The organism is Chitinophagales bacterium (assembly GCA_016787225.1).
In the GTDB taxonomy this organism is placed as follows: Bacteria; Bacteroidota; Bacteroidia; order Chitinophagales; family JADJOU01; genus CHPMRC01.
In genome coordinates this window covers 1-115,343 of the sequence record JAEUUY010000005.1, presented here as the reverse complement: position 1 = coordinate 115,343, position 115,343 = coordinate 1, and the positions used below count along the sequence as shown (strand labels likewise).

Here is a 115,343-nt window from a genome sequence, read left to right as displayed (position 1 = left end):
GAAATAGCAATTCGCTCTAAAGGTGCAAAAAGGAAGATATAAGGAATATCCTTGTGCACTTTTTCTTGAAATTGAAGGTAAAGGGCATCGCGCTTGGCTTCGTTGAGTTCACTGCGGATATCATCTATCATTTTATCAGAAATAGCATCTCCGTATGATACATAGTTTGAACCTCCTGTAGCTGATTCGGTATGCCATATCTGCTTCGGATCTTCTACATTAGGGTCACCCACCCAAGCCCCACAGTATATCTCGAAGTCATGCTTTTTGGTATCCTCTAGAAATACCGTCCATTCCTTAGCTACAATATTGAGTTCGATGCCTATTTTTTTCAAATTTTCTTTGTAAATCAATCCGATATTCTTTCGTGTATCATTGCCAGAATTGTACTTGTATTGAATTTCTAGATTTAATTTTTTACCATTGATAACCTTATCTCGAATGCCATCGCCATCACTATCTTTCCAGCCTGCGTCATCAAGAATTTTCGCTGCTAGTTCTAGGTTGTATTCATAAGGTTTTAGATTTTTATTATAGTATTTCTTATCGGGCTGTACCATAGACTCTACAGGTGTTCCCAGTCCATATAATAAAGTAGAAATTATTTGATTTTTATCTACTGCATGTGCTAGAGCTAAGCGAACCGCTCTATCCGATAATTTAGGATTGGATTGATTGATACCTATGTAATAATACTGAGGAGCTGTGGGCTGGTATGAATAGAAATTTTCCTTGAATTTTTCATCTTGCTTAAGGTCGTTGAATATCTTAAACTCAACGCTTTTAGCTACCGTCAATTCTTTGCCTTTAATAGCTGTAGTGGCTGTTTTCCAGTCATTAATAATTTTATACTTGATGACATCTGCTAGACCATAATTTTTAAGGAATGAATCATTCGTTTTTCTACCCCACCAGTCTTTTTTCTTCTTTAGGGTGAGTTTGGAGCCTGTCACCCATTCTTCAAATTCATAAGGGCCACTGCCCACGACAAAGCCTTTTTCACGCGAAAACTTCTGAGAATTAAACTCATCGGCAAAGCGCAAGATATCTTTATCTCCCTTAAGAGTTTCCTGTTTTTTCTTGTCACGAAAATCTGCAATGGTAAATTTCCTCATTATTTTATCCTTATCATAAATATACTCTGGCAATACCCAATAGCCGCTATATTCCTCCACTAGAATATATTTTTGATTAGAGATGACAGAAAACTTCTTAGGATTCATGCTATCGATGATTACATCGGCTATGAAATCGAGATAAGGTCGTATCGCTTCACAGTTGGTTTTGGGATTGAGTGCTGCTTTAAATGAAAAGGCAACATCATGTCCTGTGATAGGGCTACCATTGTCCCAGATAGCTTCAGGGCGGATTTCGTAGTCGAGTTTTAATCCATTGCCGTATTCTGATATAGTAGGTCTATCCACCGCCAACATACCTACGAATTCTTGCTTGTCATAATCCCAATCGATGAGCTTCTGAAAAATAAATCGCTCTATGGCCGTTGAATTTGCTGAAGTAGAAGCATAAGGAAGCAACTTATCAGGGTCAGCCAATTCGTGAGCAACAATTTCATTTTTAGAAGATTTGCTGCCTTTGCAGCTTTGCAATAAGGTGCTTAAAAGCAATAGATAGAGTGATAATCGCAACATTAAATTCTGATTTTGGACAAATGTAGTTTAAAAAAAACAAAGTTTATGCACCTTTTAACTGTTTAATTTTGTTGCACTTAGTGCTAGGTTTGCCAATTAAAATACCAAATAGTATTATTTTTTAATTAGAATAATTCTAAATAAATATATATTTGCAGATCTAATTAATTATAATCATTCTAAATAAAACCAGTATGTCAAAAAAACTAATTGCGGTCATATCCTTCTCTTTAGTTTTTATCCAATTAATCCCACAAGGAAGTAAGAAGCTTCCAGAAGTTCATGTTCAAGGCAATAAAAATTCTGTGATTATTCAGTCGAGTAATCAAGATTTTCTCATTCTCGAAGGCAAGAAAAATGAAACTATTTTATTAGATAATGTGATATCCAATAAGGCTACAAATAATATCCGACAAGCCATGGCCAAGGTTCCTGGATTGAATTATTGGGAAACGGATGGTTCGGGAATACAAATAGGTATTTCTACCAGAGGTCTCAACCCCAATAGAAGCTGGGAATTTAATACCCGACAAAATGGCTATGATATATCATCTGATGTTTTTGGGTATCCAGAAGCATACTACAATCCTCCACTAGAGGCAGTAGATAGAATAGAAATCATACGTGGTAGTGGCTCGCTCCAGTATGGTCCACAGTTTGGAGGGATGGTAAATTATATTCTGAAGCGAAATATCAACAATAAACCTCTTGCATTTGAGGGTACAATCACAGCTGGTAGTTATGGTATGGTTAGTCTCTATACTGCACTAAGTGGCAACACTAAAAAATGGAATTACTATTTCTACAATCATATGCGCAAAGGTGATGGCTGGCGCGATAATGGTTATTATGATATCCGCAATTCACATGGATTTTTACAATACAAGTTTAATGAAAAATCGAATATTTCTTTTGAGCTTACGAATATGAACTATCAGAATCAAATAGGTGGAGGATTGACAGATGCTGCGTTTAAAGAAAACTGGAGACAATCTAATAGAGCGAGAAACTGGTTTGGTACACCGTGGACGATAGCGAATATTCAGTATAATAGTAAGTTTAGTGATAACTATAATATGCAAATTTCAGCATTCGGATTATGGGGCGAGCGAAATAGTGTAGGTTTCTTGGCAGCAGCAAATGTAGTAGATGCCGTCAATCCTTTAACAGGGTTACAAGCGAATAGACAAATTGATAGAGATTTTTATAGAAATTTCGGTATAGAGTGGAGAAATAGAATTACGTATAAAATTAACCATCGAACTCAAGATTTATCATTGGGAATTCGTGCATATACAGCCCATACCGATAGAAACCAAAGAGGACGAGGCACTACAGGAGCAGATTTTGACCTCACAGAACTCAACGGTTATTTTCCCTTAGCTCTCGACTTTAATACCAAGAATATGGCAGCTTTTGCAGAAAATACTTTTCATATATCAGATAAATTTTCAGTGACACCGGGGGTGCGTTATGAATTTATAGAAAGCACCATGACTGGCCGCTTGAATAAAACGGCGACAGCTGAGACTATGGCTCCGAATACGGAGATTACTAGAAATGTATTGTTAGGTGGCCTGAGTTTTCAGTACAAAAACTGTGAAAAATGGAGCATATATGGCTCTGCGACGCAGGCATTTCGCCCTGTACTATTTAGCGAATTGGTGCCACCTGCGACCACTGACGTCATAGACCCCGATCTCAAAGACAATAGTGGATGGAATATTGACTTAGGTTTTAGAGGCAATATCGATGGTGTATTCAAATATGACGTAAGTGGTTTTTACTTGTTGTACAATAATAAAATAGGTACGGTTAGAAAATTCATAAATGACAACCCTGCGCTGGCTAGCTATCAGTATCGAACCAACCTCGGTCAAGCTATTCATAGAGGTATTGAAAGTTTTATTGAAATCGATGTAACTAAATTTTTGAAACAAGATCAAGGATTTGGTCGCATGAGTGTATATAATAGTGCAGCCTATATCGATGCGTACTACACAGATTTCAAAACCTATTCTGTTACAGGTACTGCTCCCAATGTAAAAATTACAGAGACCAACCTCAAAGGAAATGAGGTAGAGTATGCACCTCGCTGGATAGTAAGTACAGGTATCAACTACAGTTACAAACGATTTGGAATTCAAGTTCAGAGTCGCACTACGAGTGATTTCTTCACGGATGCATCTAATACCGAAGCGGCAAATGCTGCTGCCACAGCAGGAAAAATTGAAGGATATACCGTTCTAGATCTTTCGGCACAATATAAAGTCAATGGAAAATATAACCTAGGATTCGGCATCAATAATCTCAATGATAAAAACTATGCTACTCGTCGTGCAGGAGGCTATCCAGGTCCAGGCTTGATTCCTGGGGAAGGTAGAACATGGTATGTGAGTTTTGGGGTGAAAATGTAGAATCTACCTCACCAACAGCACTTCCCCAGATTTGAAAAAGGTATGACGATTGACTTTGTACTCTAGTAAGTAAGAGAATAGTCCACTTGGGACATCTTCGCCTTTGTAGGTGCCATCCCAGCCAATATTATCTTTGGTATTGGTGCTATAAATTTTCTCACCCCATCGATTGTAGATTTCAAAACGCGTGATTTCTACCATACCTTTAAAATTAGGTTTGAATATTCTATTTTCTGGCATACCACTTGGTGCGAAAGCATTGGGGATGTCGAGAAGACCTGGTTCTATCACACGAAGCGAAATAGCTGCGGTATCCTTACACTCTTCACTATCCCAACCTATCACTTCTATCATTTGATCTTCATTTAATACTAATTTAATTTTAGCTATGGTATCGCCCGTTGTCCAGAAAAGCTTTTTAGCTGGATAGGTAGTAAGTTCCACTTTCTCACCTTTGAAATACTCATCAAACTTAGGAATAACCGAAATAGTGAGATTGACTCTAGTCTTTTTTTCTAATTGTTTGGGCAGATATAAACTATCACAAGCCAGAGCATCTTTAGTTTTTATCGTATCCTGATAGCTAAAATTGAATCGATAGACCTTGCCATCCGACATACGAATAGAGTCACAGAAAGTGAGGTATTCCAATGGTCCTTTCTGTGGTTTAGGTCTTATTAGAATGTTCGTTTTACGATAAACGGAGTCGCAACTCAGTTTATTATAGAGTGTATCATGTATCAAAATTGAATTGGTGTACAGTTTGTTTTTAAACAGTATCGATTTACAATCCTCCAGCTTTTGTTCAAATGGATATGGTCCTGCCAGTATCTTCAAATTTATTTTCAAAATACTATCGCAGCCGATTGCTGTTTGAATAGTATCTCTATAAGTTCCTGTCTTAGTATATCCTCTGTAGCTTTCTCCAAAACATTTCTCCACTCTCACTGAATCATATATTGGCGGTCTATATCCTAAAGTTAGATAAATAAAGCTATCGCAGCCAAGATGATTTACTGAGGTATCTTTATATATCCCAGGCTGGCTGAGATATTGATTGTTGAATAAATAGGTTTCATTTTTGCAAATGGAATAATGTAAAGTAGAAAAACTCGTATCGAATACGGTTAAACCTATTTCAATAATACTATCACAGTTTCGTGAAGTCAAAATCGTATCATAGTAAACTCCAGCTTGAGAATAAGACTTACTCCTATAGGTATATACTTTCGTCTTACATATACTCGGCGACAGCTTGGTAATAGGGATAGGTGTGTGTGATAAAATCAATTCTCTGATAGAATCACATTTACCCTTGCGTTTGATAGTATCGTGATGGGTTCCCACTAATTTATATCCTTCATAACTATCCCCAGGACATATACTTTTAGTTATAGTTTCAATTTCAAAATTAGAAAACTTCAAATCGAGAATGACTAAACTGTCACAGTTGAAGATATTTTTATAAAGCTTGTTGTGAATTCCTGTTGTTTTATAGGTGACACCTCCATGAATAACAGAGTCATCGATACATTTAGCATACTTCAACGTATGGGTATCTTGGCGCTGCACCACTAAATTTAATATTCTAAAGCTATCACATCCTTCACGATTCGTCAGTTTATATACAAAATTTCCGCTAATCTTATGGGCAATTCCTTCAAACAATTTACTACTACCTCGGCAAATGGTGTCATTAAAAGAAAAAGTATCACGACGCTTGATTGTAAGATTTAGGTGAACAAAGCTATCGCAGCCATGTTTATTTATATAGCTTAATTTGTAGCTACCAGCTTCAGTATATCTGTTGCCAGCAAAATTTAAGGTATCGCCCTGGCAGATGCTTCGATTATGAATCATGGTATCACGGCGCTTGACAGAGAGTATAAATTTAACTGTGCTATCGCAGCCTTCGAAGAGTTTGATACGCTGGTAATATACCCCAGCCACTGCTCTTGGTATTCCATCAAATATTACCGTATCTCCTCTACATATCGTATCACGAATAGTTGATGAATCCGTCTTGTGAACAATTAAATTTAACTTAATAAAACTATCACATTGATAAACATTGGTAAAAGTATCCCAATAGACTCCTGTTTTCGTGATGTATTTTCCATTAAAATAATATGGAAAAAGTTCACAAGTTTCATCATTGATGACAGAGGTGTCTCTTTCCCTATAAGGCAGTGTAACAGGAGTGTCAAGGAAGGCACAACCTCGCTTAATACGAATAGGATAAGTACCAGCAATCAGATTATAGAAAATACTAGCTGGCTGATAATTATATCCGAAATCACGAGAATATTTATTTTTGAAATCTGTATTTAATGGGAAAATATAAATACGTTTATTATTAATAGAACAGAGATTTTCGAATATAATGGAGTCTATGCGTATGGTATCACTGGTCTTGGTTTTTACATGTAGATTAAATACCATAAAGCTATCACAGCCATCAGAGTTGGTATATTTGTGCGAGTATGTTCCTGCGCTATTATAGCGATGCGCTTGATATTTAAACGTATCTCCAGTACAGAAGGTATCGAAGATCACAAATGAATCTTTAGGTCTTACCCATAAAGACAATACATCCATTCCACAACCACTTGCAAAATTGTAGTTTCCAGAAGCAGTGTATTTATTTCCACGATAGGTAAACGTATCACCCATGCATATAGTTTGTTTGACATAGACTGTATCCGGATTATTTACCTTCAATACAAGCACTTTGGTGCTATCGCAGTTATACTGATTTTTATAGTTTTTTTGATATATCCCCGTTGTAGAATAATTGCTACCTTGAAATAAATAAGTACTTCCTTTGCATATCTCCGCCTTGGTGGTATCAATATTATTTCTCATAGTAAGCTGAAGACGGATATTGCTATCACAACCGCTAGCGTTCCGAATAACATAGTCATAAATTCCACTTTGACTAAATGGGTATTTGCCGATAAGGCAGGTTGTATCTATTAAGGTATCAAAGGTATGACTACCCATATTCACAGTAAATCGCAAAGTATCAATGGCTGTACACTTGCCGCCGAAGGCAGTGACCATATAGTCAGTCTTAATACTAGATTTAAACACTAAACGTGAAGTGTCTGCATTAACTGTCACATTGCTTGTGGGATTCCAGGTAACATTATATAGAATGGTGTCTAGAGTTAATACTACAGAATCATTAGAAGTGCAAATTGAGGTTTTGTTAGGTTTATAAATTGATCTAGCATTGAGCACTGTTCCTATACAAGCAATATCGGGCTCAAACCTCCATAAATCATTAGACCCTATATGACCACTAAAAATATATAAATTATTATTGTCGTCTGTCCACATCGGGAAACCATATTTATTTCCAGGATGATTTAAAGGATTCGTAATACCTTTCGAGCCGTATATTGGTCGACAATTTGAATTAGAATTTTTACTAACCCTCATCCAATCATTAGTAGTTAGCCTATATAGCCATAAATCACAATCACCTCCACCGTATGTCCAGAAAGCTCTATTGCAATCTGTAGTTTGAACTGTATGATTTTCACCCCTGGCTTTAGGGAAATATCCTCCTACAACGCAATTTGCTGGTGGTGGAATACCAGTATTGGAAGATGGGTTTTGTCCCAATTCCCATGTAAACTGTTTATTGTTCATATCAAAACTCCAAACATCATTTTTAGAACCAAAAGAAAAAACAAACAATTTACTTCCAGATTTCCAACGTGTATAGGTATGATTTGCTCCAGGTGGATTGTTAGAAGGACTTGAGACCCCCATAGTACCATAATTAGGAGTAGAACTAGCATTATTGCCACCAATCCACGTCCATACATTCCCTGATATAGAATATGACCACACATCATTGAAACTACTACCTCCAAAAAAAATAAGCTCATTATGATATACCCAGTTTGACTTACATTCTGCTCGTGTACCAGGAAAATTTGAGGTAGATGATACACCTTTAGTTCCATAATTTCTACCAGTAGTAAGCCCTGTATTTGGATTGTCTCCGCTCATCCATGTCCATTCATTGGTAGGAATATGATATCGCCATAAGTCATTACAGCCTGAACCACCAAACATCCACAAATCACCTATACTATCTGTCCAGCAGCTTGCACCCCACCCTCTCCATTTTGGATAGTTGCTAGTGGATGGTACTCCTTTAGTACCGTAAACACCATTTGTTTGGGTAGAATCGCCACTCATCCATGTCCATACATTCGTTAAAGGGTCATACATCCACATATCAGAAGGGGCTGGCGAACCACTAAAGATCCAGAACTTACCATTTTTATCTTGCCAAAATGCAGGATGATATCTACCAGGGGGTAAGTTACTTGGAGATGGCACTCCTTTAACCCCATAGTTTTTCACTCCTAGAATTGTATCACCATGAATCCAAGTCCACACACCACCATTTTGTCCATAGCTGAGGCTATTAAAAAATGCACTGAGAATAAGGACTTGTAGCCATTTCATTTTAATCCTGCTTTATATTTTCTCTCCGTTTCTTCATGTTCTTCTTCATGATTGACCTCTCTTATGATTTCATTTTGCTGATTGATAAGGTAGGTTTTACCATTCATTATCACCTCTGCGGTGCCATCATAGATAAAAGACATAGCTTGCTCATACTGAGGAGAAATTTTCCAACGTCCGTCTGGTCTAAGGTAACCGTAAAGTTTATCTTTTTTAGCAAGAATCAAGCCAAAAGCGCAGTCTTTGATATCTAGGTAGTCTGGAGGCAGGATAAATTCTCCTCTCAGATTAATCAATCCCCACTTATCATTGACCTGTACACGTGCTACTCCTTCATAGAAGCTAAATGCATTTTGGAAGGTATTTTTGATGACCCATTGGTTTTGTGGATTGATATAACCATAATAACCATCTTTCTTAACACAGGCCAGTCCATAGTAAAATGGTGAAGCATCTTGATATTGAGGAGGAATGCTCTCATTGCCATATTGGTCTAAATAACCCCGTTTAGAACCTATGAGAATAATTGCATAGCCATTCTCAAACTCGCTACCTGCTGTATATTTATTCAGTATCACGACTTCCCCGTTTTGATTCTTATATCCAACTTTATAATCTTGGGTATATTTCAATAATTTAGGTTGGGCAACAATGGACTGCTGAGCAAAACCATAATTTGTTATTAGTAAATAAAAGATGACATAGCAAAGTTTTCTCATGTTTTAGTTTTTAGTATCACAAAAATAAACTAAAATTTTGACATTTAATCAAATTATTTTTAGAATTTATAAATAGCACAATCGACTTTAGAAGATATTATAATACATTATTGAATATGGTACTACGAAAAATTTTTAAATACTTTTTTTCTCTTACCTTTGCCTAATGTTCAACTCTATAGGTCATATACTCCGACTCACCTCCTTTGGCGAAAGTCATGGCGTAGCGATAGGTGGAATTTTGGATGGATTTCCAGCGGGGGTAGAACTCGATTTTGAGGCCATCAAGAAACAACTCGCTAGACGAAAACCAGGTCAAAGTAACTTAACCACCGCTCGAATAGAAGCCGATGATGTTGAGTTTCTCTCTGGTATCTACAATGGAAGAACTACTGGTCATTCCATAGGTTTTCTTATTCAAAATCAAAATCAAAATTCAAGCGATTATACTCACTTGGAAAATGTATTTCGGCCATCCCATGCGGATTTTACTTATCAAGAAAAATATGGCATTCGAGACCCAAGAGGTGGTGGCAGGGCTTCGGCACGCGAAACCACCAATTGGGTTGTAGCTGGCACTCTAGCAAAACAGCTTATTCCAGATATTCAAATTAATAGTTTCGTTTCATCCGTAGAACATATAAATTACCTCTATGATGAAATCCAAACAGATTTAACTCTAATCGATTCGAATATAGTTCGTTGTCCAGATGCTGCTCAAGCAGAGGAAATGATAAGGGCAATAGAAAAGGCAAAAGCGGAAGGTGATTCTGTAGGAGGAACGATTACCTGTGTTATAAAAAACATGCCTATAGGTCTCGGAGAACCGATATTTCACAAACTAGAGGCTGAGTTAGCAAAGGCTATGCTCACGTTGAATGCTTGTAAAGGATTTGAGATTGGCAGTGGATTCGCAGGAACAAAAATGCGTGGTAGCCAGCACAATGACAGCTGGAAGGAAGATAAAACTACAAAAACAAATCATAGTGGAGGTATCCAAGGAGGAATTAGCAATGGTATGGATATTGTATTTTGTTTAGCATTCAAGCCTACAGCGACCATTATGCAAACACAATCTACAATTAATGATAAAAATGAAGCTGTAGAATTGGAAGGTAAAGGGCGTCATGACCCATGTGTATTGCCTCGTGCCGTGCCTATAGTTGATGCTTTGACGGCATTTGTACTTGCGGATTTGTTTTTATTATCCAAAACGAGAAGAATTTGATGTGGGGATGAATTAATTTGAAAATTTGAAAATGATCAACTATATCAATACATAACTTTCCACTTTTGACCGACCACTATGACTGACTACTGCGACTAAAAACTGACAACTAAAAATAAGTATATGCGTGTATTCAAATTTGGAGGAGCCTCAGTCAAAGATGCTGCATCTATTCAAAATGTAACTTCCATCATTCAATCTTATGTGGAAGAGAAAAATCCTATCTTCATGGTGGTATCCGCTATTGGCAAGACTACCAATAAGCTAGAAATCATAGCGAAGAAGGTCTTTGAACAATCCGAAGAAGCGAAATCCTTGTTAAAGGAACTCATAGAAGAACATAGACTCATCTGCCAAGAACTCAAGATGAGCCAAGATAATCTCGTGTTTAAAGAACTCTCTGATATAGAAACCAAAACCTTAGGATTTATTGTAGCTAACGAATCCAATAATTTCAATTATATCTATGACCAAATAGTAAGTAAAGGAGAATTGCTCTCTACGACGGTTGTATATCATTTTATAAAATCGCAAAAGGTATCTATCGATTTTATCAATGCTCGATATTTAATCAAGACTGACAATAATTATACGGATGCTAATATACTCTGGAATGAAACCCAAGAAGCCGTTGAGCATGAATTGAAAAATTATAATAGTCATGTACTCATCACTCAAGGATTCTTAGGTGCTAATTCGGAAATGCTTTATACAACCCTAGGGCGCGAAGGATCAGATTATACCGCAGCGATACTGGCGAAATGTACAAACACAAAAGAAATGACTATTTGGAAAGATGTCGATGGTGTTTACACGGGTGATCCTAAAAAATTTCCTGAGGCCACCATTATAGACAAACTGAGCTACAAAGAAGCGATAGAAATGACTTTCTATGGAGCACAAATTATCCATCCCAAGACTATAAAGCCGATACAAAACTCCAATTGTATTCTCAAAGTAAAATCATTTATAAATAAAGATGCTAAAGGGACAGAAATTGGAAATTTTGAAAATATTTCATACCAACCTGTCACTGTTCTCAAGGAAAATCAAGTATTATACTCCTTTTCGGTTCGTGATTTTTCATTTCTCAATGAGACCAATTTAGGTAAAATTATTGCCACTTTTGGGAAATACAGTCTTCGTATTAATCTCATGCAAAATTCATCGATAGAATTTATCGTTCTCACTGATGAAAAGCTTGGCAAAAATGAACTTATACTGGAAGATTTGAAAGAAGATTTTGAAATAAAAGTCAAGACTAATCTAAAACTGCTAACTATTCGTCATTATACTGAGGATATTTTAGCCAAACAAAGACAAAATAATGCTGTTTTCCTCACACAAAAAGGCGAACATACTGTTCATTATTTGATGGTGTAATACCGCTATTGGTATAAGTTATAAATTACATTGGTATTATAGCATCCTATTCTTTTCCAGACCAGTCCGAAACATTGCGATTATCATCGTCTGGAATCTGAGGTGGCATTCCTTTTATCTTGTACGAAAATATTCTTGCTTTTCTAGCTATTTCAGAATTAGCGCGCATATAATTTAGTGAATTATAATCGTGAATTGACTTGGCGGGTATAATTCCTAATGATTTCGGCATATTATTTAAAGAAAAGCTAGTCAGTGTGCTTTCTTCCCAACTCAAGTTTCTATTGATATTAATAATAGCTAGGTCATGCCAAGGGAAAACCTTCTCATCCCATGGTTTTTGATTGTTAAATATTTCAGGGCTATCGTCATCATTGGCTATTCTTGTTTGAATTTGCAATCGATAGTGGGCTCCTTCAGAAGCTACTCTATTTACAAATTCGTCTTTTAAATAGTTTCTTCCATTTTTTTCATGAGGGAGCACTCTCTGATTACATGTGTCATAATCACACATATCTGGGGTGATTCCAGTTTCTGGTTCATCTTTAAGAGGTAACACCCTATATTTTGCGTATCGCTTGATTTCATCCATTCCTATAAACAAAAAAGGTGTTAAACCATAGTAATGTAAATTGGTGAATGATGTGGGATTTCTTCGAAGAGATAACTGTGCTCCTTTCAAACCCTCAGGATACTTTCGATAGTAATCATGGTATTCTACTCCCCACTTTTGTGCTCTCATTTTGGCAAATTGTAAAAAACTAGAAGCAGACCAAAATAAATTAATGATCCCTGTATTGCATTCTAAGTCAAATGGGCTGTTCCAATGTTCATCCGAAAATTTAACAGAACAACTCCGAATACAATTCATTGCATCATCTAAAAATGTCGCACTTGCATGTCTTATGCGAGCTGGGAAAACTTTGCCAGGTCTAAAAAAATCATGGGCTGGAAATTTAGGGTCATCTACTATACGAGCAGATCCTTCACCAGCTATGCCGTTGTTATGTGACATACGATAGCGCTTTGGGAGCACGAGCATGAAAACAAGTCCTAGTGCAAAAAATCGTGCAGTTAGCCAAAGTATAAAAAAATCATATTTAGCTTTCAGCCAATCTATAAATATATTGATAAGTGAGAATCGTTTTGATGGTTTCTTTTTTAAATCCATAGTGTTAAATATTAGTGCGTGATTCAATTTGGTCTATTGCTACATTGTATTTCTTAAATTCTTCTTTCTTAGCTAAAAACATTTCTATCAATCGAGGATCCATATCGCCATCTTCATTCTTCACGATAAATCCATATTCCGTTCTTGATAGAAAATTGCTAAACCACATCATCTGTGTACTTCTTGTGAGGTCTGGTGCTATACTGTAGTCTGATTCTGGGGACATAATACCCTGTTCTTTCTCTCCAAATCGCAGTCCTAAACAACTATATAATACTTCACCTATATCCTCATATTGATGTTCATTGATCCAAGTATGCAGGAAGGTAGCCGTCATTATTACATAGCAACACATATCTTTCAAATTTTGCCAATCGTTAGAATTGGGATTATACTCTTCAGAAAGCGTTACGGGGGAAATTACTTTTGTTATATTATCAACTTTCTCTCGCGGACTATTGAAATTTATTCGATACTCTTGACTGAGGTATTCGATTCGTTCTTTGAGATAATTTTTGTCCAGATCAGATAATGTCTCCCAATCTAGGTTTGAACCATATAGAGGAACGGAGTGAGAAACTAGATCCTTACTAAATAAGTAAATTTCGTACCAATACTTTTTAATCTCTTCATCATTTTCTTCAACAAAAAGATCCACCCATTCTCTCAATACATTCCAAAAAAGTGTTTCAGCCTTTGCATAGGTATGTGCCTCTGATATTGGATTCATAGGTTGCCAATTTTTCCAATCTTGAAAACCTAAAAGATCTTCTGCGCGCTGTAAAAGTGAGTTAGTCGTCAATGCCGTAGCGTTTGGTAGATAATCTTTTATTAAGAGTTTATCTGCCGAATGATCTATCAAAGCTACTTCTTTTACATGTGGCAATAAAAGTCGAGCAATAGGATTGAGTCTTAAATTCCTATGAACTGCGATAGAATATTGTTCCGTATTGAGATGAGTGCCAGCCAAATGCTGATCTATTTCACCGCATAATGCGCTTGTGACTCTGGCTGCTCGTTTTGCCTGTAGCCATTTTTCACCATCTTGAGGTGTATAGACATGCTCCTCATATGGGTCTTTGTTTATAGCATTTAAAGGCCCTATGAGTCTTATTTCAATAGGAGTAGGCAATCCATCTTCTTTTAATTTAAATTTTATTTTAGCAGTAGGAAATGCATATTCTTCATTGACTTCATATAATCCAGCTCCAAAAAACTTGATCCAATAGTGAGCTGGATTCTCTGTGTCAGGAATAAATGTAGCCATACTCATTCCATTCATAAACCGTTCTCCGAACCAGTCATCTCCACGAGTATATCCAGGAAGTCTTTTTTCGATGGCTACGGTCAAGTTCTCTGGATAATCATCCTGTATTGTTTGCAAATTGATAGATTCTGGCTCTCGCCGAATTTGCAAGAGATGTTTTTGTTTGGTCAATTCTATAGGGATAAATTGTTCACTCATAGACACCGTCCTACCTTCGGTATACTCCTCAGGTGCGTCTTCATCATGGTTCTTTATGAATACCCTAGGTATTCTAGTGTCGTCTCTATATTCCCAAAAAAAGAGTTGTATAACTCCCAGGCTATAGCTCATTCCTATCAAATCAGATTTGGGAATCAATAAAGTCTTAAAGAGTTTCTTATTTGGTTGTAGTTTCCCACCTATTGTTACTAGCCCCGTCATTTCATATATTTCAAATCGCAGATTGGCGCGATTCCACCAATTGCGTGCCGCTATAAAATCAAATGGTAGTTCAAAATATCCATTTCGATCTGTTCGTCCAGCGCTTAATTTTCTCCATTGAAACAAACGAGTCCTCACCCATAATTCCACTCGCTTATTATGAATAGGAATCGCCAAATCATTCCTTTTGCCGAATGTGATTCTTCCTACTACTGTGCTATTAAAATCAGTTCCATAGATGATATCCTTGCGTGGTGTCATTCTATGCCACCATTGCTTTATTCGTTTTGAAATTCTTGTTAAAAATGCAATAAAAAATTCAATTAGTATAGTAAGCCAACTATTGATGATTTTTGAATTGCCAACTTCTAAATGATTAATACTTTTTAGTTTCGGATCGAAAAATTTTCCTTTATCGGTATATATAATTTTAGTCTTATTATAACATTCTTCGACAATTTTTTTGATTTCTTCCTTAGTCATAAAAATTTGTGTTTGATTTAGCTGGCTTTTTGTCTTTCCCCATTCATTAATTCTCTTTCTACAAAATACATATCAATTTCTCCTTTGTTCTTTGCTTGAACCTTTCCTCTGTGCTTGCATTGAAAATAATTCTTAATCAGATTGTAGGTAGCTCCGGAAATATTGATTTGACCCGGTTCACCGCTGGATTCCATCCTACTTGCAATATTTACTGTATCGCCCCAAATATCATAAGCAAATTTTTTGGAACCTACAACTCCTGCAACTACTGGTCCAGTATGGAGTCCTATTCTAATCTCAAATACAGGAAGATTTCTTTGTCTGCAATAATCTCCATGTTGCTGCACCCATTCTTTTATCTCGATAGCCGCTTTCACGGCATCTAAGGCATGCGTAGAATTAGGAACAGGCAGTCCACCGACACACATATAAGCATCTCCTATTGTTTTTATTTTTTCTAAATTATATTTTTCCATTATTTTATCAAAGGTTCCAAAACATAAATCTATCTCATTTACAATCTCCTCGGCTGTTAATTTTTCAGATATCATAGTAAATCCTTTGAAGTCTGTGAATAGAACCGTTACATTGTCATAACCTCTTGGCTTAGTTCTTCCATCTCGTTTCAACTCTTCTGCCGTTTCTATAGGTAAAATATTGTACAATAAATCATCTGATTTCCTTTTTTCTTCCGCTAGTTCTGATGTGCGAATTTTTACTTTTTGTTCCATTTGATCATAAAGGATAGCATTGTCTATAGAGACGGCTATTTGACCTGAGAGAAGAGATAATAAATCTATACGATCTTGGGTAAATGCTCCAATACTTAGATTGTTACCGAGATAAAGAATTCCAATAAATTTACCTTGGTTGAATATTGGAAGTGCCAGAATTGATTTTGACTTATTTTTTAATATAAAAGGATCACTGTGATACCGATTGTCATTCGCAGCATCATTGATGACGATACTTTCACCTGTTCGCTTGACATAGTTTACGATAGCCTCTGATAGGAGTTCTGTGTTTTTTATTGAAATATGATCTAAGATATTCGTGTCGTGGTTTTCCTTATTGATCATCGCTTCTATCATCAATTCACCATCTCTATCTAAAATTAGAAAACCATAATGTGCGCCTGCATTTTCAATAACGACATTCATCAAATTATTCAATAGTTTAGAAAGAATAATTTCCCCTGAGATAGCAGTAGCTGCCTTGAGAACTGATGTGATATCTAGCACTGTACTTTGTACCATAGAAGTGGTAGACTTCACCACTGACTTTTGACTTAAAGTAGACTCTTGTCTTTGCACGCCAGAAACATATTTTGGATATGATTGCTCTAAATGGTTGAGTTTAGCATCGGCTCCCCATTCTCGATATGCATTATATGCTGCTTTAAAATAAAACTCTGCTAAATCTTCTGAGTTTAAGCTCAGATAGAGTTTTCCTGCCAATTCATACGAAAGGGCTACCTCGTGAGTATAGCTTGAACTAGCTGCTCCAGATATGACCTTGTCATACTATAATCGAGCCTTATTCGTTTCACCCAGAGCCTTGTGAACCTCAGCATCCAACAGGTCGTATTTGTGAAGATAATTCATTGGAGCATCCTTTGCCCATTTTTTCATCTTCTTCATATTGCTCTTAATGGAACTCATATAACGTTTCTGATTAGTTCTATTAGCTTTTGGATAAAGGGCTAACATAATGAGCGATTCATACAAATGATGATTTGGTATTTCAAACTTAGCTAAAACTGCTTCCAAAAGCAATCTAGACTGAGCGGAATGATGCAAAGCGTTTTCATAATCTTCGAAATAATAACACAATATCATTTTGTTGAAATGAATAAAGAAAGTTCCGGTTTTGTCGTTTCTTTCCGTATTCTGATTCATCATCTTTTCCTCATCATAGGCTTCACCTGTCAAAACTATAGGGGATGCAGATCTCCCCATAAAGTTTAACATTGCCTGGCGATAAACCTCATTGTAATTGTAATTCGTCTCCTGCTTAAATGACTTGAAACTATCACTGTAAGCTTTGGTTTCTATTTCAAGTCTAGGCAATGGTTTCCCACTGAGATATGCATTGATACAATAAATGTTTGTATTGATACAAGCAAATTCGATGGCTCCTGTTTCCAATCCAATATGATAGGATTCTTGCAGTGGTCTTAATGTATTGTGCACATGTTCATTCCATATATTGATCAAAGCATAAATAGGAGTAAATACCTGAGTTTTCCATTCTTTAGCTTTGAATTTATCTAATAAAACAAGGCCTAACTTTCCGAAAGAATAGCCTGATTTCATATCTTCTAATACACCGCACATGATAACACCATAGGTAGCAAATGCAAACGATGATACTGCTGTGTTGCCATATCTTAATGAAAGTTCCACCATTCGAAAAATGACCAATGGAAAAAATGTAGGCACTGCCCAATAGCTAGAAGAAGCTATGTCGGCTAGAATGCGCATGGAAGCTATTTTATGTTCATTGGTCATTGTAGGAAGATTTTCCAGTTTATAATTATCCTTCCTAAAGAGCATTAATTTTATCTTCAATAAATTATACATGACATGAACTAGCCTTGCTTTAGTAGGGAATGTCTCTCCTAATTGAGCCAGAAGCTCCCTTCCTGTATTAATAGCATCAATTAATTTGTTTTCTGCTTTATATGCTAGAATTCTAATTTCATATGGTTTTACCTTTTCTAACAGATTTTTTGAATTAGCCAATACTTCTTTATACTTTTGATCCATGGCATTGAAGTCTCCGTTGAGATAGGCTGCTTCCATAGCATAGGTATATAAGTCAATCGTGAGCTTATACTGATTCTTCCATGGTTCATGTTTCAGCAAACTAATTCCTGTATCGAAATAATCCAGTGCTGGCTTAAAAGCCGAACTTTGTTTCGCTTTAACTCCAGCTTCCAAATTTAACAATGCTAACTGTTCCTTCTCCTCTTCGGATGTGATTAATTCCTTTCCACAATTCCATTGATTTGTAATACTAAATAGTTTTTCTTCTTTTTCTTCTTCGGAGATATTCTCTAATAAAAGTTTTCCGATACTTAGATGTAAACTATTTTTTTCATTATCGGGAATTGTTGAATAAACGGCTTGTTGAATTCTATCATGCGAGAAACGAAAGTTTTCACCTGCAGGTATTATAAACCCTTCTTTCAAAGCCTCAAATAAATCTAGGTGAATTACAGAGATTTCTTTTTTCCTGATAATCGCTAAGGCACTGGATGAAAATTGATTCCCTATACAAGCAGCTATTTTGAGCAATACCTGGGTTTCATCTGTAAATTGTTTAGTCTTATTGGCCATGAGGTCTACTACATTGTCTGAAATGTTTTGTAGTTTAACTTTTTCAATATCCCATTGCCACTTATTATTTGCAAAATTGAATTGTAATAGTTTTTCTGAAAATAAAGTTTTTAAAAATTGTGTTGAGAAAAATGCATTTCCCTGAGTCTTTGAAAAAACCAGCTCTGCAAGTGGTCGTGTTATAGATTTGGACTCATTTACAGATTCCGAAATCAAATCATTTAAATTTTCTAGATTTAAATTCTCGACATGAATGCTTGACATATTTATACCCTTCTCACCCAATTCATTTTGGAGTAGAACAAAAGGGTGGCTTGCATTCACTTCGTTATCCCGATAGGCTCCAATAAATAAAATGTACCCATTCGATTTGTCTGAGAGCAATACATCCAATAAATTTATAGAAGCAGAATCTGCCCATTGCAAATCATCAATAAACAAAACCAAAGGGTGGTCCTTTGAAGAAATTGCCGAAACAAATTTTTTACAGATATAGTTAAATCTATTCTGCGCCTCTGCGCCTCCTAATTCTGGAACAGATACTTGTTCTCCTATGATAAGCTCCAGCCGTGGCAAAACATCTGTAAGGACTTTCCCTTCGCTCCCTACAGCATCTTGAATTTTCGCCTTAAATAGTGCTAGTTTCTCTTCCTTTTCTGTTAGAATAATATTGATGAATTCACCTAGAGCATGAAGGATGGCATAATAGGGCATGGCTCTTTGAAACTGATCATATTTACCTTCGATAAAATAACCTTTTTTTTGCGTTATTGGCTTGTGAACTTCTCTCACGAGCGCAGACTTCCCAGTTCCTGAGTATCCAGCGACCCATACTATTTCTTGTGTTCCAAGTGTACAATTATGAAATGAGTTTAATAAAGATTTAATTTCACTCTCCCTTCCATATAATTTTTGAGGAATTTCAAATTTGCCTGAATAATCATTTTGTCTTAACTCAAAATTAGGTATTTGTTTAGTTTTTTCATATTCACGCAAGCAAATCTCCAAATCGTGCTTTAATCCTTCTGCAGATTGATATCTATCTTCTGAATTCTTGGATAGAAGTGTAGTGATGATATCTGAAATTGGTTTAGGAATGCTTGGATTCAATTGATTTAGCTCCTTAGGGGTTATCGCAATATGACTATGAACAAGTTCCATGACATCTTGAGAGACAAATGGAGGCTGTCCATATAACATTTCATAGAAAGTAACCCCAAGTGAATAGAGATCAGTTCTATAATCTACTTTACGATTCATTCTACCCGTTTGTTCAGGGGAGTTATAAGTGATAGTGCCCTCTAATGTCTCTGGATTACTTATGGAGTGCTGTTTTAAATCTATTCGTGATGAAATCCCAAAGTCGATGATTTTAACCGTCCTCTCTTGTAAATTTACCAATAAATTAAATGGCTTATATCTTTATGAATGATATCATTATGGTGTATTTCTGCTAAGGCACTCGAGGATGCAATAGCTATATGTAAAAAATCAAGAATATCGCCTTGTTTATTTTTAAATATTTCAGTGATAGTATTGCCTTCTATCCATTCGAGATATATGGCGTGTCTGTTCTTTTCTTTTGATTTTTTTAGTACATTTCTGGTATGCTTGAGATGGAGTCCTTCTAATAAATCAAACTCGTTATAAAACTGAGCAATTTCTTTGGGTGTTGGAAACTCATAATTACAAATTTTCACTAAAACGGGGATTCCCCATTCACTTTCACTCTGAAAATAAATCTTGGATTTTTTACTTTCGTATATAAGTTTTTCTATCATAAAGTAAACATTTTTGATACTTCTAAAATAAAAGGTTTAAGCCTAAACTAACATAACCTCAAATGTTTATATACGCAAAACTAATTTATTTTTTTAACTATGCCGTTTTATTGCATAGAAAAGATATAGTATTAAATCCAAATTTCAATAAAAATTTTATTTTTTGACAATAAAGAGCTAACTTGCACTCTGTCAGTAAAGCCTGTGGATGAAATGGCGAATTGAATCCCTACCGAATTTTTATTACGATGCAATAAGCTTGGTAAAAATGAACTTATACTGGAAGATTTGAAAGAAGATTTTGAAATAAAAGTCAAGGCTAATCTAAAACTGCTAACTATTCGTCATTATACTGAGGATATTTTAGCTAAACTAATACAAATTAAAGCTGTTTTCCTCACACAAAAAGACGAACATTCGGTGCATTATTTGATGGTGTGATGATAACTCAATTTAGAAATGTAATAATCCCTACCTAATCACATACCTATACAATTCCTTTCCATCCTTATCTTTATAGATGACTTCTACTCGTCTTTCGGCTTTATTTCCGACTACTTGTATGAGGGCATAGTTTCTTTTTCCACCGATATAGCTTCCTTCTACTCGGAGGGTGTTAGGCTCATTGGGATTTGCAGTTGAGCCTGAGGTGAGAGGCGATATTGTGAGGTCATGAAAAATGTCGCCATCACTGGTGGTAAATTTACTGATTTCAGAATTATGTCTATCGCCTGTTAAAAAAATAACGCCTTTGATATTATTTTCATCGAGTTGCCTCAATAGAGAAGCGTGCTCATTTTCATAATTGCTATGATTTTCCTTAACCTTAGCTGAATTGAGAATTTGACTACCAACTGCTATAAACTTAAATCGTGCTTCACTGCTTTTGAGTGATTCGATAAGCCAAGATAATTGTTCTTGTCCTAGCATTGCACCATCTTTGCCTTTAGTTGTCCTAAACCAACGATCATCCAAAAGATAAAACGCACAATCCGACCATTCGAAATAGCTTGTGATTCCTTGTCCATTGGCAACTCCATAATGGTTTGAAGGAAAAAAATCTTTAAAAGTTTGTAAAGTAACATCTTTCAATTGGTAAGTACCTATGGCATCATTCGGTCCATAGTCATGATCATCCCAGATAGCATAGTGGTGGGTCGCTCTCAATAGTTCTTGCAGCTCAGGTAGTGCTCGTGTATGGGTATATCGATACTGTATTCCACTTTTACTATCATAGTCTGCTTCTCTCAAATAGACGTTATCTCCTAGCCATAGCATAAAATTAGAAGACTCTTTGGCCATATTGGTGAATATATGGTGATCTCCGCCATAACTCTTTCCAGGACGATCATAGGCTGTATCATTGACATAATTGCAACTTCCTGTCAAGAAACTGAAATCAGGAGCATCCGTGCGCCATCTCCAGATTTTGTTGGTCTTAAATTTTTGGTTTGGATATGATTTCATCACCTTTTGATTTATGAGAATTTCATATCCATATTCAGTATCTAGGTCTAGTAAAGAAGTCGTCAGTGTAGCTGTATAGGCTGATTCATGCTTGGTATCAACCTTTTTACTCAGAAACTTTTCCTGTGGATTGTTTATTTTCCAGTATCTCATTTGGACTTCTGCCTCTTTATCCGTTTGCACCCAGATGGCAGTCTCACGCATAGCTAGATAGGTTAGCATAGGGCCATTTTTTAGAGATTGGGCAGAGGTTGTGGAAATGATACCAAAAGCAGCTAAACATAGTTTTAAAAACAGTTTCATTATAGTTGAATTTAGAATTATTTATAAATTTTGACCTCCGTATTATTATCCACGTATGAATACAGTTCATCGATATCTTTATTTTTTAGCGAGATACAACCCAGTGTCCAATTGACACGCTGACTTATGGAAATATCTGTCATATAAGGCACTCCGTGAATCCCTACATTGCCTCCTATCATCGCTTTGGCAGGAATTAACTTTGCTTTTTTAGCCTCTTCATGTTTTTTTTGAGATTGCGCATTGGGATAATCTAGCCAAATAAATTTCGACCACTTTTTATGCGGATATTTCGTTTTGATTTTAAACTCACCCTCTGGAGTGCATCCATCCCCTTCCATTAATTTGTCATCTATAGGATTAAATCCAAATACGACGGGATAGCTTTTTACTACCAAATTTTTATGATAAGCATATAGTCTATATCTTGATTTAGAGATCTGAATGGTGGTAATCTTCATATTTTGAGCAAGCTGACTGAGTTTCTTATCATAATTGATTAGTTTTTCTTCAGCTTCTTTATTGTTAGAAACTAAGTCTAGTGCACGCTTCTCTTGACAAGATAACGAGAGAAGTAAAATGAAAATAAAAGCGATGAAACGAATCATATTGATGTTAGAAATTAATGAATCGAAGTGTTTAAATATTAATGCGAACTAATATTAGGAATCTCGTCAAGAATTGAATTTGTCTTATCTTCTACAGTCCAGCCTATAGCTTTGGAAACATTGACCAATGAACCTAGATTCTCTATCAAGCGCTGCCTGGCTTGTATTTTGAGCGAACTGTTTTCTATTTGCTGTTCTATTTTCTGTTTTGCATCCGCTTGTACTTTATTGATATCATCCTTAGTGAAACTAGTAAATGTGGAGGCTTGAATGTCATAGAACTTTAAATCTGGGATAATATTGACTTCTTCATCAGGAAGTTTTTCTATGACTACTCTCTTATTTTCTTTATCGACAAAAATGACCATTTTCTTTAAATCATAACCAACAATCACTTTGGCATCTAATATCACAATCGCTTTTTTCTCCTGAGGTATGAGATCGAAAAAAACTTTGGACCTTTCTTGATAGGTATAGGTCTCCGTAAAATTCCCTTCGAGTACCATCAATTTGGAAATGGATTCAACGGATTTCATAATCGTCGTTGCCTCAATCTCTACATCGGTATTTTTCGACATAAACTTTTTATACATAAAGAATAAGACTCCCATGACGAGAAGACCAACAAAAAATCCCTTTAAAAATACCATTTGATTCATTTTATTTTAGAATTGAAAGCTTATAATTTTCTGTCACGAGATTGGTGGGGAAATTATTGGTAAATAATTGCCCTGTTCCCAATCCTTGAGGCATAGTATAACACTTTTCATATTTACTACACCATTGCGCGATAGTATTTAACCCAAGATTGCTCTCAAGGGCGGAGGTTATCCACCAATCTATTTTGAGCTGATTCGCTATGAAAATCCATTCTTCACTACCCATTAATCCACCATGCAGAGAAGGTTTCAGGACTACGTAATGCGGCTGCAATCGTTCAAGTAACGACCATTTTTCCTTATAGGTATTTTTTCCTATGAGCTCTTCATCTAAAGCGATAGGAATAGGTGATGTTTGAATGAGATGTTGCATTTCATCCAATTGATTAGGCTTGATAGGTTGCTCTATAGAGTGTATTTGATAGTCGCTAAGTCGTTTTAATTTTTCTAAGGCTTCTTTTGGTTGAAAAGCTCCATTGGCGTCTAGCCTTATACTTAGTGTTCTCTCATTTCTATATTTTCTAACATGTTTTAATAACTCAATCTCTTTTTCAAAATCTATTCCACCTATTTTTAATTTGATACAATGGACATCCTTTTCTAAAATGGAATCTATTTGTGATTTCATTTCATCGTAGTCACCCATCCATACGAGAGCATTGATGGGAATAGATTTGCTGCCTTGAGTAAATGGTGTTTTATAAAAAATAAAGTCTCTGTGTTTGTAGCTGAGCCATGCAGATTCTATCCCGAAAAGTATCGAAGGATAATCCAATAATTCAGGTTTATGATTTAAAAAGTATTCAATATTATTGGCGACTTCTATGAGTTTTTCTTCAAAATTTAAACTTAATTCCGCACTTAATCCTTCTAATGGGGCTATTTCACCAAAACCATCTCTTCCGAAGTTATCCATAATTTTCAATGTCCAAATTTTCCTATAAGACATAGTACTGCGAGAGGTAGTCGCTGGTTTATGAAACTGAAGTTCATAAGGAATGATTTCACAAGAGTATTTTTTAGCCATTCTACTTGGATTGAAGCGTAGTTATAAAACTTGTGAAATGAAAAATAATATAGACAAAAAGAAAGTAGCCAATGCAGTAGGTTTGAGTAATAAATCAAAGTCTTTGAGTTCTTTTATCTTTAAAAATTTTAAGAGAATAAAAATAAAAGGAATAAATCCAATCCAATAGGCATAGCTAAACCAATTGGTAATATTTTGTGTAAACACATATCCAGCCCAACTAAAGATTCCGATGAGAATCAAAATAATAAAATAAATTCTTGAATTTTCATAACCAAACTGAATTGCCATAGTTATTTTACCATATTTAGCATCATTGATCATATCTCGAAGGTTATTGAGGTGCAAAATACTTGTGGTCAAGCAACCTATGCCTATTGCTGGAAGAACGGCGGCATTATTTAGTTGATGTACATTGAGAAACATGGAGCCAACAACACCAAGTATTCCGAAAAATAGAAACACAAAAATATCACCATATGCACGATAACCATATGCAATATTTCCTTTGGTATAATTATCTGCAGCCCACAAAGAAATTAGTCCAAGGAGAAATAATATAAGCTTTTCCCACCATAAAATATTTGAATTGAGAATGAGGGTAATACCAGAAAGCAATGCCAGAGCTATTGTAATTTTTAGTATCTTTTTTAGTTCGTCAGGAGTTAGTATCCCACTCTGTATAGTCCTTTGTGGACCTATACGTTCAGCATTATCTGTACCTTTTTCACTGTCACCAATATCATTTGAAAAATTGGATATAATCTGCAATAGCAAAGTGGTAAGGATAGTCAAGATAAAAATACGCCACTGAAAAGCTCCCAAATAAAATGCCATAGCATTTCCGGTAATGACACATGATAAGGCTAAGGGTAAGGTTCGCAATCGTGAGGCGTGGAGAATAGACTTGAACTGACTCATTACGCAAACTTATTTAAATATCAATTAATCACTTATAAAATTTAAGTATGAGTGTTATCTAATTAAGGTAACCTCACCAGATTTAACCACTTTTCTTCCACTTAAATAAATGATTTCAGCAGAATATACAAAGACATCATAGTTTAATTTCTTACCTTTATATGTGCCATCCCAGCCAATTCTGTGTGCTTCAAGTGATTCAAAGATTTTCTCTCCCCACCGATTAAATATACTCAACTTAGCTTTGTATATATTGTTGGAGTAAATTCGTAAAGTTTGATTTTCAATATTTGGTCCATCTGGAGAAAAGGCATTTGGAATAAATAATTCATCTAGGGTATGTCGAATGCGAGCATTATCTGAGTGATAACAATTGTCATTATAGATTACTTCTATAGTATATATCATTGGTACATAAGGAGTAGCAATAGGGTTTCGACAATCTGTGCAACTCAAACCATCTCCAGGTTTCCAAATAAAAGATTGCACCTTGGTTGAATCACCTTTGATATATCTATAACCTAACTCGACAGGCTCTCCCATTCCCACTACGGTATCTTTTGGATATACTTCTATTTCTATTTTTTCTGTTCCCTTTACACGATGTGTATCTCTAGTGAGACATTTATTCGCATCCATTATTTGAACATGATACAATCTAGCCTCGGATACTCTAAATATTTTTTGTGATCTAAATGATATACCAGAATCTATACTATAGACATAAGGTTTGGTTCCACCTATACCACTCAGGTTGATATTAGTGAAATCTTGACAATTGAGCATTTCACTGCCTAAACTATCAAATAAAAGAGGCATCGGATCTTTTATTAAAGGAATTTTAAAGTTTTCTATACAATTGTTTGTATCCGTAACCTTTAAATAAAAAGTGTCCTGTTTCAAATTTTGAATTTTAGGTTCCCGTTTACCGTTGGACCATAAATAACGATAGGGTTGAGTTCCACCTGCTAATTTCACTTCGATACTTCCTAAGGAATCACCAAAGCATGGATTTCTTTTTTGAATAGTATCTTGAATCACAATGGGCGGTGGTTCGCTCAATACTACCGTATCCGTGTAATAGCATTTGTTTGAGTCAAGTAAAACTAAACTGTAAGTGGTAGCAGATAGATTTTTAAGAACACTGTCTTTATCTCCGCTCGGAGTCCATAGATAACTATAAGGAGGAGTTCCTCCAGAAATTATTATTTCTATCTCACCATCATTACTTTGATAGCAAGTCAAATGTTTCCGAATTTTACTTACTGTCTCGATAGCGGTGGGTTCTGCAAGGCTAAATGTATCAGAAAACAAACAACTCTTCATATCCCTCACAGTATATTGGTTAAAGCCCGCAGGTAAATTTTTGAACAAGCCTGAATCTTGATAGACCATTTGGGAAAGCTTATATTGATAAGGAGCAAACCCTTTTTTCGCTTGTAAGTTTATCATACCGTCTCGGCTGTTTTTACATTTGAGATTATATGTTATAGACTCGACTACCATTTGGCTTTCACGAACTGTAATTTTGATAGTATCTGTATTTTCACAATTAGTTATGTCATTCATAATAGTCATATAATAAGTCGTTGTGTTTGCGACCTTTGAATAGGGCTGAGCAATTCTACCATTACTTAAATTAAGGTCGGGGAACCACCGATAGCTATGATTTGGTATAGAGGCAGATCCGAGCTGAACACTATCTCCTGAACAATTTATTCTTATAGTATCTCTTCCTGCATTGGCTATGGGCAATGGATTTACAGTAAGTTGAAGATAAACAAAGCTATCACAACCAGCTATATTTATTAGTGTATCCTTGAAATTTCCACTATTTAAACGGAAGTTACTATTGAAATAAAAACTATCACCTTGGCATATACTTTTCGTAAAGAAATAATTTGTGGTATCATTGACGGTTAAATGCAGCACCAAAAAACTATCACAGCCTTTCGCATTAACAAAAGTATCTTTATATATACCTGTAGTATTGAGAATATTTCCATTAAACACCACCGATTGATTTTTACAAATGGTTTTGAAACTATCTTTTCGGGTAGTATCGTTGACGGTCAAATGCAGATAAAAGAAGCTATCACAACCTTTAGAGTTTGTAAATGTATCTTTGTAAATACCTGTAGTGTTGAGATTCTGTCCATTGAAAGTCACCATTTGATTTTTACAAATCGTTCTAAAGCTATCTTTTCGGGTCGTATCATTGACGGTCAAGTTCAAAACTAAAAAGCTATCGCAGCCTTTTGAATTTACGAAAGTGTCACGATACATTCCAGAAACATTCAAACTATTTCCATTGAAAATAATCGGTTGATTTTTGCAAATTGTTCGGAAGCTATCTTTGCGCGAAGTGTCATTCACAGTTAAATGCAGATAGAGGAAACTATCGCAACCTCGGGCATTGACGAACGTATCTCGATAAACCCCACTAGTACTCAAAGTCTGTCCATTAAATACAATCGGATTGTAGCGACAGATAGCGAGGAAGGAATCTTTTTTGGTGGTATCATTGACTGTCAAGTTCAAAACCAAAAAGCTATCGCAGCCTTTTGAGTTCACAAAAGTATCTCGATAGACACCTGTTGTATTGAGAATATTTCCATTAAATACTACCGATTGATTTCTACAAATGGTTTTGAAACTATCTTTGCGAGTAGTATCGTTGACGGTCAAATGCAAGTACAAGAAGCTATCACAGCCTTTTGAGTTAACGAAAGTATCACGATAGACGCCACTATTATTCAAAGTTTGTCCATTAAACACCACCGATTGATTTTTACAAATAGTTCTAAAACTATCTTTTTTGGTCGTATCATTGACTGTCAAGTTCAAAACCAAAAAGCTATCGCAGCTTTTAGCATTAACAAAAGTATCTCGATACACTCCAGAAATATTCAAACTATTTCCATTGAAAATAATCGGTTGATTTTTGCAAATTGTTCGGAAGCTATCTTTGCGCGAAGTATCATTCACAGTTAAATGCAGATAGAGGAAACTATCGCAACCTCGGGCATTGACGAACGTATCTCGATAAACACCATTGGTATTTAAAGTCTGTCCATTGAATACGATTGGGTTGTAACGACAGATAGCGAGGAAGGAATCTTTTTTCGTGGTATCATTGACTGTCAAGTTCAAAACCAAAAAGCTATCGCAGCCTTTTGAGTTCATGAAGGTATCACGATAGACGCCTGTGGTATTCAAGGTTTGTCCATTAAATACCACTGACTGATTTTTACAAATAGTTCTAAAGCTATCCTTTCGGGTAGTATCGTTGACGGTCAAATGCAAGTACAAGAAGCTATCGCAGCCCTTAGAGTTCATGAAGGTATCACGATAGACGCCTGTGGTACTCAACGTTTGTCCATTAAATACCATTGACTGATTTTTGCAAATCGTTCTAAAGCTATCTTTTTTGGTCGTGTCATTGACTGTCAAGTTCAGAACCAAAAAGCTATCACAACCTTTTGAATTGACGAAAGTGTCACGATAAATTCCAGAAATATTCAAACTATTTCCATTGAAAATAATCGGTTGATTTTTGCAAATCGTTCGGAAGCTATCTTTGCGCGAAGTATCATTCACGGTCAAATGCAGATAGAGGAAACTATCGCACCCTCGGACATTGACGAACGTATCTCGATAAACTCCACTGATACTCAAAGTCTGTCCATTGAATACGATCGGGTTGTAGCGACAGATAGCGAGGAAGGAATCTTTTTTAGTGGTGTCATTGACTGTCAAATGCAGATACAAGAAACTATCGCAACCTTTCGCATTAACAAAAGTATCTTTATATATACCTGTAGTATTGAGAATATTTCCATTAAACGTAATGGGTTGATTTTTGCAAATGGTTCTAAAACTATCTTTACGGGTAGTATCATTGACTGTTAAATGGAGATACAAGAAGCTATCGCAGCCTTTTGAGTTAACGAAGGTATCCCGATAAACACCCGTTGTATTGAGAATATTTCCATTAAATACCACCGATTGATTTTTACAAATAGTTCTAAAGCTATCCTTTTTGGTCGTATCATTGACTGTCAAGTTAAGAACCAAGAAGCTATCGCAGCCTTTGGCATTGACAAAGGTGTCTCGATACATTCCAGAAATATTCAAACTATTTCCATTGAAAATAATCGGTTGATTTTTACAAATCGTTCGGAAGCTATCTTTGCGCGAAGTGTCATTCACAGTTAAATACAGATAGAGGAAACTATCGCACCCTCGGGCATTGACGAACGTATCTCGATAAACCCCACTGGTACTCAAAGTCTGTCCATTAAATACAATCGGGTTGTAACGACAGATAGCGAGGAAGGAATCTTTTTTGGTGGTATCATTGACGGTTAAATGCAGCACCAAGAAACTATCGCAGCCTTTGGCATTAACAAAAGTATCACGATAGACGCCTGTTGTATTGAGAATATTTCCATTAAATACTACCGATTGATTTTTACAAATGGTTCTAAAGCTGTCTTTTCGGGTAGTATCGTTGACGGTCAAATGCAGATACAAGAAGCTATCGCAGCCTTTAGAGTTCATGAAGGTATCACGATAGACGCCTGTGGTATTCAAGGTTTGTCCATTAAATACCACTGACTGATTTTTGCAAATCGTTCTAAAGCTATCTTTTTTGGTCGTGTCATTGACTGTCAAGTTCAAAACCAAAAAGCTATCGCAGCCTTTTGAATTTACGAACGTATCTCGATAAATTCCAGAAACATTCAAACTATTTCCATTGAAAATAATCGGTTGATTTTTACAAATCGTTCGGAAACTATCTTTGCGCGAAGTATCATTAACAGTTAAATGAAGATAGAGGAAACTATCGCAACCTCGGGCATTGACGAACGTATCTCGATAAACCCCACTAGTACTTAAAGTCTGTCCATTAAATACAATCGGATTGTAGCGACAGATAGCGAGGAAGGAATCTTTTTTGGTGGTATCATTGACTGTCAAGTTCAAAACCAAAAAGCTATCGCAGCCTTTTGAGTTCACAAAAGTATCACGATAGACTCCTGTGGTATTCAAGGTTTGTCCATTAAATACCACTGACTGATTTTTGCAAATCGTTCTAAAGCTATCTTTTCGGGTAGTATCATTGACTGTTAAATGGAGATACAAGAAGCTATCACAGCCTTTTGAGTTCACGAAAGTATCACGATAGACGCCACTATTATTCAAAGTTTGTCCATTAAACACCACCGATTGATTTTTACAAATCGTTCTAAAACTATCTTTTTTGGTCGTATCATTCACAGTCAAGTTCAAAACTAAAAAGCTATCACATCCTTTTGAATTTACGAACGTATCTCGATAAATTCCAGAAACATTCAAACTATTTCCATTGAAAATAATCGGTTGATTTTTGCAAATTGTTCGGAAGCTATCTTTGCGCGAAGTATCATTCACAGTTAAATGCAGATAGAGGAAACTATCGCAACCACGGGCATTGATGAACGTATCTCGATAAACCCCACTAGTACTTACAGTTTGTCCATTGAATACAATCGGGTTGTAGCGACAGATAGCGAGGAAGGAATCTTTTTTGGTGGTATCATTGACGGTTAAATGCAGCACTAAGAAGCTATCACAGCCTTTTGAGTTTATAAAAGTATCACGATAGACGCCTGTAGTATTGAGAATATTTCCATTAAATACTACCGATTGATTACTACAAATGGTTCTAAAGCTATCTTTTCGGGTAGTAAATTTCAAGGTGTCATTAACCGCAACAGAAAGGTTGCATGCAATATTTTCTACTTTTAAAATCTTCAAGGTTTGACTAGCGCCTATATTCGTTAAGGTTAGAATTACAGAGTCGGAAATACCAATAATCACACTATCTGCTGGATTATTATTGATTTCATATTTTACCTTATTTCCCGATTTACTTTTAATGACAAAATACATAACACTATCATTGCAGTTAAATGGTTTGCCATATATTTGGGGAGTATCACAGCGGGTACCACACACATTGATAATAGGTGGTATCACAAAATTGACACTAGTTAATGTACTGTTCACTGCGCTATTATCTCCTACTGAACCATTCACTCTATGTCCAACATAACCATATCGAAGAGTATTATATTTTATGTAAGATGAGGTATGCCCGCCAATTTCACAGAATAAAATAGTGTCATTCGAATTTATACCACTCGGAATATCTGGGTGATTTGTAGCTCCAATTAAAGTCGCTGTGCCATTGACTCTACCTATCATGGCTATCGAATTGTTTCCACAAGTCACCATTTGGGCATTCGAACGTATAAAGCCTAAGTTAGGCAAATTGGGGTCGTGTTCATTGGCTGTAATCCATGTAGCATCTGTTACAGTGGTTCCATTGGGATTGAGTACATTGACCCAGGCTAGTCTATTTGTAGTAGTATTGTCGCCTAATTGCCCATTGTTATTTTCACCTAATGAATAGATTCTATTATTCGTCCCTAGAACATAGTATGAAGTTTGGTTAAAGGTATAATTGAAATTGAAATTTGTCATTTGAATCATCTTAATGCCACCCAGGCCGCTTGGTTTAGTCATTTGGCTAGCATAATCTCTGTTGACTCTTGCAGTGCTATTGCCTAGTAAAACATTATCTCCCCATGTCCAAATAGTGGAATCTGCAGCTAACGCAAAGGCAGCTCTATCCGTTCCTCGTGTCGCAATGATATTGGTTAAAGGTTGCCCAGCAGCTCGCATCACTTGACTCCACGTATTAGCTGAACTGCTGCTTACACTGAGGTCTCCTCTTACACGAGCGCTTTGTGCTAGGACAAATACTCTTCCTCCACAGGTAGTAATGATGATAGTTTCAGCACAAACAAACATCATTTTTACACTATCAGGTATAATTCCAGATGGTAATCCATCAGTTTTCCCATTTATAGTCAATTTTGAAAAAGTATTGGTAGATTTTATTCCAGTACTAAGAACTGCGCCAGGTGTTCCACTTGCAAATAAACCAGTTGATGTTAAAACGATGAGTTGAACATTTCCCGCCCATTCAGAACCAATTCCAACGAAATAAACAGTTCCAGTCAAGGCTGGGTAGTTAGTACTATTGATTGTTACAGGTGATAAGTGATGACCTGTACCATTATTCTGCATGTTTTCACCCCATACTCTAAATCCATTTTTCTCTGAAACAAAGGTCGAATGAAAACCCGAGCCCATATTGTCATAAGCAATGGTACGAGCATTGTTGTCCGAATAAATTCCTGCATTCGTATTACACTCAATACGACATTGACTCTTGGCTGTAGAGTAGGAAATGGAGAAGATGCATAAAACAATCCATCTCCAAAAGTTAAGTAAATTACTTAATTTCTTCACGCCAGCCTATTGGAGATAGTTGACCATTAAATTTTTCAAAATCGAACTGAATATATCCACGCTCATTAAATTGACCTTGGAGCGAATATACGAATCGGAATCGATGAGGCTTATTCAATAGGATGGTTTTTACGAGTACCCCATCCACTGCTGCACCTATCCCTGCTGCCTTGACCTTTAATACCTTTGATGGAAAGGAAATTGGAGTAGAATAGAAATTCTTAATTTCCACTTCGATATACAATTCTGTCCCTCCTATATTTTTACCTTTACTAAGAATATCAGATGCTGCAATGCTCTCTGAATCAAATTCGAATTGAATAGAATCCACATAAATAACAAAATTGCTAGGCAGATTGTCATGTTCATCCTGCAATATTTTTTTACCAAAATATTTTGAGTTGATAATTTCTCTACTCTGAATAGTATATATTCCTGGCGTGTCAAATCGAAACGAATTGAAGTTGTTGCCTTCTAAAATAAATTTTCTGCCTTGATGCGAAATTTCAAACTGATATTTATCAGCCAATCGTCCTAGTGAAAAAGTTTGGCCATAACTAATACCAAAACTATCTTGACCCCATAAGGCTATGGATGTTAAAATACATACTATTATAATGCTTGCTCTTAAAGTCAACCGTTCAAATTTTACCTTTTGTTTAACCCACAAATTTAAACATTCTATAGAAAATATAGAAATATAAAATAAATAGTAAAAATCACGAAATCAAGCATTTGCAAATTGATTTGTTCAGCGAATTCATTCTTAAACTAAACAAATCGAATTTTAACTTATTTATCATAAACCATATGTTCATTTTTACATGTCTTACTTAAAAGAATTAAGGTGGACAATTACTCCAAACCAAGTAATAGATATCAATATGATACATTCGAATCTATATATAGGGCTTACTGTTAAACTCACAACATTTTTTTAACCACATAGGAACATAGGAAAATAAGTAAGACATAGGCGATAAACCGCTTGAACATAGACCTCATTCTATTGTGGTAGCGCTTTAGCGATCTATACTTTTTTCTTTATCATAAATGTTTCCTTATAAAAACAGCACCTTAACTAAAAATGCTATGTGCCTATGTGGTTTAAGAAATTTGCTGCAAGGTTTTTCGACGAAAACATTGAAATTACTTCTATTCTATCTTGCACTTGTTTTATTAGAAATTAGGCTTCGACTCCAAGTCTCATTGAATTGACTAGTTTTTCAGCAGACCTTATATAGACTTTTAACCTTAAACTACCAAAAGCGTGGATAAGTTATTTTTCATAATGAATTCAAAGACTTAATTTTGCCTCAAAATCAATTTTATGTCTAATTCCCATCAAGAAATTCGAACACAAATACGCAGGGATATCCTTCACATGGTTTATAATGTCAAAAGTGGTCACCCAGGCGGCTCTTTGGGTTGTGTAGAGTTTTTTACTGCAATGTATTTTGATGTAATGGACTATTCAGAAAAATTTGATATGACGGGTAAGAACCAAGATGTTTTTTATCTATCCAATGGACATATTTCTCCAGTCTGGTATAGTACCATGGCACGAAGAGGTTTGATACCTTTAGAAGAATTAAACACATTTCGAAAAATAGATACCAGACTTCAAGGTCATCCCACCACTGCAGAGCATTTAGATCATGTACGCATTGCTTCAGGCTCTCTGGGTCAAGGGCTTAGCGCTGCCTGTGGTCATGCTTTGGCAAAGAAAATGAACGGGGAAGACAAGACTGTATTTGTTTTGATGGGTGATGGTGAATTGCAGGAAGGTCAAGTATGGGAAGCAGCCATGTTTGCAGCTAGTAATAAGGTCAATAATCTTGTCGGAATCATAGATTGGAATGGTCAGCAGATTGATGGCACAGTTGATAGTGTCGTGAGTTTGGGTGATCTCAATGCGAAATGGTTGAGCTTCGGCTGGGAGGTGATAGAGGTCGATGGTCATGATTATGACCAATTGAGAACGACTCTTTTAAATGCAAAAAACTTTTCCTATAGGGAAAAGCCGCTCTGTATTTTGATGAAAACTATAATGGGCAAAGGAGTGGACTTTATGGAAAATAATCACAAATGGCATGGTTCGCCACCCAATAAAGAGCAATTTGAAGCGGCAATGGCACAACTGCCCAGTTCGCTAGCTGATTTTTAAATTTTAGGTTTTTGAATTATTTTTCGTCATTCTATTCCATACTTAACTTGTCAAATTATTGCAAAGTTTGGGTGCTCATTTTTCTTTTTTTTAGTATTAATTTGACGAGTCAGGAAGAGTCTCAGATTTTCAATAAACGTGTCTTATTCATACTTGACGGCTCTGGTAGTATGAATGAGCGATGGCAGTCAGAGACCAAATGGGAAATGGCTATTACCACGCTTTCTAGTCTTATCGATAGTTTTGAAAAAGTAAATAAGGATTTCGAAATTGGGATTCGGGTGCTCGGTCACCAATACCATAAAACTCAACAGCGATGTGATGATACTAAACTGGAAATACCTTTCTCTAAAGAATTGACCTTTGAAAAAGTAAACAGTCAACTCAAAGCGTTTTCCCCCAAGGGTTATACCCCCTTGGCATACTCCATAGCTGAGAGTGAAAAAGACTTTGGAGATGATGTGAAAACGCAAAATATTATCATTCTTATAACAGATGGTCTCGAAAACTGCAATGGGAATCCCTGCGAAGTGGCAACAAGGCTCCGCGAAAAAAATATTTTTATCAATCCCTATATCATAGGCCTAGGAATAGATTCCTTGGAAAGTCAAAATCTAGAGTGTATCGGGAAATATATCGATGCTAAGAATAAGGAAGTTTTCAAGCAAGTGGTTCAAACGATTCTAACTGAAGTAGCTGTAAAGACAACCTTGACAATACATTTTATAAAAAGTGATAGTACTAGCTATCCATACTATGTTCCCTTTTCTATCATTGATACGCGTTCTCGAATCGATTTGCATAATTTGATTTTCACTTCCAATACCCGGCGTACTAAAGATACAATTAATATCAATCCCCAGTATCAATATGCTCTACTCGTGCATTCTAACCCATCCTTCTATGTGCCAAACTTCTCTATTACGAAAGGCAAACACCAACACTATACTATACCGGTTATAACTGGTGAGATAAAATATAACAATCCATATAAAAATAGACGCAATCAGTATTTGCTAAGACCAAAAGAGTGGAACTTCAACCAATGGCACACTGGCTTAGTCTCCAATATGCATTGGGTAGATAGTCAAATGATAATTGACTACAATATGCACCCAATGGTGCGCTATTCTCCAGTCAATTTGAAAGAAGGTTCTGTTTATGAAATGGCCACAGGTGCGCGCGGAACCCTTATAGTCAAACGTGAAAATAAGGAGCTGATGACACTGTATAATAAAAGCTGGGAAAAGGTTTTGACGTTTAATAATGATGTGGTTACTACCTTAGATTTGGCTATTGGAGACTATTATTTATTGTTTAAAAATAGAATCGCACATAGTGAGAATACCAAGTATAGAGCTTTAAAAATTATCGAGAATCAAACAACCAATATTCTTATAGAACCCTAGTGAGAGTTGTAATTATTTTTTGTGTATTGTTACTGTCTGCACCTGCATGTTTAGGTCAGTCTGATACCTGTCAGAATAAACCCGAAGATAGATTTCGAGTTCTATTTCTTCTTGATGCCTCTCATAGTATGGGACAGCGGTGGGATAATAAACCATTATGGGAGATAGCTAAAAAAACGATAGAAGAATTTGCCTATTTCTTGCAAAAAAATTATAATGTAGAAATGGGACTCCGAGTCTATGGTCACAATTCTCCTGTATCAGCCAATGATTGCTTTGACTCTAAACTAGAAGTACCTATTGAGGAAAATTCAGCTAGAAAAATAATAGCCAAACTTAAAACTATTCAGTATAAGGGAACTACGCCGCTTACCTATTCGCTAGAACAAGCAGCGGAGGATTTAGGATGTAATAGCAAAAAGAATGTCATTATTCTCATTACAGATGGGTATGAAACCTGCAATCGCAATCCATGTGCAATGGCAGAGAAATTGCTTGATTTTCGTATTTCCATTAAACCATTGATCGTAGGTTTGAACATTGACCCCAAGGAAATCCAACATTTGCATTGTATTGGTGATTTTAAAAATGCTAGGAATAAAGAAGACTTCAAAAAGGAGTTATACAATTCCTTTATTAATATAGCAAACAGACGAAGCTTCTCTTTGTTTTTAAAAAATGGTGATAAAAAAATAAGTGAATCCAATATCCCTTTCACTATTTATAATGCTAAGAATAAGGAGTTTATTGCTGCGTATTATCATCACTTAGGAGTCAGCCAAATGCCTGATACGATTAATACTGGCAACTATGATTCGGTTGATATAAAAATTCACTGTGTTCCACCTCTTTGGGTGCGTAATGTCAAACTCAAAAAATACGTTCACAATTTTATAACTGTTGATTATCCAAAAGGCAACTTGGATGTCAAATGGGACAATAGTTCAGGAAAAATTTATGACAATCCTTTAGGTTTGATATATCAGGATACGAATTTACTAGATAAGTTTTACTTGCCATCTAATATCGATATACTAGAAGGAGATTATAAATTGGCACTCAATACGGTACCAGCTAAGTCTTATGCTAATTTGAATATAAAGAAAACTAAGACTCATGAAATTATTTTACCTGCACCTGGATTATTGAATATTACTTATTCCTCCGATATTTATGGTGATCTTTATAACTATAAAAACGGGATTTTGGAAAAATGCATGAGCCTAAGCACTCATAAAAATATTGAGTCCATTTCTCTACAACCAGGCAAATATAAAATTATATACCGCTCTCAAAAATCAATTACCATTCATGCCACATTTGAAAAAGCATTTGATGTTACTTCGTTTTCTATTGTGAATGTGGCGTTGTAGATTATTTAATTTATTGAAGTATATTCCCTACTTTTGTCTCTTTATTTCACTTTTAAAAACTCATATAGTATGCAACAACTATACAATCGAGTCGATAAAAAGGTATTGAAAGAGATTTTTTCAGTAAGCCCTAACTATTCAAAAAGCAGTTTAATTAAATCTACTTTAGACATATCATTTTGAATAGCGATATCAGTTAGTATAGCATTCAAAGTGCCAATTTAATTGGTCGATGATTGGGTATAGCAATATGATGTTGTGGTTTTCGATTATTAGACAATCTAATATGACTTGCTTTTTGTCTTGTAGCGGTGTAATTCAGGTTTAAAGCTTTTTTATCAAATTGCTAGCATCTATATCTCTGGGAATATGCATAATCTATATAGTAAAGACCTCATCTCTTACATAATGCAATCGAACAATATGTCTCTGACTGCTATCAAAATGACAATGAATCGCTTCTTTAATATTTTCTTTTTGTTCTACAATGCTTTACGCATCAGTGTATATAGAATAAATTAAAGATTGGGCCTCTTAGCCACCCTCTTCGCTTTCTTTTGCTATAAAAATAATTTCTTCCATAAGTTATGGCCTAACTTTATTCTTATAAAAATAGTAATTTATCGGGAATTAGATTCTCTAAATTTCCTACCTTTGTCTCTTTATTTCACTTTTTAAACTCATATAGCATGCAACTATACAATCGAGTAGATAGAAAGGTATTGAAGGAGCGATTGGCGCAGATGGACGAAGAGTTCACGACGATTTCCTTTTACAAATACCACAAAATCCATCAACCAGAACAATTCCGAGATGAGCTATACCGTGCATGGTATGCTATGGGTGTCTTGGGTCGTATCTATATAGCTCATGAAGGCATCAATGCTCAGTTGGCCCTGCCTTCTAGGAATTTAGAGGTATTCAATACTTATCTCGATACCTTCTCTATGTTTAAAGGTATGCGGAGAAATTATGCTGTGGAAGATGGAAAGTCATTTTTCAAATTGAAAATTCAGGTACGAGATAAAATTGTGGCGGATGGTATCGAAGACCCCAGCTTTGATGCTGGAAATTGTGGCGTGCACCTCGATGCTAAGCGATGGAATGAATTGATGGAACACCCTGAGGTGACTGTTGTAGATTTTAGAAATCATTACGAATCTGAGGTTGGGCATTTCAAAAATGCAATACTACCCGACGTGGATACCTTTCGTGAACAATTGCCGAAGGTAGCTGAAGAATTGCGAGATAAAAAAGATAAGCCAGTTTTAATGTACTGCACAGGTGGTATTCGATGTGAAAAGGCGAGCGCCTACATGAAACATCATGGTTTTAATGAAGTGTATCAGCTTGAAGGGGGTATTATCAAATACGCTAGAGACTGCAAGGAAAAAGGAATCGAGCCTAAATTTATCGGCAAAAACTTCGTCTTTGATGAGCGACTGCACGAGACAATTACGGAAGATGTCATAGCACATTGTCATCAATGTGGTGAACCAGCTGATACACATATCAACTGTGCCAATGAAGCTTGTCATTTACTTTTTATTCAATGTGAAAAATGCGCTGAGAAGTATGAAAAATGCTGCACATTAGCTTGCCAAGAGGTTATTCATTTACCTATAGAAACTCAGAAAGAATTGAGAAAAGGGAAGAAGAATAAACAAATGATTTTCAAGAAGGGTAGGGCAGAACACCTTCTGACTTTGAAAGGTTAAGTAATAGGCTTATAATACTGTTAGCATAGTAGTATTAGTTCAATGTCACATGGCTCATTGCACAAAACAAATACTGCTTAGTAATTTACCATAGCAATGTTTTAAAATGGTTCAACCCATTTAAAACCGATATGGATATAAGAATTCAATCTAAAAAAGATTTAATTATTTCTTTTCAATTATTTTTGTTTCTTTTTTATTGATTTTAAGTGAATACTAATTTTATAGAAGAGTTAAAGTGGAGAGGAAAATTTCAGGATTGTGTCGCTGAGACAGAGAACCAATTACAGAAAGAATCAACAACTGGATATATCGGTTTTGACCCTACTGCTAGTTCTCTTCACTTAGGAAATTTTCAACAAATCGTTCTCCTCAAGCGATTGCAATTGGCTGGACATAAACCTATAGCACTGATGGGAGGTGCTACTGGTCGTGTAGGTGACCCTAAGATGACAGGGGAGAGGACATTATTATCTATCGATGAGATCGATTCATTTATTGCAAGTCAGAAAAAACAACTTGAGAAGTTTATCGAATTTGGAAATGGTAAGAATGATGCGATTCTCGTTAACAATTATGATTGGTTCAAAGATTTTAGTTTTTTAGATTTTATTCGTGATGTGGGAAAACATATTACAGTGAGTTACATGATGAGTAAAGATAGTGTTCAAAATCGTTTAGAATCGGGCATATCTTTTACAGAATTTACTTATCAATTGATTCAAGGCTATGATTTTCTTCATTTGTATAAAAACTACAATTGCAAGTTACAATTAGGTGGAAGCGATCAATGGGGTAATATCACGACAGGTGTTGAGTTAGTGAGAAGAATTATGGGTGAAAAAGTTTATGCTATTACTAGTTCTTTGGTGACTAAGTCTGATGGTACAAAAATGGGTAAATCCGAAGCAGGCGAAAATGTGTGGCTAGACCCAACTTTGACAACCCCTTACAAACTATATCAATTTATTTTGAATAGAACAGATGATGAAATTCTCAACTTAAATAGAAGATTTTCATTTAAGGGTAAAGAAGAGATAGAGGCGATGGAGGCGGAGTTTAAGACAGCCCCTCATTTGAGAAGTATTCATAAGTCTCTTGGTCAGGAATTAACCACTATGATTCATAGTGATGTAGATTATGAACAAGCGGTTTCTTTGAGTAGTTTGCTGTTTTCTGGCGGATTGAATGAATTAAAATCTGCTTCATACGAAGGATTAAAAGAAGTATTCGGGGGATTGAATCAATACCAGATATCTCGAGATAAATTATCTCAGGGAATGGATATTACAGAGTTTCTAGTTTCAGGAACAAATATTTTTCCATCCAATGGACAAGCGCGTCAAAAGCTAGGTGAAAATGCAATCAGTATTAATAAATCAAAAGTAACCCTAGATTACAAAGTGAGTGCAAATGATGTTCTACACGAAAGGTTGATTTTAGTTCAACAAGGTAAAAAGAATTATTATTTTGTTGAGTTAGTTTAAGTATTTGTTTTGGCATCGAGTTTGAGAGCTTCCTTAAAATCATACAATACCTTTGGTATTGGAGCTATGGCTAAAGAGCTAATCATAGTAAAGAGTTTAGAGGATGTCATAAATTTACTTCCCAGACTCAAGATTGAAAAATTTATGTTTCTCGGTGGTGGTTCCAATGTTTTATTTATTGATGATTTTGACGGCTTAGTCGTTGTCAATCAGATAAAGGGTCTTGAAGCAAAACCTATTAATGAGAATGATTTCTATGTTTCATCCATGTCAGGGGAATCCTGGCACGAGTTTGTCTTATGGACGCTGGATAAAGGATATAATGGATTAGAGAATTTGTCCTTGATACCCGGCACAGTAGGCGCTGCACCTATGCAGAATATTGGTGCTTATGGTGTGGAATTTAAGGATGTCTGTATTCAAGTTGATGCATTAGAGCTTTCTACAGGTAAATTGAGAAAATTCAATAAGATGGAATGCGAATTTGGATACAGAGAGAGTGTCTTTAAGAGAGCTTTGAAGGATAAATATTTTATTTATCAGGTGCATGTAAAGCTTTCCCATAATTCACCTATTAAGGCTAGTTACGGTAATATTCAAGATGTATTGAAAGCTAAGGGTATAGAGCACCCTAATCATCGAGATATATCTAATGCTGTTATAGAAATTAGAAGTTCGAAACTTCCAGACCCTGCGAAACTTGGTAATGCAGGGTCATTCTTTAAAAATCCCGTTGTTGAAAAATCACAGGCTAATGTATTGTTACAAGAATTTCCTAATGCCCCACATTTCCCTGATGGAGATAGGGTAAAAATACCGGCAGGTTGGCTGATAGAGCAGTGTGGTTTTAAAGGTTATAGAGAAGGTAATACGGGAAGTCATAAAGATCAAGCCTTGGTGATAGTAAATTATGGTAATGCCAGTGGGCGAGAGATTTATGAATATTCTGAGAAAGTTATCGATGCGGTGAAAAAAAGGTTTAACTTTGTCCTTGAAAGAGAGGTAAATATGATAGGATAACGATGAAGTTATATATATTCATAGGTTTTTTGTTATTTAGTCTTGAAGGTATGGCATTGAGTTGCAATGCTTATAGAACAGGCAAGTTTATTCTTTTCGAACAAAAAGGAAATATTCATGTCCGCATAGAGCGAACTGCAACAGAGCAAATAGAAACAGATTTAAAGACTGGTAAATTCATTCGATTTAATGTGAAATGGTTAAATGAATGTGAATATGAATTAACAGTTATCGATGGGAATAATGACCAGGTTAGTTTTTTTAGAAATCGAAAACTGCATATACGTATTACTGACGTTTATGCAGATGGATATCGTTTTGAAGGCAAGGTTCAAGGCTCAAAAAATGTAATTTCTAATATTCTGAGGGTACTTTAGAATAAACTTCCAGATAACTCCATCTTCCGTATCATATAATTTTGATTGACTTTTTGTGTGAAGTCTTGCACGCTTACCTTACCTTTGATTACATCCTTCAGCATAGTGTCAAACGTTTTTTTGATTTCTTTTTTTAGTTCAAATGTATTGTCGTTAACAATTTCTTTTTTCATATCGCTAATTTTATAGCAAATATGAAAAATTATAGCGACAAAAAATGGCGCTTAGAAATAATAAAGTTAGAATAAATAATCTCTCTTTCTCAGATTCATTCTGATACCCGTAATAAATCCTACAGAATTATTTGAAATTCCCTTGACCTCTGCTAGAGTGTTTCTATAGAAGATATCGAGGTCCCAGAATACATTGTGAAAGAGACTGTATTGACCACTGAGTGTCCAGATTTGCTGCGCTATTCGCTCGCCTTGAAGCAATTCATTGTTGAACTCATTTGGAATATTAGGTCCATTCGTGTTAGCAAATATATTATTTCCATATAATGAGCCTGCTACATCATACCCTCTTTTATTAAAGTTAACTTTAGCTTCTATTTTCAGTTTAGGAATCGGTTTATAACTCAGTCTTCCGTATAGCTCAAAAAAGTTAGCTCCAAAGGGATGGGCCAATGGTTGATTATAATGCGTAAAATTATCTAAGGTATCAGTAGTCGCGCCATCATAATGCGAGTAGGTATAGGGTCTTACCATATTAAATTCGATTTGACCATCTAAATTTTGAATTTTGAAGATATTCACAAATCGAGACCCAAGTTGAATACCGTATTTATTACCCCACCAACCAGTTCCTTTGACTAGTTGCCCTACTTGTAAATCATCCAATAAAAACTGAGTGTAAAACTGTGTATGATTATTCAGGTTAAATTTACCTTGAATACCTATAAATACATTATCAGCACTACCTAAGGTATGCTCAATGGCATGATAAAACATAAGGGGATTGAGATAATTTAATTCAAAGCCATTACTTCTATTAAAAATGATACCTTCATAGAGACCTAATTCTAGTTTGGTAGATGGTTTGAAAGTCAGCATATGAAATGCGCCATATTTTTTAGGAAGCAATCCATCAGCGCCACGCACATATTGACCTGTAAATTCTGCAAACATCATATGGTAATGAAACTTCCATACATAAGCATTTAATTTTAGCTGGAAATAGGGTGCTCCATTGTCCCCTAGGAATAAAGATCTAAAACCATATCCATAATGATTTCGATCATGGCCTAACATGGCAGAAAAATATCTACCCGGATTGTATTCGACATATCCCAGAGCATTTGTGAAATCATACCCTTGAAAATTATTGATGTCTTTCCAATAGGTATAATAGGGATTGAAATTATAACTATTTTGCCCATTAAATCCCGTACCATATTGATTTATGTATTGAAATGGACGCATTTGATTTTCGGTGATTTGGGCATAAAAGTTTAGTCGACCAGCTATGCTCCCTTGTAGCTCAGCACCTCTAAATGCCTGATAAATAATTTGATCATTATCTTTTTCCTTACCAGCTTTAAGTTCTAAGACAGGATTGATTCTCAATTTTAACATATTATCATATACTGCAGCAAATGCAGCATCATTGGGATAAAAAAAGCCTTCTAACTTTTTTTTAGCCTCAATTGTGTTCTTTATAAAAATACACTTATCGTACAATTCATTATTTAAGTAAGGAATTAAAAATGGGTCTTTAAAGTTAGAATCCTTCTCAAACTGAGAATATACCAAAGAAGCTATATCTCTTCTATTATAAGGCCTGGCATTCGTGAACAAATTTTCTTGAGGGTATATAATGGAGTAGCGATCATATAATTCTTCTAGCTCATTATTATTGGTGGTAAAACCATCTTGAGCGTGCGCAATGTTTCCAAGAATACAAGAAACGATGAAAATTAAAATCTTAAAACTTGACTGTTTCATAAAGTCGAAAACTAATAAGCCACAAAATAAGGATTTAAAACATTTTCTTTGTTATAATCTAAGGGTGTTCCGTCTTCATACTTTACCAGATGCCTACCTGCCTCTTCTAGTATTATTTGCGCAGCAGCTGTGTCCCATTCTGAGGTTGGTTTCATACGGATATTCATATCGACGATACCATGAGCTATACGGCAAAACTTTAACGAACTCCCCATAGCTAGGGCTTGAATAGTATAATCCTGTTGTTGTATATAGTCTTCTAATACAAAACCATCGTTGTGTGAGCGCGATAGTATAACTTTAAGATGAGGTTTATTAATATTATGAAAAGATTTATTATCAAATTTCAGTGCAGATTTAGACTGAATTCTTACCTTTTCGTTTCGATAAACAAAATAGCTGCCTTGATTTTTTATAGCGAAATAGAGTTCCTTGAAGACAGGCGCATATATTAAGCCTAATATAGGTTTACCTTCTTCTACTAATGCTATATTGACCGTAAATTCTCTGCGCTTATGAATAAATTCTTTTGTGCCATCCAGAGGATCAATAATCCATAATTGTTTCCAGTTTTTTCTTATTTCATAAGAGATATCATCATTCTCCTCACTTAATATAGGAATGGTATATTTTGAAAACAGATAATCGGTGATAATTTTATTTGCATTCTTGTCTGCAAGAGTTAGTGGGGAACCATCTCCTTTCGTTATGATGTCAAAAGGCTGATTATAGATATCCATAATAGCCTGTCCAGCTTGGATAGCTATGTCTATCAACCTATCTATATCAATGCTTTCTATGGGCGTAATAGATGAATACATGATGCTAGACTTTCTTTCCAATGTGGTATTGTAATATTAAAATGACGCTTGATTTTAGATTTATCCATCACGCTGAAACTCGGTCTTACTGCGGGTGTGGGATAATCAGTGGTCGGAATAGGATTTACTTGACATTTTAAGCTGCTCATTTGCATAATTTCATAGGCAAAATCATACCAGCTCGCTACCCCTTCATTAGAATAGTGGTAGATATTGTTCTTATGATTTGGGAAATTTTCCAATTGACTTAAAATGATCATGGCTAAATCAGCACTATAAGTCGGACTGCCAATCTGGTCTGCAACTACATTGAGTGATTCTCTTTCTGAGCCTAATCGTATCATGGTTTTAACGAAATTATTCCCGAAACTACTATATAGCCAGGCAGTTCGAATAATAGTGTAGTCGCATCCAGAATTTTGAATAGCTAGCTCACCTTTCAATTTGCTTAGTCCATAAATGGATAGTGGATTGGTTTTATCATCTTCCGTGTAGGGATTAGATTTTTTACCATCAAAAACAAAGTCTGTAGAAATATGAATGAAATAAGAGTTTTCGTTGCGACAATGATTCGCTAAATTTTCTACTCCTTTTTCATTGATTTTAAATGCGCTTTCTTGGTCACTTTCCGCTTTATCTACTGCAGTATAAGCTGCACAGTTGATGGTATAATTTGGTTCAAAATTTTTAAAAACAGACTCGATGGATTTATTGTCTGAAATATCGAGGTCATTTTGTGAAGTAAATAGAAATTGATGGTTGGAATATTTACTTTGAATTTGTTTTAACACACTTGCTAATTGTCCATTACTTCCAATTACCAAAATCCTAGACATATATAAAGTCGTTTAAGCAGTTTGTCAAATTAGGAAGTTTTTCATCTTTTTCTGATAGTAGTATGTCTTTAGCGTCCATTTGCCAATCTATTCCTATTCCCGGATCATTCCAGATAATGCCGCCTTCGGAAGGTTTATGGTAGAAATTATCACATTTATATGTAAAAATAGTATTGTCTTCTAAAACTAAAAATCCATGCGCAAATCCTCGAGGGACAAACATCTGTTTACCATTTTCCTCACTAAGTATAGCTCCAAAATATTTTCCATAAGTAGGAGACCCTTTTCTAATATCAACCGCCACATCGTATACAGAGCCTCTGATGACACGCACTAGTTTAGCCTGAGCATGCTCCCCCATTTGATAATGCAACCCACGCAAAACTCCTTTAGAGGACTGCGACTGATTATCTTGTACAAAGGTTGTATGAATACCGACTTGTTTTATCGTATTTTGATTGTATGACTCAAAAAAAGAGCCTCGAGCATCACTGAATACATTTGGTCGAAATAGAATAACATCTCCAATACTTGTCGGGAAAACTTCCATTATAAAAATTGGTTATTTTTTAGCTGCTTAGATTGAATTAACTTGTCCAAAAATATTGATTTCTGTACAGTATCGAATAATTTTATTTGATGAGGAAGATGTATGTCAGAGCACACGTAGGAATAGTAGCCAAGGTCTATCAGCTTTGTTGCGGCTTTTTCAGCCTCAGTGCCAAATAATCCAGCTAGAGAGAATAAGTTTAACTGAAATTCTACACCCCAGTTTAGCATAGACTCATAAATATCAATATAATTTTTTTCAGCTGTTATATATCTATAGCGCTCAGGGTGTGCTAGTATTGGTCTGTAGCCCAACTTTAATAGCTGATAGATATAGTCTCTTACAAACGGGAAGTCATAGTTCATAGAAGTTTCTACAAGTATATAATTGTTGCCTATCGTTAAGAAATCGTTCGCTACGAGTTTTTCTTCAAACTTTTCATCTAATAGATATTCTGCTGCCAATCCAAGGTCTAAGTTTAAATTCGTAATTTCGTGTTTTGAGATAAATTCTCCAAATTTCAATAGCAAGTCCTCTTTTGTATTCGTATATCGTTCACCCATAATGTGTGGACTCGCTATAAACTTGGAGTATCCCAAATTTTTCATTTTTGTTAGAATTTCCACGGATTCTACTATGGTCTTACAGCCATCATCGACTCCAGGAAGCCAGTGTGCATGGAAATCCAGACCAATGTCTTTGAAGTTGATTTGGGGAGTAATTTGTTTTTTTTTGAAAAACATATTACAAAAATAGGGACTAGTATTTTTAGGTATTGGGCTATTTTTCAAATGACTATTCAAAAACGCTCTGGTGGAGATAGGAATATAGGATAATGCGCAATGAACTCTATAAGAATTTTAAATGCTGAGATTGAGACTATTTTTGCTATCTAATGTGCTATTTTTCAGATAAAAAGAATAAATAAACGGATAATATGTACCAAAAATAATCAAAAAAACGGTAAATAAGATATTATAATGAATAAAAAAGAAGATAGTAAGTATTTACATTGACAAAAATAGTGTATCTTTGTAATCTAATTTTGAGTTATGTATGGAAGAAAAGCATTTGAACAACTAGAGGAACACCTAGATAATAAGCTTATTACAGTTATAACTGGGCTGCGACGTGTTGGCAAATCTACAGCTCTGAAGCATTTATATAAGTCATATAAGTCAAACAATAAAATCTATCTTGATTTAGAGCGCTTGGAAAATAGAGCTATATTTCAATTGGATAATTATAGTCATATCGAAAATGCACTGGAGGCGATGGGGTTTGATTTCAAGAAACCTGGATTAATGGCTTTGGATGAAATTCAGACAGTTAGAAATATGCCGAGTATAGTCAAGAGTATATACGATACCTATGGAACTAAATTTGTGGTAACTGGATCGAGCGCCTTCTACCTACGCAATCATTTCGATGAGAGTCTTGCGGGCAGAAAGAAAATTTTCAATATGTATCCTTTAGATTTTGAAGAATTTCTTGAATTTAAAGAGGTTAAAAAGCCAAATTTCAAAAAATTTAGATTGGCTACATTTAACAAGACTTTTTATGATCTTTATCAAAGTTATTATCAAGAATATTTGACCTACGGTGGATTTCCAGAAGTAGTTTTAGCCAAGAAAGAGGCAGACAAGAAAGATTATCTACGCGATATTTTAAACTCACATATCGAGTTAGATATCCGACTATTAGGAGATATTAGTGCTTCCGATACATTATACAAGCTTATACTACTACTCTCGCAGCGTGTAGGTTCTAAACTTGATATTTCAAAAATCTCAGTCATCTTAGGAGAAAATAGAAAGAAAATCACAGATTATATACTGTTGCTCGAAGGTACATTCCTTATTCGCATGGTTAAGCCATTTACCAGTGGTAAAGACAAAGAAATCACCAAGCAGCCCAAGCTATATTTTACGGATAATGGTCTTCTCAATATTTGCGCTCAAGTAAGTATGGGGGCTCGATTTGAAAATGCAATTTGCAATCAGCTAGCCTGCCAAGGCGATGTCAATTATTATGAACGCACTACAGGCACAGAAATAGATTTTATCTGGAATAGAAAGATAGCTGTCGAGGTCAAGCAAACCCCAGTACCACAAGATTATTCTCAACTGCGAGTGCGTGCAGACAAGGTAGGATTGAATGATGTCCTTCTAGTAGGCGAAGGTGTAGCCCCAAAAAATTTTAACAATTATGTATGGGGAGGCAGCATTTTCACAAGTGATAGTTTATAATACCAATCTTTCGTATTCTGAAGACTAGTTTTTTACCATATTAGTTAGATTTTCAGTCTAATAGTCGGTTTTGTTTAAAATTAATACCTTGAATTTCAATTTTTATACTATATTTGCACCCTCAAAATAAAAAAGTAACATAAAATACATATAAATGCCTACTATTCAGCAATTAGTAAGAAAAGGAAGAGAAGTATTAGAGGTGAAATCTAAGTCTAGAGCCCTTGATTCCTGCCCACAGAAGCGTGGCGTATGTACGAAAGTATATACGACAACACCTAAAAAACCGAATTCAGCACTTAGAAAAGTAGCTAAGGTAAGGTTAACAAATAGTATTGAGGTGATTGCCTATATCCCGGGAGAAGGACATAATCTTCAGGAGCACTCCATTGTACTAATTAGAGGCGGCAGGGTAAAGGATTTACCTGGTGTGAGATACCATATCGTAAGAGGAGCGTTGGATACAGCTGGAGTCAATAACAGAAAGCAATCTCGCTCAAAGTACGGTACAAAAAGACCTAAGTGATAACTAGCTGACAGTAGTCAGTGGTTAGTAAAGACAAGGCATTCCTTGTCTCATATTTTTAACCAAAGTAAGTCGTGGCGAACCAGTTCACGGTATAACTGAAAAAAAACTCAAGAAATGAGAAAAAGTAAACCAAAAAAAAGGTATTTGCAACCTGACCCTGTCTTTAACGACGAAATGGTATCGCTATTTGTAAATAATTTGATGTATGATGGTAAAAAGTCCATCGCTTACAAAATCTTTTATGACGCCATTGCTCAAATCGATGCGAAATCAGAAGAAGGTACGAATGGCTACGAAACTTGGAAAAAAGCTTTATCAAATGTAAGCCCAAGTGTAGAGGTAAAGTCTAAGAGAATTGGTGGTTCAAACTTCCAAATACCAATGGAGGTCAGACCAGCAAGAAAAATTTCTTTAGGCATGAAGTGGTTGATTTTATTCTCTAGAAAGAGAAATGGAAAATCAATGGCTGATAAACTAGCCCAGGAAACCATAGCTGCAGCCAAGGGTGAAGGTGCTGCATATAAGAAAAGAGAAGATGTACACAGAATGGCAGAGGCTAACAAAGCATTTGCTCACTTCCGTTAATAATTAATTTTTAATTCTAAATTTTTAATTCTGAATAGAGGGTTACGCACTGTAAAACTATTCAAAATTTAAAATTTAAAACTCATAATTTAGAAAAAATGTCTAGAGACTTAAAATTCACAAGAAATATTGGTATAGCTGCCCACATCGATGCTGGAAAGACTACGACTACTGAGCGTATCTTATTCTATACTGGAAAAACACATAAAATAGGGGAAGTACACGAAGGTGCTGCTACTATGGACTGGATGGAGCAAGAACAAGAAAGAGGTATCACCATTACATCGGCTGCCACTACTTGTACTTGGAATTTTCCTACCAACCAAGGAGCTTTGACTGATGCTTCACAGCCTTATCATTTCAATATTATCGATACTCCAGGTCACGTGGACTTCACTGTTGAGGTAAATCGTTCATTGAGAGTATTAGATGGTCTAGTATTCCTTTTCTCAGCTGTTGATGGTGTAGAACCTCAGTCTGAGACTAACTGGCGACTAGCTGATAATTACAAAGTACCTAGAATGGGCTTCGTAAATAAAATGGATAGACAAGGAGCAGATTTCTTAAACGTGTGTAAGCAAGTTAAAGAAATGTTGGGGTCGAAAGCTGTTCCATTGGTATTGCCTATCGGTGCAGAAGATCACTTTAAAGGTGTGGTTGATTTGATTAAAAATCAAGCTATTGTATGGCATGATGATACTCAAGGTGCTACTTTTGATATCGTTCCGATTCCAGATGATATGAAGGAGCAGGTAGCTGAGTATAGGGCATTTCTTATCGAAGCTGTTTCAGAGTATGATGAGAATTTGATGGAAAAATTCTTTGATAATCCTGACACGATTACTGAAGATGAAATACATAATGCTTTGCGCAGAGCGGCTATTGATATTGCTATTATCCCTATGCTTTGTGGTTCTTCATTCAAGAACAAGGGTGTACAATTCATGCTAGATGCTGTTTGTAGATATATGCCTTCTCCAGTAGACAAGGAAGGAATCAAAGGCACCAATCCTAAAACTGATGAGGAAATCATAAGAAAACCTTCTGTGTCTGAACCATTTGCTGCTTTAGCATTTAAAATTGCTACCGATCCTTTCGTAGGAAGATTGGCATTCTTTAGAGCATATTCCGGAAGACTAGATGCAGGTTCTTATGTATTAAACACAAGAAGTGATAGCAAAGAGCGTATTTCTCGTATTTATCAAATGCACGCTAATAAGCAAAACGCTATCGAGTTTATTGAGGCAGGAGATATTGGAGCAGCTGTAGGATTTAAGGATATCAAAACTGGTGATACCCTTTGCGATGAGAAAAATCCAATCATCCTTGAGTCTATGGTTTTCCCTGAGCCGGTAATCGGTTTGGCTATTGAACCTAAGTCACAAAAAGACCTAGAGAAAATGGGCATGGCTTTAGCTAAATTATCTGAAGAAGATCCGACTTTTAGAGCTCGTTATGACGATGAAACAGGTCAAACGGTTATCTCTGGTATGGGTGAACTTCACTTAGAAATTATCATTGATAGAATGAGACGTGAGTTTAAAGTAGAATTGAACCAAGGTGCTCCACAAGTGAACTATAAAGAGGCGTTGAATACAACAGTATCTCATAGAGAGAAATTGAAGAAGCAAACGGGTGGTTCGGGTTTATTCGCCGATATGGAGTTTGAATTGGGTCCAGCAGATGAGGATTTCTTGAATAGCGATGATTTCAAATCAGGAAAAACGAAACTTCAATTCAAATGGGATATAGTAGGAGGTGCTATCGATAGAAACTACCAAAAACCTATCATCGAAGGATTTAATCAAATGATGGGCAATGGGGTTTTAGCAGGCTACTCTATCGATTCTATGAAGGTAAGAGTATATGACGGTTCTATGCACGCAGTTGACTCCAAACCTATCGCGTTTGAACTTTGTGCAAAAGATGGTTTTAGAGAAGCGGCTCCTAAATGTAATCCTGTGATTCTAGAGCCTATCATGAAGCTAGAAGTTATTACTCCTGAAGAATATGTAGGTGGTGTTATCGGTGACTTGAATAGAAGAAGAGGATTGCCTAAAGGTCAAGAAACGAAATTGACAGGTACCGTAATCAAGGCGGAAGTGCCACTTTCTGAAATGTTCGGTTATGTGACGCAGCTTCGTACCATTACTTCTGGTAGAGCAAGTTCCACTATGGAGTTCTCGCATTATTCTCAAGTACCTAATAACGTAGCCAAAGAAATTATGGAGACTGCCAAGGGTAAAAAAGGAAACTCTTAGAATAAGAGCAATACAATTTTTAATTTGATTTCTATGCCTCTCATTTTTATGGGAGGCATTTTTTCTTAGTCGAATACAAATTAAGCTATTAAATCAAGAATTCATAGCCTTTACACTGAAAAGAGTATTAAATTGTCATTAACAAGTGGTATTATTTGATATTTTTTTTAATAATTTTATACCTATTTTTGTAAGGAAATTTAAAATTAGCCAATTATGAAGAATTCAAAATTAACTTACTCAAATTACTATGGAATGATACGAGTCTTATCCATTCTATTTGTTTCTTTAATTCAAATTACTGGGGCAAACGCATCCCATCTCATGGGAGGTGATTTAACATATAGAGAAATAGATACCAGTATAGGCAGATATAGATTTACCCTAACCTTATATAGAGATTGCTCAGGGATACAGTTTGGTGGTGAGACATTAAAAGTGAGAACTGCTACAGTAAATACTAGCATTCCTTTGAGCACGATAGCTGCAGTATCAGAGGTGACTCCTATTTGTCTGCCTCCTGATGTGGCTTCGAAACCAGTTACAAATTGCCCTAGTGGTCCAGTAGGTTCGTATAGAGGTGTTGAACGCTGGGTATATACTGCTGATTACACCCTGGGGAAAAACGTAGGCTGGGCGTATGTCGGCTACGGGGCTTGCTGTAGAAATACCCTTATCAGTACTATATTATCTCCTAGCTCTTCAGGCCTTTGGATACAGGCTGTTATTAATACGAATTACAGAAATAACTCACCAGTATTTGTAGCACCTCCCATTCCGCAGTGGTGTAAACTGATGGTGAATAACTATAATCATGGAGCTGTAGATAGTTTTGATCCAAAATTTATTACCCTAGCTAATGGGGTTAGTACTATGCGTGATTCTATGAGCTATAGATTGTATGCACCATTTACTGGGGAAGCAGCGAATGCCAATTCTGCTGTAAACCTAGGCAATCCTTCCGTGACATTTGTAGGTTCTCTGAATCAGAATAATTTTGTATTTACCACCAGTGGTGTCAATTTTGATCCTCAAACGGGAAGTGTCTCTTGTATACCTTCTATGGAGCAGGATGCTATCATGGCTATGGCTGTGCAGGAGTGGCGAGCTATCCCTAATGGTAATGGATACACAAGAGTATTGGTAGGATATGTTTGCCGTGAAGTCCAGTTTGCTATTAGAAACACATGCCCACCGATTAGTATTCTTGGAGCAATTCCAGATTCTACTAGAAATGCAGTGTTTACCTCTTCGTCAACATTAACTACAGAAGTCGGTCGAAAAAATATAAATATTAGTGTTAAGTTTATTGGTGCAGCCAATAATTCGCTTTTCTCGAGAGTTCACCTTATGCCATCGAACGCCTTATTTCAAAAAGTACAATACTCTCAGGTAAAGACTTCAGGCGGAGGGGTAGATACTATTGTTGGGAGTATAAAGATTGATTCTGTGCTTAGAGCAGGAGAAGATCAATTTGTACTTGAATTATATCATTGTGCTGCAAATGGAACAAAACAAAGTCAGTTTTACAATGTAAAAATACAGTCTAGAAATGGTTCATGTGCCAGTGTAGGAGATACACCTATTTTTTCTAATCTCAATATTCGCAGAGTAACGATATCTGGAGGACTAGATAATTTAAATAATGAGACTCCATGCAATTCGCATTTAGGCACACAAGGAACAGGTACAGGAATAGCTGGCAGATATTCTAATTTTATAACTTCTACCGTTCCTAAGACCAAACTCATCAAAAGTTCTACCTTTAATTTGGAAATTAAAGATACAGCTTGTATGACAGGAATTCACTATTATACGAAGGTGGCATTTATAGATTGGAATAAAAATAATGACTTTACAGATGCAGGTGAGCGCTATAATATCAGTGCATCGCCATTTAATACACCAACAGAAAATATTAATATTACGATTCCATCCAATACACCATTAGGATTAACTAAAATGCGAATCGTGACTAGAATGGATACCCCATCTTCTAATCTTATACCTTGTGGACCTAGTTTAAACTCTAGTATGAATCAAGGCGAAACCGAAGATTATGAAATTGAAATTATAGAAAATTTTGGAGATTGTAAGATTTATAAACAAGTGAATTATACCAAAATTGGGAAGAAATTTCACTTTGTTTCCTCTGGTCCAGCCAATGTAATTGCTCCATATACAGTGCGCTATAATTGGACATTTAGCAATGGATCCACCAGTACAGTCAAAAATCCAATTCTCGATTCTTTGCCACATGGCAAATTGCATTGGGCAAAATTAGTAGTCTGTGTCGACAGCGGCACTAAGACCATTTGCTGCGATAGTAGTCGAATAGATTCAATTGATAATTGTTTGATGAATTCTTTTATAACAAGAAATCTAGATACGTTAAAAGCAAATCCTATTGGTGGAATCCCCCCTTATAGCTATTTGTGGAGTAATGGTGGTGCAGGTAAAACTATAATTACTAACGCTACAGGTACTTATTTTTCTTTTGTAACAGATAGTATAGGCTGTATTGCACAATCCAGCTTCAATGTTCAAGGTATATCTACATTATGCACAAATTACAAAAACTTTAATTGGTTAAACATAGGAGGAAACCAATATAATTTCTTCAATGTTCCTAATATTCCTTCGGGATTAAATCCGACCTACTCATGGAATTTTGGTAATGGTCAGACCAGCACACAAGCGCAACCGACAGTCACTCTAAATGCAAGTAGTACCTATCAAGTAAAGCTAGTTTATTGTTTGCGCGATACTAGCATGAACATCATTTGCTGTGATAGTATAGTTAAAATGGTTGTGACTCCAAATCCTAATTCTGGTATACCATGCAATATTACCCCTAATTTTTCATGGACATCACTGAATGATGGTACTATAAATTTTCAAGACTCTACGCATCCCAATATAGGTCAGATGTACACCTATCATTGGACTTTTGGTGATGGAACTACCTCCACACAAAAAAATCCTACTAAAGTTTATAGCACGAATGGAAATAAGTTAGTTTGTCTTAGAATTCGCAGATGGCTAAATGGGAATAATTTGCATTGTGAAGATACTGTTTGTAAAACTATCAATGTAACTAATGTAGTCCCATGCAATCGATTGACGCCTAAATTTAGTTTTCAAAGTTTAGGAATGGGACAATATAGTTTCCAAAATCAAACCAACATGTCTAATTTTACGCTAGTAAGTGCCTCCTACCAAATTTTCCCTACAGGTACTACCTATAGCACACCAAATGCGACCCATACTTTTACGACGATTGGTACTTATAATGTTGTATTCACCATAACTGCTTTTGATGTTTTAAGTGGTATGAATTGTACCCGATCTACGTCTATGACTCTTTTTGTCAATCCAAGCCTATGTGGCTGCTTCAAAGCCTTTAACAATACCACTGTTTTCAATAGGGTTGCCAACTTCACCAATACCTCTGTATGTGTAGATACCAATACGAAGTATTTGTATAAATTCGGTAATGGTGATACATCTTCAAACCCAAATCCTACATATACCTACCCACTGCCAGGACTATACAGAACAGTGATGTACATCAGTCGAACGAAAAACGGAAATACCTGCATAGATTCGTTTGTTCGAATATTGCAAGTTACATCCAATCACCCTTGTAAAGATTCAGGTTATGCAGTTTATTTTAATTACAACTGTCCACCATTTATAAATCCAGTTTGTGGTTGTGATTCCATCACCTATTCTAATTATTGTGAGGCAGGTAAAAAAGGAGTTAAACTATATACGAATGGCCCATGTAAAAACGATACAAGTTTCGTCAAAATTTGTGGATATGTGATAAATGATATCAATCGAAACTGCTCACATGATACTACGGACATTGGAATTAATAATATTGCCATTAGGATTAACACGACACCTCCAAGCTACGCTTATACAAACTCTAGTGGCTATTACCAGATTTATTTACGTAAAGGTACCTATACACTTACTCAGCAATTAGGATTTACAAATCCTGCCATTGCTCAACTCTGCCCGTCTTCAAATGCATCTATCACAGTTAATGCAACTACTGGAGGGATGACTTATTGTAATAATAATTTTTATGATACGACGAATACTTGTCCAGACCTAAGTGTCAGTATAGGTCGATTTACCAATATAACACCTGGGTTTTGGAGTAGAAAAATCATTTCATACAGAAACAGAGGAGCTACTACGATTCCTGGAGTGGTGTTAAAGTATAGATTCTTATCTTCTTTAACCGTAAGGTCATTCACTACACCTACATACTCGGTTTCTGGAAATATACTAACATGGAATTTAGGTAGTCTTCCTCCATATTCAAATGGAAGTAAAATAGCAGAGTTTGATGTGCCAGTGAGCCTCCCATTGGGTACTACGGTAATAGATAGTGTATGGATTGAGCCTGTTTCAGGTGATTGTAATACGGCTAATAATCATGCAATTTTTCATGATACCTGCGTAGGTAGCTGGGATCCTAATGACAAAGCTGCAACACCAGCTAATAATATCGATACAGGAGTTAAGGTCATAGACTATCATATTCGTTTTCAAAATACGGGTACAGCCCCTGCTCATAATGTGCGTATAGAAGACAAAATAGATAATAATTTTGAAAAGGCTAGTTTAAAAGTATTGGATTATTCACATAAAATGAATCACTATTTTGATGATAATGGGAAGTTGTATTTCGAATTTCCTAATATCATGCTGCCAGATAGTGGAACAGACTATGAGGCCAGTCAAGGTTTTGTTACCTATACGATTCACTTGAAAAAAGGCTTAGCAGTCGGAACCAAATTGATGAATACTGCAGAGATTTATTTTGATTTTAATGAGCCAGTTATTACAAATACTACTGTGAATACGATTACATTGAAATCAAGTGGATCACTTAATCTATATGAGAAAGGAATGAAAGTTATTCTCTATCCAAATCCTACTAAGAATGTTGCCCATTTGAAAATAGACCTCGATAGACAAAGCAGTATTTCATATTCACTGTTTGATATACACGGCAGAACAGTTCTTAATGAAAAACGGATTGAAAGACATCAAGGTCAGTATTCCGATGAGTTGAATCTTGAATACTTACCAAGTGGAGTATATATTCTAAATTTAAAAGTAAATGACAGGGAAACCTCGATCAAGTTGTTTAAAGAATAAGACTATCAGATATTACTCATTTTAATTAAAGCTAATGTTACTTCGGCAAGTATAGTTGCTTAGAATACCTTCGAAGTTGATTTTTGTCATTAGTCATAAAAAATTATTTTACATTTTTTCAAAGAGGTTGCCTAAATTTGGCAGCCTCTTTTTATGTTTTTGGTTATAAAAAAATACAGTTATCAAATACTCTTATTTATTATCCTTGCAGTGCATGCGTTAGGCCTAAACTGTGATATATTCAATGGAGATTCTGCATTATACGCTAGTATAGCTAAAAATATGGCTCAATCGGGCGATTGGTTGATTCTGAATTCTATTATGCAGGAAAATTGGATTGATAAACCGCATTTGGCTTTTTGGATTTGGGCAGTATTTATAAAAATTTTCGGGAATACTAGTTTCTCGTTCAAATTGCCTAGTTTTATTGCATTATTGATCTTACTGCGGTATTTGTTCTTATTCACAAAGAAATTTTATGGGGATATAACAGCATGGACCGCCGTATTAATTTTGAGTTCCTCATTGCATATAATGATTGCAACGAACGATGTCCGAATAGATATATTTCTTATTTCTTTTATGATGGCTGCCATCTATCATTTGCAAAAATATTGGGAGGACATTCGAATTTATCAAATGCTCATTGGGATATTTTTTAGTGCATTGGCCGTTATGACCAAGGGTATATATGTATTGATACCTATAGGATTATCTTTTATAATACCATTCATTAGCGAAAAAAATTATAGAAAGATGGTATATTATCATTGGCTTCTAGCATTGGTATTGCTTTTGATAGGAATATCCCCTGCTCTGTATGCGCTTAAAATTCAATTTGATCATTTTGATAACTCCTTAATCCTAGGTCAGAAAGCGAGTAATTTTTTGCAGTTTTTTTTCTGGGATAGTCAGTTTGGGCGCTTTCATTCCAATCTGGGGCAGGTACAGTCTCATGGCGATCCTAGCTTTTATCTACATACACTACTGTGGGCATTTGCACCATGGAGTTTTTTTATTTTCCTGGCTTTTTTTATTAAAAAGAATCCATTAAAGGAATACATTTCGATTACATGTTTGGCAGTCATGCTCGTGGTTATTTCTATTTCTAAAACACAACTTTCTCACCATTCTTTGATTTTATTGCCCTTTCTTAGTATGATTGCCGCAGTTATTTTTCGTGCCACGTTTTGGAGATGGCAAGGTAGATTATCCATTGCTTTTATATTTCTCATATTTTTTAGTATACTTATAGCTAGTTTATACCTAACATATATACTATTCGGCGCTTTGGTTCCATCTAAGATAGTTATTGCTTTGATTCCGGCAGTTATTTTGACTTTATGGAGCTATTATCATGTTGTTCAAAGAGTATTCATACTTTTTATAGCTATTGCCATTTATACTGGACTTTATCTTAATCTTTTATTTTATCCTGAAATACTAAAATATCAATCCGGAAGGAACGCAAGTAATTTTGTTTCTAAACTAGACAATACTGAATCTGTTGAGGAGTTTTATGTTAATATATCATTACTGAATTTTTATAGTTCTGTTCCCATTAGAAATACGAAGATTCATAATATGGAAGCACTTTTAAATAAGAAAAATCAGTTATTAGTGACAAATGATTATGGTTTGGATTTTCTCAAAATGAGCAAGGTAAATTATATTATTTTGGAAGAGTTTTTAGATTATAGAACCACAGTTTTAAAAATGAGTTTCATAAATAAAAAAACTCGTGAAAGTACCTGTGATAAACATTATCTCATTCGTATAAACCCTTATTAAAGTTTATAGACAATGAAATGCTTATCCTGATAGATAATTTCTTTTTTAGAATTGGCATTTTCGTAATACTTGTCAATGACCATCCAACGATATCCTTTTTCTTTGTAACTATTAAGCATATTGGAGTCCTGCATTTGATCAGGGGAGATGTAGCATCCCCTTCTATTTGCAAGATATAGTTGCTGAGGATTTGATTGTGTATTGATAAGAACGGGGCTCTTAGGTTCGCCGTTATCTAGCCTGTTCAATATAGATTCCAACTCTAACTTATAAATTTGGTCAGGTTTTATTCTGAAATCATGCTGCTGATTCGCGATACTCTCTATGATTCCGGCAATAAAAATGAGTAATATAAACTTATTATTTGAATTAGCTAGACCATAGCCAATAACAAATGCAAATACTGGAATGATAGGTATCATATAATAATTGTGATGATAAAAGAAATACCCAGCTTTAAAAATATATAATGTAAATACGAGATAAAAAATTATGATGTATTTTATTAAATTAAAATTTCTATCGCGAAACAATCTAAACATTCCATATAGGAGTAACCCGAAAAGAAAGTATGAATTAAATGAGTTAAAGATAAAATTGTAAAAAACTTGGCTGGGGTGAGTAATGATATCTATAATACCTCCTACAAATGGCTTTCCTAGATTGAACCAATTTCCATAATGCTGAGACAAGTATCTTCCCCAAACAAAGTACCAAAAAAAAGATACGGATATGGATAGACTTATAGTTATGAAATATGGACGTATTTGATTTTTTCTTAATTGATAAAAAAGTAAAATAAAGAATGCAAAATAGAGAGCTGCTGGAATTTTTGCTAAACAACCTAAAGTTGAAAAAATGAAGAAAAAAACTAGATTGTACCATTTTTTCGATTTATAAAAGTTGAGAGCAAACCAGAAGCCAATAAATACAAGAGAAATACTAAATGTATCTGGCATCATTTTTCTGGAATAGATTAGCCAGGGCGATACTAAGAGGCTTAGGACTGAATACCATACTATCCTTTTGTTAAAAAAGAATTGCAATATAGCCCCGAAGCTAAGAATGCCCAGCGAACTTATAATTAAGTTAATTAGCCTACCATACCAATGTTGGTAGCCAAATAATAAGGAGGCTAGATAATGAAGGTAGCTCATTAATGGGAATTCACCAGCCACTATATTACTATTTAAGCAGGTGTCATCTAATCTTGGAAAGAAAATATTTGGATCAATAGTTAGAAAATTTCGAGCTATCATTAACCCAGTGCACTGCCTCCAGTTGTGCTGAATTTCTAACGGTGGATCTGTAATGCCATAAAGTCTAAGAATAAAAAATAGAATCACAAGCCAACTATAGTCAGTTGTAATTTTTTGGTAAATGGAATTTTTTATAAAAAACATTATGTCGAAAGATGTTATAAGTTGATAAGCTACACTGTTTTAAATTAGGATAAAATATATCTAAATATTGTAGGCTCTAACCATAGGTTCTACCTCTAATGAAGTAAATAATCCCTTTAGATATTTATGATGTCCTACCATGGCTATCATACCAGCATTATCTGTACAATACTGAAATGAAGGGATGTGAACATTTACATTATTTTTCTCTCTATATTCTATAACACTGCTTCTAAACTTAGAATTCGCCGAAACTCCGCCTGCTATGGCTATTTGTTTTATGGAGTAATCTTTCACAGCTTTATCTAATTTATCCATGAGGATATCGACTATATTTTTTTGAATGGATGCTGCCAAGTCGAAGATATTTTCCTGAATGAAGTTATTGTTTTCTTTTTCTTTCTTTTGAATGAAGTATAAAATAGATGTTTTAACTCCGCTAAAGCTGAAATTGTAACCTTCCATTTTCGGTTTTGCGAAACTAAATGCATTTTCGTTTCCTATCTGAGCTAGTTTGTCAATCTGGGGACCACCGGGATAATCCAATTTGAGCATTTTTGCTGCTTTGTCAAAAGCCTCTCCAGCTGCGTCATCGATAGTACTGCCTAAAACTTCCATATCTAGATAATCCTTGACAAGAATTAACTGTGTATGACCACCGGATACTACGAAACTAAGGTAGGGAAATGCTAAATCTTTTTTCTCGATAAAATTAGATAAAACATGAGCATGAATATGATGCACCTCAATAATAGGAATGTTTAATGCCATGGCCATGGCTTTGGCAAAACAAACCCCTACAAGTAAAGAACCTACAAGTCCTGGACCACGGGTAAAAGCTATCGCTGATAATTCATTTTTATTTACTTTGGCGTCATGTAAAGCTTTTTCTACCACCGAAACTACCTTGAGTTCATGGCTGCGCGATGCCAACTCAGGAACTACTCCGCCAAATTCTTCATGTATTTTTTGTGAGTAGACTACATTTGATGCGATGACTCCATCTATGCATACGGCAGCAGAGGTGTCATCGCAAGAAGACTCAATAGCTAGAAGTATAATAGGATTATGCATCACAGGATTTGTTAATTTAAATAATGTTTCTTATCATCTTATAAACTTGTTTTGCTACCATGTTTTTCATCTTTCAATACATTATCCAATGTCCAAGTAATTTTTTTGTCAAAACTTTGGTTTCTCTCAGAGCAGTTAGGCATTTCACAATAATGGCAGCAAAAAGGTTCACATGGATCTGGGTGAATAAAAAGTTCAACATCAGAATTGAAATGCTGATTTATCAATTTGTGCATCTCTTTCATTTCCTCATGTACTATTTTATTGCTGTAAAAGTATGGAAGTGTTACATGGGCATCAACATGATATTCTGAACCAAATTTTAATATTCTTAAATTATGAATATCTATCCAAGCAGGTTTCCTTGTTTGATCTAAATGTGTAACAATTTTTTCTAATATGGACTCATCTGCGGTCCCCATGATATCTAGAATGGAACTTTTGACTACTTTAAAACCTTGGTATAAAATGAAAATACCTGCTAAAATGGCTATGAAGCTATCTAGCCATGTCCAATTGCTAAAATAAACAAGTATTAAGCTTAGAAGAATGCCCATCGTGGTATAGCCATCACTTTTCAGATGGCTTCCTCCAGAGATAAGCGCTGGCGAATTCGTTTTATTCCCTTTTTTTTCTGATAAATATCCTAAGAAGTAATTTGCAAATCCCAGAATGAGGACACCAAGTAAACTTATACCACTCAAATTTAAGAAGGTATCAGAAAAATAATCTTCAATAGCCTTAAATATGGTAATAATGCCTGAAGCAAAAAGCAAACTACCTTCAAAGCCGGCAGCCAGAAACTCTATCTTGCCATGACCATAAGGGTGGGTTTTATCACGAGGTTTCGAAGAAAGATATAAACTGTACAAGGTAATGGTATTCGCTGAAACATTGACAATACTCTCTAGGGCATCAGAGAAAATAGCATTGGATTTAGTAATGAAATACAGATAGGCCTTGAGACCAGCTATAATAAGTCCAGCGACGAGAATCCATAATTGAAATCGCACATTAGACATATGTTATCTATCAGGCGTACCCAATGTAATTGACCGGAGTTATCAATTTTAATTCTCTTTTTACCTCATCGCTAATCTTAAGTTGGTCTATAAAATTGTTAAAATCTTGATGATTTGGCTTCTTATGATCTCTACTAAAATCCTTTAACAATTCATATGGTTTTTCAAAACCTTCACGTCTTAAAATCGTTTGTATAGCTTCCGCTATGATTATCCAGTTATTTTCTAGCTCGTTCGTTATGGCTGATTCATTAACATTGAGTTTACCCATACCTTTTTGTAGAGAATGAAAGGCTACTTCGAAGTGTGCGAAAGGAACTCCTAGATTTCTTAGCACGGTACTATCAGTCAAATCTCTTTGTAATCGCGAGATAGGCAGTTTAGCAGAGAGGAATTCAAGAATAGCATTCGCATACATTAAATTGCCCTCTGCATTTTCGAAATCAATCGGGTTTACTTTATGAGGCATAGCACTGCTTCCAGTCTCCTGTTTATTTATTTTCTGAGTGAAGACATCAAAGGAAACGTATGACCATATATCGCGAGCTAGATCTATCAAAATAGTATGTATTCTTTTCGTAGTATCTAAAATATGAGCCATACTATCATAATGCTCTATTTGCGTAGTATACTGCTGACGAGTGAGACCTATTGATGCTAAAAATTTATTGCCAAATTCGACCCAGTTTACATGAGGATAGGCTACTTTATGGGCGTTAAAATTTCCAGTAGCACCTCCGAATTTGCCTCCATGTTCAGCATGTTCAATTAGGTTCATTTGTTTTTTCAATCTTTCTATAAATACTCGCATTTCTTTCCCTAATGTTGTAGGGGAGGCAGGCTGTCCATGAGTTCTTGCCAGAAGTGTTATCGATTTCCATTCCTCAGCTTTATCGCTCAATGCCTTTATGATTTCTTTTAAATGAGGTAGATAACTCACCTTTAAATAGCGCATTAACATCAGAGGGAAGGAAGTATTATTGATGTCCTGAGATGTGAGACCAAAATGAATAAACTCTGTATTAAACTCGACACCTAAATCTTGTGCCCTCTTTTTAATGAAATACTCAACTGCCTTAACGTCATGATTCGTAGTAGATTCTATTTCTTTCACTTGAATTGCACAGTCTTCATTAAAATCAGTGTAAATTGTTCTTAGCTTGTCAATTTCGGTATTATTAAAGTTGTTGAAACCTTTCAGAGAGAGCATAGAAAGTTGAATTAAATACTCTATCTCAATTTCTATCCTTGTTCTTATTAAAGCATATTCAGAGAAAAACTGTGAAATAGATTCTGTTTTTGATTGATAACGTCCATCTATAGGGGAAATATTATGTATACTATTATTTGCACTCATATTGCAAATATATTTAGATTAGAGTAAATAAAATTGGATAGTTTTGGTGAGTTCTAAGTTATAGAAAGTGTATAGCCATCTAATCAATCCAGTTTTTAAATGGAATCGGCAGAGAATATCAGATTCTCAAGTTGATATTATACTACATCAAAAGGTGTTATTGGAAAAAATTATAGCTAAGAATAGTCAAACTGAGTATTTGAAAAAACTCTCCATCCTTGAAGAGACCGATTTTATAAAAAACTGCCCAGCAATAGGATATGATGATCTTGAACCTTTAATTCTTCAGATCAAGGACTTAAATGTCAATCACCTATGTTCTGATAAGGTAGTTGCATTCTCTAAGTCAAGCGGAACTACCAGCAGAAGTAAGTTTATTCCTTTGACCAAACAAGCTATTCAGGCTAATTTTACAGCTGGTAAGTCCATGCTGAGTTATTATATTGCTGAGAATACACGTTCTAAAATTTTTGAAGGTCAAAATTTCTCACTTACTGGTACCTATTCAAAAATAGGGAACTATATTGTAGGAGACGTTTCTGCTTTATTTACCTATTTCTTATCTCCATGGTATAGACCATTTAGAGTCCCCAAAATGCAACTCGCTACCCTAGCAGACTGGAATGAAAAACTAGATACCATTGTACCTATTCTTGCAAAATCTGATATTCGATGGATAGCTGGAGTGCCTTCTTGGATGAGTATCGTGATAGATAAGGTTGAGGATTATACTCAGAAACCTATACACAAGCTTTGGCATAATTTAGAAGTTTATTTTTACGGCGGTGTTAGTATCAAGCCTTATGAATCATACTTTAAAGAAAAATTTAACGGGGATTTAAAGCTGTGGCAAACCTACAATGCGAGCGAGGGTTTTTTCGGATTACAAACTGAGAACTATGCTGATGGTATGAGCTTGTTATATCATTTAGACAACTATTTTGAATTTATACGTTATAGTGATGTGAATGCTCAAAAGCCTGATATTATTGGGTTGAATGAAATTGAATTAGGCGGTGTTTATGAATTAGTGATTACTAATTTATCCGGCTTATATCGCTATCGAATGGGTGATTTATTAAAGATAGTTAATCTAAATCCCTTGCGATTTGAAATCGTTGGAAGAACAAAAAACAGTATCAATATTTTCGGAGAAGAGTTGATGGTGAATAATACAGAGCAGGCAATTGCAGAGCTTAATAAAGAAATGAACTTTATGATCAAAGATTATACAGTAGCTCCAGTGGTAGAAGGGAATACGGGGTATCATCATTGGCTAATTGAATTTAATACAAAACCAGATGATATAGCTCAATTTCAATGGAGACTAGATCAAATTCTTCGAACTTTAAATTCTGACTACGATGCCAAACGCTACAATGATATTATCATGAAACCTTTAACAATTGAAGTGCTTGAATTGAACACCATAGAGCGCTGGTTAGATAAAAACAAAAGGAAAACTGTTCAAGCTAAGGTTCCTAAGTTATGGGAGGATGATTCTATTCAGAGGCAGTTGAAGGATATTAATCATCAACCATAGGCTTTTTTTTCTCTGCTTTGATATAGAAGAATTGCAGAATAATAAACACAAGAATCCAAATAGTAAATAGAATAGGGTAGTGTTCAGGTTGATTAAAAAAACAACCAAGAATGACAAATACAAGATTTATCACAATGAGGAGGCTTACGGATTGCCAGTCTTTCATACCCAAAAAAACAAGATGGTGTGATAAATGATCTTTACCACCTACAAAAGGAGATTGTCTTCGAAGTAAACGATGAATGGTGACAGTAGTTGTATCGAAAATAGGTATTGCAAACAACATAAAGGGTAAGAAGAATTGATTAATTTGAAAATAACCTCCTTCCACTGTCCTATTTTTCCATATTAAAAGAATAGATAAGTGAGCTAAAATAATTCCCAGAAATTGCGACCCAGAATCACCCATATAAATGCGAGATGGATTCCAATTATAAACTAAAAAGCCAATAAGTGATCCTATAATAGTTACTATCATTAGGCTAGAAAGACTGCTATGGTGCATATTAGCATATAATGTACAACCCATTAGAATTACTATCGATATGGAAGCTGTTAGCCCATCCATATTGTCTAACATATTAATTGAGTTCATCAAAAATACAGTCCATAGAATAGTAAACAGACTATTCCATATAAAGTTTGGAGATATAGGAATAAGTAATCCAAAAGAAACAAGTATGACTCCGCATATTATTTGCCCTAATAGCTTTAATAATGGATTGGTATTTTTTGCATCATCAATTAAGCCAATAAAGAATCCTACAGTAGCTACCAATACGAGACTCATATCATTATTGAACTCAAATTCAAAGTCATAGATAACTCCTAAGAAAACTAAATTTGAAATGATAGCATAGAAAATTAGAAAGACTAAATAAAACGAAAGACCACCTACAGAAGGCTTTCTTTTCTGCCAACGAATCTCTTCTTTTCTTGACAAATTACGTACACCGAGATTGATAGAATATTTAATTAATATCCAATTAATGAATCCAGATAGTATAGAACTAGTAGCGAGAATTAAGAGATTTATCATTTACAGCTTCCAGTCAAAATAATTAAGAATTCTTTTTAGCAATTCAGGTTTTTCAAACTTTATAGTATCGGTATAGTATCCCTCTTGTTTGTCAGCTTTGTCATGGTATCCACTTTGGTGATATCCATATCCGTAGCCATATCCGTAGCCATAACCATAGCTTGAATTTACATAACTAGATGGACCATCGCCAAAGTGATTAACAATCAGGAACAGATTTGCGTTTTTCTTTAATCTGTCTGTCTCATTTAACATCTGTACAAAATCTTTATGAGAATGATTCATTTTAACCAAATATAGAGAAATATCTACCTTATTTACTATCTCTATTGATTCATTCACAAGCCCTATAGGAGGAGTATCAATAAATATATAGTCATATCTTTTTTTCAATTCATTGAGTATTTCTTCAAATCGCTTGCTAGTAATCAATTCTGAAGGATTAGGAGGAATTGGTCCAGAAGTGATGACATCAAGGTTTACGATATCTATTCCTTTTTGGATACAATCGTCTATAGCTAAATCTTTATCAGAGAGAAGATTACTCATCCCTTTTGTATTCTGAATCTTAAATGATTTAGAGATTCTCGGTTTTCTCAAGTCTAAATCGATAATCAACACTTTTTTATCAAGAAGTGCATGTACCGCTGCCAAGTTGATTAATATAAAAGTTTTACCTTCTCCAGGCATTGTACTTGTAGAACAAATCGTTTTATAATCGCCAGCAGAAGTATATTTCATGCTAGCACGCATTTTTTTGAATACCTCTGATACCCTCGATTTAAAGTTTGACATTACTACTAATCGAGACTCAGGTGAATTTTGTTTAAGAGTTTCCTTGTCTATAGCTTCTGGTACGAACGGTACATACCCTAGTATTGGCACATGGGTTTTGCGTTTAATTTCGTCTAAAGAAATCACTTTGTCAAAACGAATATATCTAATAAGGACGAGAGTTAAACTTACAAAGAAGAATACAATATAACTAGCAAAATAGACTAGTCCATTACGAGGGTATATTTGTTCATTTTTAGTTTTAGGTGGTTGAATAAGCAAATAATCCGAACCTATTGTAGATTTTAAGATTAAATATTGAATCTGCTTTTCTATGAGATCAAAAACATATTTTTCTTTTATATCCAGTTCTTTCTGTATTTTCGACAACTCCATATTTTTCTCTGGTAGTCCTGTAATATTCGATAACGCTTCACTCTCTTTACCCCTAAAAATTTTTAATCGTTGTCTTTCTTCTTCAATTTGCCTATGAATACCTCTTTGTATGAGCTTTACCTGATCCTGAATCTGCTTGTCCAATAAGATTATTGTTGGGTGATTAGGTTTATAATCGATTAACAAACGATTACGCTCCTTGATTAATGGTAGCAGTTCTTTTTCATCATTAAGGAGAAACACATCTATAGCACTAGAAGAGTTTTTATTAATTTCATAATTTATTCTTTCTAAAAGGCTTAATTTTAATTCTAACGCACTTATTTCTTTCTTATAAGTTTCCATTTCAGAAATACTCGAAGATAACTGCGCTTCTGGCTCATAAACTGAATTCGACCTCACATAGTTTAGTTTTTGATTTTGGCTCGTTTTCACTTGACTATTAATCGTATCGAGATAATCTTTAATATAACGAATAGAGTTATCAAGTTTTTCAGCATTTTCTTCCTTATCATAAAGTAAAAAGCCACTAATTAAATTATTAAGTAAACTTTCGGCCTTCGAAGGGTTAGGACTCTCAATGGAAAAAAGAATATTAGGATTGGCACTTGTCACCTGAATATGAGAGATCATATAGTTTCGAATGTTTTCATCCGAATTTATGACAAATATATAATCTCCCTCTATCGCTGGATCCTCAGCTATTACATTTAATTTAATATCTTCATTAGAATAAAGCTTGTTTGTTTTTAGTTGTTTAATAGTTTTAGTTTCACCGTCTACCATATAGCTCAAGTCATAAGTTTTGTTATTGTCAAAATCAATATCTATTTCAGAATTTAGAAGGGACTTATTGTAAATCTCATAATCTGAATTTATTTTAAAACTTGAACTCGAATTTAACTCGAATTTTTTGTAAAACATCCTCCCTTTCTTAAAATATTGTATTCTTAAATTGAGAGAATCGATTAATTTAGTTATTAATAGGTCGGATTTTATTACTTGTATATCTCGATTGATTTTATCCTCTTCATTTGGTTTTAGTAATTCTGTACTTTTCCCATCGATGAGAGAATTGTTATTTTCCTTCTTTTTTATAAGTGTAGCGGTAGTCTCAAATATAGGAGTGGTGTATCTAAGATATAGGAAAGGAATTATAGTGCAAAGTATGAGCAATATAGCTATGAATATAAATGATTTCTTAGCAACATATAACAAGAATTTCAAGTCAAAATTTTCAAAAAAATCTTGAATGAAATCTTTTCTAAATTGTTGTGATTCTTGATTCAATGTATAAATATTTATTTAGTCACAGTAACGATAAGCACTACTGTGGACAATATTCCAGATAAAACTAAAAGTGGTGTAGTAACTATAGGGGTAATGTCATTCATAGCATGATATAGTTTTCTCTGTTTTTCTGGTATATATACAATATCTTTTGACTGAAGTATTATTTCTGAATTCTGGATACCTTGAAAGGTCTGCAAATTCACTTTATAGATCGTAGGTTTTTTTAAATCACCTCGAATAATTAAAATATCTGAACTACTCATTTGTCTTTCTAGTCCCCCAGATTTAGCTATGACTTCAAAGATATTTGTAGGGGTTTTATTGAGGTTTACTACCGCAGCGGTATTGCCCTTGAAAAGAAATACACGTCTATTTTCTATTCGTAGCATGACAAATGGCTGAATATAATCTCGTTCGAATTTTTTTTCAAGCAACTCCTTCAACTTTGACTCGGTCATTTTATCTACCTTCATTTCACCTAGAAGTGGCAGCACAATTTTACCTTCATTAGATACCACATAGACCGCTTGACCACTTTGCGTGCTAGTCTCTGGTGAACTAGTAACACTCGAACGAATAGCCTCTATTAGTTGAGCACCTTGTCTAGTATAAAGCTTGATGGTGATTTCATCTCCTGGTTGAATCAAATATTCACTATTTAACTTATCGATAGCTTGACTTATCTGCATCGAATTAGCATCTTGAAACATGGCATTCTGATAAGTTTTACAAGAACTCAGCCACAATATGCAAAAAGAGAATGCGAAAATAGTTTTTAACGGACTCAAAGTTAGATTTAACTAAAACCCAAAAATAAGAATTTTTACTCGGATTGATTGAAAAATTCCTTAGGGCTCACGCCAAATTCCTTCTTAAAGCTATAAGAGAAATAGGTTGTGGAGCTAAATCCTACTTTGAATGCTATTTCAGTAACACTAGCCACCTTGTTTTTTATTAATTCTTTTGCTTTCTCCAATCGTATTTTTTGAATATAGAAATTCGGTGTCGAGTTATTGACTTTTTTAAATTTACGAATCAGCGTAAATCTGCTTACATTCAAGTGTTTCGCCAAATCATTGACAGATAAATTTTCATTTTCAATATTGTCCAAAACAAATTCCTTAGCTTGATGCAGAAAAACTCTATCTGACGAAACTAATTCCTCATCATTCATTTTTAGAACATTACTCGAAAATTTATCCAAAATTTTCCTACGCTGATCCAGCATATTTGTCACTGTTTTAGTTAGCTCCTCTATATTGAAGGGCTTTGTGATATAGGCGTCTGCTCCAGATTCTAGGCCTAAAAGCTTGTCATTGACCTGAGTTTTTGCTGTCAATAAAATAACTGGGGTATGATTGAGATTTTCATCTTGCTTTATAAAATTGCAGAGCTCTATTCCATTCATCAATGGCATCATGATATCACTTACCACCAAATCTGGGATATGCTTTTTAATTTTGGCCACCGCATCTCTTCCATGATCTGCCGTATAGACTTTATAGTTTTCTTGAAACACCTCACGCAATAGCTTCTGAATTTCTAAATTGTCTTCGACTATGAGTATGGAGTTCTTTTTATGCAGACTCGCCTCGGCTATTTCCTCAGGTGATTTCTCTTGTTTCTTTATTTTTTCAATTCGTTCTATTGGCAGTGTTATCGTAAATTTAGCACCTTTATTGATATCACTTTCCAGCTGAATATCCCCATGCAGGAGCTGAACCAGTTCCTTTACAAAGCTCAAACCTAGACCACTTCCTTTCACATTTTTACTAGTCGGTATTCTATAAAACTTATTGAAAATATTTTCTTGGTGTTCCTTCGCTATTCCCAGTCCATTGTCCTTGATCATAATGCACAATTGATCGTGATCTATTTCGGCTTTAAACTCTATCGTGCCGCCTTCTTCCGTAAATTTCAAAGCATTGGATAATAGATTACTGATAATTTTTTCTATTTTATCCGTATCGAAATAGCCTTGCACATTTTTCTTAGGCAAATGATAGATAAACTGAATCCCTTTATCATGGATTTCTGGTTCGAAAAGGTGAATCATATGCCAAAGCAGCGGATTGATGGTACCGGCTTTTTTCATTACGGGCATTTTGCCCTCTTCGATTTTATTGATATCAAGCAGCTGATTGAGGAGATGCTGCATATGCTGCACATGGGTGGATACATTCGCCATACGTGCGTGAATGATATCGACATCCGTCTCATTTTTCATCATTTCGAGAGGAGTATTGATGAGGGTCAGTGGTGTACGGAACTCATGCGTCAGGTAGGAGAATAAATTATTCTTATATTCATTGATTTCGCGCTCTTTGGTATATTCTAGTTCTTTCTTCTCTAGTTCGAAATTCACCTGTACCTCATTGACCTTAGCCTGCAACGAAAAGTTAAATAAGTTACTATTCAGTTGAGTGAGTTCCTTTAAGACTTCATAAGCCTTGAGTTTTTCTTTATTTTGATCATAAGCTTGATAGAGATTATCTAGAATTTTTCGCAGTTCAAAATTCTGCTTGATTTCTTGAGCTATCGACTTGGCTAGTTCTAGATTTTCGAGGGACTGCTTGGTTTCTCCCATTTTCAGATAGGTTTCCCCCATCATATTATGTAGCTTGGCTAGTTCTAGCTTATATTGAATTTTTTCGAGAATCTCTTTCGCTTTTTTATAATGTGCCAGCGCTTCATCGTATTTTTCAAAATCACCATAGATACTGCCGAGGGTGGAGATAGCGGTGGCATAGCCCACTTGGTCGTTCGACTTCTCATAATTTTCAACCGACTGACGAGCATACTTAAATGCCAATTTAGGTCGATTTTCTTCTTTATAAATCTGAGAAATGCCTAGTAAAGCCGTTGCGTATCTGCCGTGTAAATTATTTTCTTTTAACCTGTCTAAATCCTCGACATATAGCTGTTTAGCTTTATTAAAATAGTTCAGGGTTAAATATACATTGGCTAGATTATATTTTATGCCAAAATAGGAGCCATGTTCAACAAAAATTTTAATATTTTCATAAGCCTTATGGTAATATTCTAAAGCATGATTTAATTCACCAGTATCTAGGTAGAAATTACCAACTGAATTAAGGGCAACAGCAATTCTTATTGGTTCACCAAACTTATTATAATTTTCTAATGATTTGAAAATATAGTCAAATGAAGCTTCGTAATTTCCTTGCAATCGTTTTATGTAGCTTAAATCTTTATAGCATGTTCCAATTTTATTATAATCCTTATTATCTAAACTGATTGGAAGAACAATTTCTATTAATTCTTCAAAAGCTTCTTTGAACTCAGAATTCTCCCTAAAAGAAGAATAGAATAATGAAGTAATTCGGATTATTAACTCATTGTTGTCACAGGTTTCAAATCCTTTAAAATGATTATATATTTCTAAGACCGATGTTAAATCTAAATCTTTGATATTTAAAGACTTATATTTATTGTATAGCTGTTCGAATTTCTCTATTTTTGTCCTCACTCAATTAAATTTGTTAAGATTTCTAAAATATTATCATTATTTTCTTGTGTAAATATAATTTTTTTTTATTATCTTTGTTGCAATAAATTTTTGGTTTTAGAGTTATCAAACCAATTGAGATATGAAGAAGTTAGTTTTTTTATTTATATTTTGTTGTGTGTATTTTATTAGCAAAGCTAATGAAGGTCCTAGTGATTTGGTAATAATGAATCCATATGGTACACCAGGAAAAGAAGAAGTGGTTGATGATTTTTGTGTAGAATTCTATGACATAACTGGTAAAAAACTAAATTTGGAATATATTATCGATCCTATGACTGGTAGAATAACTATCAAAGGTGGTACAGGTACGGTTATCGTCTCTGTTACCAATAAAAAAACCAATGAAAAAAAGACTTCGAAAGTCGTTTTCGTGAATGCGGGGTAGAATTTAGCTCATTGTATTTTCCTTTTTTATTTCATACGAGATTCCATTTTTGTCTCAAATCTAAAAAGCATTTCTTTAAATTTATTGTAATATTGCGCTAGAAAATAGTGTATGCTGCGTCCTCCTCTTTTGAAAGCGAATGATGAAATTCGAATACTGACTACTGCTAGAAAAGTGAGTCTAGAAGAAATTCAAGAGGCAAAAAAATGGCTAGAAGTTTTGGGATATCGAGTAAGTTTGGGAGATAGCTTGGGTTTAGAAGATCATCAGTATGGAGGTAATGATGTGGAAAGGGCAGAAGATTTTCAAGCAGCCTTAGATGATCATGAAATAAAGGCTATATGGTTTGCACGTGGTGGCTATGGCTCGATAAGAGTCTTAGAAAAAATCAATTGGGATCAGTTTATCAAGAACCCTAAGTGGTTGATTGGTTTTAGTGATATCACGATATGGCATAATCTTGTAAATCAGTTTTACGGTATTCAGACGCTGCATGCATTGATGCCATTGACTTTTCCTAAGGCTAGTGAAGAGGCGAAAAATTTGTTAGCTCAGAATTTGACTGGAAATTTCCCTGACATACGATGGTCTGCTAGCAACTATAATAGAGGAAATCAAGCTATAGAAGGAGAAATTATTGGAGGTAATTTATCTATTCTGTATTCCCTTTTAGGCACGAAATCAGGTTTCAACACGAATGGAAAAATTTTATTTATCGAAGAAATAGATGAATATCTTTATCATATAGATAGAATGATGATGTCACTTAAACTAGCTGGAAAATTATCTGGGCTAAAGGGTTTATTAGTCGGGGGATTTACAGATATGAAAGATAATGAAATTCCTTTTGGAAAATCGTATCAAGAAATTATTTTGGAACATACCGCCGATGGAGATTATCCTGTTTATTTTGATTTCCCAGCAGGACATATAGATGATAATCGACCTTTGATTTTGAACGCAAAAGTGAAGATAGAAAGTGCTGAAATAATGAGATTAGGATATATTTAATGTGATGATGTGGAGATGAGAAGATATGCTTATTTAGTAACTTAATATAAAATTTATCCCGATAGTTATCTGTATTGAAATTGGTTTGACTGACCTTAGAGTATTTGTGACTATTACACAGAGATTCACAGAGAAAATACAGAGATTCACAGAGACAAGATGCATATTAATGGGGCTGAAATGGTGTAGTTGGAGTTTTTTAAATTTGAAAAAGATAAACTATTTAGATAATGACCTTTCCTTTGCGGTAAGTGACAAAAATTAAGTAGAAAAAATAATTCGTGAATTCGTGGCAAAAAATAGAATGAGAATAGCAATAAACGGCTTAGGAAGAATAGGACGAAAGGTTGTCAAAAATTTATTTGATACCACGCAGCTAGAGTTAATAGCTATCAATGACATCATGCCTATAGATAAGGCTGTTTATTTTCTGAAATATGACTCTACCTATGGATTGTCATCGCTCGATATTAGCCATGATGCAAGCGCTATCATTATCAATGGTCAACGAGTTTTATATACTAGTTTCGAACATATTTTAGACCTACCTTGGGCTAATATGAATATAGATATAACCATCAATTGTAGTGGTACGAACAAAACCAAACCCAAGTTAAATGAATACTTAGAATTGGGCGTTAAAAAAGTGGTTTTATCATCACAGCCGGATACAGAAGATATTCCGATTATCATCCGAGGGTATAATGAGGAGATTTATAGTACCAGTTCCATAGTATCCAATGCGAGTTGTACGACATACTGCGTAGCCCCAGTTTTGGATATTGTCCATAGACATTTAGGTATCCAATACGCCAATTTCACGACAGTGCATTGCTATACTGCGGATCAGAATTTACAAGATGCATTTCATCATGATTTTCGTCGTTCACGAGCTGCAGGTGTCAATATTATCCCTACGACAACGAGTGCTACGAAAGTGATTCGCTCCATTTTTCCTCAGTTGCGAGACAAGATAACAGGATCTTCGTTTCGTGTCCCCGTAATTAATGGATCTATTACAGAGTTTATCCTAGAAGTGAATAAGATAATTTCAAAAGAGGAAGTAATAGACTTGTTTCAAAATGAAATCAAGGCACGCTATCAAGGAATCATAGACCTTACCACAGATAAGATAGTATCCACAGATGTTATCAATTGTCCTCTTGCGGCTTTGATAGACGTGAATAGCATCGAAATTCTGGATAACAAAATAAAATTGACTGCTTTTTATGATAACGAAGCAGGGTATTCCCATCAGTTGGTGCGATTAATCTTGTAGGAACGGGCCTCGAGGCGCGTTCCTACAAGGCGCGTTCCTATAAAGAAAAAATCGCTCTTTTCAATACGCCTATTTTTTCCAATGTTTCACGCCATTCACTTGCAGGGTCGCTGTCTTTTGTGATGCCTGCTCCAGCATAATAAGCTATTTGATTGGCAGAAATACGTGCGCATCTAATCGTGGCGAAGCTATATTTATTTTCCTGAATAGATAGAGAAGCTAAACCACAATAAAAATCTCTTTGGATAGGTTCATTTTTATTGATAAAATCAATACTTATTTCTTTAGGATAGCCTGCCAATGCTGGGCTAGGGTGGATAGTATGTATCGCTTTTTCGAATTCAAATTCATCCCCTACATTATATTCATATTCATTTATGAGATGTCGAATATCACCAAAGTGCTGTACTTTGGTGGTTGAATCTTGCTTTAAACTAGCTGCTGCAAAATGAGAGGAAATATATTTTGAAACGATAGCTTGTTCTTCGATTTCTTTTTCAGTAAAATCTTCTTCTTTCTTAGTACCCGCTATCGATATGGTTTTGAATATTTTATTTTCATAAATTCCTATCATTTCTGGGCTAGCACCCAGCCATATTTCACCATCTATAAAAAATAAATACACAAAGGTATCTGGGAGATGCCATATTAGCTTTCGCATGAGTTGGAGATAATCGTCTATTTCACCATGAATGGATTCAACTTGATATTGTGCGGCTACGAGTTTTGTAAATTCACCAATTTGGATTTGCGCTATGCATTCTTGAACCCAATGGAGATAGATATCTTCCGATACTGATTCTAAACGAGAATTCTTTAATTTAAAATTGGGAAAAGTTTCTTCCTGTCTCGATTTGAAACAAATTCTTTTAGAGGTTCCGAAATTTTCAATATAAAGCGATGCCTCATTTTGCTCTGATTCATCAAATAGAAATATAACATCTAACTGTGGTAAATAAATGGCTGCAAAAGATTCCATACTCAATACTACAAATTTATAGCATATTCCTTATTTTTGAAGTTCTAAATCAAAATTAAAATATGTATCCTGATAATTTTAAAAATCAACTAAGTACAGAACTTGAGAATATAAAAAGTGAAGGTTTGTATAAAACTGAACGCATTATTTCTACGCCACAGGGTGCTAAAATTATAGCCAATGGCAAAGAAGTTCTTAATTTCTGTGCAAATAATTATCTGGGCTTATCCTCTCACCCTGAGGTGGTAGCAGCAGCTAAGGAAGGTATTGATAAGTTTGGATTTGGCATGAGTTCGGTTCGCTTTATCTGTGGTACACAAGATATTCATAAGGAATTAGAAAAGAAAATATCAGAGTTTTTAGGCACGGAAGATACTATTTTATATGCTGCTGCTTTTGATGCCAATGGTGGAGTTTTCGAGCCACTCTTAAATGAGCAGGATGCTATTATCTCAGATAGTTTAAACCATGCTTCTATCATAGATGGTGTGCGACTCTGCAAGGCGCAGCGTTTCCGCTATGAAAATAACAATATGGAAGACCTTGAAAAGCAATTAATCGCTGCCAAGGATTGTAGAAATAAATTAATAGTGACCGATGGTGTATTCTCTATGGATGGCTATATCGCTCAGCTTGATAAGATACATGAACTCGCAGTGAAGCACAATGCTATGGTTATGGTAGATGAATGTCATGCCACTGGTTTTATAGGAAAAACGGGGCGTGGAACTATAGAACATTGCAATGTCATTGGTAAAATGGATATTATCACTGGAACTCTAGGCAAAGCTTTGGGTGGAGCTTCAGGAGGTTTTACATCTGGAAAAAAAGAAATCATTGAAATTCTTCGCCAGCGCTCGAGACCTTATTTATTCTCCAATACCTTAATGCCTTCCATAGTTTATGCTTCGATCAAAGTTTTAGATTTACTTTCAAAAACGACCGAGTTGAGGGATAAACTGGAAGTCAATACCAAGCATTTCCGCTCCAAAATGAAAGAAGCAGGCTTTGATATTCTGGAAGGCGTGCATCCCATAACCCCTGTCATGCTTTATGATGCTAAACTAGCCCAAGACTTTGCAGCTAAATTGATGGACGAAGGTATCTATGTCATCGGATTTTTCTTTCCTGTAGTACCTAAGGGAAAGGCTCGAATCCGTGTTCAAATATCAGCGAGTCATTCTTTAGAGGATATTGATAAATGTGTAGCAGCATTTACCAAGGTGGGAAAAGAACTCAAAGTTATTAGCTAGCTTTTTGCAACTTTTTTTCATTAATTTGAAAAAAACTATAAACTAATTCTATGCCTATCCAATTAGTTTTGCTATAAATTTATATTGGTATGGTGGCTAAGAAATTGGTTTTTATTTTATGCCTGTTTTTGAATGTGGTATATAGAGCAGCACCTACTCAGGAAGAGGTTGTCGAAAGGCTATATTATACCTGTAAAGTTTGGGGATATCTAAAATATCATCATAGCAATATAACGGCGTTTAATTCTAATTATCCCCCTGTGGATTGGGATGATGCCTTAATAGCTAGTTTGGATGGCATCATGAATGCGACATCTCATGCTAGCTTTCACGATTCATTAAATATTTTAGTAAACAAAGCGGGAAGTTTTCTGCCGTTTATTGATTATTGGGGATTCCGAGGAGATTCCTTTAGTACAAAAGATTTTAGCTGGTTTCAAGATCCTTTTATATCTAGCATCTGTAAATCAAAGCTAGAAGAAACTAAAAGTCAATTTAAAAATCAAGCTATAGGTTATTTCTACTTTAGTCCATTTACTCCCTTTATAAGATTCGATAAAAAATTTTATAATGATTCTAATCCAAATGAAAGATTGCGGCTGCTAGCTCTTTTTCGTTATTGGAATTTGATAGAATATACCTATCAATACAAGCCTTTATTGAATCCTAGCTGGAATCAAACATTGAAGCAATATATAACAGAAATATTAGAAGCTAAATCACATTTACAATATATACTGATAATGAAAAGGCTCACCACTGCTATTAACGACTCTAAAGCTCTTTTCGAGCAACCTGATTTTAATAGATTTGTTGGAGATGCCTATTTACCTTTTAAGTTTCGGTATATAGAAGGGAAAACTATACTCATCAATAAGCCAGATTCCATAAGTAAATTACAAATCGGGGATGAGTTAGTGATGATTGAAGAGCAACCAATAAACATGCTACGGGAGTATTATAGGACCTACACAATAGGTGCTAATGCTGCAGCCAATGAACGAAATATCGATGAGTATTTAAGTCGTGGAAATGCAGGATTTACCTATTTAACTTTTAAAGATGATAAGGGTCAAAGCGTCTATATCCAAGCTAATAGAACAAAGGATAATTGGATTTATAATCTTAATATTCCAATTACAAGACCCATTTATGACACCAACTTGATAGATGGTTGTACATTTGGAATAATAGATTATAGAAACATACAAAGAAGAGATTTAAATACTGAAAATTTAGAAAGAATTTGGCATAAAGATGCTTGGATAATAGATTTGAGAGGCAGTACATATACAGGTGTTGAAGATTTTTTGATTCATTATATTTTTAACGACTACAAAGAATATTACTTTTATCGAATACCTAATTTAAGTATACCAGGTGAATTCTTTTCAGAAAAAGTGTATTATGATGGTTATACTAAACCACCTAGACCACGATTTAATGGAAAAATAATTCTACTGGTGGACGAATATACTAAAGGAAGAGCAGAGTATGATGCTATGAGCTTATTGGTACGGGAGAATGTCATGGTCACAGGAAGTACGACTGATGGCTCAGGTTCCAATAAACTTGCACATGTATATCTGCCTGGAAATATTTATACTACCTACACCTTTGAAGGAGCACAGAACAAAGCAAAAAAATCATATTATAGTATTGGAGTACCGATCGATAGTTTTAAAAGGCCTAGTATAAGTGATATACGATTGGGAAAAGATGTCGTATTGGAGGCTGCATTGAAATGCGAAAATGCAAAACTGAATATTAGCAAGGATAATATCTTAAGTTTTAATTTGTTCCCTAATCCTGCAAGCGATAGAATTAGAATAGTGATACCGCTGAATCTTAAACTTGAATATAATATTTACAACACTATAGGTAAAATAATAAAACAAGGTAAATTGGCAAATGAAGAATCTGAAATATTTGTAGAAAATTTACCTAGAGGACTGTATATCTTTCAAGCTGGAAATTTTCAAAGTAAGTTTATAAAGGAATAGTGTTTACTTTGTCAAAATTCTCCAATTTTCGCTCACAAATTATTAGCATCACAATTGCTAGCATCACCATCAGTATCATTTGAAAAGGGATAATACTATCAATAGCTATCTGGAAATGAATAAGTATGAGTGATAGCAATGATAGCAGTATTAGCTGAATAAAGGCAAAAACAATTACCACTTTCCCACTCATTTTCTGAGCAAAATCCCAGTTTGTCTGATTCTTCTGAGAGCGTGGGGTTCTATAGCCATAGTATGAATTTATATTCTTTGATGGGAAACAATAAGATATTAAACCCGCTATGAGAAAAATAACAAACACAAGAACCGCAATTCCAGTGCCCAAGAATATTTCTATAGACATTTATTGTTTTTCAATCCTAAACTCTGAAATCCTTTGATCCGATTCGAACTTTAGAATATACTGCCCGCCGGCTAAACTCGAAATATCGAGGGTATGAGTAGGAGATTTTACTAAGAAAGATCGTGAGAACACCAGTTTACCTTCAAGGTTGTAGATGGATATCATTGTTCCCTTGTCAAAACCGTGGCTATGCTCCAAGTATAGTATCTGACTTGCTGGTATGGGGTAGATTTTAATTTCATTCAGCTTGTCACTGGCGATTCCTGCAGGGTTATGCATATAGACATTAGATTTAAATCTACAATTATTGGAATCCTGGGCAATGACAAAATAGGACCCTGTCGTATTAGCGGCTAATATATGCCCAGTTACATTTAGTTGTTTCCAATCATTGAAATACCAGTAATATGCCACATATCCTGAGTCTGTCTTTATATTGTTAAGGGTAGAGCGAACAAGGGTGACTGTTCGGAATGGGTAAACACTAAGATTCAAAGTAACCATGCTATCGCACCCATGTTTATTTTTAAATGTGGCCATATAGGTGCCTGCTGAATCTAAGTACTTACCATCAAAGTAGAAACTATCGTAGCTACATATAGATTTGTTTAAAATGATATTATGCGCTGTATCCTTCGTCAAAACCATTGTGAGAAAACTATCACAGCCAACTGCATTAACCAAAGTGTCTTTATAGGTTCCAGGTAGATCTATATTGGTATTATTAAAAAAGACAGTCTCATTTGAGCAGAATTTTCGGTAGTAAGTATAACTACTAGTTCTTCTTGGGTTGCGTAAGGTCAACGTAACAAAACTATCGCAATTATGAATAGTTTTCAGTGTATCCTTATAGACTCCCGGAATATTTCTATCCTGTCCTTTGAAGAAAAAGAAATGATTTTCGCAGAGAGAAGTATCAATGTTGGTATACTTAATAGGATAGACAATTAGATTTAAGGTAATAATACTATCACATTTTTGTGTTCCAAATCCAAAAGCGTTGGCTTTCTGTTGCTGGGTATCGATAACAACAAAAGTATCAATTTTTGTAGATAAAATATTACCCCAATTTTGACCTTTAAAGAAAAAAGGTTGATTAGAGCAAGTAGTTCTATTTAAGGTAGTAAAACTAGGCGGACGTCTTTGCAGAGTAAACCAAATGGTACTATCACAACCAAATCTATTTCTTAAAACACAAGTTTTAAAACCATTGGTTGTGAAGACAGAATCCCCTATGACAAATGGGACATTGGTACACCCATATTTTGTACCTACAAAGCTAGAGCCATTGTTATTTCTTATAAAGACCACTCGTATATTGATGCTATCACATCCGTTGGCTACAACACCAAACATAGTATCCCTTATGGTTTTAATGCCAGGAGTAGAATATTTAAAAGGTTTCCCTTGAAAATAAACAGTGTCTCTTATACAAAATGAATCAATAGTAGGATATACCACCGTAGGACTATATTTATAGCTTAAGTTTAGTAAAATGATGCTATCACAGCCATTTACACTATTCAAGGTATCATTATGTAAGCCAGCTATGGTAAACGTTTTAGTGTTATAAGTATAAGAATAACCGGGACAAAAGCTATCAGATATTAGTGTAATGGGGATACTAGTATGCACAGATAAGTTTAAGGTTCTGAATGTATCGCAACCAGGAGAAATATTGAAGGTGTCGTAGTAAGTTCCAGCTGTCTTGAGATATACACCATTGAAAAGGAAGCTATCTTCGGGGCAAATAATTCTGTTTATGGTATCAAATACATTGCAGGAAAATGCTTTTTCTCCTAGTACCAAAAGTCCGATTAGTAATATTTTTTTCATGTGTTTATTTTTATTCTTCAAAGGTCACACGCAACTCGTATAGAAAGTAATCATCACTTGGGGTGAAAATGTTTGATTATCTTTATACTTATTTCATATTAACACGTATGCTATAACTCACAAAGATAAGTGAGATGCATTTAAAATCAGCAAAATTTTTCTATTTATCCTTAAGGTGGATAGTGACCTCTAAATTCAACGCATGGTGCGCCAGACCAATTACAGTGTTTTCGATAATTATGGGTAACTCTAACATTCCTTGGTCTTAATTTGGAAACCACAATTGTAAAATCAGGTTCTGCCATAAATATTTTATAGCAGTTGATATCTATAGGACCTGTAGTCTCTGTAGCATCCTTATACTTTGAAATGGTAGCATTATATACAGAATCATCCTTTTTCTCAATATTCACTACTACATACTTGCCTGGAGGTAATTTGATTGAAGCCTTACCAGCATCATCAGTAGTGATAGTGTATAAAACTGGTCTTGAAATGGCGTTGGTATCCTTTCTTATATACAGAGTAAGATTGGGATAGGGTCTAGGTGTATTAAATTCTTTTTCCATTTCTTCACTTGGTCTAGCACCCCCGCACCACATGGAAGTTTGGGTAATTTGAAGACTGACTAAGGTTGTACTAGTCCTTTTTCTTGACTTTGAATTCTGTGTAAAAAAATCCTGTGTTGAAAAAATAAGAACGATTAATATAATGTGCTTAAACATGAGTAAATTATTTAGTATCCCCATTTTACATAAGCAGACCCCCAAGTATATCCGGCTCCAAAAGCACATAGCATGATGTTGTCACCTTTTTTAAGTTGCTTTTCATATTCCCAAAGACAAAGAGGAATTGTGGCATTGGTTGTATTGCCATAGCGATGAATATTGAGCATGACTTTATCTTCTGTCAAGCCTGCGCGATCTCTAGCAGCATCTATAATTCTCTTATTCGCTTGATGTGGTACCAACCAAGCTAGATTGTCTTTGCTTAATTGATTACGAGCCATCACCTCCTCCACTACGTCAGCCATTCCTTTTACTGCACGCACAAACACTCTTTTACCATCTTGGTAAACAAAATGCTCGTCAAGTGCATAATTGTCCGCTGTCAATGGGTAAGCAGAGCCGTGGCGCTTTACATTTAGGCATTCTATAGCACCAGCACTATCGCAGTAGTTTTGAGTATCTATAATACCATATTCGCTGTCTATTATAGGCTCAACCATAATAGCTGCTGCACCATCTCCAAATAATATACAGGTATTTCTATCTTTATAATTCGTGATGCTAGACATCATATCTGATCCTACCAAGACAGCCTTTTTGTATCTACCAGATTCGACAAATCGTTGAACTATTTCTATACCAAATAGGAAACCACTACAACCTGCCTGATAGTCAAATCCCCATGCATTGATCAAACCCATTTTTTCCTGAATTATGTTTACGGTGGCAGGTACACGCATGTCGGGTGTTACGGTGGCTAAAAGCAATAAATCAACCTCTTCGGGTTTGGTGTTTGTTTTTTTCAAAAGTTCATCTATAGCCTTAATGGCCATGGTTGATGTAGCTCCTACTTTTAATATTCGTCTTTCCTTTATACCTGTTCTAGTCATAATCCACTCATCATTGGTATCTACCATGGTAGATAGCTCTTCATTGGTCATAACATAGTCAGGAACATATCCTCCTACACCGGTGATTACTGCTCTAATCATTTTTAGATTTATTAGTTCAAAGAACAAAGGTAAATGAAAAAAATTATTCGCATTTAATTCTTAAGGTTCATTTTTGGATATAAAACTATTGCAATTGAATATGTTAATCCAATTTATGAAATAAATCAATTAAATAATTTGTGGGGAATTCTCCTTGATAATTTAAAATATAATAATTCGCTTTATGCTTGTGCATAGGGTAGGCTAGGTAATAATTCAGTAAAGAATCTACATCGAGTCGGGATAAAGAAAGTTCAATGGTTTGGTCTTCATGGGTCAAGGATACCGCTTTAGGGATTTCTAGAAAAACATTAAAATATGAGGTAGTCCTATTAACAATACTTGTGGGTGGTTGTTTCACGTCATGGGGCTCGAATTTATTTTCATCAAATCGCAAGGGTAGGTCGAGATAGTTGTTGACTGCATTGACTACCGTCTCACTTGAGATATATTCGCCTACAAATTTACCTTGTGTGAGACCCAAAATTAAATGATATTTCTGCTGTTTAAGTTGATTCTCTAAATTAAATACTTCATCCGATTTTTGAATCAAAAGAAAATCAATAAAAATACTTCCTAGCTGATATCCATTTTGAACTTTTTCAAGATATTGTATAACGATAGGATTGTCAGTAATCAGTAACAATTTCATGTTTTAATACACATTTTAACCACAAAATAAGTCAAATAGTCGGCAAATATCCTCTAATTCACATAAAAAACAATACTTTTGGAACTTTTTTAATACAATTAGGGTTTAACCCAATGTTATAACAAAATCAAGAGTCTAGAAAATGCGCCAGTTAAAGATTTCAAAATCAATCACTAATAGAGAGAGTCAGTCAGTAGAAAAATATCTGCAAGAGATAGGCAGGGTAGAGCTAATAACGGCTGAAGAAGAAGTAGAATTGGCAAAAAGAATCAAAAAAGGCGATCAATTAGCTCTAGAAAAATTAGTCAATGCCAATCTGAGATTCGTAGTATCCGTAGCTAAGCAATACCAAAATCAAGGATTGACTCTCAACGACCTTATCAATGAAGGGAATGTAGGTTTAGTTAAAGCTGCGCAAAAATTTGATGAAACGAGAGGATTCAAGTTTATTTCCTACGCCGTTTGGTGGATTCGACAGTCAATCATGCAGGCTTTGGCTGAGCAATCGAGATTGGTACGATTGCCACTAAATAAAGTAGGTTCGCTTTCTAAAATCAGAAAAGCACTTATTCATCTCGAGCAAGAATATGACCGTGAACCAAGTGTGGAGGAGCTCTCTATTTATTTAGGAATTCCTCAACGAGAGATAGAGCAGACCCTTAAATTATCGTCAAGACATACCTCTCTAGATGCTCCACTAATCGAAGGAGAGTCTAGCTCATTATCAGATGTTCTGCAGAATGACAATGCTGACTTTGCAGATAGTCATATGGAATATATTGATTCTTTGCGAAAAGAAACAGAACGTTCTTTATCTACATTGACTTTCCGTCAACGTGAAATTGTAAAACTATATTATGGTATCGGTATCGATCACCCTATGAGCTTAGAAGATATTGGCGAGGAATTAGGTATTACTCGTGAGCGTGTCCGTCAGATTAAAGATAAAGCTATCGTGAAACTCCGTGCAGCTTCTCGCAGCAAGTTATTAAAGACTTATTTAGGATAGTTTTTAAAAAAATTGAGTAATATTGGTTCTTACATTCAATCGTGGGTTCCAAAATTTTATTCTTTCTTTTTAGTATTATTTTTTTCCAATCTGCCATCACGCAGAATGGATTGAGTTCTCAGCACAAATTAGGATTTTCCTTTACGCATGGCAGCCAATTAGCCTTGGATGTTAGCTATGATTATAAAGTGAATATAGCTAACATATATTATTTTAGGAAATTAATTTCTAAAAAGAATTGGGGTATCGATGCGCTGGTAAATCCACAGTTTGGGGTTAGTCAATTTCTGAGTAACCCTGCTGATAATATTGTTATTACTGGTCAGGAGATTGGGCTGAATGTTGGCGTTATGATTCGAAAGAATATAATTAAGGATAATCTTCATTTATATCTTACTGTTAGTGCAGGTCCACATTATATAAGCGAAGCTTTTCCAAGGCAGGCTCCTGGATTTATTTTTTCTGAATATGTTGTCCTTGGGTTTCTAGTTAAGTGTGATAGTAATCAAAGTCTATTTTTAGGTACAGGAATTCGTCACCTAAGCAATGCTCAATTAAAATCACCCAATAGGGGGATTAATAATTCAATATTTCAACTAGGTTTACAAATAAATTTGTGAAATAATCATTCAAGGTTTAATGAAATCCTTAAATGATTTACTAAAGTGTTTATTTATAAAAGGAAAGGGAAGTTCTTCCGGTAAACTACCCGTGACAATTCTTATACTTCTTACCGCTACCACATGGACAGGGGTCGTTTCTACCCACTCGGTTTTCCACTCGTATTGGTTCACGCTTAGGTGGATTCATGAGGTCATTTTCATTCGCACCGTAGTCATCATTTTCAAATGCACCACTATTCGATTGGATATCTCTTACCTTATTGGAATGTTGCACTTGACTTGTTGCTTTGAATTCCTTCTGTTCTTCCTTGAGTTTGTACTTGACCAGAAGCTGAGCTAGCATAAAGTTGGAATTCATAATCATTTTCTGAAACAGATCAAAAGCTTCTTTTTTGTAAATGACAATAGGATCTTTCTGCTCCCATACAGCATTTTGAACTGATTGTTTCAATTCGTCCATCTCTCGCAGATGTTTAGTCCACAGGTCATCAATATTAGATAATACAATCGATTTTTCTACATCTTTAGGTATCGATTGACCTTTGCTAGACAAGGCTTCAGAGAGTTTACAAAAGATATTAATTTCTTGACCATTAACTTCTATTGGTAGAATCACATTGATGATATGAGGCTGATTTTTAGCTATATTCTCAAATGCAGGATAAATGCTGGCTATCAAATCCTGTGCATTCTTTTTTCTATAATCGTGAATTTGATTCAGAAGCGTGTTATTCAGTTCATGTATGGTTTTAATTTCAAAATCACTTTCAGAGATAGGGCTTTCTATGCCGAAATACTGTAAAAGTTCAATATTGAAGTTTTCATAATCCTTTGTATCCTTATTATGTTTTACAATATCAGCGATGACATTGTAAATTATATTCTCTATATCTATCTGTAGTCTATCTCCAAAAAGGGCATTGCGTCTTCGTTTATAGATAACATCGCGCTGAGCGTTCATGACATCATCATATTCCAATAGTCTCTTACGCATGCCAAAGTGGTTTTCCTCTACCTTGGTTTGCGCCTTTTCTATTTGTTTAGTGATAAGTCCGCTTTCAATGACTTCTCCTTCCTTAAGCCCAAGAGTATCCATGACTTTAGAGATTCTATCGGAGCCAAAAATACGCATCAAGTCATCTTCTAGGGACACATAGAAAACAGATTCTCCTGGGTCTCCTTGACGACCAGCTCTACCGCGGAGCTGTCTATCTATCCTCCTAGATTCATGTCTCTCAGAACCTATGATAGCGAGTCCTCCAATCGCTTTGATATCCTCACTGATCTTGATATCCGTACCTCGGCCTGCCATGTTAGTTGCAATAGTTACTGCGCCAGCCTTTCCTGCTTCAGCTACAATGTCTGCTTCACGACTATGTTGCTTGGCATTTAAGACATTGTGCTTAATTTTTCGAATGGTGAGCATTCTGCTTAAAAGTTCGGATACTTCTACATTGGTGGTTCCTACGAGTACAGGTCGACCTGCTTCCTGATAAGCAACTATTTGATCTATGATAGCATTATACTTCTCACGCTTAGTTTTGTATATCAAGTCATTTCTATCCTTTCTAGCTATAGGTTTATTTGTAGGTACAGTTACCACATCTAGCTTATATATATCCCAAAATTCTTTAGCTTCTGTTTCTGCTGTACCAGTCATTCCCGCTAATTTGTGATACATGCGGAAATAATTTTGTAACGTGATGGTCGCCACAGTTTGAGAAGAAGCTTCTACTTTGACCCCTTCTTTGGCTTCGATAGCTTGGTGCAGACCATCGCTGTAGCGACGGCCTTCCATGATTCGCCCCGTATTTTCATCGACGATTTTTACCTTATTGTCCATGACTACATATTGTATGTCTTTCTCGAAAAGTGTGTAAGCTTTTAACAATTGAGTCACCACATGCAATCGCTCCGATTTTTCACGGAAATTTTGCATGATATCATTTTTCTTTTTCAGTTTTTCTTGCTGTGACAATTCAGACTTATCGACTCTACCAAACTCGGTACCTAAGTCAGGAATGACAAAAAAATCTTTTTCTTCTCCGCTAGCCGTGATCAATTCTATCCCTTTGTCAGTCAAACTCACAGAGTTATTTTTTTCATCAATGGTAAATAGCAAAGGTTCATCGACCTTGGGCATATCTTTTTGATTATCCTGTAGATAGCGACCTTCTGTTTTTAAGAGGATTTGTTTGCTTCCTTCCTCGCTCAGATAGCGAATCAATGGAGTATAACGAGGCAAGCCTCTATGAGCTCTTAATAAGGCCATACCACCGCCGGTATCTGTTAAGTCCCCTTCTGCTATGAGTGCTTTTGCTTCGTTAAATATTTTATTAACTATTTGTTTCTGCTGATCCATAATACGGGCTATACGAGGCTTTAGCATATTGAAAAGTACCTCATCTTTGTCCGTCATATCGACTCTACCAGAGATAATCAATGGAGTACGAGCATCATCTATTAATACGGAGTCTGTTTCATCTACTATAGCATAATGGTGTTTTTTTTGCACTAATTCTTCAGTAAATTCCACCATGTTGTCACGCAAATAATCAAAACCAAATTCATTATTCGTTCCATAGGTGATATCAGAATTGTAAGCCATTTTTCTTCTATCGCTATTCGGAGGGGTTTGGTCGATACAGTCAACTCTCAATCCTAAAAAATTAAATATAGGAGCATTCCATTCACTGTCTCTCAATGCCAGATAATCATTGACTGTAACTACATGCACTCCCAACCCAGTCAGCGCATTGAGGTAAACGGGTAGAGTAGCTACTAAGGTCTTACCTTCCCCCGTAGCCATTTCTGATATCTTACCTTGGTGCAGGGCTATCCCACCGATAAGCTGTACATCGTAATGAATCATATTCCAATGCACTTCATTGCCAGCCGCTTTCCAATGGTTTTGATAGGTCGCTTGATCACCATTTATAGTAACATGACCTTTTGAAACGGCTAGCTCACGATCAAGTTCATTCGCAGTGAGACTTAAGTTAATATTTTCTGTAAATCTTCTAGCAGTTTCCTTCACTACGGCAAAAGCTTCAGGCAGAATCTCCATTAAGACCTCTTCGAGGTGCTTATCTTTTTCCTTAACGAGCTCATCTATTTTATTCAGATATTTTTCTTTTTGTAAGACTTCTTCTTCCTCATTTGCCTTTTGCTTAAATTCGGCAATGGCACTATCAATATCTGAAACATAATCTGCTATTTTCGACTTAAACTCAGCTGTTTTAGCTCGCAACTGATCGTTTGATAGACCAGATAAGGTCTGATATATTTCGTTGATTTTTATAACCAATGGAGTGGCTGCTTTGACATCCTTGTCTTGTTTGCTTCCGCCCATAATTTTAGTCAAGGACTTGCTGAGTAGATTTAACATTCTATATTTTACTTACGATGAATAATTATTTTCGTGTGTTTTTTCATTGTCTGACCTCAAATCTCATTCATTATCTGGGAAATATGTCAGATTGTCTGAAAACGAGGTCGAAGCCAGTCTCAAAGTTGGCAAATTTATTAAATCTCTGCCTTTTTGCGGTTTAAATATTGGTAAAAATGGGAGACTTGGTTGAAAGTAGACAGAATCTCTAAATTATGGAAATCGACTATCTGCTGAAAATATAATCACCATTCATGTCTTTCCTTAAACCATTAGGGTTATAATTTGGAAACATTTTATAATCTAAGAAAAAGGACAAAGCTACAATAGTACCTATGACAACTACATTGAAAAGTAATTCTTCTTTGGTCTCAATTTTACGCATGTTTTGCAAAAAACTTAGCCCACTCATTATGCCACAAAATTTGTAAATAGGTTTATTTTAATTCCAAATTTCATAAATAACATAGAAGGATAATAGAGGAATAAATAATGCAAATAAAAGTACCCAAAGCTCACCAGACTCTTTCGTTAAATAAAATACTACCAGAAGCTTATATAAGGCTAATAATATTAATATTCCAATCAAGATGTTATTGTATACTCTATACTTATTCTTATTTTCTTTGGTAATTGTCTCATTAATTAAAAGTGCTACCGATTTTTTGTCGAAATATTGCTCAGTCAATTCATGATAAATTTCTTGGTCAGTTTTTCCATTATCTCTATTAGAAACAATGAATTGTTTGGCGGCTTTTCTGTCTAGCGATTTTTTTGTCATTGGTTGGATTCTTTCTTTGTATGATCTATTTTCTCAATATCCGCCCCACATACAAACCATACCATCCTAGAATCAAAAAGCAAGCTACTGCCACCCAGAATGAAGGGTGAATACCTTTCATATCAGCTAATTTGCCTTGAATAGGAGGAATTATAGCACCGCCAAGTATCATCATGATAAGAAAGGCGGAGCCCTGAGTGGTATATTTTCCCAAACCAGAAATAGCCATAGAAAAAATACTCGGCCACATGATAGAGCAGGCGAGGCCTCCGCTGAGAAAAGCATAGATAGCTACTTGTCCAGTAGTATGCAATCCTATCAGCATGGCTACTACGCCAAAAAAACTAAAAAATATCAGCGTTTTTGCAGCCTTATCTTGACTAAAATAAGCGACCAACATCTGAGCTGCTACACAAACCACATACCAGTAGAGCATTTCTATCTTGTGACCTGCAAGGAAGGTTAAGATTAAAACCACTCCAAATGCGATAAATGGAACAAAGAGTTTCAAACGATTTTTTATTATATCGGAGAATGAAAGTGCGGCTATTGCACCTGTCCATCTTCCTATCATCAAGCTCCCCCAATACATAGCTATAAATGGTGCGATAGCAGAAGCCTCATATCCTCCAAATTCAGGCTGCTTCAATAATTCTCCTAGATTGGAGCCAATGGCGACTTCTACTCCCACATAAATAAAAATGGCTATCATCCCAAAGGTCAATTGTGGAAATTGCATGGCTCCCCAGCCTTCCTTTTTCCGAGACGCAAGGAAATTAATAAAAGGCAGTCCTAGTATCACAATAGCTAAAGCGATTAATAACCATATAAAACGTGTTTTCTCCAAAACAGCTTTGTCTATTATAACTGAACTGGACTGATAGGTGGAGAAAATAGGGATAAAGCATGCTGCTAAAAGAACTGTAATTAGAATTAAACTTATCATAGCCTTATTCGAATTTTCAGGTACTTCGGAATTGACTTGATTTGGCACTTTAGACGAAAATCCAAAAAGTGCAGCTGCACCAAGGAATAATGCCCCTACAAAGGAATACAATATCATAACTTTTGATAGCGGTAAACTTTGTATCTGTTCATCACCTACTGCCTTGGCTGTACCAAATAATGCAAGTCCTACGACCAAAGGCCCAATAGTAGTGCCCAAAGAGTTGATGCCTCCGCCGAGATTAATTCTCGTGTTGCCTGTAGAGGGGTCGCCGAGTATAATAGCAAAGGGATTGGCACTAGTTTGCTGGAGAGAAAATCCTAGCGCTACCATAAATAATCCAAATAACATTTGCGGAAATGAATTTTGATGGACTGCAAAAATCATCGTGGCAGCTCCAAGGGCAGAAAAAAGCAGACCATAAATTATACTTTTCTTATATCCCCATGACCCCACGATATCTCTTTTCAATAAACTACTAAATATAAACAATAACAAAGCACCTATATAATAAGCAAAATAAAATGCAGTATCTACCAACTGACTTTGGAACTGGTCAAGATGAAATTTATGCTTACAAAATGGTATGAAAATACTATTGCCTGCCGCTATGAATCCCCAAAAGAAGAATACGGTGATGAGGGTAGTGAGGGCTGGGTAATTGGTGGACTTATTTTCAAATTGATTGAAATTTTCACTTGGAGACATTTTGGTATTTTAAAAGTTAAAAATTATTTGTAAATATCTTTTCGATGACCAAGCTCTAATACTAAAACTATTAGCACTTCATCTATTATATCATATAATATTCTGTAATCACCCGCACGAATTCGGTAACCCTCTCTGCCTTTCAATTTCTTATAACCCAAAGGTCTAGGATTCTTAGACAAACCTAAAATTGATTTTTTTAGCTTGGAATAGTGTGGATCATCAATTTTTTCAAGCGCTTTAACAGCTGCCTTTTCAATTTTGACTTGATACATTATTTGTTTCGAGTTTTTTCAATTTTAGAAAAAGCCTCTTCTGCACTCACAAATTGTTGCTTTCTTTTCTTTGCCTTATCATAATCTCTAATATCATCCAATTCTTCAAGTTCTTCCAATATCCAATTATAATCTTTAATGGACAATATGACCGAAATTGGTTTCCCTTCGGCGTTTGTAACAAGCTGTTTTTCTAAAATTTTCACTTTTTGACTTTCTTGCAAATATACTAAAATTAATTCATACTATATTTGCCAACATATGAGCGAAGATTTGTTTAAAAATATAATTTCCCACTCCAAAGAGTATGGTTTCATTTTTCCGTCTAGTGATATTTATGACGGTTTGAGTGCAGTATATGACTATGGTCAGAATGGAGTATTACTGAAAAATAATTTGAAAGAATATTGGTGGAAGTCTATGGTGCAGATGCATGAGAATATTGTAGGGATAGATGCTGCGATATTTATGCATCCTAGCACATGGAAGGCTAGTGGGCACGTGGATGCTTTTAATGATCCATTGATTGATAATAAAGACTCTAAAAAAAGATATCGAGCCGATGTCTTGATTGAAGATTATATGGCTAAGCTCGATGAGAAAATTGAAAAAGAAGTCGAGAAGTCAAAAAAGCGATTCGGCGATAGTTTTGATGAAAAATTGTTTCGAGAAACCAATCCTCGAGTTCTAGAAAATAAGACAAAACGAGAAGCAGTAGAGAGCAGATTTAAAAAGGCATTAGAAGATGCGGATTTTGCAGAAGTCAAGAAGATTATCGAAGATTGTGAGATCGTTTGCCCTGTCAGTGGTAGTAGAAATTGGACGGAGGTTCGTCAGTTTAATTTGATGTTTTCGACGCAAATGGGTTCGGTTGCCGAAGGTGCAGACACCATTTATTTGAGACCAGAAACTGCCCAAGGAATTTTTGTCAACTTTCTCAATGTCCTCAACACTTCACGTCAACGTGTTCCATTCGGTATAGCCCAAATAGGTAAGGCATTTCGAAATGAAATAGTGGCGCGTCAGTTCATCTTCCGTATGCGAGAATTTGAACAGATGGAAATGCAATTTTTTGTAAGACCAGGCACAGAAATGGAAGCATATGAATATTGGAAAAGTACGAGAATAAATTGGCATAAAAAATTAGGATTAGGAGAAGGAAAATATCGTTTCCATGACCATCTTAAGACTGCTCACTACGCGAATGCTGCCGTGGACATTGAGTTTGAATTTCCATTTGGAATTAAAGAGTTAGAAGGTATTCATTCAAGAACAGATTTCGACTTAAAACAACATCAAGAACTGTCTGGAAAGAAATTGCAGTATTTCGATCCAGAACTGAATGAGAGTTATATTCCTTATGTGGTGGAAACCTCTATAGGCCTAGATCGTTTATTCTTAGCGGTTCTTTCTGCAGCTTATTGTGAAGAAAAATTAGAAAATGATACGCGTATCGTTTTAAAAATCCCACCTGTCTTAGCTCCAAATAAGGTGGCAATTTTACCATTGGTGAAGAAAGACGGACTGCCAGAAAAGGCAAGGGAAATATTCAATATACTGAGAATATCTTATCATGTCTCATATGATGAAAAAGATGCCGTAGGAAGAAGATATAGACGACAAGATGCAATAGGTACACCATACTGTATAACTATAGACTATGAAACCTTTGAGGACAATATGGTTACTATACGTGAAAGGGATTCAATGCAGCAGGAGCGAATTTCAATTACTGATATAGAATCTTATTTGGCAGATAAATTGTCATGGAAAACATTACTGTTTTAACATCTAACATTATTTAATCACAACAATAAAATTATGAATATGTCGGCAATCCTACAAGAATTAAGAGAAGATGGAATTTTGATATTAACCATCAATCGTCCTGATGCATACAATGCTTTGAATAAGGCGTTTTTCGACGCTATGGACTCTATCCTCGATGACATATATTCCAATGAAAAAATAAAATCGGTCATACTCACTGGTAGCGGAGATAAGGCTTTCGCTGCGGGTGCTGATATCAAAGAGTTTTCTAGTTTCAACGAAAATCAAGCTAAAAAGTTGAGTCGTGACGGACAGAACGTAATGAATAGAATGGAGAACTGCCCTAAACCTATTATTGCAGCTGTCAATGGTTTCGCTTTGGGTGGTGGATGTGAATTAGCTATGTGTTGTCATATACGAGTAGCTAGCGACAGCGCCCTTTTCGGTCAACCAGAAGTTAATTTGGGTTTGATACCAGGCTACGCAGGTACTCAGCGATTAGTGCAACTCATAGGCAAAGGCAAAGCCATGGAATATCTCATGACAGCTGACAATATGAAGGCGGACGAAGCACATAGACTAGGTTTGGTTAATTATGTAGTAAGCAAAGATGAGTTGATGACTAAATGTATTGAACTAGCAACTAAAATAAATTCTAAAGCTCCATTTGCCATAGGGAAAATAGTCGAATGTGTACAGTCTTATTTTAAAGATGGACCTGTTGGCTTTACTACGGAGACGAATTGCTTTGCAGAATGTTTTGAAACCGAAGATTTCAAAGAGGGGGTAGCTGCTTTTATGGAGAAGCGAAAAGCTGTTTTTACTGGTAAGTAAATTGCGAGTTTCTAGTTGCTAGTTACTAGATTTGTTACTTAAAATAAAAAATATGAGTAATTTTAAAAAATTATTAGTTTGGAGCAAGGCTGTTAGTTTTGTAATAGTAATTTATAAAGTTTTATCAGAATTTCCACAAAGTGAGTTATATGGATTGACAAGTCAAATTAAAAAAAGTGCAATATCAATTCCTTCAAATATAGCAGAAGGTTCCAGTAATCGCTCCGTCAAAGAATTTGATAGATTTTTGTGTATCGCATTAGGTTCATCGTTTGAATTAGAAACACAGTTAATTATTGCCTTTAATTTGGAGTTTATAAATGAACACACTCATTCGGCTCTAAATGAAAAACTAGGAGAGATTCAAAAAATGATTGTTTCTTTTCAAAAGACTTTGAATAAAACTAAAAACTTATAACTAATAACTAGAAACTAAAAATAATGTCATTCGACCCTAATGCTCTCGGCCTAGATAATGGTAATTTATATGGACTTCCATCTACTTTCAAAGATGCAGAGGTTATAGTATTCCCAGTTCCGTGGGATGTGACAGTGAGTTATGGCGATGGCACTAGCTTGGCACCTGAACTTATTCGTGAAGAGTCTATGCAAGTAGATCTTTATGATTTAGAATTTGGAAATTTTTGGGAGAAGGGAATTTTTTATTTAAAGTCATCTCCAGTACTACTTGAAAAATGCATTAAACATAGACAATACGCAGTAGAAGCTATTAAACTGCAAGAAAAAGGGAGAACCGTCGAAGACAGTTTTACGCTCAAAAATAATACGGAACTCATTAACCAAGCCTGTGAGGAAATGGTAGACTGGGTTTATAAGGAATGTTCAAAGATACTGAACGAAGGTAAAAAATTGGTATTACTTGGAGGCGATCATTCTACGCCATTAGGCTATTTAAAGGCTTTGAGTGAAAAATTTAAAGATTTCGGGATATTACAAATAGATGCACATTGTGATTTGCGGGAGGCTTATGAAGGATTTACCTATTCACATGCATCTATTATGTATAATGCGTTGAAATTCGAAAATGTAAAGAGCTTGACACAAGTAGGTATTCGAGATTTTTGTGAAGAAGAAAAAGATTTTGCTAAAAAATCAAAGAAAAAAGTCAATATTTTTTATGATAGAGATATCAATTATCATATGTTCGAAGGCAAAGGTTGGAGAACGATTTGCGATGAAATAGTCAAGACTTTACCTAAAAATATTTATATCAGTTTCGATATCGATGGTTTGCAGCAAAAATATTGCCCGAATACTGGGACGCCCGTAGCAGGTGGGCTAGAAGTCGATCAAGTTTTCTATCTCTTCAACCATGTAAAAAAAGCGGGTAAAAACATTATTGGTATGGATCTCAATGAGGTGGGCAATGACGTGTGGGATGCTAATGTAGGAGCTAGAGTTTTATATAGAATGATAGGCACATGGATAGCAGATTAAACTCCTAGTTTTTAAGAGTATCTAAATAAATAAAAAGTATGCGTTATTTGATTTTTATTTTAGCTCTAATAATAAGCTCCCAATGCTTTGCTCAGAAGTCGAAAAAAATAAATAAAAAATTAGAACTTCTTTCTCCCACTTTTCGAAAGATTGATTCTTTGACTAATGGTAATATTCAAGTAACAATTATAGATAGAATTTCAAAGAATAAAATTCAAGAGGAACAATTTAAAGACACCATAAAAGATGGTATGTGTGTCTATTATTTTAGTAATGGTAAACCTAGGGAAGTCATTTACTACAGGCTTGGTAAGAAGGATGGAATTTACAAAAGTTTTTTTGAGAATGGCAAGCTAATTATCGCTGGTTACTATAAAGAGGACAAAGAGGATGGTGTATTTACCTACTATTTTTCTAATGGAAACAAACAAGCTATCAAAGAGTATAAAATGGGTGCTGACGAAGGTGGAATAGCTATGTTTGACTCTACTGGAGTTAAGTTAGTTGATGGTGCATATAAAAATGGAAAACGTCATGGCTATTGGCAAGATTTTTTTAATAATGGTAAACCTAGGTTGGCTGCTTATTTCAAGAATGGCGAGTACGAAGGTCCTTATACTGATTATTTCGAAAATGGACAAGTTCATGTGAAAACCTATTTTCTCAATGGAAAGCAAGAAGGACAGCGTATGGAGTTTGATTCGCTAGGTACACCAGTAAAAAGAGTTACCTTTCGCTATGGTACAGAAGCTGGCAGTTTTGAAAACTATTACCCCAATGGCAAGGTGATGGAAAACGGATACTACTCCCAAGCTAAATTGCATGGTAAATATAAAAAATTTTATGATGATGGAAGGGTTATGGAAGAAGGCGAATACAATATGGGCAATAAAATTGGGAAGTGGTTTAGCTATGATAAAAATGGCAATAAAACCAAAATAAAATTTTAAATGAATCACTTTATTGAGATTTATAGTTTCATAACATCTCAACCCCTCAACCCCTCAACTTCTAATAACTAATGAATCATTTACAAGAGAAACTTGAAAAAATTAAACTCATACTATTGGATGTCGATGGGACTATGACCGATGGCGGTATTTATGTATTGCCCGATGGTTCGCAAATCAAGCGCTTTTTTGCTCAAGATGGCGAGGGTATACGCCGAGCGATAGAAGCTGGATTTGAAGTAGGTATTATCAGTGCTGCAGGATTGGCTAAAGATATAATACAACAAAGAGCCAAAATTTTGAACATAACTCGAGTTCATGCAGAAAGAAGTAGCAAGGTAGAAGTAGCCAAGAAGTGGGCTACGGAACTAAATTTACTTCCTGAGGAAGTCGCATATATGGGAGACGATATCATTGATGCAGAGGTCATGCAATGGTGTGGATTAGCCTGTGCACCAAAGTCTGCGCACAAATCAGCTTTAGCGGTGGCAGATTATATTACAGAAAAGGAGGCTGGGTATGGCGCTGTACGAGAGTTTATGGATTTAATTATGGAGGCAAATTAAATTTATATTGAGCTTAGTTAAATTATTAAATTTGTTCTTGAATTTCTTTTTTCTTTCATAATTTAAATCGTTTAATTATGCACAATCTTTTCTTAATATTAGTAGTGAGTGTTTTTCTCACATTGGGGTCTTGTAGTAGTAATAATTCTTCAGGTTCAACTGGCATACCAAATGCTAATCTCAGCATGCGAGTTGATGGCAGGTTATTTACCTCAAATAAGGGTTTCGGTATTTATAACGAAAATACAATAACAGGTACGATAATTAAGTCAGTTGGATTTGGGCACAATGCAGAAGTGAACGAGGAATCCATAGAATTACAATCTGGTTCGGAGGTTACTCCTGGAGTTGTATTTACCTTCAAAAGTGCTACCCCTTTAACTGGTGCGCTCAATTCAGCTATTTATAAAAAAGCAAATACAACTTCTACAAGTAATGCTTACACAGTGGCTGCTTTAACTGGAAACGCTAAATCTAGGTTTACTTATAAAATCATTCGAATTTTTGATAATCCAGCAGGTGTTACCGGTAAATCAGTTGAATTCGATTTTTCAGGTGTAATCTATAAAAATAATAATGCGAATGACTCTGTAGTAATTACAGAAGGCACTGTGAGATATTAATTTGATTTAGCTACTAAAATTCCTTCAATTTAATCTTTTAAGAGAATTTAGAAATGGAGTATGTAATTTTTTTTATTGATTTCAGTAAAGTTCTTTATGTTCGCAAGTATTAAAAAATCAATAAATAATGGGTACATTTGTAATTACAAAAAGAAAAGATGGAGATTTTCAGTTTAATCTAAAGGCTGGTAATGGTCAGGTAATCCTAACCAGTGAAGGCTATTCTTCCAGAGCTGCGTGCGATAATGGCATCGAAAGTGTCAAGAAAAATTCGCAAGATGATGGCAGATTTGAAAGAAAAGAAAGTTCGAATGGCAAACCTTTCTTCAATTTGAAAGCCTCCAATGGTCAAGTCATAGGAAAGAGTGAATTGTACGAGTCTTCTGCTTCGATGGAAAATGGCATAGAATCTGTCAAGAAAAATGCCCCTGAAGCAACAATTAAAGAGGACTTGGAATAAGTTAATGTAAATTTAATCTAAGTTTAAACGTCAATTAACCTGTAGATTTACAGCTGTTTAAGATATGTTTAATCTCTAATTATTGATTCCCATACGACTAAGTGGCACAAAAGTGCCTCCTAATTCTTTTTTATTCTAAATAGTTGATTAAATGATATTTATATTAGCTAAATGCTCACCTAGTTCAACTTACATTTGTTTTTTAAAACTAGAGTTTAAAATCTCTTGTTAATTACTTGGTATAACTAATACATCCTTCATTTTCAGCCTAAATATTAGATATTCAATGAGATAGTGCTCGTCCATTATGCAGGATGGATGATTTTTATTATAGATTTTTCGTTTTCACATTCAAGTTAAAATCTAAGGTAATTAAATACCGGTAGTAAAAAAAATAATATATATTTGCATTTCAATTTTATTAACTCATTTTCAAAGATAAAATCAATTCATTTAAATAATTTCTTATGAAAAAACTCTTACTCAGCTTCTTTTGTCTGACATCGGTTGTCTCTTTAATGGCTCAAGACAAAAATGTAGGTATCAACACCTCTACACCACATGCTTCGGCAGCTTTAGATGTCGTAGATACAGCAAAAGGGGTGCTCTTCCCTCGAATGACAATGATGCAAAGGAATGCAATTCCTACTCCAGCTACAGGTCTCTTGATATGGCAGACAGATGGTATTAGTGGGTTTTACTTTTACGATGGTTTAGCCTGGATCAAGCTAAAGGAAATCGATGCGACAACGAGTGTCAAAGGTATTGTTCAATTAGCTGGCGATTTGACAGGAACGGCAGGTTCGCCTACTATAGCTAATGGAGCAGTAACAACTGTTAAGTTATCTGATAATGCAGTCACAACCATAAAAATGATGGATGCAAGTGTTACTACAGTGAAATTGGCTGATGGTTCTGTTACAAATGCTAAAATAGCTAATAATGCAGTGGATTCATTTAAGATTTTAAATGGATCAATCAATACAACTAAGATTAGAAGTGGTGGTAATAATAGAGTTTTGGTTACAGATGGAACAGGAAATGTAGTTTGGTTAAATAGAACAGACTTAGCTGGTGTGGCAGATCTTGCTACAATAATTGGTGAGGGTACTACGGCTAATCCATATAGAGTAAATGATTTAGGAATCGTTACGGCAAAGATAGCAAATAGTGCTGTAACCACTGCAAAGATAGCCGATGCAAATGTAACCACTGCAAAAATAGCCGATGGAAATGTGACTACTATTAAGATAGCGGATGCGAATGTAACAACTCCTAAGATAGCTGATAATGCTATTACAACTGCTAAAATAGCAAGTGGGGGTAATAGTAAGGTTCTTGTAACAGATAATATTGGTAACGTAGCTTGGTTAAATAGAAGTGATTTTGCTGGTATTTCAGATAATATTTCTGTGGAGGGTGATGGCACGACTGCAAATCCATACAGAGTGAAAGATTTAGGCATTGTAACTGCTAAGTTAGCAGCTAATGCTGTTACCAATGCAAAGATAGCTGATAATGCCATAACTGGCAACAAGATTCAAGACGGACAAGTAGATTCAGCTGATATTGCGGCTAATGCTATAAGAACTAGTCATATTAACAATGGAGCAGTAACAAATGCTAAAATAGCAAATCCAACTGTTGGTCATGCTGTCGGGACACTAGGTACAGATGTAAACTATTCGTCAACTACCACTACTCTCGGTGGATCTACCACATTAAATATTCCTAATGCCTCAGCTACAAACAGAGGAGCTTTAACTTCTTCAGATTGGACAACCTTTAACAACAAATTAGGAACGACACTCCCATCAACAAATATATGGGTGGGTAATGCTTCTAGTGTGGCTACAGCTGTGAGTATGGCAGGTGATGCTACTATTTCAAATACAGGTTTGTTGACTATTTCTAATAATGCAGTGACGACTCCTAAAATTTTAGATGGACAAGTAACTAATGTTAAATTGGCAAATTCTACAATCAGTAATGCTGTGACTAGTGCAAACGCAGCAGACATTACTGTAAACGCGAGTACAGCACTTGGAGGAACTACTACTATTAATATACCAAATGCTTCTGGTACGCAGCGTGGTGCTTTGACATCAGCAGATTGGAATACATTCAATAATAAGTTAGGTACAGCATTAGCTTCAGCTAATATCTGGGTAGGTAATGCTTCAGCAATAGCTACACCAGTAACTTTATCAGGTGATGCTACTATGACCAATACAGGTGCATTAACAATATCAAACAACGCTATTAATACTGCGAAAATTCAAGATGGTCAAGTGACGAATGTTAAACTTGCAAATTCTTCTGTTGGTCAAACTTTAGGAACTGCGGGAACTGATCTTAATTATTCTTCTGCTACTACTACACTTGGTAGCTCTACTACATTAAATGTACCAAACGCGTCAGCGACTTCTAGGGGTGCTTTGACTTCTACGGATTGGACAACATTCAATAATAAATTGGGAACAACGCTTCCATCTGCTAATATATGGGTAGGTAATGCCTCAGCTGTAGCTACTCCTGTAGCTATGTCAGGAGATGCTACTATGGCGAATACCGGAGCACTTACAATTAGTAATAATGCGATAACAAGTGGTAAAATTGCCGACAATGCAGTTGTTACTTCTAAAATTCCTGATGGACAGGTGACGAACGTTAAACTTGCTAACTCTACGGTAGGACAAACCATTGGCACTGGCGGAACAGATATTACTTATTCTTCAGCCACTACAGCACTCGGAAGTTCTACAACATTAAATATTCCGAATGCTTCAGCTACCTCTAGAGGAGCATTGACATCAGCAGATTGGACAACGTTTAATAATAAATTAGGTACAATCTTAAATTCAGCTCGTGTTTGGGTAGGTAATGGGTCAAATGTGGCTACAGCAGTAGATTTAAGTGGAGATGTTACCATAAATAATGCAGGTGCTGTCACTATCTCAAACAATGCGGTTAATAGTGCCAAAATAGCAGATGCAACGATTGTGGCAGCTGATTTAGCAAGCAATTCAGTAGAAACTGCTAAAATAGTAGATGCCAATGTAACCAATGCTAAATTAGCTAATGGTTCTGTCGACTCTGCAAAAATCGCTGCTGGTTCTATTCGTAATTTACATATAGCTGCGAATGCTATTGATACTTCTAAAATTAGAAGTGGTGGTATTAATAAAGTATTGAGTACAGATGGTTCAGGAAATGTGGTTTGGGAAACGAAAGTGATTCCTCTACCTGCTACAACCACTACATTAGGTATGGTTCAATTAGCTGGTGATTTAGGCGGTGTAGGTACTACAGCCGCTGCTCCAGTGATTACTGATACTGCTATTACGACGAACAAACTTAGAAACTCAAGTGTAACGGAAGTAAAAATAGCAAATAATGCTATAACAAATCCTAAAATTCAAGACGGAGCTGTAACAGTATCTAAAATAGGTGACCTTCAAGTGAGAACTGCTAAAATCGATGATTTAGCTGTTACTACAGGTAAGATTGATAATTTAGCCGTTACTACCGCAAAGATTGCTGATTTGAATGTAACAACAGGTAAAATAGCAGACGGAGCCGTGACTACTGGTAAAATAGCAGATGACAATGTCACAAGAGTGAAAATTGTAAACTCTGCGGTTGATACAAGCAAAATTCAGAGTGGAGGTAATAATAAGTTATTGTCTACGAATGCATCAGGGACTGTAACTTGGTTAAGTAAAGATAGTTTAGGTGCCATAGCCGATCAGATTACAATTCAAGGGAAAGGTACTGCAGCGGATTCATTTAAAGTAAAAGATTTAGGAATATCCACAGCGAAGTTGGCAGATGCTGCGGTGACTACAATAAAAATTGCTGATGCGAATGTGACCACTGCTAAAATTGCTGATGCGAATGTGACCACTGCTAAAATTGCAGATAACGCTGTGACTACAGCCAAGATATTAGATGCGAATGTAACCACGGCTAAAATTGCAGACAATGCCGTTACTACAGCCAAGATTTTGGATGCGAATGTGACTACAGCAAAAATTGCTGATGCGAATGTAACCACGGCTAAACTTGCAAATGATGCCGTGACTACAGTAAAGATATTAGATGCGAATGTGACCACTGCAAAGATTGCAGACAACGCCGTTACCACCGCCAAGATACTGGATGCCAATGTGACTACAGCTAAAATAGCCGATGCCAATGTGACTACAGCTAAAATAGCTGATGCGAATGTAACCACTGTTAAACTAGCAAATGATGCTGTGACTACAGTAAAGATATTAGATGCGAATGTGACCACTGCAAAGATTGCAGACAACGCCGTTACCACCGCCAAGATTTTAGATGCCAATGTGACTACAGCTAAAATTGCTGATGCAAATGTAACGAGACCGAAGATTGCAAATTCCGCGGTTGATACAAGCAAGATTCAAAGTGGCGGTAATGATAAGATATTGACTACAAATAGCTCAGGAGTCGTAACATGGTTAAATAAAGGTAGCTTACCAGTAATCTCTGACAATATTTCTGTACAAGGTACTGGTATAGTAGGTGATTCATTGAAGGTAAAAGATTTAGGTGTATCTACAGCGAAGTTGGCAGATGCTGCGGTAACTACAATAAAAATTGCAGATGCCAATATTACAACTGCAAAAATCCTAGATGCGAATATAACGACAGCAAAAATTGCAGATAATGCAGTAACTACTGCAAAAATCTTAGATGCGAATGTAACAACAGCTAAAATTGCTGATAATGCTGTCACCACAGCTAAAATAGCTGATGCAAATGTGACTACAGCTAAATTAGCTGATGCGAATGTAACCACCGCTAAAATTGCAGATAACGCTGTGACTACAGCCAAGATATTAGATGCGAATGTAACCACGGCTAAAATTGCAGACAACGCCGTTACTACAGCCAAGATTTTGGATGCGAATGTGACTACAGCAAAAATAGCTGATGCGAATGTAACCACAGCTAAACTTGCAAATGATGCCGTGACAACCGTTAAGATATTAGATGCGAATGTGACCACTGCAAAGATTGCAGACAATGCCGTTACTACCGCCAAGATACTGGATGCGAATGTGACTACAGCAAAAATAGCTGATGCAAATGTAACGAGACCGAAGATTGCAAATTCCGCGGTTGATACAAGCAAGATTCAAAGTGGCGGTAATGATAAAATATTGACTACGAATAGCTCAGGAGTCGTAACGTGGTTAAATAAAGGTAGCTTACCAGTAATCTCTGACAATATTTCTGTACAAGGTACTGGTGTAGTAGGTGATTCATTGAAGGTAAAAGATTTAGGTGTATCTACAGCGAAGTTGGCAGATGCCGCAGTGACAACAATAAAAATTGCTGATGCCAATATTACAACTGCAAAGATTGCAGATGCGAATGTAACCACAGCTAAGATTGCAGATAACGCCGTAACTACAGTTAAAATATTAGATGCCAATGTGACTACAGCTAAAATTGCAGATAATGCGGTAACAGGAATTAAGATATTAGATCAGACAGTAGACTCAGCAGATATCAATGCTGGAGCAATTAGAACTTCTCATATTGCTACTGCAGCAGTAACAACATCGAAATTAGCTGACTTAAGTGTCTCTAATGATAAACTTCAAAATGGTTCGGTTACTACTACAAAGATTGCTGATGATGCGATAACTTCTGCAAAAATTGTTGATGCTGCAGTTACAGTCACAAAAATAGCTGATGCAAATGTAACGAGACCGAAGATTGCAAATTCGGCAGTTGATACAAGTAAGATTCAAAGTGGCGGTAATGATAAGATATTGACTACAAATAACTCAGGAGTCGTAACGTGGTTAAATAAAGGTAGCTTACCAGTAATCTCTGACAATATTTCTTTACAAGGTACTGGTGTAGTAGGTGATTCATTGAAGGTAAAAGATTTAGGTGTATCTACAGCGAAGTTGGCAGATGCCTCAGTGACAACAATAAAAATTGCTGATGCCAATATTACAACTGCAAAGATAGCCGATGCGAATGTTACTACAGCTAAACTAGCAAATGATGCTGTAACAACCGTAAAAATATTAGATGCGAATGTAACTACTGCAAAAATTGCAGATAATGCTGTCACCACTGCTAAAATAGCTGATGCGAATGTGACCACTGCTAAAATAGCTGATGCGAATGTAACCACGGCTAAAATTGCAGACAATGCCGTTACTACAGCCAAGATTTTGGATGCGAATGTGACTACAGCAAAAATAGCTGATGCGAATGTAACCACGGCTAAACTTGCAAATGATGCCGTGACAACCGTAAAGATATTAGATGCGAATGTGACCACTGCAAAGATTGCAGACAACGCCGTTACCACTGCCAAGATATTGGATGCGAATGTGACTACAGCTAAAATAGCTGATGCCAATGTGACTACAGCTAAAATAGCTGATGCGAATGTAACCACCGCAAAAATTGCAAACGATGCTGTGACCACAGTAAAGATATTAGATGCGAATGTGACCACTGCAAAGATTGCAGACAACGCCGTTACCACTGCCAAGATTTTGGATGCGAATGTGACCACAGCTAAACTAGCTGATGCGAATGTAACCACCGCAAAAATTGCAAATTCCGCAGTTGATACTAGCAAGATTCTAAGTGGCGGTAATGATAAAATATTGACTACGAATAGCTCAGGAGTTGTAACATGGTTGAACAAAGGTAGCTTACCAGTAATCTCTGACAATATTTCTGTACAAGGTACTGGTATAGTAGGTGATTCATTGAAGGTAAAAGATTTAGGTGTATCTACAGCGAAGTTGGCAGATGCTGCGGTGACAACAATAAAAATTGCTGATGCCAATATTACAACTGCAAAGATAGCCGATGCGAATGTAACTACGGCTAAACTAGCAAATGATGCTGTAACAACGGTAAAAATATTAGATGCGAATGTAACTACTGCAAAAATTGCAGATAATGCTGTCACCACAGCTAAAATAGCTGATGCCAATGTGACTACAGCTAAATTAGCTGATGCGAATGTAACCACCGCAAAAATTGCAAATGATGCCGTGACTACAGTAAAGATATTAGATGCGAATGTAACCACTGCAAAAATTGCAGATAATGCTGTGACTACAGTTAAGATATTAGATGCCAATGTGACTACAGCTAAACTAGCCGATGCTAATGTAACTACAACTAAACTAGCTGATGCGAATGTAACCACCGCAAAAATTGCAAACGATGCCGTGACCACAGTAAAAATATTAGATGCGAATGTGACCACTGCAAAGATTGCAGACAATGCCGTTACCACCGCCAAGATTTTGGATGCGAATGTGACCACTGCAAAGATTGCTGATGATGCCATAACTACTTTAAAGATTCTGAATGCCAATGTAACCACATCCAAAATAGCTAATGCTGCCGTAGATACTACCAAAATAGCTGCAAATGGAAATAATAAAGTGCTAGCAACTGATGGTACCGGTGTTGTACGTTGGATTGATAAGACAGCTGTAGGAACTTCAGTTAGCGATAATATAACTATAACTGGTACAGGTGCTGTAGGAGATTCATTAAAAATAAAGAATGGTGGAGTAGACTCTGCCAAGATAGCTTCGAGTGCAGTTAAAACTATTCATTTGACAGATTCAAGTGTAACAAATGCTAAATTGAAAAATGGCGCTGTTGACTCTGCCAAAATCGCTGCAAACGCTGTCAATCCAGTTCATATTAAAGGGGATGCGAATAAAATACTAGTTTCTACTAGTGGCACAACTACTTGGGTTGAGAGATTTGCTCCACAAGAAACTGCAACAGGAGCTACTTATACTATTTCAGCTAGTGCTTCGAATTACTTGATTGTGCAGGTTGTTAATACCTCTGGCGGAACAACTACTGTAAATGGTCTTTATGGAATTCTTGTAGGTAAAACAGGTACCTTTATAAGTAGTGGAACAGGTTGGATATTAGTTGGCGTTACTCCTTAATTAAATTAGAAAAGAAAGACGAATAAAAATTCTTGTTAATCATTCTAATTTAAAGAAAATGAAAAAATTAATTATTATACTCACAACAGCAATATCTGGGCATTTAGTTGCCCAGACATTGTTCTCTAATGGTGCCAATATAACTATTAATGGTGCTAGCGTTCAGGTAAATGGTTCTGTGCTAAATAAGGGTATGCTGGATGTGAAACAAACATCCAATATTGTAGTAACTGGTAACATAAATAATCAAGGCAAGATCTCCAATGATGGTCATATCGATTTGTATGGAAATATTTGGAGTACAACAAAGATTGACAATCCTCTCTTTGGTTCATGGGCATTCAACGGTACTGCTTCTCAAGAGATTACGTCTGATTCTGCATTTATAGCTAAGGATATATTTTTCTCAAATCCTAGCGGTTTTAAAATTAGTGTAATGAATGATATCAAGGTAACAAATGCCTCTAATTTTGCACGTGGGATACTAGAAATGCTCAATGCTACTAAAATGAGATTCGGACCAAGTGCTAGTCACTTTAATAGTTCTGATACTAGCCATGTAAAAGGGGTGGTAGCTAAGGAAGGGACAGGTAGTTTCAATTACCCTGTTGGAACAGGTGTTAAGTTGCAGGATATATCTATTAATGCTTCTTCTAATCCTTCTGCCATTCAAGTAGGTTATAAAACAGGAGATGCAGGTTCTGCTCTTTTCGGTATCACTGGTCCGCAAACTACTCCATTACAATCATACAATACAGCTGAATATTGGCAAATGTCGAGTGGTGGAGCACAGGGTACAGTTGTAATGACACACGATGCGCATAATGCACTCACCATTCCAGCTTTAGCAGATGTAAGAGTGGGTAGAAAAGATGGCTCACAATGGCTAAATCAAGGTGGTGTGGCAACGGGATCAATTTCTTCGGCTACTGTTGAAAGTTTGAGTAGTAATTTAGATGGTGATTTTACATTAGGTATTGTGAAAAAGGATATAATGGTTTCTATCTTTAACCCTAGTGGAAAGACCAGTATTTGTAATAAGGATACCTTGACCATTATAGCTCGCAGAGTTCTTGGCATCAACGAATTTCCGACTTCGACTACCTTTACTATGAGTCCATTAAGTGCAGTCATTAAGGTTAATGATACGACATTTAAACTATTCCCAAGTACCACTACACAATTTACATTGACTGGTACAGACCAAAATAACTTAATGGGTATAGTGAATTTCAACCTTGTAGTCAATCAATTACCAATTGTAACTGCTGCTATAAAGAATCCATTAGTTTATAATGGTGTTCCTTTGAATATTTGGCCAAAGGATAACCCGATTGAACTAATAGCTACAGGAGCTACAAGCTACGCTTGGTCTCCATCTACTTTTGTCAATACGGGTATAAATAGCGCTACCTTGATAGCAACCCCTGCAAACCATATTACTTATAATGTAACAGGTACTGATAATAACGGTTGCAAGAATACCTCCTCTGTTGAAGTACGTGCATTTATAGTAAAAACAGAAAATCTTAGCTCTTGTACGAATATAACCTGGAGAAATCGCACTATTGCGAAGACAGGGACCTATGGAGATACTATTACTGCTTCAAGCGTAGATACTATATTCCTTTTGAATTTTGTTTCGAATGCAGTGAATGTGGGTATAGCTATGGAAAATGGCAAACTCGCTTCTACCTGTATGGATTGTAAATCTTATCAATGGTATTCATGTAGACCAGATGGTTCTTTTACCCCTATTGAGAATGGTACGTCTCGAATTCTTAATATTACTACCATAGGTAATTATTCTGTAGAGGTGTCAAATGGGCTTTGTTCAGCGAAGTCTCCTTGTATGTCTAATTCTACATCTGCTATAGCCTCTCCTAATATTTTTGAAGGTATAGCTGTTTATCCTAATCCTTTTACCGATAATATAACAGTACATTTAGATAAGGATCCAGTTAGTGCCTATATTCAAATTGTAGATATGAATGGTCGTGTGGTGCATACGAAAAGAGTAACTGGAGTTTCAGAGACAAGGTTGAATCTATCAACCCTTGCGAATGGAAGCTATTTTATTCAGATAGTATTTGATAAAAAGGATAAGAATATGTATTATACTAAAATTGTCAAAGAGTAATATGTTGTAAAAGGCTTATTCTATTTAACTTTAATAAGCCTTTTTTTTATCTAGTTATCAGCGTAAACTTAAATTCAATAATGAAATGAGCATCAAATTAATGTATTTTCTTTCTACCTAAGAAACATTAATTTTTTGGAGATCGAAAGTGATTAATAAAAATCAAAATATAAACACATGAAAAATGTAATTTTCTTATTAATACTTGGCTTTAGTTTAACTGTTAAAGCTTCAGGTGATTCAGTTATTAAGAAGAACTATTATGGAGGTACTCGGTATTCGGTTCGAACGGATGTTAATTTTATGAACGTAACGGGTCGTACTGGATTTAATGGTGTAGGGTTTAATGCCAGCGGACAGTTCGATTACAACCTAACGGATCAGGCTTTTGTAGGTATTTACGGGGGGTATGCCAGTGATATGGCTACCAAGGATCGATTTTTTATTGTCGGTGATAAAGTATTTAATTTTACAACCTCTCAATTAGCGTTTTTTGGAGTCGCTGCGGGATATACTATTTGGCGAGAAGGTAGATTTAATGTAACACCAGACCTTAAAGTTGGATTAGGTTATTTTCAAGTTGATGAAATCAATGCGAATTTAAATAATAGTTTCAAGTTAAAGAGGAGTCTTATTATGGTTACACCTCGATTAAATTGTGGATTCTTGATAGGTAGGAATATCGAACCAGGTCTAAGTTTTTCCTACCTAATACCGCATTCAGTAAATGGAGACATTAGCGACTACCAATTGAGAAATATGAGTGCAGGGATGTATTTAAAAGTACGTTTTTAAATAATATATTTCTGTATTACACATTTATAAAAAAAATGGCTTCTCATTGAGAAGCCATTTTTTTTATAAATGCTAAGCCGCATCGTTGCCTCCACCTAGTCTGGGAGCAATTAGTTTTTTCCAGATAAAAATAATCAAACATGCACCGACCACACTAGCTATGAGACTCATAATATTATTATCCTCATAGAGTCCTAATTTGTTAAAGGCAAATCTACCTACAAAAGAGCCTATAATACCGAAAGTCAATGTTCCCCATATACCACCTGGTTCTTCTCCTGGCATAATTTTTCCAGCAATAAATCCAGCGACTAAGCCTAACAAAGGTGTTGAGATAAGATGAAAATCAATCATAATTTTTTAAATTTAAGGGTTAATATTACAAATATAGGCTTCTATTTGAATATTGCATAAAAAAACCGCTCAAGGTAGAGCGGTTTTAAATAGATTGTATACTTTATTAGTACTTATAAATAAAATGCAGACTTGATTTTATCTACAAAGTCTAACTTTTCCCATGTAAATAACTCTACTTCAATGGTTTTTTCGTTATCTTTACCTTTATTGAATGTCTTTTTAATTACTTCGTTTTTACGACCCATATGTCCATATGCAGCAGACTCGAGGTACATTGGGTTTCTGAGTTTCAATCTTTGCTCTATAGCATATGGTCTTAAATCAAAAATCTCTTCTATTTTTCTTGCAATTTCACCATCATTCATTTGTACCTTGCTAGTACCATAGGTATTGATATACAATCCACATGGCTTGGCTACACCTATTGCATAAGATACCTGAACCAATACCTCATCACATAACCCAGCAGCAACCATATTCTTGGCGATATGTCTAGTAGCATAGGCCGCACTTCTATCTACCTTGCTTGGATCTTTACCTGAAAATGCACCACCTCCATGCGCACCTTTGCCGCCATAGGTATCTACGATGATTTTTCGACCTGTCAATCCTGTATCGCCATGCGGTCCACCGATAACAAATTTTCCAGTTGGATTGATATGATAAGTAATTTTATCATTGAATAGCGCTTGTATTTCAGGTTTTAATTGTTTTTTTACTCTTGGAATGAGTATATTTATCATATCCTCTTTGATTTTTGCGAGCATTTTCTCGTCAGCATCAAAGTCGTCATGCTGTGTCGATATCACGATAGTATCTATTCGTACTGGCTTATGATCATCTGAGTATTCTATAGTTACCTGAGATTTAGCATCAGGTCTCAAATACTTAATTTCGTTATTTTCTCTGCGTAAAACAGCCAACTCTTCAAGCAATTTATGCGCTATATCTAGTGCTAAAGGCATATAATTGTCTGTTTCGTTGGTCGCATAGCCAAACATCATTCCTTGGTCACCAGCTCCTTGTTCTTCAGGGTTTTTGCGCTCTACACCTTGGTTGATATCTGCTGACTGCTCGTGGATAGCTGAGAGCACTCCACATGAACTAGCATCAAACATATATTCACTCTTAGTATAGCCTATCTTAGTGATTACATCTCTTGCGATAGATTGTACATCGAGGTAAGCATTCGATTTAACTTCGCCAGCTAATACTACTTGACCTGTTGTTACTAAAGTTTCACAAGCCACCTTAGAGTTAGCATCATAAGCTAGAAAATGATCTATCAGTGCATCTGAAATCTGGTCAGATACTTTATCGGGGTGTCCTTCGGAAACGGATTCGGAAGTAAATAAATATGGCATAATATTCTAATTATAAAAATAAGGCGCAAATCTAATAAAATTGACTTAGATATTAGATTGAAATTTTAGCTCATTTTACATCAAAATGAAAGATTTCCAAATCTTCCATTTTACCGATAAATGCATCGCCGGATTGAATGGGTCCTACTCCCGCTGGGGTTCCAGTAAATATGAGGTCGCTTGTTTCCAATGTGAAATACCTAGATAACTCAGATATGATACTTGAAAATGAATGAATCATTTGCTTGGTATTACCATGCTGAACCATCATTCCATTTTTTATCAACGAAAAGCTCAAATTTTTTAAATCAAATTTAGTTTTAGCAACGAAGTGACCTAATAGTGCAGAACCATCAAAAGCTTTAGCTTTTTCCCATGGTAGTCCTTTGGCTTTTAGATTGGATTGAATATCTCTAGCTGTAAAATCGATACCTAAACTTAGTTCTTCATAATAATTGAAAGCCTCTTCTAATGGAATATTTTTACCCTGTTTGCTTATCTTTAGGACGAGTTCGCACTCATAGTGAATATCCTTGGAGAAGTTTGGCAGTGACCAAGACTTTGAAATATCATGCAATGATGAAGCAGGTTTCATAAATATAACCATTGATTCAGGAATTTCATTTTTCAATTCGTGAATATGGTCAACATAATTCCTACCTATACAGAAAATTTTCATTTAGAATGTGAAGAAAAGTAATTGTTAAAAAATAGCCATATAGCAGGGCTATGATCAACCCGAGTTTACAAGATTTAGGTCGTCTAGTTAGGCACTTTGTATATCTGACTGTAGTTCCTACATTTATCGTAGGAAGTTCGGACAAGTCACGAACCGTCAGTCCGCCATTGCACCTTTAGACATTTGACCCGTCATGTGTTTAATTTATAGAGATCAAGCGCGATAAATCTATATGGCTAGTGCAAATATACGTTAATCCATCATAATTTCAATAAATATTTCTAGCTTTGTCATTCAATTATTTCTATGAGTGGTAAAATTATTGGCTTGGGTGGAGTATTTATAAAATCACAAGATAAACCTCGTTTGCTAAAATGGTACGCAGATGTCTTAGATACTAAAATGGAGGATTGGGGAACGATTTTGCCTATAGCACAGATAGATTCAAATGAGAGTCAAGTATTTTCGGTTTTTCCAGAATCAACCAATTATTGTCATTCGCACCAGTCGTATATGATAAATTGGATGGTGGATGATTTAGAGAAATTAATAGAAAAATTAAAAGTGAAAAATATTGAAATCAATATGGGTGAAGAAAGTGAGTATGGTAAATTCGCATGGCTCGATGATTGTGATGGGAATAAATTGGAGCTCTGGGAGCCACCTAAAATCAATTCAAAATAGCTCATAGCTCGAAATATTAATGAAACCTTGTGCTATTGTCATTTTAAATTGGAATGGAATTGCTTTCTTAAAGCAGTTTCTGCAATTATTAATAGATAGAACACCAGAGGCTTTAGCTAATATTTATGTCATAGATAATGATTCAAGCGATGATTCTGTATCATTTTTGCGAGAAAATTTCGCTAAAGTTGGAATTATACAGAATAAAAACAATTATGGCTTCGCCGGCGGTTATAATCATGGATTAAAAGAAATTAAAGAACCAATATTGTGCCTACTCAATTCTGATATTGAAGTAACTGGTCATTGGCTGCAACCTATTTTGAACCATTTCAATGAACATGAGAATGTAGCTGCGATTCAGCCCAAGGTTTTGGATTATAAAAATAAAACTAAGTTTGAGTATGCTGGCGGCAGTGGAGGTTTTTATGATCACTTTGGCTATGCAGTCTGTCGCGGCAGATATTTCGATCATGTAGAAGAAGATATGGGTCAATATGACGATGTCGTAGATATATTCTGGGCTAGTGGTTGTTGTTTTTTTGTAAGGAATTCTGTTTTTAGAGAAGTAGGTTGTTTTGATTCAGATTATTTTGCGCACCAAGAAGAAATAGACTTGTGCTGGCGAATTAACAACTATGGTTATAAGATACAAGTAATACCCCAATCGGTAGTTTATCATTATGGTGGAGGCAGCTTACCCTATGGCAGCTATTTTAAATCTTATCTCAATTTTAGAAATAGTTTGTTTAATCTGTTCAAAAATCTAAAAAAACGACACTTGATATTTGTACTTCCTACCCGCATGATCTTAGATGGAGTAGCAGCTATTCATTCTATCATTAAGACCAAAAATTTACTGACATTTCGTTCAATAATACATGCTCATAGCTCTTTTTACTTATCATTATCTACACTCATTGAGAAGCGAATTAAAATAAAATATAAAGGTTATCCAAAGACCACCATGAAAAAATATATCTTACTTGATTACTATATTTTTAAATGTAGATACTTTAGTGAGTTATTGCATTAAATAAGGAATTATGGATGGAAGTATTAAGAAAACGATGCCTGAATTAAATAGAATTTCAAAAGAAGAATATACCTTGAAACATCAAGGTGGATTGGTCTTGATTCTGGATAATGTCCGTAGTGCTTTCAATGTCGGATCAATCTTTCGAACTGGTGATGGTATGGGTGTGTCTTTTATTTATCTATGCGGTATTACTTGTCAAATAAACAATAGAGAATTACAAAAAACAGCATTAGGTGCAGAGTTATCCGTACCTTCCGTTTATTTAGAATCTGCTAGAGAAGCTATAACCCTTTTAAAAAATGAGGGTTATATGATCTTGGCTCTAGAACAAACTCATGATAGCAAAACATTGCAGAACAACTTGTTTGAAACGAATAGGAAATATGCTATAATAGTAGGCAATGAAGTCGAAGGAGTATCAGAAGAAGTTCTTCGTATAGTCGATGCTTGTATAGAGATTCCACAAGTAGGCGCAAAACATTCCTTAAATGTAGCGAATGCAGCTACTATTGTCCTTTGGGAATACTTTAAATCGAGAAATAATGCTTATACAATCTAGTTTTCAAAAGGTAAAAAAGTATACTTCAGTTCGTTCTGGAGAGAATAAACTAGGACAAAGTCTAGATATAAACAAGAATGACATATTGAATCGCCGAGAGTTATTGTCTGTTCTAAAAAATCTGAAGTCAAAGTATATTATCCTCGGAATTTGTGAAGATGTAGGTGTGAGAGCAAATTATGGTAAGGCTGGTGCAAACAAAGCGTATGATACTTTTTTGTCATACTTTGTCAATGTTCAAAACAATCAATTTATTGCTAGCGATGCTATTTTTTTATTGGGTGAAATATTCGTTACTGATATACAGAATGCTTCCAAGGAAGTAAATAACATAGATAAGCTCAGAGAACTTTGCGCTAAAATAGATGAGCGTGTAGTTCCTGTTATTGAGTCTATAGTTATGTCTGGTAAAATACCTATTATAATCGGTGGAGGACATAATAATGCTTATGGAAATATAAAAGGTACAGCTCTAGCTTTAGATAAAAAAATTGATGTGTTAAATATTGATCCTCATGCTGATTTTAGGGTAGAGGAGGGAAGACATAGTGGTAATGGGTTTCGCTACGCTTTCTCTGAAAACTATATCGAAAGATATGGGGTTTGGGGTTTACATGAAAATTATAATAATCAATCCATCCTTGATAGTTTTTCTCAAAACCCAAATCTATTCTTTGAGAGTTTTGATAATATGCTGAGAAATTCCTCAATTTCTCTAGATCAATTTTTAAATCAATTTTCAAATGAGATTGGCTTAGAATTGGATTTAGATGCTGTAAAAAATATGCCTACCTCCGCAAAAACACCTGTTGGTTTTGCAGAAGAGGAAGTCATCTATTTCGTTTATAAAATTTCAACTTCTAAAATAGTATTATATTATCATTTGACAGAAGGAAGTCCAGATGAGGCAAATGCTTATATCGTCGGGAAATTTCTAACTTATCTTGTTACCTCAATTATTAAGACAAAGTAGATGTATACTAGAATAAATCCTCACACTTTACGAGATGAGATAGTAGATCGAACGACCTTTGAAAAAGAAGTTTCAGAATCTTTGTCTAGGTGTCAATTGAGGAAGGATAATCATTTATCATACTGTTCTAAACTTGGAGAACTTTATCGCTTAGATGGCAATTATCAAGCTGCAGAGGATATCTTAAAATCAGTTTTATTGGATTTGGAAGATTCTTCAGATGAAAAGTTAGTATTTTTAACTGAACTCCGACTAGCTATCGTTTATCAGTATGCAGGTGATTGGGAAAATGCACTCAATTTATTTGAAAAATTAGAGTTTGAACCATTTAACCCAAATTAATCATTAGAAGCCACAACGTGGCGAACTAAATGATTTAGTTGGGGTTATCCCGATTTAGAATTTGTTTCAAGATTTATAAAATATTGAAATACAAATTCTTAATCGATTCTGCATTTTCTAATGCAG

The 115,343-nt window shown here is 35.4% G+C and carries 84 protein-coding genes (1 of these 84 running past the window's edge); 40 read left to right on the top strand and 44 right to left on the bottom strand.

What is annotated here, in order from left to right; genetic code table 11:
- Window positions 1–1,649, bottom strand: the 5' portion of a protein-coding gene (locus tag JNL75_00965; protein ID MBL7788385.1) for a hypothetical protein. It extends 82 nt beyond the left edge of the window; the window shows 1,649 of its 1,731 coding nt (coding positions 1–1,649); its start codon is at window positions 1,647–1,649; its stop codon lies beyond the left edge, outside the window.
- Between the two features lie 194 nt (window positions 1,650–1,843).
- Here JNL75_00965 and JNL75_00960 point away from each other — a divergent pair, with 194 nt between their 5' ends.
- On the top strand, window positions 1,844–4,066 hold the full coding sequence (locus tag JNL75_00960) for a TonB-dependent receptor (GenBank protein ID MBL7788384.1): 2,223 nt from the start codon (window positions 1,844–1,846) through the stop codon (window positions 4,064–4,066).
- Window positions 4,067–4,069: 3 nt separating this feature from the next.
- On the opposite strand, the gene JNL75_00955 is transcribed toward JNL75_00960, so the two are convergent.
- Both JNL75_00955 and JNL75_00950 read right to left on the bottom strand, forming a co-directional pair.
- On the bottom strand, window positions 4,070–8,554 hold the full coding sequence (locus JNL75_00955; protein ID MBL7788383.1) for a gliding motility-associated C-terminal domain-containing protein: 4,485 nt from the start codon (window positions 8,552–8,554) through the stop codon (window positions 4,070–4,072).
- Window positions 8,551–9,273, bottom strand: coding sequence for a WG repeat-containing protein (locus JNL75_00950; protein MBL7788382.1), 723 nt, complete (start codon window positions 9,271–9,273; stop codon window positions 8,551–8,553). The genes JNL75_00955 and JNL75_00950 overlap by 4 nt, the downstream gene beginning before the upstream one ends.
- 166 nt (window positions 9,274–9,439) lie before the next feature.
- On the opposite strand from JNL75_00950, the gene aroC reads away from it, so the two are divergent.
- Window positions 9,440–10,501, top strand: a complete 1,062-nt coding sequence (aroC, locus tag JNL75_00945; protein MBL7788381.1) for a chorismate synthase — start codon at window positions 9,440–9,442, stop codon at window positions 10,499–10,501.
- A 123-nt stretch (window positions 10,502–10,624) separates the two neighbouring features.
- Entirely contained in the window at window positions 10,625–11,884 is a 1,260-nt protein-coding gene (locus JNL75_00940; GenBank protein MBL7788380.1) for an aspartate kinase, read from the top strand.
- A 46-nt stretch (window positions 11,885–11,930) separates the two neighbouring features.
- Here JNL75_00940 and JNL75_00935 read toward each other — a convergent pair whose 3' ends face one another.
- The 12 genes from JNL75_00935 to JNL75_00880 form a co-directional block, all read right to left on the bottom strand.
- Window positions 11,931–13,055 (bottom strand): hypothetical protein, encoded by a 1,125-nt coding sequence (locus JNL75_00935; protein ID MBL7788379.1) that lies wholly within the window; start codon window positions 13,053–13,055, stop codon window positions 11,931–11,933.
- A gap of 4 nt (window positions 13,056–13,059) precedes the next feature.
- Window positions 13,060–15,225, bottom strand: a complete 2,166-nt coding sequence (locus tag JNL75_00930) for a hypothetical protein (GenBank protein ID MBL7788378.1) — start codon at window positions 15,223–15,225, stop codon at window positions 13,060–13,062.
- A gap of 17 nt (window positions 15,226–15,242) precedes the next feature.
- Window positions 15,243–16,682 carry a GAF domain-containing protein gene (locus tag JNL75_00925; GenBank protein MBL7788377.1) on the bottom strand — a complete coding sequence of 480 codons (1,440 nt, stop codon included), beginning with the start codon at window positions 16,680–16,682 and terminating at the stop codon, window positions 15,243–15,245.
- Between the two features lie 66 nt (window positions 16,683–16,748).
- Window positions 16,749–19,967 (bottom strand): AAA family ATPase, encoded by a 3,219-nt coding sequence (locus JNL75_00920; GenBank protein MBL7788376.1) that lies wholly within the window; start codon window positions 19,965–19,967, stop codon window positions 16,749–16,751.
- Window positions 19,961–20,347, bottom strand: coding sequence for a protein kinase (locus tag JNL75_00915; GenBank protein MBL7788375.1), 387 nt, complete (start codon window positions 20,345–20,347; stop codon window positions 19,961–19,963). The genes JNL75_00920 and JNL75_00915 overlap by 7 nt, the downstream gene beginning before the upstream one ends.
- Window positions 20,348–20,818: 471 nt before the next feature.
- A complete protein-coding gene (locus JNL75_00910) occupies window positions 20,819–22,117 on the bottom strand; it encodes an alkaline phosphatase family protein (GenBank protein MBL7788374.1) in 1,299 nt (432 codons plus the stop codon).
- Between the two features lie 17 nt (window positions 22,118–22,134).
- Window positions 22,135–22,725, bottom strand: a complete 591-nt coding sequence (locus JNL75_00905; protein MBL7788373.1) for a L,D-transpeptidase — start codon at window positions 22,723–22,725, stop codon at window positions 22,135–22,137.
- Between the two features lie 38 nt (window positions 22,726–22,763).
- Entirely contained in the window at window positions 22,764–23,375 is a 612-nt protein-coding gene (locus tag JNL75_00900; GenBank protein ID MBL7788372.1) for a DUF4230 domain-containing protein, read from the bottom strand.
- A gap of 10 nt (window positions 23,376–23,385) precedes the next feature.
- Window positions 23,386–24,411, bottom strand: coding sequence for an o-succinylbenzoate synthase (locus JNL75_00895; GenBank protein ID MBL7788371.1), 1,026 nt, complete (start codon window positions 24,409–24,411; stop codon window positions 23,386–23,388).
- A gap of 21 nt (window positions 24,412–24,432) precedes the next feature.
- Window positions 24,433–25,332 (bottom strand): 1,4-dihydroxy-2-naphthoate octaprenyltransferase, encoded by a 900-nt coding sequence (menA, locus tag JNL75_00890; protein MBL7788370.1) that lies wholly within the window; start codon window positions 25,330–25,332, stop codon window positions 24,433–24,435.
- Window positions 25,333–25,386: 54 nt separating this feature from the next.
- Window positions 25,387–32,697: a gliding motility-associated C-terminal domain-containing protein gene (locus JNL75_00885; GenBank protein MBL7788369.1), complete on the bottom strand. Its 7,311-nt coding sequence runs from the start codon at window positions 32,695–32,697 to the stop codon at window positions 25,387–25,389.
- Window positions 32,681–33,334 carry a hypothetical protein gene (locus JNL75_00880; protein MBL7788368.1) on the bottom strand — a complete coding sequence of 218 codons (654 nt, stop codon included), beginning with the start codon at window positions 33,332–33,334 and terminating at the stop codon, window positions 32,681–32,683. The genes JNL75_00885 and JNL75_00880 overlap by 17 nt, the downstream gene beginning before the upstream one ends.
- Window positions 33,335–34,027: 693 nt before the next feature.
- Here JNL75_00880 and JNL75_00875 point away from each other — a divergent pair.
- From JNL75_00875 to JNL75_00845, 7 genes are all read left to right on the top strand, one after another.
- Window positions 34,028–34,864, top strand: coding sequence for a transketolase (locus tag JNL75_00875; protein MBL7788367.1), 837 nt, complete (start codon window positions 34,028–34,030; stop codon window positions 34,862–34,864).
- An 11-nt stretch (window positions 34,865–34,875) separates the two neighbouring features.
- Window positions 34,876–36,273 carry a VWA domain-containing protein gene (locus tag JNL75_00870; GenBank protein MBL7788366.1) on the top strand — a complete coding sequence of 466 codons (1,398 nt, stop codon included), beginning with the start codon at window positions 34,876–34,878 and terminating at the stop codon, window positions 36,271–36,273.
- A gap of 26 nt (window positions 36,274–36,299) precedes the next feature.
- Window positions 36,300–37,646 carry a VWA domain-containing protein gene (locus tag JNL75_00865; GenBank protein MBL7788365.1) on the top strand — a complete coding sequence of 449 codons (1,347 nt, stop codon included), beginning with the start codon at window positions 36,300–36,302 and terminating at the stop codon, window positions 37,644–37,646.
- Between the two features lie 689 nt (window positions 37,647–38,335).
- Entirely contained in the window at window positions 38,336–39,364 is a 1,029-nt protein-coding gene (locus JNL75_00860) for a rhodanese-related sulfurtransferase (protein MBL7788364.1), read from the top strand.
- Between the two features lie 209 nt (window positions 39,365–39,573).
- Window positions 39,574–40,851, top strand: a complete 1,278-nt coding sequence (locus tag JNL75_00855; GenBank protein ID MBL7788363.1) for a tyrosine--tRNA ligase — start codon at window positions 39,574–39,576, stop codon at window positions 40,849–40,851.
- Window positions 40,852–40,917: 66 nt separating this feature from the next.
- Window positions 40,918–41,871, top strand: coding sequence for a UDP-N-acetylmuramate dehydrogenase (murB, locus tag JNL75_00850; protein MBL7788362.1), 954 nt, complete (start codon window positions 40,918–40,920; stop codon window positions 41,869–41,871).
- Between the two features lie 2 nt (window positions 41,872–41,873).
- Window positions 41,874–42,248 (top strand): hypothetical protein, encoded by a 375-nt coding sequence (locus JNL75_00845; protein MBL7788361.1) that lies wholly within the window; start codon window positions 41,874–41,876, stop codon window positions 42,246–42,248.
- On the opposite strand, the gene JNL75_00840 is transcribed toward JNL75_00845, so the two are convergent.
- The 6 genes from JNL75_00840 to JNL75_00815 form a co-directional block, all read right to left on the bottom strand.
- Window positions 42,245–42,421: a hypothetical protein gene (locus JNL75_00840; GenBank protein MBL7788360.1), complete on the bottom strand. Its 177-nt coding sequence runs from the start codon at window positions 42,419–42,421 to the stop codon at window positions 42,245–42,247. The two genes, JNL75_00845 and JNL75_00840, sit on opposite strands and share 4 nt — an antisense overlap.
- A gap of 66 nt (window positions 42,422–42,487) precedes the next feature.
- Window positions 42,488–44,191, bottom strand: coding sequence for a hypothetical protein (locus JNL75_00835; protein MBL7788359.1), 1,704 nt, complete (start codon window positions 44,189–44,191; stop codon window positions 42,488–42,490).
- A gap of 11 nt (window positions 44,192–44,202) precedes the next feature.
- Window positions 44,203–45,012 carry a 3'(2'),5'-bisphosphate nucleotidase CysQ gene (gene cysQ, locus JNL75_00830; GenBank protein MBL7788358.1) on the bottom strand — a complete coding sequence of 270 codons (810 nt, stop codon included), beginning with the start codon at window positions 45,010–45,012 and terminating at the stop codon, window positions 44,203–44,205.
- Window positions 44,988–45,848, bottom strand: a complete 861-nt coding sequence (gene rfbD, locus JNL75_00825; GenBank protein MBL7788357.1) for a dTDP-4-dehydrorhamnose reductase — start codon at window positions 45,846–45,848, stop codon at window positions 44,988–44,990. Before rfbD ends, cysQ begins: the two co-directional genes overlap by 25 nt.
- Complete coding sequence (gene rfbC / locus JNL75_00820) at window positions 45,841–46,398, bottom strand: dTDP-4-dehydrorhamnose 3,5-epimerase (GenBank protein MBL7788356.1); 558 nt, start codon at window positions 46,396–46,398, stop codon at window positions 45,841–45,843. The genes rfbD and rfbC overlap by 8 nt, the downstream gene beginning before the upstream one ends.
- Window positions 46,398–47,141, bottom strand: coding sequence for a hypothetical protein (locus JNL75_00815; GenBank protein ID MBL7788355.1), 744 nt, complete (start codon window positions 47,139–47,141; stop codon window positions 46,398–46,400). Before JNL75_00815 ends, rfbC begins: the two co-directional genes overlap by 1 nt.
- A 309-nt stretch (window positions 47,142–47,450) precedes the next feature.
- Between JNL75_00815 and JNL75_00810 the strand changes: the two genes are divergently transcribed.
- The 6 genes from JNL75_00810 (at window position 47,451) to JNL75_00785 (ending at window position 58,994) form a co-directional block, all read left to right on the top strand.
- Window positions 47,451–48,647 carry an ATP-binding protein gene (locus tag JNL75_00810; GenBank protein MBL7788354.1) on the top strand — a complete coding sequence of 399 codons (1,197 nt, stop codon included), beginning with the start codon at window positions 47,451–47,453 and terminating at the stop codon, window positions 48,645–48,647.
- Between the two features lie 154 nt (window positions 48,648–48,801).
- Window positions 48,802–49,173, top strand: coding sequence for a 30S ribosomal protein S12 (locus tag JNL75_00805; GenBank protein ID MBL7788353.1), 372 nt, complete (start codon window positions 48,802–48,804; stop codon window positions 49,171–49,173).
- Window positions 49,174–49,290: 117 nt separating this feature from the next.
- Complete coding sequence (gene rpsG / locus JNL75_00800) at window positions 49,291–49,761, top strand: 30S ribosomal protein S7 (protein MBL7788352.1); 471 nt, start codon at window positions 49,291–49,293, stop codon at window positions 49,759–49,761.
- 98 nt (window positions 49,762–49,859) lie between these two features.
- The gene (gene fusA / locus JNL75_00795) at window positions 49,860–52,022 is read left to right on the top strand and encodes an elongation factor G (GenBank protein MBL7788351.1); all 2,163 of its coding nucleotides are present in this window, start codon (window positions 49,860–49,862) and stop codon (window positions 52,020–52,022) included.
- Window positions 52,023–52,238: 216 nt separating this feature from the next.
- Window positions 52,239–57,203 carry a T9SS type A sorting domain-containing protein gene (locus tag JNL75_00790; protein MBL7788350.1) on the top strand — a complete coding sequence of 1,655 codons (4,965 nt, stop codon included), beginning with the start codon at window positions 52,239–52,241 and terminating at the stop codon, window positions 57,201–57,203.
- Between the two features lie 210 nt (window positions 57,204–57,413).
- Complete coding sequence (locus JNL75_00785) at window positions 57,414–58,994, top strand: glycosyltransferase family 39 protein (protein ID MBL7788349.1); 1,581 nt, start codon at window positions 57,414–57,416, stop codon at window positions 58,992–58,994.
- Here JNL75_00785 and JNL75_00780 read toward each other — a convergent pair.
- The 4 genes from JNL75_00780 to purB all read right to left on the bottom strand — a co-directional run bounded on the left by JNL75_00780 (window position 58,991) and on the right by purB (window position 63,850).
- On the bottom strand, window positions 58,991–60,340 hold the full coding sequence (locus tag JNL75_00780) for a glycosyltransferase family 39 protein (protein MBL7788348.1): 1,350 nt from the start codon (window positions 60,338–60,340) through the stop codon (window positions 58,991–58,993). The genes JNL75_00785 and JNL75_00780 overlap by 4 nt on opposite strands.
- A gap of 117 nt (window positions 60,341–60,457) precedes the next feature.
- Window positions 60,458–61,471 carry a tRNA (adenosine(37)-N6)-threonylcarbamoyltransferase complex transferase subunit TsaD gene (gene tsaD, locus JNL75_00775; GenBank protein MBL7788347.1) on the bottom strand — a complete coding sequence of 338 codons (1,014 nt, stop codon included), beginning with the start codon at window positions 61,469–61,471 and terminating at the stop codon, window positions 60,458–60,460.
- A gap of 38 nt (window positions 61,472–61,509) precedes the next feature.
- Entirely contained in the window at window positions 61,510–62,484 is a 975-nt protein-coding gene (locus JNL75_00770; GenBank protein ID MBL7788346.1) for a cation transporter, read from the bottom strand.
- Between the two features lie 19 nt (window positions 62,485–62,503).
- Window positions 62,504–63,850 (bottom strand): adenylosuccinate lyase, encoded by a 1,347-nt coding sequence (gene purB / locus JNL75_00765; GenBank protein ID MBL7788345.1) that lies wholly within the window; start codon window positions 63,848–63,850, stop codon window positions 62,504–62,506.
- A gap of 160 nt (window positions 63,851–64,010) precedes the next feature.
- Here purB and JNL75_00760 point away from each other — a divergent pair, with 160 nt between their 5' ends.
- Window positions 64,011–65,393 carry a GH3 auxin-responsive promoter family protein gene (locus JNL75_00760; protein ID MBL7788344.1) on the top strand — a complete coding sequence of 461 codons (1,383 nt, stop codon included), beginning with the start codon at window positions 64,011–64,013 and terminating at the stop codon, window positions 65,391–65,393.
- On the opposite strand, the gene JNL75_00755 is transcribed toward JNL75_00760, so the two are convergent.
- From JNL75_00755 to JNL75_00740, 4 genes are read right to left on the bottom strand one after another with little or no spacing between them, the layout of a single operon-like run.
- The gene (locus tag JNL75_00755; protein ID MBL7788343.1) at window positions 65,377–66,432 is read right to left on the bottom strand and encodes an undecaprenyl/decaprenyl-phosphate alpha-N-acetylglucosaminyl 1-phosphate transferase; all 1,056 of its coding nucleotides are present in this window, start codon (window positions 66,430–66,432) and stop codon (window positions 65,377–65,379) included. The genes JNL75_00760 and JNL75_00755 overlap by 17 nt on opposite strands.
- Complete coding sequence (locus JNL75_00750) at window positions 66,433–68,892, bottom strand: polysaccharide biosynthesis tyrosine autokinase (protein MBL7788342.1); 2,460 nt, start codon at window positions 68,890–68,892, stop codon at window positions 66,433–66,435.
- Window positions 68,893–68,903: 11 nt separating this feature from the next.
- The gene (locus JNL75_00745) at window positions 68,904–69,683 is read right to left on the bottom strand and encodes a polysaccharide biosynthesis/export family protein (protein MBL7788341.1); all 780 of its coding nucleotides are present in this window, start codon (window positions 69,681–69,683) and stop codon (window positions 68,904–68,906) included.
- Window positions 69,684–69,718: 35 nt separating this feature from the next.
- The gene (locus JNL75_00740; GenBank protein MBL7788340.1) at window positions 69,719–72,385 is read right to left on the bottom strand and encodes a response regulator; all 2,667 of its coding nucleotides are present in this window, start codon (window positions 72,383–72,385) and stop codon (window positions 69,719–69,721) included.
- Between the two features lie 121 nt (window positions 72,386–72,506).
- On the opposite strand from JNL75_00740, the gene JNL75_00735 reads away from it, so the two are divergent.
- From JNL75_00735 to JNL75_00725, 3 genes are all read left to right on the top strand, one after another.
- Complete coding sequence (locus JNL75_00735; protein MBL7788339.1) at window positions 72,507–72,812, top strand: hypothetical protein; 306 nt, start codon at window positions 72,507–72,509, stop codon at window positions 72,810–72,812.
- Between the two features lie 111 nt (window positions 72,813–72,923).
- Window positions 72,924–73,823, top strand: coding sequence for an LD-carboxypeptidase (locus JNL75_00730; GenBank protein MBL7788338.1), 900 nt, complete (start codon window positions 72,924–72,926; stop codon window positions 73,821–73,823).
- Window positions 73,824–74,127: 304 nt separating this feature from the next.
- Complete coding sequence (locus JNL75_00725) at window positions 74,128–75,102, top strand: hypothetical protein (GenBank protein MBL7788337.1); 975 nt, start codon at window positions 74,128–74,130, stop codon at window positions 75,100–75,102.
- Window positions 75,103–75,139: 37 nt separating this feature from the next.
- On the opposite strand, the gene JNL75_00720 is transcribed toward JNL75_00725, so the two are convergent.
- Entirely contained in the window at window positions 75,140–76,081 is a 942-nt protein-coding gene (locus JNL75_00720) for a chorismate-binding protein (protein ID MBL7788336.1), read from the bottom strand.
- A 62-nt stretch (window positions 76,082–76,143) separates the two neighbouring features.
- Here JNL75_00720 and kbl point away from each other — a divergent pair, with 62 nt between their 5' ends.
- Together kbl and JNL75_00710 are read left to right on the top strand one after the other, a co-directional pair.
- Window positions 76,144–77,334: a glycine C-acetyltransferase gene (kbl, locus tag JNL75_00715; protein ID MBL7788335.1), complete on the top strand. Its 1,191-nt coding sequence runs from the start codon at window positions 76,144–76,146 to the stop codon at window positions 77,332–77,334.
- An 89-nt stretch (window positions 77,335–77,423) separates the two neighbouring features.
- Window positions 77,424–79,337: a T9SS type A sorting domain-containing protein gene (locus tag JNL75_00710; GenBank protein MBL7788334.1), complete on the top strand. Its 1,914-nt coding sequence runs from the start codon at window positions 77,424–77,426 to the stop codon at window positions 79,335–79,337.
- Here JNL75_00710 and JNL75_00705 read toward each other — a convergent pair.
- From JNL75_00705 to JNL75_00685, 5 genes are all read right to left on the bottom strand, one after another.
- A complete protein-coding gene (locus JNL75_00705) occupies window positions 79,324–79,701 on the bottom strand; it encodes an SdpI family protein (GenBank protein ID MBL7788333.1) in 378 nt (125 codons plus the stop codon). The two genes, JNL75_00710 and JNL75_00705, sit on opposite strands and share 14 nt — an antisense overlap.
- Entirely contained in the window at window positions 79,702–81,537 is a 1,836-nt protein-coding gene (locus JNL75_00700; GenBank protein MBL7788332.1) for a T9SS type A sorting domain-containing protein, read from the bottom strand.
- A 170-nt stretch (window positions 81,538–81,707) separates the two neighbouring features.
- Complete coding sequence (locus tag JNL75_00695; GenBank protein ID MBL7788331.1) at window positions 81,708–82,262, bottom strand: hypothetical protein; 555 nt, start codon at window positions 82,260–82,262, stop codon at window positions 81,708–81,710.
- Window positions 82,263–82,273: 11 nt separating this feature from the next.
- Window positions 82,274–83,257 carry a ketoacyl-ACP synthase III gene (locus tag JNL75_00690; protein MBL7788330.1) on the bottom strand — a complete coding sequence of 328 codons (984 nt, stop codon included), beginning with the start codon at window positions 83,255–83,257 and terminating at the stop codon, window positions 82,274–82,276.
- A gap of 103 nt (window positions 83,258–83,360) precedes the next feature.
- On the bottom strand, window positions 83,361–83,909 hold the full coding sequence (locus tag JNL75_00685; protein ID MBL7788329.1) for a hypothetical protein: 549 nt from the start codon (window positions 83,907–83,909) through the stop codon (window positions 83,361–83,363).
- 142 nt (window positions 83,910–84,051) lie between these two features.
- Here JNL75_00685 and JNL75_00680 point away from each other — a divergent pair, with 142 nt between their 5' ends.
- Entirely contained in the window at window positions 84,052–84,918 is an 867-nt protein-coding gene (locus JNL75_00680; GenBank protein MBL7788328.1) for an RNA polymerase sigma factor RpoD/SigA, read from the top strand.
- A 41-nt stretch (window positions 84,919–84,959) separates the two neighbouring features.
- Window positions 84,960–85,538: an acyloxyacyl hydrolase gene (locus JNL75_00675; GenBank protein MBL7788327.1), complete on the top strand. Its 579-nt coding sequence runs from the start codon at window positions 84,960–84,962 to the stop codon at window positions 85,536–85,538.
- An 85-nt stretch (window positions 85,539–85,623) separates the two neighbouring features.
- Here JNL75_00675 and secA read toward each other — a convergent pair whose 3' ends face one another.
- The 6 genes from secA to JNL75_00645 form a co-directional block, all read right to left on the bottom strand.
- Complete coding sequence (gene secA / locus JNL75_00670) at window positions 85,624–88,929, bottom strand: preprotein translocase subunit SecA (protein MBL7788326.1); 3,306 nt, start codon at window positions 88,927–88,929, stop codon at window positions 85,624–85,626.
- Window positions 88,930–89,155: 226 nt separating this feature from the next.
- The gene (locus tag JNL75_00665; GenBank protein ID MBL7788325.1) at window positions 89,156–89,314 is read right to left on the bottom strand and encodes a hypothetical protein; all 159 of its coding nucleotides are present in this window, start codon (window positions 89,312–89,314) and stop codon (window positions 89,156–89,158) included.
- A 57-nt stretch (window positions 89,315–89,371) separates the two neighbouring features.
- Window positions 89,372–89,710 carry a hypothetical protein gene (locus JNL75_00660; protein MBL7788324.1) on the bottom strand — a complete coding sequence of 113 codons (339 nt, stop codon included), beginning with the start codon at window positions 89,708–89,710 and terminating at the stop codon, window positions 89,372–89,374.
- A gap of 25 nt (window positions 89,711–89,735) precedes the next feature.
- Entirely contained in the window at window positions 89,736–91,364 is a 1,629-nt protein-coding gene (locus tag JNL75_00655; GenBank protein MBL7788323.1) for an MFS transporter, read from the bottom strand.
- A 23-nt stretch (window positions 91,365–91,387) separates the two neighbouring features.
- Window positions 91,388–91,639: a type II toxin-antitoxin system RelE/ParE family toxin gene (locus JNL75_00650; GenBank protein MBL7788322.1), complete on the bottom strand. Its 252-nt coding sequence runs from the start codon at window positions 91,637–91,639 to the stop codon at window positions 91,388–91,390.
- Complete coding sequence (locus tag JNL75_00645; protein MBL7788321.1) at window positions 91,639–91,863, bottom strand: hypothetical protein; 225 nt, start codon at window positions 91,861–91,863, stop codon at window positions 91,639–91,641. Before JNL75_00645 ends, JNL75_00650 begins: the two co-directional genes overlap by 1 nt.
- Window positions 91,864–91,900: 37 nt before the next feature.
- On the opposite strand from JNL75_00645, the gene JNL75_00640 reads away from it, so the two are divergent.
- The 11 genes from JNL75_00640 (at window position 91,901) to JNL75_00590 (ending at window position 109,220) form a co-directional block, all read left to right on the top strand.
- Window positions 91,901–93,427, top strand: a complete 1,527-nt coding sequence (locus JNL75_00640; GenBank protein MBL7788320.1) for a glycine--tRNA ligase — start codon at window positions 91,901–91,903, stop codon at window positions 93,425–93,427.
- Window positions 93,428–93,460: 33 nt separating this feature from the next.
- On the top strand, window positions 93,461–94,243 hold the full coding sequence (locus tag JNL75_00635; protein ID MBL7788319.1) for an enoyl-CoA hydratase/isomerase family protein: 783 nt from the start codon (window positions 93,461–93,463) through the stop codon (window positions 94,241–94,243).
- Window positions 94,244–94,295: 52 nt separating this feature from the next.
- Window positions 94,296–94,661 carry a four helix bundle protein gene (locus tag JNL75_00630; GenBank protein MBL7788318.1) on the top strand — a complete coding sequence of 122 codons (366 nt, stop codon included), beginning with the start codon at window positions 94,296–94,298 and terminating at the stop codon, window positions 94,659–94,661.
- A gap of 23 nt (window positions 94,662–94,684) precedes the next feature.
- Window positions 94,685–95,701, top strand: coding sequence for an agmatinase family protein (locus JNL75_00625; GenBank protein MBL7788317.1), 1,017 nt, complete (start codon window positions 94,685–94,687; stop codon window positions 95,699–95,701).
- Between the two features lie 38 nt (window positions 95,702–95,739).
- On the top strand, window positions 95,740–96,651 hold the full coding sequence (locus JNL75_00620) for a toxin-antitoxin system YwqK family antitoxin (protein MBL7788316.1): 912 nt from the start codon (window positions 95,740–95,742) through the stop codon (window positions 96,649–96,651).
- A 71-nt stretch (window positions 96,652–96,722) separates the two neighbouring features.
- Complete coding sequence (locus tag JNL75_00615) at window positions 96,723–97,217, top strand: HAD hydrolase family protein (protein MBL7788315.1); 495 nt, start codon at window positions 96,723–96,725, stop codon at window positions 97,215–97,217.
- A gap of 77 nt (window positions 97,218–97,294) precedes the next feature.
- Window positions 97,295–97,840: a hypothetical protein gene (locus tag JNL75_00610; protein ID MBL7788314.1), complete on the top strand. Its 546-nt coding sequence runs from the start codon at window positions 97,295–97,297 to the stop codon at window positions 97,838–97,840.
- Window positions 97,841–97,967: 127 nt separating this feature from the next.
- Window positions 97,968–98,300, top strand: a complete 333-nt coding sequence (locus JNL75_00605) for a YegP family protein (GenBank protein ID MBL7788313.1) — start codon at window positions 97,968–97,970, stop codon at window positions 98,298–98,300.
- A 467-nt stretch (window positions 98,301–98,767) separates the two neighbouring features.
- Window positions 98,768–106,285, top strand: coding sequence for a hypothetical protein (locus JNL75_00600; GenBank protein ID MBL7788312.1), 7,518 nt, complete (start codon window positions 98,768–98,770; stop codon window positions 106,283–106,285).
- Between the two features lie 58 nt (window positions 106,286–106,343).
- Window positions 106,344–108,425: a T9SS type A sorting domain-containing protein gene (locus JNL75_00595; GenBank protein MBL7788311.1), complete on the top strand. Its 2,082-nt coding sequence runs from the start codon at window positions 106,344–106,346 to the stop codon at window positions 108,423–108,425.
- A 177-nt stretch (window positions 108,426–108,602) separates the two neighbouring features.
- Window positions 108,603–109,220 (top strand): hypothetical protein, encoded by a 618-nt coding sequence (locus tag JNL75_00590; protein ID MBL7788310.1) that lies wholly within the window; start codon window positions 108,603–108,605, stop codon window positions 109,218–109,220.
- Between the two features lie 72 nt (window positions 109,221–109,292).
- Here the strand turns inward: JNL75_00590 and JNL75_00585 are convergent, their stop codons facing one another.
- The 3 genes from JNL75_00585 to JNL75_00575 all read right to left on the bottom strand — a co-directional run bounded on the left by JNL75_00585 (window position 109,293) and on the right by JNL75_00575 (window position 111,620).
- Window positions 109,293–109,574, bottom strand: a complete 282-nt coding sequence (locus JNL75_00585; GenBank protein ID MBL7788309.1) for a GlsB/YeaQ/YmgE family stress response membrane protein — start codon at window positions 109,572–109,574, stop codon at window positions 109,293–109,295.
- A 113-nt stretch (window positions 109,575–109,687) separates the two neighbouring features.
- Window positions 109,688–110,941, bottom strand: coding sequence for a methionine adenosyltransferase (locus JNL75_00580; GenBank protein ID MBL7788308.1), 1,254 nt, complete (start codon window positions 110,939–110,941; stop codon window positions 109,688–109,690).
- Window positions 110,942–111,011: 70 nt separating this feature from the next.
- The gene (locus tag JNL75_00575) at window positions 111,012–111,620 is read right to left on the bottom strand and encodes a fumarylacetoacetate hydrolase family protein (protein ID MBL7788307.1); all 609 of its coding nucleotides are present in this window, start codon (window positions 111,618–111,620) and stop codon (window positions 111,012–111,014) included.
- 306 nt (window positions 111,621–111,926) lie between these two features.
- Between JNL75_00575 and JNL75_00570 the strand changes: the two genes are divergently transcribed.
- The 5 genes from JNL75_00570 to JNL75_00550 are packed head-to-tail and all read left to right on the top strand — an operon-like array spanning window position 111,927 to window position 115,217.
- Window positions 111,927–112,304 carry a VOC family protein gene (locus JNL75_00570; GenBank protein MBL7788306.1) on the top strand — a complete coding sequence of 126 codons (378 nt, stop codon included), beginning with the start codon at window positions 111,927–111,929 and terminating at the stop codon, window positions 112,302–112,304.
- A 19-nt stretch (window positions 112,305–112,323) separates the two neighbouring features.
- A complete protein-coding gene (locus tag JNL75_00565) occupies window positions 112,324–113,340 on the top strand; it encodes a glycosyltransferase (protein ID MBL7788305.1) in 1,017 nt (338 codons plus the stop codon).
- 10 nt (window positions 113,341–113,350) lie between these two features.
- A complete protein-coding gene (locus JNL75_00560) occupies window positions 113,351–113,902 on the top strand; it encodes a TrmH family RNA methyltransferase (GenBank protein ID MBL7788304.1) in 552 nt (183 codons plus the stop codon).
- Window positions 113,841–114,875 (top strand): arginase family protein, encoded by a 1,035-nt coding sequence (locus tag JNL75_00555; protein ID MBL7788303.1) that lies wholly within the window; start codon window positions 113,841–113,843, stop codon window positions 114,873–114,875. The genes JNL75_00560 and JNL75_00555 overlap by 62 nt, the downstream gene beginning before the upstream one ends.
- Window positions 114,876–115,217: a tetratricopeptide repeat protein gene (locus tag JNL75_00550; GenBank protein MBL7788302.1), complete on the top strand. Its 342-nt coding sequence runs from the start codon at window positions 114,876–114,878 to the stop codon at window positions 115,215–115,217.
- The last annotated feature ends 126 nt before the right edge of the window (window positions 115,218–115,343 follow it).

Excerpts from the sequence above, each read along its gene's own strand:
- JNL75_00950 (MBL7788382.1), bottom strand. The coding sequence starts at position 9,273 with ATGAGAAAACTTTGCTATGTCATCTTTTATTTACTAATAACAAATTAT.
- aroC (MBL7788381.1), top strand. The coding sequence starts at position 9,440 with ATGTTCAACTCTATAGGTCATATACTCCGACTCACCTCCTTTGGCGAA.
- JNL75_00695 (MBL7788331.1), bottom strand. The coding sequence starts at position 82,262 with ATGTTTAAGCACATTATATTAATCGTTCTTATTTTTTCAACACAGGAT.
- JNL75_00610 (MBL7788314.1), top strand. The coding sequence starts at position 97,295 with ATGCACAATCTTTTCTTAATATTAGTAGTGAGTGTTTTTCTCACATTG.
- JNL75_00660 (MBL7788324.1), bottom strand. The coding sequence starts at position 89,710 with ATGACAAAAAAATCGCTAGACAGAAAAGCCGCCAAACAATTCATTGTT.
- JNL75_00550 (MBL7788302.1), top strand. The coding sequence starts at position 114,876 with ATGTATACTAGAATAAATCCTCACACTTTACGAGATGAGATAGTAGAT.
- rpsG (MBL7788352.1), top strand. The coding sequence starts at position 49,291 with ATGAGAAAAAGTAAACCAAAAAAAAGGTATTTGCAACCTGACCCTGTC.
- JNL75_00835 (MBL7788359.1), bottom strand. The coding sequence starts at position 44,191 with ATGAAACAGTCAAGTTTTAAGATTTTAATTTTCATCGTTTCTTGTATT.
- JNL75_00700 (MBL7788332.1), bottom strand. The coding sequence starts at position 81,537 with ATGAAAAAAATATTACTAATCGGACTTTTGGTACTAGGAGAAAAAGCA.
- kbl (MBL7788335.1), top strand. The coding sequence starts at position 76,144 with ATGTATCCTGATAATTTTAAAAATCAACTAAGTACAGAACTTGAGAAT.
- JNL75_00565 (MBL7788305.1), top strand. The coding sequence starts at position 112,324 with ATGAAACCTTGTGCTATTGTCATTTTAAATTGGAATGGAATTGCTTTC.
- JNL75_00875 (MBL7788367.1), top strand. The coding sequence starts at position 34,028 with ATGTCTAATTCCCATCAAGAAATTCGAACACAAATACGCAGGGATATC.
- JNL75_00620 (MBL7788316.1), top strand. The coding sequence starts at position 95,740 with ATGCGTTATTTGATTTTTATTTTAGCTCTAATAATAAGCTCCCAATGC.
- JNL75_00680 (MBL7788328.1), top strand. The coding sequence starts at position 84,052 with ATGCGCCAGTTAAAGATTTCAAAATCAATCACTAATAGAGAGAGTCAG.
- JNL75_00685 (MBL7788329.1), bottom strand. The coding sequence starts at position 83,909 with ATGAAATTGTTACTGATTACTGACAATCCTATCGTTATACAATATCTT.
- rfbD (MBL7788357.1), bottom strand. The coding sequence starts at position 45,848 with ATGTCTAGGATTTTGGTAATTGGAAGTAATGGACAATTAGCAAGTGTG.
- JNL75_00635 (MBL7788319.1), top strand. The coding sequence starts at position 93,461 with ATGAATATGTCGGCAATCCTACAAGAATTAAGAGAAGATGGAATTTTG.
- JNL75_00935 (MBL7788379.1), bottom strand. The coding sequence starts at position 13,055 with ATGGATTTAAAAAAGAAACCATCAAAACGATTCTCACTTATCAATATA.
- JNL75_00730 (MBL7788338.1), top strand. The coding sequence starts at position 72,924 with ATGCTGCGTCCTCCTCTTTTGAAAGCGAATGATGAAATTCGAATACTG.
- JNL75_00710 (MBL7788334.1), top strand. The coding sequence starts at position 77,424 with ATGGTGGCTAAGAAATTGGTTTTTATTTTATGCCTGTTTTTGAATGTG.
- rfbC (MBL7788356.1), bottom strand. The coding sequence starts at position 46,398 with ATGGAAGTTTTCCCGACAAGTATTGGAGATGTTATTCTATTTCGACCA.
- JNL75_00960 (MBL7788384.1), top strand. The coding sequence starts at position 1,844 with ATGTCAAAAAAACTAATTGCGGTCATATCCTTCTCTTTAGTTTTTATC.
- JNL75_00630 (MBL7788318.1), top strand. The coding sequence starts at position 94,296 with ATGAGTAATTTTAAAAAATTATTAGTTTGGAGCAAGGCTGTTAGTTTT.
- JNL75_00705 (MBL7788333.1), bottom strand. The coding sequence starts at position 79,701 with ATGTCTATAGAAATATTCTTGGGCACTGGAATTGCGGTTCTTGTGTTT.
- JNL75_00665 (MBL7788325.1), bottom strand. The coding sequence starts at position 89,314 with ATGCGTAAAATTGAGACCAAAGAAGAATTACTTTTCAATGTAGTTGTC.
- JNL75_00910 (MBL7788374.1), bottom strand. The coding sequence starts at position 22,117 with ATGAAACTGTTTTTAAAACTATGTTTAGCTGCTTTTGGTATCATTTCC.
- JNL75_00930 (MBL7788378.1), bottom strand. The coding sequence starts at position 15,225 with ATGACTAAGGAAGAAATCAAAAAAATTGTCGAAGAATGTTATAATAAG.
- JNL75_00845 (MBL7788361.1), top strand. The coding sequence starts at position 41,874 with ATGAAGTTATATATATTCATAGGTTTTTTGTTATTTAGTCTTGAAGGT.
- secA (MBL7788326.1), bottom strand. The coding sequence starts at position 88,929 with ATGTTAAATCTACTCAGCAAGTCCTTGACTAAAATTATGGGCGGAAGC.
- purB (MBL7788345.1), bottom strand. The coding sequence starts at position 63,850 with ATGAGTGCAAATAATAGTATACATAATATTTCCCCTATAGATGGACGT.
- JNL75_00805 (MBL7788353.1), top strand. The coding sequence starts at position 48,802 with ATGCCTACTATTCAGCAATTAGTAAGAAAAGGAAGAGAAGTATTAGAG.
- JNL75_00615 (MBL7788315.1), top strand. The coding sequence starts at position 96,723 with ATGAATCATTTACAAGAGAAACTTGAAAAAATTAAACTCATACTATTG.
- JNL75_00755 (MBL7788343.1), bottom strand. The coding sequence starts at position 66,432 with ATGATAAATCTCTTAATTCTCGCTACTAGTTCTATACTATCTGGATTC.
- JNL75_00605 (MBL7788313.1), top strand. The coding sequence starts at position 97,968 with ATGGGTACATTTGTAATTACAAAAAGAAAAGATGGAGATTTTCAGTTT.
- JNL75_00915 (MBL7788375.1), bottom strand. The coding sequence starts at position 20,347 with ATGATAGAAAAACTTATATACGAAAGTAAAAAATCCAAGATTTATTTT.
- JNL75_00955 (MBL7788383.1), bottom strand. The coding sequence starts at position 8,554 with ATGAAATGGCTACAAGTCCTTATTCTCAGTGCATTTTTTAATAGCCTC.
- JNL75_00585 (MBL7788309.1), bottom strand. The coding sequence starts at position 109,574 with ATGATTGATTTTCATCTTATCTCAACACCTTTGTTAGGCTTAGTCGCT.
- JNL75_00580 (MBL7788308.1), bottom strand. The coding sequence starts at position 110,941 with ATGCCATATTTATTTACTTCCGAATCCGTTTCCGAAGGACACCCCGAT.
- JNL75_00815 (MBL7788355.1), bottom strand. The coding sequence starts at position 47,141 with ATGTTTTTCAAAAAAAAACAAATTACTCCCCAAATCAACTTCAAAGAC.
- JNL75_00655 (MBL7788323.1), bottom strand. The coding sequence starts at position 91,364 with ATGTCTCCAAGTGAAAATTTCAATCAATTTGAAAATAAGTCCACCAAT.
- JNL75_00640 (MBL7788320.1), top strand. The coding sequence starts at position 91,901 with ATGAGCGAAGATTTGTTTAAAAATATAATTTCCCACTCCAAAGAGTAT.
- JNL75_00575 (MBL7788307.1), bottom strand. The coding sequence starts at position 111,620 with ATGAAAATTTTCTGTATAGGTAGGAATTATGTTGACCATATTCACGAA.
- JNL75_00690 (MBL7788330.1), bottom strand. The coding sequence starts at position 83,257 with ATGATTAGAGCAGTAATCACCGGTGTAGGAGGATATGTTCCTGACTAT.
- JNL75_00725 (MBL7788337.1), top strand. The coding sequence starts at position 74,128 with ATGAGAATAGCAATAAACGGCTTAGGAAGAATAGGACGAAAGGTTGTC.
- JNL75_00895 (MBL7788371.1), bottom strand. The coding sequence starts at position 24,411 with ATGGCTAAAAAATACTCTTGTGAAATCATTCCTTATGAACTTCAGTTT.
- JNL75_00810 (MBL7788354.1), top strand. The coding sequence starts at position 47,451 with ATGTATGGAAGAAAAGCATTTGAACAACTAGAGGAACACCTAGATAAT.
- JNL75_00905 (MBL7788373.1), bottom strand. The coding sequence starts at position 22,725 with ATGATTCGTTTCATCGCTTTTATTTTCATTTTACTTCTCTCGTTATCT.
- JNL75_00940 (MBL7788380.1), top strand. The coding sequence starts at position 10,625 with ATGCGTGTATTCAAATTTGGAGGAGCCTCAGTCAAAGATGCTGCATCT.
- JNL75_00600 (MBL7788312.1), top strand. The coding sequence starts at position 98,768 with ATGAAAAAACTCTTACTCAGCTTCTTTTGTCTGACATCGGTTGTCTCT.
- JNL75_00840 (MBL7788360.1), bottom strand. The coding sequence starts at position 42,421 with ATGAAAAAAGAAATTGTTAACGACAATACATTTGAACTAAAAAAAGAA.
- JNL75_00860 (MBL7788364.1), top strand. The coding sequence starts at position 38,336 with ATGCAACTATACAATCGAGTAGATAGAAAGGTATTGAAGGAGCGATTG.
- JNL75_00560 (MBL7788304.1), top strand. The coding sequence starts at position 113,351 with ATGGATGGAAGTATTAAGAAAACGATGCCTGAATTAAATAGAATTTCA.
- menA (MBL7788370.1), bottom strand. The coding sequence starts at position 25,332 with ATGAGTCAGTTCAAGTCTATTCTCCACGCCTCACGATTGCGAACCTTA.
- fusA (MBL7788351.1), top strand. The coding sequence starts at position 49,860 with ATGTCTAGAGACTTAAAATTCACAAGAAATATTGGTATAGCTGCCCAC.
- cysQ (MBL7788358.1), bottom strand. The coding sequence starts at position 45,012 with ATGTATTCATCTATTACGCCCATAGAAAGCATTGATATAGATAGGTTG.
- JNL75_00595 (MBL7788311.1), top strand. The coding sequence starts at position 106,344 with ATGAAAAAATTAATTATTATACTCACAACAGCAATATCTGGGCATTTA.
- tsaD (MBL7788347.1), bottom strand. The coding sequence starts at position 61,471 with ATGCATAATCCTATTATACTTCTAGCTATTGAGTCTTCTTGCGATGAC.
- JNL75_00570 (MBL7788306.1), top strand. The coding sequence starts at position 111,927 with ATGAGTGGTAAAATTATTGGCTTGGGTGGAGTATTTATAAAATCACAA.
- JNL75_00790 (MBL7788350.1), top strand. The coding sequence starts at position 52,239 with ATGAAGAATTCAAAATTAACTTACTCAAATTACTATGGAATGATACGA.
- murB (MBL7788362.1), top strand. The coding sequence starts at position 40,918 with ATGGCTAAAGAGCTAATCATAGTAAAGAGTTTAGAGGATGTCATAAAT.
- JNL75_00555 (MBL7788303.1), top strand. The coding sequence starts at position 113,841 with ATGCAGCTACTATTGTCCTTTGGGAATACTTTAAATCGAGAAATAATG.
- JNL75_00900 (MBL7788372.1), bottom strand. The coding sequence starts at position 23,375 with ATGGTATTTTTAAAGGGATTTTTTGTTGGTCTTCTCGTCATGGGAGTC.
- JNL75_00590 (MBL7788310.1), top strand. The coding sequence starts at position 108,603 with ATGAAAAATGTAATTTTCTTATTAATACTTGGCTTTAGTTTAACTGTT.
- JNL75_00735 (MBL7788339.1), top strand. The coding sequence starts at position 72,507 with ATGAAGAAGTTAGTTTTTTTATTTATATTTTGTTGTGTGTATTTTATT.
- JNL75_00720 (MBL7788336.1), bottom strand. The coding sequence starts at position 76,081 with ATGGAATCTTTTGCAGCCATTTATTTACCACAGTTAGATGTTATATTT.
- JNL75_00650 (MBL7788322.1), bottom strand. The coding sequence starts at position 91,639 with ATGTATCAAGTCAAAATTGAAAAGGCAGCTGTTAAAGCGCTTGAAAAA.
- JNL75_00625 (MBL7788317.1), top strand. The coding sequence starts at position 94,685 with ATGTCATTCGACCCTAATGCTCTCGGCCTAGATAATGGTAATTTATAT.